This window comes from Algoriphagus antarcticus, assembly GCF_002150685.1.
Lineage (GTDB): Bacteria > Bacteroidota > Bacteroidia > Cytophagales > Cyclobacteriaceae > Algoriphagus > Algoriphagus antarcticus.
Map to the genome: position 1 here is coordinate 1 of NZ_MSSW01000027.1, position 115,343 is coordinate 115,343.

Sequence of the window (115,343 nt, forward strand, 5' to 3'; positions counted from 1 at the left end):
TAATTCATATACTCTGACGCCAATTTCTCTCCATCCAAGCCTTGCTCGTTTAGATAAGCACTCAGCTGAGTAGCATTGTCCGTATCTACTACAGGATCTACGTAGATCATTCCTTCCACTTGACTTGGGTGTTCCTCCGCAAATTCTCGGATCAATAAATTCCCCCAATTGTTTCCGGCTAGGATATAAGGTGACTGGATGTTCATTTCTTCCAGCAGTGCTTCAAGTTCCTTGACTCGTGTTTCTACCGAAGGCATTTCGATAGAAGGCGATGACTCTCCCAGACCAGTTCGATCATAGGCGAGCACTGGGGAAAACTCAGCGATCTGCTCAAAAACAGCATTCCATATTTCTAAACTTTCTCCGCTTCCTGCTTCAAGAATCACAATAGGTTGATGTGCCTTGCGCTCCTCCAAACCTGAAGTTTTTGCCCGCATCTTATTTCCTTCAACAGAGATGAGTTGAATGTTATTTTGGGCTAAAAGGTGAGTAGATAGTAAAAAAGCTGGTAGTAATCCGAGTAAAAGCGACTTCTTCATAGGATTGTAGATTAGTTTGAACTAAAAGTTAACTAAAAAAGTCTGCTTATGAAATGCTGAGGTATGGATGTTTGCAAAATTTAACAAGTTGTCTTGCAGGGTCTTAGACATTGGCATTTACCCCTTCTATGCAAAAATGACCTCAGGATTGGTACTATTTCTTTCTATACCCCATCCAGTCCACTTCCAGCTCGAAGGGGAATTCAGGTTTTTCAAGTGAGTTTGGATTGCCTTCCACCGCCCAATCTTTGGTGTGCCAGAAGTTCATTCTATACTTGGAAGCATGCTGGGGAATCCCAAGTTGCGAACCCTGATAATCCCAAAGAACGACTGTGTCGGCAGTCTCGGGATGTAGCATCCACCAGCGGATCCTGTCACTTTCCCAGTCAAACCCATACGTATAAAACTGTGTAGAAGCATCGTAATTTTTGATCGCGGGAATGCTTTCGGGAATATTCTGCAAGCCGGTTAACGGTGTTGTTGTCCCATCGTAATTTGCTTTGGAGATCGTCTCGATGATTTTCCCCTCTGCCAGATTGATGATTCTGCCTATGCGCTGCAGCTTACCGTGCTCACCTGTCCAAGTCCCCATGTAGATAATTCTTGGATCTGCTATGAGCCACTCAAAGTCGATTTCACTCAATCCTTCCTTGTCGTCTTCTTGATAGGTGAAATAACCCACGACGGCTCCAATATTCTCTTGTTTTTCACTTACATCGGGGACTTTCAGCCGAGTCGAATAAGTTCCAAAATGCGTGAAATGCTTCGAAATAATCTCTGGTCCTTTTCCTGGCCCTGCTTTTTCTTCAGGATTCAATTTGAAAGAAAGAATGCTGGTTTCTGCTTCGGAGGGAGATGCAATCCCCATTTTATGTTTGAAATCAGCATGTATTCCCGTAGAACCATAGCGGAAATTCTTTGATTTTGAGAGAGAAAAGTCCTCTAAGAAAGATTTATGCTTCTTTTGGGATTCATTCGGAAATAGACTCAGCGCTACCATAAAGAGTAGAAGGAACAGATAATTCATGGTTTTGAAGATAAGTTTGAAAACTGTGCTTTCCTAAGCTCACCCTTGCGTACGTAGAAAAATAGAATTAATTCAAACTACAATCAATTGTTTGCTTGATGCTGTTCTAGCTACTTAAGTCTGGCGTCTAGCTACTTTAAAATCAGCACCCACAATCCTTCATCATATTTTTTATTCCTTTTCGTGTCGAGATTTCAACTGCCTTATATAAAGAACCGAAATTTAAATCAAGCGTTTCACCGTCACCGATGGGTATAGGAAATTCACTTATCGTGGTTTCGATGGCATAATCAGAAATAATATCGCCAGTGGCTGTTTCCATTAGGGCGACTCTGAGTAAGCTTTTGATCTCGGTATTAGTCTCCCAATAGCTAGGAGAGGCTATGTCAGCGGGATCGCTCCTTTCCCAGTTTCCTGTCCATGCCAATTCTCCCAAGCTAAGTCCCAAGAGATAAGGAATTCCCAACTCTAAATTAATATTTGCGCGTTGTACAGGATCATTTACATCCTTGATCCCAGCATTTAACAGCTCGTAATCCATTTGATCATAGATTGCCACTTTGGTAAATCCCTCCTCATGAAAGATTTCCACAATCATCTTTTCCAGACGATTTTGCTCGCCAATAGATAGTTTCCTGAAGCTTTCCTGCCAGTTGAGCGGAAGTAATAAAATCCCGTCTTCCTGCATCAGGCAAATATGACAGTTAATTCTTGGGTAAATTTTTGTAGAAGTGCAGGCGGAAAAGGCTAGTAGAGTGAATAGCAATATCAATAAGTTTTTCACAGTGGTATTATTGAGTATTCGCAACCTCACTTTTGGTTCTGTAGCTAGCCCATTTGCTGAGCAATCCAACAATAGAAATGAAGTGAATAATCATGGCTGAACCGAGGATTAAATCAGCGTTTGGCCGATCATTGATTTTGAAATATGCTCCGAAAAATACCATGCTTACACTGAGTAGCAATAAGCGAAACATTAATTTCTGACGCTTGGTGAGGCTATTCAGCTTTGGAAAAAGTTTGTACAGAAGAGTTATCATCGGACTAATTTACTTCATTAATTCAAATGTAGTAGAGATTTATTTGATCAGTTTCAAAGCCTTTCATGTTGGTATGCAGGTCTGAACAGTTGCTACTTAGTTCTTAATACTTTTTACATCAAATCTCATTTCCTAGGATGAAAATCAGTCAACACTTGCCTCAGATAATCCCGATCCAGATGTGTATAAATCTCCGTCGTCGTAATGCTTTCGTGCCCAAGCATTTCCTGGACCGCACGTAGATCAGCTCCGCCTTCGATAAGATGCGTGGCAAAGGAATGTCGAAATGTATGGGGACTGATGTTTTTATCGATTCCAGCTTGCTCGGCGGTTTTTTTGATAATCAGGAAGATCATCACTCGGGAAAGCTTTTTACCTCGTCGATTCAGGAAAACAAATTCTTCATGACCTTTGGCGATATTCTGATGCACCCGAACTTCATCTTTATAGATGTTTAGGTATTTCAGTGCATCCGTTCCGATTGGCACCAAGCGCTCTTTGTTTCCTTTTCCAGTCACTCTCAGGAATCCAACATCCTCGTAAACCTGCCCCTTTTTCAATTCTGTGAGTTCAGAGACCCGTAATCCAGAGCTATAGAGCATTTCCAATATGGCGCGATTCCGATGACCTTCCGACTCGCCTAGTGGGATAGCCTCCAAAAGTTGAACGATCTCTTGATAACTCAGCGTGTCGGGGAGTTTTCGGCCAAGTTTCGGAGCTTCCAAAAGCTGGGCAGGATCTTCGGTTATCCTATCCTCATACATCAGGTATTTATAGAAAGCTTTGATTCCCGAGATGATCCTGGCATGAGTATAATCCGAGATTTCAAGTTGAGCCAGTTCATTTACAAATCTTCGTAAATGCTCCAATTCCAAGTTTAAGGGGCTTTTCTCAGGGAAATTTGTTTCGCAGTACTTCGCTAATTTTCCCACGTCCCGAGTATATGCTTCGATAGAATTCTCGCTTAAGGAGCGCTCCAGCTTGAGGTAATGACGGAATTGCTTGATGTGGCTTTGCCAGACTTTATACATTGTAGGATTTAACAATTGCAAGATTGGAAAATTAGGTTGGAAAGATGGAATGTTCAAATGTTGGAAGGTTTTAACTTTCCATTCAGAAACCGATTACCTTTGAATAGAAATCAATAAACCGAATTATATTTTGAAAATCCTGATTATAAACGGGCCGAATCTAAATCTTCTTGGGAAAAGAGAGCCGGAAGTCTATGGCAGCACTTCTTTCGAAGAATATTTTGAGGAGCTGAAAAGTGCTTTTCCTGAAGTAGAACTTCATTATTACCAAAGTAATGTGGAAGGTGAGCTGATCAACAAGATTCATGAAGTCGGTTTTTCCTATGACGCGATTCTTCTGAATGCCGGTGGCTATACTCACACTTCGGTGGCGATTTCTGATGCCATCGCCGGTGTGACAACTCCAACGTTGGAGGTTCATATCTCAAATATTTATAAGCGGGAGGAATTCCGTCACAAAAGCATTATTTCCAAATCATGCGTCGGAATGATCTCTGGCCTTGGCCTGAAAGGCTATGCTCTTGGAATCCGCTATTTTCTATAACCTATCTACCTATGCTTACCTTCGCACCCGGGCCATCCAAGGTTTACGATGCCCTCCCTACTTATTTGCAAGATGCCTACAATGAAGGCATTCTGAGTGCCAATCACCGAAGCAATGCCTTCATGCATTTGTATCAGGAAACTGAGCAATTGATGCGTGAGAAGTTGCATATGCCGGATGATTACAAGTTGCTTTTTACTTCCAGCTCTACAGAAAACTGGGAGATCATCAGCCAGTCTATCGTGGAGCAGGCGAGTTTTCATATTTACTCTGGCTCCTTCGGTAAAAAGTGGATTGGCTTTGCGAAGCATATCATCCCTGCAACTGACGGACTGAAAATCGAAGCAAATGAGGAAATCAAAGTTGCTGATTTGGAGATCTCTGAGGACTTCGATGTGATCGCACTGACGCAAAATGAAACTGCCAATGCGACTCAGGTTACTATGGCAGTCATTGAGGGAATCAAAGAAAAGTATCCGGAGAAAATGATTGCAGTGGATACAACTTCGTCAATGGGCGGGATTGAATTTGATTTTTCTCTCGCGGATATCTGGTATGCTTCCGTTCAGAAATGCTTTGGCCTTCCAGCAGGTTTGGGGATATTGATCCTTTCTCCAAAAGCTATAGAAAAGTGTGAAAGCAAGGGAGAGAAAGGATTATACAACAGCCTGAGTTTTATCCTTGAAAATGCTGCTGGCTACCAGACACATTACACGCCAAATGTACTTGGGATCTATTTGCTCAACCGTGTTTTGAAAGATATGGAAGAAATCCAGCACATCGATGCTAATCTCCGTGAGCGCATGCAAAAACTGGAAAATGCAGTTGCTCAATCAAAGTCACTTCGAATGCTAGTGGATAATGCTGAGACAAGAAGCACCACTGTTTTGGCTGTGACAGGCCCTGAGGATTTGATTGCATCTGTGAAAAAGGATGCGGAAAAAGAAGGCATGCAGCTCGGATCAGGTTATGGCCCACATAAGCCTACCAGTTTCCGAATCGCAAATTTCCCTGCAATCACCAATGCTGAAATGGACAAATTGATTGCTTTTTTGGGTCGTTTTTAACCGCAAAGGACGCTGAGTTTCTCACAGAGAACGCAAATTTTTATCTTAAATCCGCCACTGTTCGTGTACCACGATCAGTAATTATAAAGTTCCAAGCCTGCCTGACCTTACTATTGGTCAGGTAGGCTTGGAACTTTTTTCTTTTCACGCAGAGTCGCGAAGTTCGCAATGAATATCGCAAAGGCTTTTTATTAACTATTTCATAATTCAAAAACTCTCAAGATTTTGGAAACCTCAACCGTTAATTTCCTACTTTCGCGGCATGTTTGATTTGAAGGAAATTCTCTCAGTTTCTCTGATCCTTTTTTCTGTGATTGATATCCTCGGTTCCATCCCGATTATAGTCAATCTGCGGCAGAAGGTAGGGCATATTCAGTCCGAAAAAGCTACGCTTGCTGCGGGTGTTTTGATGATACTTTTTCTTCTGGCGGGAAAGTCAATTTTGAGTTTATTCGGGATTGGCGTGGAGGATTTTGCGATTGCTGGTGCGCTGATCATCTTTGCGATTGGTGCTGAGATGATTTTGGGGATTGAGCTTTTCAAATCAGATCCTGATGCTAAAGCTGGGGCTTCCATTGTTCCCATTGCTTTTCCACTGATCGCAGGAGCGGGTACATTAACTACGATTTTGACGCTGAAAGCTGAGTTTGCGCAGCTCAATATCGCAATCGGCATTCTTTTGAATTTGGTGTTGGTATATATCGTCTTGAAAAGTACAGGTTGGCTGGAGCGGAAAATCGGTAAAACTGGTCTGGATGTCCTGAGAAGGATTTTTGGGATTATTTTGCTTTCCATCGCAGTTAAAATTTTCAAGACAAATGCCTTTCCGATAGGAGTGGCACCGGGTATTTAAACTGATTCTCTGACCTATTTTCACTTTCTTTGTCCCATGATTTCTATTTACACTGACGGTGCAGCCAAAGGTAATCCCGGTCCGGGAGGCTACGGTGCCGTTCTGAAATTCAACCAGCATCGCAAAGAACTTTCCGAAGGCTTCCGAAGAACGACCAACAACCGCATGGAGCTTTTGGCGGTGATCCGTGCGCTTCAAGAAATTAAATTGACGGGAATTCCTGTTCAGATCTATTCAGACAGCAAGTATGTGGTGGATTCGGTGGAGAAAGGCTGGCTTTGGAGTTGGCAGAAAAAAGGCTTCAAAGACAAAAAAAACCCTGATCTCTGGTTGCGTTATATCCCACTTCACCTGAAATACAAGCCAAAATTCATTTGGGTAAAAGGGCATGCTGGTAATATCGAAAATGAACGATGCGACGTGCTAGCAGTGCAGGCGGCGGAAGGGTTTGATCTAAAGCCGGATCAAGGGTATGAGGCTAGTTTGTGAGTTTTAAGCCCTATGTATGATTTTTTTTAGCTACGAAGAGCACGAAGAAGGCGCGAAGATTGAGACTGTTCCCACTTGATGATTGGATTTGAGAATTGGTCTTGTCCCATCAGTACAATTGGTCGGAAGCTTAATTGAATCCTGCATCGCCTTCAAATTACATACGACCGTTTGGTAGATGAAATTTTATCAATTGCTCCTATGGATCGAACAGATACACACACATTTTCTTGCTACCGACCAAGCGTTCCAATGGAACGTGTTCGGGTCAATATTTGCCCTTTCGCCAGTTTCTTTTTGAAAAAGATACTAGATAACGTTAGAAGCGTAAACTAATATGTGTTAAGAATTCATCTTTTATGTCAACCAAGCGAATCCATCGTCACCAACGGAATATCCTCACGATCCACTCCTAGAAGTGGCTTGTATTCAGATTCAGGATATGTCCAGCCTTCATTCCCCAGTTCGTAAAGCAAAGGCGCGAGGTTCTGCACTGCTGCTTTACAGCCTTGGACGATGGCTCCCATATTTCCTGTTTGCTTGGAGAGGACAGCTTCATTTTCTATTTCAAAGGGACCGGAGAATCCTTTCTCTTTCAGAATATTCACAAAAGCTCGCCAATCCATAGAATCACCTAGCCCAAAGCCTGGCAAAGTGGCTTCATAGTGATGTCTGTCCCAAGGATTGGTGCTGGAAGGAATGCCGAGTTTCTCAGCCCATTCAGCTTTGATTTCCTGCATAGGATACATATTTCCCCAGAAAGGATCGGGATTGTTTCTGGTGGATTTGACGTGAATTCTCTTTAGGCGATTCATATCGGTGTTTTTGATCACTTCCACTGGATCGGTGTGCTGCCAGACATCGTGCGAGGGATCGTAGATTTCCCCGTGGTTGGATTCAGGTACGAGTTCGTACATGATTTTTCGTGCCGCCAAAACTCCAGTCAGATTATTAAACGTGCCAAAGTGACCTGAACTTCTCCATCCTTCCATTGGGCAGTTTTCATAGACAACAGTCACTCCAAGGCTATTTGCATAGCGGATGATAGGGCCAAATATCTTTTGATATTCCAGCAGGTTTTTCTCAAACCCGCCTTCTTGGTATCCTAGCTCGTGATTGTACCCCACGAAAGTCCCTACTTTCACATCATTTTCATCTCCACCAAGCAAGAACGCCATTCGAATAAGTCTCAAAAGATGGTTTTGATTTTTGATCCGCTCCGCTAGCTCACCACCGATTAGATTTTCGAAAGCTCCTATGGAAAGTCTGAGTTTGACACCGTTGAATTTCTCAATCAGTTTTTTAGCGTCTTCTGAACCGAAATTCTCATAATCCAGATGGGTAGCTACAAAATCATCGCGTGTCCCGTCTTTCCGGAAAACGCAAAGATCAAGACCTTGAACGCCAATTTCTAATGCTTTTTCTACCGTTTGATCTAGGTTGAGTTGGTCAAAAGCGGAAGTCATGATCCAGATAGGGTTTGCCATGTTGGGGAGATTTAGGATTTATAGAAAAAGGAATATGGATTATCCGCAATGCGGCCAGAAGCCAAAACTTCTTTGCTTTTACGGACGAAAGATCGAAGACGGTTGACACGCCACAGCGCGCAGGCCGAAGTGGCCTAAATGTCTGAGAGTGAAGCTTATTCTATGATGCTTATTTCATTTTACTGGCAGAAAAGCGGATATTCAAAAAAAGGAAATAACCAGAAACTTCTTAAAAGGAGTAGGCATTTCTTTTGTGAGAGAATTAGGTTGATTTCTTGATAATCAATGAACGAACGTGACGAGGACTTTTTGAGTGCCAAAGCCAGGAAGCACGACATTTTGTGAAAGCACGAGCTGACTAGAAGTTATACTTTCTACAATCAAATTACCCTCAGTTCCAGGCACTTCTATGATGTCAGTATCCACTGTTAAGACTTTGGTAGATTCATTATAATTCCAAGTAAAATCCACTGTTTGTGGCTCCGAATTATCGCATTTGGTAGCTCCTGAGTCCACTACTCCGGTACTGATGCTTGTTTCGTAATTAAAAGTAACTAAGTTATCCTGAAGGCAGGCATCTATAAATGAGATCACACTGACGCCATTGGACGTGGCCATACTTAGCTTCCATGGAATACCAGAGCCGATAATCTCAGCATCTGTTTGATTAGGATCTTTATCTTCATCGCTACATGATCCTAACATTACTAGGCTAGAGAATGCCACTAATAAATTGAATTTGAATAATGATTTCATATATAAAATTGATTTTAAGAGAAAGTCTAAAATAATGAAAATTGAGGTGAGTAGGCCTACTTATTGGTAAAGTGCTTTACTCGTTTGCAGAATACCTTTTTCTGATTTCCACTTTTTGCTTTTGGCGGTTCCAAAGAGCCATAGCTAAATCAGTAGCGACTTGGTCAGGTTCGGACTCATGTAGGATTTTTTTGAGCTTTTCCTCTCCCAAATCAATTCTGTAGCAAATCTGTAGTAAGCGCTCAAACTCCCGATCGAGCATGTATGAAATCACTTTGGTAAGTGTAGCGATGACTTTTTCTTCATCAGACTCCACTACGTTTTCTGGAAAGTCAAAATCCTTTCGCAGTAATATAAAAGTTTCTAGTGATAGGGTTTCACTCATGCTACTGCCAAAAAAGCCCCGAGTTGAATCGGGGCTAAGTTATTATTTATCTGATTTGTCTTCAGACTTAGTCTCTTCTGGTTTTTCTTCTTCGGGTTTCTCAAGCACTTCAGGAGCTTGTTCTCGTAGTAGATTGTACCAAGTGATCAGCTTCTTGATATCTGAGGTGTAAACTCTCGCTTCATCTACCTCCGGAAGGATGTGCTTCATGAACGCTCTCAGCTCAGAATCATCAGGATTTGCATCTAGGCCCAAGTCACCTTGGAATTCGGCTTCAATCTTTTGCATCACAGATTTTAGGGGCTCAGCGCCCTCTTCTGTCAAGGTATAGATAGAAATGTCACTTAAAATAGATACACGCTGGGACATGCCGGCAACGAGTTTAGTTTTCTTGGCATCCATGCTCTCTAGGATCACTCCTGTGCGTGAAGGCTTCAAAACTTTGAACAAACCGGGTTTACCGGCTACGGTGGCAAGATCTTTAAAATTCATTTGGTTTATTTTTTCGAGGATGTAAATATAGGAGTATCAATTAAATGATTCACCTAACTTCATATTCTGTTAGTAGTTCTTCGATAAACTTCGTCAGTTCCGCTTTGCCAGTGCTTGCTTCTGCACTTGTCACAAAGTAATCCGGTTCTTCTTCGAAGATTTCTTTTGTCTTCTTCAAAAATTTCTGGATGTTCTGATCAGTTTTCGACTTGGACTGTTTGTCAGCTTTAGTAAAAACCAAGGCCGTAGGAACACCCTGGCTTCCACACCAAAGCAAAAATTCCAAATCAATCTGCTGAGGTTCTAATCTGCTATCGATCAGCACAAACACACCGCAAAGATTCTCTCGTTTTGTTAGGTAAGTAGTGATCATACTTTCCCATCCCTGCTTCACTTTCAGGTTTACTTTGGCGAAGCCATAGCCTGGAAGATCGACCAGATACCATTTATCATTGATCAGGAAATGGTTGATCAACTGGGTTTTACCTGGTTTTTGAGAGGTCTTTGCCAAGCCTTTCTGGTTGACAAGCATATTGATCAGAGAGCTTTTGCCCACATTTGACCTGCCGATAAAAGCAATCTCAGCACGGTCTGGTTTTGGACAATTTCCAGGATTGGAATTACTGATTACAAAGGTGGCTTTCTGGATCATTTGCTAGTATTTGTCTGCAAAAGTACGACATTATCCGAAAAGCGAAGGATGAACCCGAAGTGTAACAATTTTCCTTTCCTCGTGTTTCTTCCCTATTATTGCTTTTTCATAGACAAGAATTCTGATGGCCGTAGTACCTTATAAAGACAAGCAAGACTCCAAAAAAGATCAGGTAGCTGAGATGTTTAACAATATCTCTGGCAAATATGATTTGCTCAATCACGTGCTCAGCATGGGAATTGATATCACTTGGAGAAGAAAAGCAATTAAATATCTGAAAGAAGATCAGCCAAAATTGATCTTGGATATCGCTACGGGTACGGGAGATTTTGCGATTGAAGCACTTTCACTGAACCCTGACAAGATCATCGGAGTGGATATATCCGAAGGAATGCTGGAGGAAGGCCGTAAGAAAATGAAGAAAAAAGGTCTTGAAGATAAGATCGAGCTTCAGCTTGGTGATTCTGAAGGCTTACTTTTTGAAGATAATAAGTTTGATGCGGTCATCGTTTCTTTTGGAGTTAGGAACTTTGAGAATCTTGAGAAAGGATTGGCGGATATGTATCGGGTGCTGAAGCCAGGTGGTAAAGTGGTGATTTTGGAGTTTAGCAAGCCAAGAAAAGCTCCGATGAAGCAGGCATATGCATTCTACTCCAAGGCTATTCTTCCTCAGATTGGCAGAATTGTATCTAAGGACAATTCTGCTTATACTTATCTTCCTGAGTCAGTGCAGGCCTTTCCTGATGGAATGGATTTCCTGAGAATTATGAACAACGTCGGATTCACAAGCAACCTATGCAAACCACTTACATTTGGAATAAGCTCAATCTACGTAGGAACAAAGTAATCCTATCTGGTTTAGCTTTTTTCTTAGCAGCGATCCCAACGTTCGGGCAGGGAATGTTTGGCTTGACTTCATCGTCCGGATCAGACAATAAAACCCTTTCTTATGGGTTTTTCCTTGCGGCTCACAACAGCACTCTTCAACTCAAATACACTGATGCGTTTTTGAATCCAACTAGTACAAATGACTTCTCAAATGTCAGAAGTATTCAACCAAAATTTTCACCGGGATTTTCTCTGGGATTTATTGGAATACTGAGATTTCATGATCAGGTTTCTTTGATGTTTTCCCCAAAGGTTGGGTTTTACGAATACAAAACCGAAGTAATTTACTTCAATGAGTCTTTAGATCCAGGTCTTATTCAGACCCCTGGTGATGCAGAGATCTCTGGTGAGGGAGGAATAGTAGAATATAGTTCGGAAGCTACCATGGTAGAATTGCCACTGCTTTTCAAATACCGATCTGTACGCTTTAACAATACGAGGATGTACTGGGTCGGTGGAGCTAGCTATCAGTTTCGTACCAAAGGCCAGGATGAAGCCAATGTGGATGATATCGTGATGACAGGCCAAGATGTCTCGATAGAAGCTGGAATGGGTTTCGAGATTTATTTCAAATACTTCAAGTTTGCCCCAGAGATTCGATTTTCACACGGTCTGATGAATGCTTATCAAGCAGAAAACTCTCTTCCTGAACTTCGAGATGCCATTTCATCTATCAAAAGAAATAGTATTACGCTTTATCTGAATTTCCAGTAAAGGTGATTGGGAAAATGCAAGAACTTGTCTGGTATTGATGATTAAAAAATTAGGTTAATTTCATCCTCCCACTTGATCCTTGAAAATTGTCAATTGATAATTTTTCTATCTTTCAGCATGAAAAACAAAATTGCCTTAGTCACCGGAGCGACTTCTGGAATCGGCAAAGCTGCTGCTATTACTCTTGCCAAAATAGGCTATGATATCATCGCTACAGGAAGACGTGGAAATCGCCTGGAGGAATTGAAGTATGAATTGCCTGAAGGAATTGATTTTTTGCCTCTGGTATTCGATGTTCGTGATAGAGAGAAGGTATTGGAAATACTGGAAAATCTTCCTGAGAAATGGAAATCCATCGATATTTTAATTAATAACGCCGGAAATGCCCATGGAATTGACCCAGTACAAACTGCAAATTTGGACGATTGGGATGCGATGATGGATATCAATGTGAAAGGACTATTGTATGTGTCTCGAGCAATTATTCCTGGAATGACGGAGCGAAAATCAGGAATGATCATCAACATCGGTTCTATCGCCGGTAAGGAGGTTTATCCAAATGGAAGCGTCTATTGCGGAAGCAAGCATGCTGTAGATGCTATTACCAAAGGCATGAGAATGGACTTGAATCCATTTGGTATTCGTGTAGTCGCGATTCACCCGGGATTGGTAGAGACTGAGTTTTCTTTGGTAAGATTTAAAGGCGATGAAAATCGGGCAGATACTGTCTATCAGGGTTTGGAACCACTGGTAGCTCAGGATATTGCAGATATCGTGGAGTTTGCCGTAACTAGACCTGCGCATGTAACTATCGCAGATGTAGTCGTGCTCCCGACAGCCCAAGCTTCCGCTACGATTGTCAATAGAAATTCGAAATCTTGAAAAGACCAACTCTAATTTTTCTTACACTAGCCATCGCATGCACTTCTCCGAAAAGTGATCAGGAGATTTTCTCTGCACAGCAGCGAAAAGTGCTGGATCCTGTAAAAGATATTGAGTTGGAAGTAGAAATCCCTGAAATAGAGCGAACCCTGATCGATCAGGGATTGGTAGATGTGGAGGAAAAAATCCCAGGGATAAAGGTAGAATTGAAGTATTCTTCTACCGATAATTTCTTCGGGCAGGATGTGTACGGCGATTTGACTAAAGCTTATCTTCAGCCAGAAGTAGCCGAGCGATTGAAAAAGGCCCAGGAAATGCTTCAAAGTGAATATCCAGCTTATACTTTCCTAGTCTATGATGGCGTCCGTCCTTCAAGTGTACAGCAGATACTTTGGGATAATCTGGACAAACCTGATAGCCTGAAGCCACTATATGTAGCTGACCCAAAAAAAGGTAGCTTGCACAACTTCGGAGTTGCTGTGGATTTGACCATATTTGATACGAAAGCTGACTCTACGTTGGATATGGGAACCAGCTATGATTACTTTGGTTACCCTGCTTATCCCGACCGCGAAAGACAAATGCTCGCAGAAGGGAAACTCACAAGTGCTCAAATTACTAATCGGGATATCCTAAGGAAAGTAATGACAGCGAATGGCTTTTCAGGGATCGGTTCGGAATGGTGGCATTTCAATGCTTTTTCAAGAAAAGAAGCAGGGGAGAAGTTTAAAATTATCAAGTGAAATTAGGCTGGAAGACGGAAGACGGATGACCGATGACCGAAGTCTCCAAAACTTAAGTGTTAGCCCATTTGACCTAGGTTTTATATTAATAAAAATTAAATAGATTTAATCTGTATGTACGCTTTTCTGCCAGTAAGCGAATTCTCTTTGGTCAACGGGTAGGAAGACCGATGACCGAAGACCGAAGTAAACCACAATTCAATGTGTCTTTGTACCTTCGATTCTATAAATTTTCTACTGGCAAGATTCCGTATAATCACAATATTTGGTTAACATAAAGTATATCCTCTATATCTCCAGTAAAGAAATGAAAGCTTTATAGAATTCTATGTACTCTAGCATTTAGGCAGCTCCGGGCATCCGTCATCTGTCATCGGTCTGGAAATAAATAAGGTATTTCCTTTCACAGGGAATATTCATAATTAACAAATACATCAACTCAAAACAATTCAAACCCTATGACCTTTAAACGAACTCTTCTCACTCTCTCGCTGATTTTCAGCATTGCACTGGTAGCACCAGCGCAGCAATTCAAAGCATTGGTTTTTAGCAAAACTGCCGGCTTTCGTCATCAATCCATTTCTGATGCAGTAGTTGCATTGAAGAAAATGGGTAAAACTCATGTTTTCAGTGTGTATACGACTGAAGATGCCGGAGAATTCACAGACGAAAAACTAGCCAAATACGACGTGGTGATTTTGACTACTACGACTGGTACTATTTTCAATGCTGAGCAGAAAGCTGCTTTTCAGCGATTTGTTCAAAGTGGAAAAGGTGTAGTAGGAATCCACTCTGCTACCGATACCGAATACGAATGGCCTTGGTATAATAAGATGATCGGTGCATACTTTCTTTCTCACCCAGCTCAGCAAACGCTAAGACTTGATGTAGTAGATCAAACGCATCCATCTACTTGGCATTTACCGAAAAATTGGTTATGGACTGATGAGCTATATGAGTTCAGAGAAATTAATCCTGATATCAAAGTCTTGATCAAAGCAGATGAGAGTACTTACAAAGTTTCCAAAGGAAACGGTGATAATCACCCGATGGCTTGGTATCATGAATTTGATGGCGGAAGAGTGTTTTATACCGCACTGGGTCACGTGGAATCGGCTTGGGAAGATGCAGACTTTTTGAAACATCTTTATGGCGGAATCTGGTACGCTGCTTCTGGAGAGCCATACAAATAGTTTGACGGGCCTGCCCGGCGACTGATAGGTTTGACATACTTTTTTACCTTCGAAGGCCAGTGATTGAGCGAAGGCCACACTAAGTAAATTAAGTAAAAACCGATTTGCTGGAACTTAATGCCAGCAAATCGGTTCTCTAAACAAAAACCAAGATTACCATGCTACAAGCACAAGCAAGACCGGTGCACCTCTACATGGAGGCTAATCCAAATCCTAATTCCCTGAAATTTGTTGCCAATTTTATGTTGGTGGATGAGGGAGTAAGTTTTGATTTTCCAGATGCAGAAGCTGCCAAAATCAGCCCATTAGCTCAGGAACTATTCAACTTTGCGGCAGTGGAGCGTGTATTTATCGCATCTAATTTTGTGACTGTCACCAAATCTGAGTCTGTAGAATGGGCAGAAATTCAAGGTATCGTCAGAGATCATATCAAGCAGTATTTGGAAGCAGGCAAAGCGCCAGTTCCAGTAGCTTTTGAGAAGGATCCGCTTTTTGATGAGAATGATTCTGAAGTGGTGAAAAAGATCAAAGGAATACTTGATGAGTATATTCGCCCTGCTGTAGAGCAAGATGGAGGAGCGATTGTATTCCATTCATTCAATGAGGGTGTGGTGAAAGTACAGTTGCAAGGCTCTTGCTCGGGCTGTCCTTCGAGCACAGTTACGCTGAAAGCGGGTATTCAGAATCTCCTTACCAGAATGCTTCCTGAAGTGAAGGAAGTGGTAGCAGAGGGAGTTTAAGCCGGTTTTTTTATGGGTAAAAGAGATTGGTCCTGGGCGATTCTTGGAGTTATTGCTTTGGGAATACGATATCTGGCGGCTCAAAACCCTGAAGCGACAGACGATATTTATTCTAGAATTTTCTTTCCGGGAATCCGGAACGTAATAGACATGACGCTGGGAAGATTGCCCTTTCCCAGCGTTTATTTATTTATCGTGTCGGTGATGCTGATATTTGGCGTTTATCTTTTCAGGTTTCGCAAAAGAGTCGGTTGGAAAAACAAGATTCTTTATTCCTTTAGAGCACTGGCAAATGGACTTGGTGCATTGATTTTCTTTTTCTTTTTCCTCTGGGGATTCAATTATCAACGAACTCCAATAGTGCAGCAATTGGGACTAAGCCCACGTGCTATGAATTTGGAAGAGTTGAAAAGTGAAGTGCTGATCACACAGCGATTAGCGCAGCAATACAGAAATTCCATTACACGGGATACAGCCTCCATAGAAGAGATTTTGCCTTATCCTGAATTGGAAAAGCTTGTGCGATTTAATATTGCTGATAATCTCGATATGTTGGGGCTGAACTTCACAGGAAGACCACGAACCAAACTCTTTCCTCCCCCAGGATTTATGCGGAAGATGGGCATACTTGGCATATATTTTCCTTTTACCGGCGAGAGCTACATCGATCCTACTTTGCATGCACTTGAGAAGCCTTTTACGGTAGCTCATGAGATGGCGCACAGTTATGGAGTGACGGACGAAGGTGAAGCAAACTTTATAGCCTGGGTGATCTGTACCAATAGCGATGATCCGCTTTTGCGCTATTCAGGGCAGTTGAGGCTGCTAACATACCAGATTCGTGACTTTTACAAAATGGCACCGGAAGACTACAAAGTATGGGTAAAGACTTTGGATAGGGGAGTGCGGAATGATCTCATTTCCCTGCAGAAAGCAAGTGACGAGATCAAAGCCTATTCGGTGGAATTGAGCAGGAAGACAAATGATGTATTCTTGAAAACCCAAGGAGTCAAAGCTGGAATCAATAGCTACCAGCAACTTCCTAAGCTGGCATTTGCCTGGAGAGAGCGAATGAAGGGAGAATAGGTATTTACTTTACTAGTTGATATATATTCCCGCTATATGTCAGTATCAAAGAAAAGCTAAAATAGATTCATCACAAGCTAGCGCTTGGGCCATTTCTGTTTTCTTACAACCAAATCACACCAGATTGCTACTGTGAGGCTCAAGCAAAATCATAACATCTAATATCTTTTTCATTTTTAGTTTGAGGTAATGTTGCGAAATCACTAGTTTAGAATTTAATTTTCCTAATTCTGAAAGCACTTGATTAGTTGCGACTCTACTTTTACTCCAAAATATTTTATGCGTTCATCTTTACTTATTATCTGTTTGTTCTTTCTCAGTCATATTTGCAATGCTCAAATAACTATGGAAACAATGAATGGCGAGGAAGGAAGTATGGAGTTGTTTGCCACAAATACCTCAAAGGTCCCTTATACTGTATTAATTGATTATGCTGAGCGTGCCAATTTGAATTCATCAGGAAGTTCAGGGTTAGTGGTTGTTCGCCCTGGCAGATCAATAGTGGCTACTTTGAAGAGAATCTCCGAAAGTCAAACTACTAGCTTGAGGTATTCCTATTCTTTCCTAAAAGGAGATTATTTCGCTAAATCTAAAAATGAGCCTGTGTATTTGATTCCTCTGCCAGAAGGGACTATTGCAACAGCAATCCGTATGACTCATATCGAAAACCGTCTCCAGCCAAAGGAGGAGAACACTGATTATGTAGGAGTTTCATTTAGATTTGGTTTGCCTACTGAGATTGTGGCACCTCGCAAAGGGGTGGTCACAGAAATTAGTATGGATAAATACTCTGAGAAAGATAACTTGGATTTTGACAGGGGAGAAAACTACATTGAGCTTTTCCATGACGATGGATCGCTGACCAAGATTATGGTCTTGAAACCTGGAAGTGAAAAAGTGAAACTAGGTCAGCTAGTTTTTCCCGGTGAGGTGATTGCAGAGTCAGCAGGTGAGGATTATAATTCTGGTTTTCATGTGAGATTAGCCAATTTGAAACCTGTGAAAGATGGTGCTTCAACACTCAAGTATGAAATGACGCCGATGAAGTTTATCTCCAAAGAAGGTGTGTCAGAAATAGCCGAAAAGCAAGATCTGGAGGTGATATATCCTCAGGAAGTGGTCACAGCGGAAATGAGTAAAAAGGAGAAAAAAACGTATGAGGGGGAAAACAAAGATTGATTTATTTCTTCAGGCTCTATTTATTCTCTTTCTATTCCCAACCCAAACTCCAATGATCACTGCTACGATTCCTATGTAGTGACCCGCAAGCAAAACTTCACCATCCAACACACCCCAAAATATGGCGACAATCGGAATGATGTAAGTCACAGAAGCAGCAAAGACAGGTGTGGCTGTTTTTACCATCACATTGAAAATAATCAACGCGATGGCTGTGCCCATCACTCCCAGTAATGTGACATATCCCAAAGCTGGTAATGCACCTTCCACATTGACTACTTTATAAGAGAATTTCGTACCGGCCATCAAGAGTACAAGTGCCATAGGTAATACCATCAACAATGAAATGGCTGTAATTTCAATAGGGTTGAGCTTCTGAAAGCGGTATTTGATGATGTTCAGATTGAATCCGTAGCAAACGCAAGCCAAAAGAACATAGAATGCATGTGAGTTGATATCCGCAAAAGCTCCGAATCCAGAACCTTCTTTTACAGTAACCAGAATGAAAACGCCGATAAATGCGATGGCTAAGCCTACGCCATTTCTTCGGGTGATTGTGGAATTGAAAAATGAGGCACCGATTACAACAACGGCCAGTGGTGTTAGTGCATTCAAAACACCAGTTAAGGAGCTACTGAGCTGTGTTTGAGCTTTCGCAAAAAGGAATGCAGGGATAAAACTGCCGACCAAGCCCACGATGATCAGGTTTTTGATTTGAGTTTTATCGAGATTTTTGATCCTGGGAATAGATAGAGGTAAGAGGAAGGTCGCAGCTGCCACAATTCTGTAAGCTCCCACTTCACCTGCTGAGAATACTTCCAGACCACGCTTAATCAGGATAAATGAGCTGCCCCAAATCAGAGACAAAAGAATGAGTAAACCCCAGTTTTTGAGGTTGCTGTCTTGGGTGAGAGTGGACATCGGTTAAGGCAGAGAATTGTCTGCGATGCAAAGAAAACAAAACCAAAGAAAAGTTTGAGAAAAAATTATATGACTGTATGCAATGTTGCACGTATGGTCTTGGAACCAATGGTAGAGGTTCAATTTCGGCCAATCCCCCTCCCGATTAGGGGGCTAGAGGCTTTTTTCATGTGAAAACCGTACTTTAATAGGGCACCTGTAAGATCGCGAATACACATAAAAAATTACAGGAGTTGGAATCTTTATCTATACGATATCAGGATCGTGAAGCAAGTTTTCAATTGAAAGGCGTAGTAGCTACCATAGGGTGTAAATTTTACAGAAATATACCTGTAAAGTTTTTATGGTTATGAGCGTGAATTTTGAATTCAAAAGAAGAGTTTAAAGCGGTTGTGTCGAAAAATACTTTCCGGGTTTTTATTGTGTTCTTTCCGATATATTGACTAAATGTATAGAGGCGTTGAAACAATATTTATGTCTGAGCTTTCAGATTTTCAAAATCCAAACCTTCCCAAAGTCCCCAAACTGAAAAGCGGTAAAGCTGAAGCTAACCTTTCAACCTTACCACTTTTTCAAGTTCATTTCTACTAAAAAACGTGATCCGCATAGACATCCGAGACTTGCTCCAAGATCTCATAGACGTGTTCGTAAGTTTCTGCAGTGACCATTTCGGAACGGTACTGCTTGAAATTTGGCATCCCTCGGAAGTAGTTCGTGTAATGTCTTCTCATCTCAAGAATCCCTAGTTTTGGGCCTTTCCACTCAACTGAGAAATCCAAATGCTTTTTTGCGACAGCAATTCTCTCATCGAGTCCCGGAGCAGCAAGCTTTTCTCCAGTGGCTAGGAAATGCTTGATCTCGTTGAATATCCAAGGGTATCCTATCGAAGCACGACCGATCATCATGCCATCCACGTTGTATTTGTTTTTGTATTCCAGCGCCTTCTCTGGTGAATCGATGTCTCCATTTCCAAATACTGGAATATGAAGGCGTGGATTTTCTTTCACTTTATTCAAATAGCTCCAATCAGCTTCACCTTTATACATCTGAGCTCTTGTCCGGGCATGTATACTGATGGCTTGTATTCCTACATCCTGAAGCCGCTCAGCTACCTCAACGATCCGAATGGTGTTATTGTCCCAGCCTAAGCGGGTTTTGACTGTCACGGGGATATTTACGGCTTTGACGATCTCAGCGGTCATGGAGACCATCTTGTCGATGTCCAAAAGAATCCCAGCACCCGCGCCTTTGCACGCCACCTTGTTGACAGGGCAGCCATAATTGATATCCAGAATATCCGGTCTGGCTTCTTCTACGATTGCTGCCGCCTCACGCATGGAGTCGATCTCATTCCCAAATATTTGAATCCCTATAGGTTTCTCATAATCGAAAATATCAAGCTTTGCTATGCTCTTTGCAGCATCACGAATCAACCCTTCTGAGCTGATAAACTCCGTGTACATCAAATCCGCACCATTCTGCTTACAGACTGCTCTGAACGGTGGATCACTCACATCTTCCATCGGTGCAAGCAACAATGGGAAGTCCCCTAACTCCAAGTTTCCTATCTTAACCACTTCTTATTTTAAATTTGCGCGTAAATTTACCTCAATTATGGAGATATACGAAACGGAATCAGAAATTGCCCAGAGAAAGAGTTGGCTTTTGTCCTTGATAGTCATTGTTTTAGTAGGATTGGGAGTTTTGGTTGTGCTTCAAGTGATTGCTTTGGCAGTTGCCCCTTATCTATTTAATATCTCTTTAGAAGAGATTATGGGGCTGATGGCAGGTGATTATTCACCCAATAATGGTCGAATGGTCTTGTATTTTGTGACAGGAGTAGGATCTGGAATTGGCTTTTGGGTTGCTGCCTATGTGATTATGCATTTCATTGATAAAGCTGATCTGCACTGGCAGGTGCAATTTTCAAGGTTTAATGTCATAGGTGCAGGATTGGTCTTGTTAATAGCCTTTGGAGGTATGTTGTTCAATGGGCTGCTGGTTTATTGGAACTCTAAGTTGGTTCTCCCTGAGTTCATGTCAGGAACGGAGTCTTGGATGAAAGATATGGAGGGACAACTAATGGAGCTCACTATTTTCCTTACGGATTTTCAATCCGTCCCCGAACTTTTGATGGGGATTTTGGTGATCGGTGTACTTGCAGGAATAGGTGAGGAAATGTTTTTTAGAGGGTTGATTCAGCCAAAAATGCATTTGTACACTGGAAACGCACATGTCGGAATTTGGTTGACTGCGTTAATCTTTTCAGCAATTCATTTTCAGTTTTATGGTTTCCTTCCTCGGTTATTTTTGGGAGGGATGTTTGGGTACCTTTATTATTATTCAGGAAGCCTCACATACCCTATATTAGCCCATATTGCTAACAATACAATTACGGTACTGATGGTCTATGCATCTAATGAAGGGATGATAGATTTTGATATGGAATCGACTGACACAGTATCTTATCCTGCCGCCATTATAGGTTTATTGGTTCTTTTGGCAGGAATCTTTTACTTTAAGAAAATAAATAAGTCCAATGGAGAACTGGAACAAGGTATTTGAAACCCCAATGCAGGTGAGAGCTGAGATCGTCAAAGGCGTCTTGGAGGAGCATCAAATACAAGCTGTAATATTGAATAAAAAAGAAACAGTGTATCAGATTTTTGGATACTACGAGGTGCATGTGCAGCGAGAAAATATGATTTTGGCGAATAATCTGATCCAGAATGAGATCACGTTTTAGTATCAATAACTACAGTAATCTGGGGCAGAGAGCCATCACCGCATTGTTTGGGGCATTGATTATTGTGGGGGGATGCATTTATTCTGACTATACCTATTTCTTGGTTTTTGCTGGGATTTTGGGCTTTTCCCAAATGGAATTTTATAAGCTCAGCGGTTTGGATGGGATGCTGCCTCTGAGGAGCTTCGGTACCTTTCTAGGTCTGATGATTTTCTGCCTCACTTTTATGGTCGAGAAGGAACATTTGTCTGTGAAATATTTCTATTTCATCTTTCCGATAGTCTCACTTACGTTTTTTATAAAGCTTTATCGCAAAACTGATAAAAAACCTTTTACAGGCGTAGCATATACCTTTCTAGGCCTTTTTTATGTGGCAGTCCCATTTTCATTGCTTAATCTTGCTGTATTTTCAGTAGATGCTACCTATAATTATCAGATTATCATTGGCTGTCTTTTGATTCTCTGGGCTAGTGATACAGGAGCCTATTTTGCGGGAACAAAATTTGGAAAGACTAAGTTATTCGAACGTGTCTCTCCGAAGAAATCCTGGGAAGGCTTTCTGGGAGGGGCATTTTCTGCAATAGGAGTAGCTTTCATATTGACAAGGTACTTTCACGTGATTGATGATTGGAAATGGTTAGTGATAGCAGGTATTATCATTATTGCAGGTACTTATGGGGATTTGATTGAATCGCTTTTCAAGCGTTCTATCGAGATCAAAGACTCTGGCAAAGGACTTCCCGGTCATGGAGGATTCATGGATCGTTTTGACGGATTGTTACTTTCGGCTCCATTTATTACTGCGTTTTTGAAAATCTTCTAATTCTGACCCCGTTACATTGAAAATCTGCTTAATATTGCAGCGCATTTGAATAACTAAATCAAACCCGAATATGGCTTACATTGAACCGGCTCCGATCAAGGATAAAGAGAATCCTTTGGAGTCAATGATGGAAAGATTCAACATTGCTGCTGAAAAGCTAGGCCTCTCAGATGAGGTGTACAATGTTCTGAAAAATCCAGCCAAACAAGTAATCGTATCCCTTCCTATCACCATGGACAATGGAAAAATCCAGGTATTCGAAGGCATCCGAGTAATTCACTCCAATATTCTTGGCCCCGCAAAAGGCGGAATTCGCTTCGCTCCTGATGTACACATCGATGAGGTGCGTGCGCTGGCCGCTTGGATGACTTGGAAATGTGCAGTGGTGGATATTCCTTACGGTGGAGGTAAAGGTGGCGTGAGGTGCAATCCTAGAGAAATGTCTAAGGGAGAAATCGAACGCCTAGTCAGAGCTTATACCATGGCAATGATTGATGTTTTCGGCCCAGATAAAGATATCCCTGCTCCAGACATGGGAACTGGTCCCAGAGAAATGGCCTGGCTAATGGATGAGTATTCCAAAGCTAAAGGAATGACTGTCAGTTCGGTCGTGACAGGCAAACCGCTTGTGCTTGGTGGATCTCTGGGTAGAACGGAAGCAACTGGTCGTGGAGTAATGGTTTCTGCTTTGGCGGCCATGCAAAAACTTAAAATCAACCCTTTCCAAGCTACTTGTGCGGTTCAGGGATTTGGTAATGTAGGTTCTTGGGCAGCTAGACTTCTTGAAGAAAGAGGCTTGAAAATCGTTGCAATCTCCGATCATACAGGAGCTTTTTACAATGAAAAAGGGATCAATGTCGTGGAAGCCATAGAATACCGTGATGCTAACGGTGGCAATCTAGAAGGCTTCAAAGGAGGCGAAAAAATGCTAGTTGCAGGGGATCTTCTGACTTTGGAAGTAGATGTACTAGTGCCTGCCGCTGTGGAAGATGTGATCACTATTCACAATGTGAATGATATCAAAGCTAAGCTGATCGTAGAAGGCGCCAATGGGCCAACTTCGGCTAGAGCGGATGCCATCATCAACGAAAAAGGCATCATGGCTGTGCCGGATATTCTAGCGAATGCCGGAGGTGTAACAGTTTCTTATTTCGAGTGGGTTCAAAATAGATTGGGGTACAAATGGACCGCTGATCGTGTCAATAGACGCTCAGACAGAATCATGAAAGATGCCTTTGATACGGTCTATCAAACTTCACTGAAGTATGAAGTGCCTATGAGAATTGCAGCATATATCGTCGCAATTGATAAAGTTGCGAAGACTTATACATACAGAGGAGGATTCTAAGCCTTTTCTATCGAAAGAATATTTTATCTTTGAGGCGTGGGGGCAATCTCCACGCCTTTTAGTTTTAAAGCTTATGACTTGATAATGGGGTGAAAAAGAAGTTGGAATAAGGATTAGTAAATGAAAATTTTATACAAAAAAAGCAACAAAAACATTAATCCAATAAGTGGTGCAATTCTCTTAGATAATGGTTTATTATCGTCTTTTTCAAATATCTCTCCAACTAATAAAATTAACAATCCTCCTCCTCCAAAAATTGCAGCGATAAAAACAAAGGCTACCAATAATTCACTCATGAATTCTGTAATAAGTTATAAAGATATGACAGTATAGGATTCATATTAAGAATATTGTTAGGCACTAATCTACTTCTTCTTAACTGTTTGGGTTTGAGTCATAATGGCCTTCCTCATTATTTCGGATGTTTCTTGAATATTTTCAACTTCTACCACATAATTTTTTAAATCGAATTTACCTTCATTAACCCTATTGATTGATATTGACTTCCTTTTGAGAGAAGTCTCAATCACAATGAAATAAGGTAAATATTCTATAACAGTTCTTACTTTTTGAATAAGATTGGTAAGGTTGGAAGAACAACGGATATCCTCAATTTCACCATTTGATTTTATAAGTTTTACGGGTAAGTAATCTAACCCAAGATTAATATCGAATTCTCTTATTAAAATACGACCGTTCTTGCCCACGTAATAAGCTAAACTACCCATCTCAATAAAATCAACTTTCTTCATTTTTGCTTAAGTTACTGAAAATTATAAAATTACCTATGGTAATAGATTTCTAGATTTGGGACTTATAATTTTCAGTTAAAAGTATGGTAGGATTTAGACTATCAAACTCAATTTCGTCGAATTCTTTGAAATCTAGAAGGGTAATATGAAGTTCACTTCCAGAATAAGCTTTGAGTTCACTCAACAAGTAATCTTTTGAAATAGAGCTGGACGAGCCTAATCCCGAACTAAAGCTATGAGCTTTAGCTATAGCACTTTTAATATCTATTACTATTTTAGTTTTTAACATAGGTTTTTTTAATTAATAATCAATAATATAAAATCAGAACCACACAACATTATTTTTAGTTCTAGTAATTAAAAAAAATCATCTCACTGCCCCAGTCTTTCTTGCTATTAAATCAAGATACTAAATTCATTCTAGAATACTGTTTTTATGGCCAAACGAAATATTTTTTTCTCATTCTAATTGCCCGTAAATTGCACGTAAATCATTGATGTTGGCAAAATGATTATCCGACCGACTTCAAAAAATGCTTTAAGTAATTGATTTATAAACGAATACGTACTATATTATGACTATACACAGAGAAGGAAGAGTTTTGTTATTTTGGATGTTAATTATCTTAGTTGCCGGTAATTATCTCATCATCTATTTCATGCCAGATGCTAGAGTACTTTCTAATGTTGCTGTTTTAGGGAGTATTGTGCTTTACCTGATTATTCTTCAGTTTTTCAGAAGTCCAATTATCCAATTGCCATCTGACGAAAGTTTGGTGTACGCTCCCGTGGATGGGAAAGTAGTGGTGATCGAAGAGACTTTTGAAGGAGAGTACCTGAAGGAAAATCGTAGACAAATATCGATTTTTATGTCTCCAATCAATGTGCACATTACCAGATCTCCGATCAAAGGCATAGTGGAGTTTTTCCAGTACCATCCAGGCAAATATCTAGTCGCTTGGCATCCCAAGTCAAGTGCTGAGAATGAGCGTACTACGATGGTGTTAAAGCATGAAAATGGAACTAAGCTGTTGGTAAGACAGATAGCAGGAGCTATGGCAAGAAGAATCAAATGGTATGTGAAGCCAGGTTCTGAATTAGTTCAGGGCGGTGAATTCGGTTTTATCAAATTCGGGTCTCGCGCGGATGTGTTTCTTCCGCTAGATGCTGAGATATTAGTTACGTTGGAGGAAAAGACCAAAGGCGGAAGAACACCGATTGCAAGATTAAATAGTTAGAACCTTTTTACTTCTTGATCTGTAGCGTATTGAGTTGTTGTATCGTTCTAGGGATTGTTATCCAAATTTCTTTTTAGCCATGAAATACCTTTCACTATTTTCACTTCTATTGTTATCATGCAGTTTTACTGCCTGTGACGACGATAATGAAGAACTGCCAAACCAGTTAGTAGGTACTTGGGAGAATCGCAGCTTTGTCGATTCTGTGAACTACTGGGTAGTAAATACACTTGAATTCAAAAATGACAGTGTTTATCAATACAGGACAACAGTAAGAGATTCTGAAAATGGGCCGGATTTAGGCTACCGTTTTTTTTATGATGATAATTACGAATGGAATGGGAATACCTTTACATATTCTCCTGATCTAGCCGCCTGGATAGATCATAGAGAGGAAGATTTTTATGTGCCAAAGCAAGAGTTATTGGCTGGAATTATTGATTTCTTCGGAATTCCTACGGCTGCTATTTCTTTTAGGAACAATCGAACTAAGATGATTTATCAAGAGAATTGCCCTAAAGAATTTCTTCCCTGTGATGTTCCTTTTGAGTCTGTAGAGTACATCAGAGTGGATTGAATTAAACATAAATAAAACTGGCTGTATGAAATTCATGTTACAGCCAGTTTTGTTTTTAGTCTATGCTTTGATCACTTTTTTATAGACTACTATTCCAAGTCCTAGAGTAATAAGGAATAAAATCAAGCTAATCCACTCGAAAGTCCGACGCTGGGCAAGTTTTTCTTCTATCTGATTGTCCCGCTCAGCTACTGCTCTTTTTAAAGCTTGGACATCCCTCTCTTGTTTGAAGGCTATGGCCTTATAGTCTTCTCCCGTCTGAGTGGCAGTGGTTGTTTCAATGTCACCGATCATCCGAAGCTCATCCATGATTAGGTTATCCTTTTGGACGATTCTTTCCAGCCATTCATTCGTTTCGATCATGTCCTTTTTGGTGCGGTTGCCGAAGATTCCTGACTTTTTACTTTCAGAATCTTTCCATTGTTGCGTGAGTGCATCGCGATCCTGAACCATTTTTTCCAATTTCGCTTGGCCAGCTTCAGTGAATTGTGGTGTGATTAGATTTAAAAACAGTAGAACTAGTCCGAAGGTCATTTTTTTTGGGTATTTGAATTACTAAACGTTACCATTTCGGGCCGTTCAAGTGTGAGTTTACTTCTTTTATAAAGGAAGGCAAAGATTAGCATCCTTACAAAAAAGATCATTGTTACAGACAGGGATTTCCAGTCAGTCAATTTCTGTGAGTGGCTCTTGGGATTAATATATACAAGTTAGTTTCTCAGTTTCTGATCGTCCATTTCTTATGCAGAGCCGATTGCTTTGAAATTTTCACATCCCGTAGTCAACTCAGAATTATCCGTAAGTTCAATACTCCCAATCTCCGTAGCATTGAATTCGCCTTTTTCAATAGCAGATACCAGAGTTAGCTCAGGCGTTGTGAAGGAATTGTAGCTACTCGCGTAGATTTGGATTGGAAATAAAAATAGCCAAACAAAAATTGCAGTTTTCATAAGATTGGTGGTTTTTCCTAATTCCTATCCAAACAGCATTCCAGTGAGTAGATTTATTTTTTCCAGCCTCTTGTCATTTCTTTTTTGCCTGGAGGGCCAGGTAAAGTTTCTACTTCGAGCCCTACTTCATTCAGGTCTCTTCTTAGCTGACCCGTTGCACAGTAGGTAGTGAATATTCCTCCTGGGTTCATTGATCCGCAAACTTTGCTGAGCACCTCTTTTTCCCACATTTCAGGCTGTTTGCTTGGCGCAAATGCATCATAGAAGACCACATCGGTAGGATAGAGAACCACTTCCTGAAGCGTTGTTTTTTCTTTTTTCATATTGAAATATTCCGACATGATAATGCCTTTGTCCCATTCCGCTTTGTGCACTCGCTGTAAATATGGCTTGTAATGAAAAATAGCGTCATCCATATCTCCGTAGTTCAACTGGGAATAAATATCCTCGGAGAGCGGAAATGGCTCAATGGTATGATAAAGTACAGGAATCTGATTTTGTTCTGCCCAAACTAAGGTAAGCCAAGCATTGAGCCCTGTTCCGAATCCCACTTCAAAAACGCGAAGAGGTTTTTTGTTCGGGTTATTCATCACCCAAGAGTCTAGGCCATAGAGCATGCATATATGGATGGATTCTTTGAAAGCACCGCCTAAATTGTGGTAGCTTTCTTTTAACTCTTTATTGTAAAGAGAATGAGAACCGTCCTCGGTGGTGATGATTTTGAGGTTTTCGCTCATACAGAATAAATTAGAGCCGAACAATATGCTGATACGCCTTCCTGTCTGCCTACAAATCCAAGTTTCTCAGTGGTTGTTGCTTTGATGGAAATTTCATTTTCAGATACATTCATCACTTCGGAGAGACACTTTTTCATGGTTGGGATGTGAGGATTGATTTTCGGAAGCTGCAGGCAAATCGTGGTATCTAAGTTGCCCACTTCATAGCCAGCCTCGCGAAGGAGAACCATTACTTCTGCCAGCAGGATTTTGCTGTCTATACCCTTGAATTTTGGGTCTTGATCGGAGAAATGATGTCCGATGTCACGAAGATTTGCTGCGCCTAAGAGCGCGTCGCAAATCACATGTATCAAGACATCTGCGTCGGAATGGCCAAAAGCACCCTTTTCGTGTTCTAATTTGATTCCACCCAACCAGAACTCATGGCCTTCTTTAAGTTGGTGGACATCATAGCCGAAACCTATTCTGAATTTGTTCATGCAGGTACAGATTTATAATATAAGACAGAGGAGTTTTCTTCACGGATCAGGCGATTTGCCCAAGACATAATTTCATCTCCTTTTATTTTTGATTTCTTTTCGAATTCCTCGTAATACAGATCGGGGTTTCCAAGCTGTGCATAATTTGCCAGATTCATAGCCCTGTTGAGCACTTGGATGGACTCGTAGGTTTTCATTGCTTCGCCCTGATTCTTTACTTTCTGAAGAGAATGATCAGAGATTTCTGAAGCTAGAAACTTAGAAACTACTTCGTCCATTGCGTTTTCGGCTTCTTCTGCTGACACACCACTTTCCATTTTTCCAGAGAAAATCAAAAGTCCAGGATCCACAGATCCTAAAACATAAGCTCCCACAGCTGCAAAAAGTTTTCCGTTTTTCACCAACGTTTGCTCCAGAAGAGAAGACTTGCCAAAACCTATGATGTCGGCGATTAAATCGGCTTCCAAGTAGCCCTCAGCCAGTTTTGCTGGCATTTTATAAGCTTTGTAAAGTGCATCTGTAGGCACAGCGGCCTCTACCACTTTGATCTTTTTGGTATGTTGGGCTGGCTCGACTGGAATTTGAAGGGTTGATTTTGAAAGATTCGGAATTGGTTCAAACCATTTCTTTGCTAATCTCTCTACTTCGGCTTGCTTCACCGCGCCAGCAACTACTAAGACGGCATTGTCAGGTCTGTAATTTGCTTTATAAAAGTCCCAAACATCCTCTTGCGTATAATTAATAATATCATCCAGATTCTGTCCAATTGTTGGCCACCGATAGGGGTGAGTGTCGTAAGCAAGAGGCCTCAAGTGATGGAATACATCGCCATAAGGCTGATTAAGGTAGCGCTGTTTATACTCTTCCATGACCACTTTCCGCTGAGTTTCGATAGTTTTCTCGCTCAGTGTCAGTTCCGACATGCGGTCTGATTCCAGCCAAAATGCTGTTTCCAGATTTGCAGCAGGAATCGTGATGTAATAATTAGTAATGTCAGGACTGGTAAATGCGTTGCAAGCACCGCCGACACGCTCCAGTTCTCGGTCGAAAACAGGGACATTGGCAGAGCTTCCAAACATCAAATGTTCGAAAAAATGCGCAAGTCCGGTTTTTCCGAGCTTTTCATTTCGGGATCCAACTTTATAGAGAAGGTTGAAAACAGCGATTTTACTGCCGTGATCCTCGTGGACGATCACTTCTAATCCGTTTTCTAGGAAAAATCTTTGGTAGGGTAGCATATTTGTAGCTTGCAAAGCTAAGATAATTGGCAATGTTGGCTAATCAGGAAGGGTATTTTAAATAAGCCTAAGTGCGAAAACTTCAGTTCAACCCGAAACAATTCCTTTGATGTAAGCATTCCTGATTTTTTCGAAAAAAAAACGAACTTTGGAATGATTGATTAAATTAGTTTCCCTTTACAACCCTCAGCTCAAATTTCTTATGAAAAAACATTGCGTAGAACTCCATCAAACCGGACAGTTTTCACAATTTTTTTTGGATTATATCGGAGGGAAAGACGAATTAGCGCCTTTTTATACTCATTATCCCAAGTTGGAGAGCTTCAGACAAGCTATTGAGCAGAAGACTTTTTCCGAAGGAAATCGAAAGGTTCTGGTCGATGCGCTCCAGACCCAATATGCCAATCAGGAAGTAGGCTCCGCGGTCTCTTCGAATATTGAGTCCTTAGCGTCAGATCGTACGTTCACCGTGACTACAGGACATCAACTTAATCTTTTCACTGGACCGCTTTATTTCATTTACAAAATTGTCTCCACAATCAATCTTGCCAAGAAATTAGCCGAGACATATCCTGATTACAAGTTTGTGCCAATTTACTGGATGGCGACAGAAGATCACGATTTTGATGAGATCAATTACTTCAAGCTTGATGGCAAGAAATACCAGTGGGATTCTGATCAAACTGGAGCCGTCGGAGATTTTGAGTTGGATAAGAGTTTTAAAGAGTTTCTTAAGTCTGTTGCTTTCGCCCCAGAAGTGTTTTTGGAGGCTTACTCTTCCTCCAAAACATTAGCAGAGGCAGTTCGGAAGTATGTCAATTCGCTCTTCGGTGAAGAAGGATTGGTCATCGTAGATGGAGACGATGCGAAATTGAAAAGAGAGTTTACAGAAGTGATACTCGCTGACTTGTTTGAGCATACCCCTTTCGAAAAATCAACTGCGGCGACGGATGCATTAGAAGAGTTGGGCTATAGTAGTCAGATTTTCCCCCGTGAAGTCAATTTTTTCTATTTAGACAAAGGTGTTCGAGAGCGAATTGAGAAAATGGAATCGGGTTTCGGAATTGTAAATACTGATTTGCGATTTACCAATGAAGAAATGAGAGCTTTGATCGAGAAAGATCCAGAGCGATTCAGCCCCAATGTGGTGTTGCGCCCACTTTATCAGGAAATCATCCTGCCTAATCTTGCTTATTTGGGAGGCCCTGCTGAAGTGGTTTACTGGCTTCAGTTGAAAGGGGTTTTTGATCATTTTGAGGTTCCGTTTCCAGTATTGTTGCCACGTAATTTTGCTTTGATTATCAACGAGAAAGTGCAGCGCAAAATGGGCCAGTTGAATTGGGAAGTGGAAGATCTTTTTGTAGATGTGGAGCATTGGAAAAAGACTTTTGTGAAGGCTGAAGCGAGCATTGATATTGAGCTTGACAAACAAAAGGAGATTGTTTCCACTCTGTTTGATAAAAAAGGAAAGGAAGCTGCTCATCTAGAGAAAAGTCTTGAAAGTGCTTTTGAAGCTGGTAAAGTTCGCTCCTTGAAGATCATCGATCAGATGGCTAGAAAGCTTCGCAAGGCCGAAGAACGAAGGTTGCATACGCAAATAGAGCGTGCCTGTTGTATTGAGGAGTTAGTAAAGCCAGGTGGTAGTCCACAGGAGCGGGTGGTAAATATGATGCAGTTCTACCTGAGTAATCCTGATCTGATCTTAGAGCTTTTGGATTGTTTTGATCCGCTGGATTTCAGAATGATGGTATTGGAAAATGAGTCTTGATAAGCATGAGCTAAGAACTTTTTATATGGAACTGCGAGCTGCACTTTCAAATGAGCAGCTTGAAAAAAAGTCCCTAAAGATCACCGACCATGTGATTGCTTTTTTGGATGAACGAAAAGAGCTGAATAATTTCCATCTGTTTTTCCCTATCCCGAAACAGATGGAAATCAATACCTATCCTATTAAAGAATATTTGGAGCGTAGAGGCGGGAATATCTACACCTCCAGAGTTGAACTTGATTCGTTCACCTTACAGACCTTACTTTTAAAGGCTAACACAAAATTCCAGCTCGATAAATGGGGGATTCCGATTCCAGAGAATTTTGAATTGGTGAGCAATGAGTTGATTCAAGTGGTTTTTGTTCCACTGCTAGCTTACGATCAAAAAGGAAACAGAATCGGTTTTGGTAAAGGATATTATGATATTTTTTTGAGTAATCTTGACTCTTCAATTCTGAAGATTGGGTTGAGTTATTTTTCACCTGAGCTTTACATTCCCTCTGAATTGCATGATATACCACTCGATTATTGCATTACGCCAGAAAATATCATTACTTTTTGATCTTGTAAAAATAAGTTGTTCCATGCGATTTACCCTTTTAGCGGCTTTTGCTGCGCTTACTCTTGTGTTTTCATCTGCTCTAGAATCTAAGGCACAGATGAGAGATTATAATACCATGGTTGGGATTACAGCCGGAACCAATATTGGAGGGACTGTAAAGCAATTCATTTCTGACCAAGGAGCAGTCGATCTCCTGGTCTATCGAAGGTGGAAAGGCTGGGTAGCGGCAGTTTTGTATGAGCACCATATGGATATTAGGGAAGTGAGAGGGCTGGAGTGGTATTTCGGAGGAGGAGCTCATTATGGAATGTGGAAAGATGGAAAAGGCGAGCCTCCATGGGTTGACAAAATAGACCAGGATTATAATGCCTATGGGATAGATGCGGTTATAGGCCTAGAATACAATATCAATCGCAGTAGTTTTTATGTGGGGCTTTATTGGAAGCCAGCATATAATTTCACTGACTTTACTAAGCTGTGGGAGGATGAAGCAGCGTTTACGCTGAGGTATGCGCTTTAGACAAGGAGTGAAGACCGGCTTTGGGAATTATTTCGAATACTGACTATTTTTTAGGGATTGCTCACTATTGCATTAAGGTCAGAAAAGATGTATAGTCAAATTTTAAATTATTCACGTCATGAATCGTCGCTTTGCTTTCCTTCTTTGAGTTTAAATTATTGATTAGGTACAATTTTCAGTATCAAAAACACAAAGATTGGAGATGCAAAGCAGTTTCGGATAATATGAATTCAGAATATTATTTTTTGCACGATTAAACATTTGCAAATGAGTTTTAAGCCATTCTTTAATAATTGCCTGTTTTTAAGTCTTATTTGACATCAATATTTTACCCTGTTTGTTCAAAATTCTTTAGAAAATCTGCCATTATTTCTTTTACAGCACCATAGGCACAAATACTTGGAAGAAATTCAAAATAATAATATATATTTTTTAATACTACGTTATCAAAATAAAATTTGGAAATAAGCTCTGATTTTATCCATTATCTTATTTTTTATAAAGTCTAAGTATAAAGAACCGAATTTATGCTTGATCAAGCCGTTAAAACTAATTATAGACCGATGGTTTATAATTATGTGTTTTAATTATCTCTTGTTACCAAAGATTATAATTTTAAATTTCAAAATTTGATTAATTTGCATTATAATTATTTTTAATTGCAATAATTTAATTAAGTATACACTAACAGGCGCATTTTGTTATTAAGTTGAAAGGGATTTTATTTAGGTATCAATCAAACTAAATACCTTATGAGAAAAGCTTTACTCTTTGTTTTTGCGCTTTTCACCATGTCACTCACGTATGAGGTGTCAGCGCAACAGCGGGTAATTACCGGAACGGTAATTTCCGAAGAAGACGGGCTCGGTCTGCCAGGAGCAACCGTACTCGTTAAAGGTACTACAGTGGGGATGACCACCGATTTGGATGGTAATTACTCCATTACAGTACCAGCAGGTTCTGATGTTCTAGTTTACTCTTTTGTGGGGTTAAAATCCGCAGAAGAAGTAATCGGTAACAGAACCATTATTAATGTCACCCTTATGACTGACGCCGCGCAACTATCCGAAGTGGTAGTGACGGCGATTGGTATCGAAAGGGAAAAGAAAGCGCTCGGCTATGGAGTAACTTCCGTCGGCAGTGAGCAGCTTGAGAATCGTCCTGAGCAAGACGTAGCACGTGTATTGCAAGGGAAAGTACCGGGTGTGAATATCACCTCGACCAATGGTATGTCAGGATCTGGAACAAACATGGTCATCAGAGGATATTCTTCTGCGACAGGTTCCAATCAGCCACTATTCGTAGTTGATGGGGTTCCTTTCAACACAAGTACTAATAACACTAATGGGTTCTCTCAAGGTGGTGCTACTACTTCTTCTCGATTCTTGGATATTGATCCAAATAATATCGAGTCGATGTCAGTACTGAAAGGTCTATCTGCAACCGTTCTTTATGGTGATCAGGGTAGAAACGGGGTAATCTTGATTACTACCAAATCCGGAGCTACTAAAAGAAAAGCTGCTGAGGTAACTATCAATCAATCCATATTCTCCAACACTGCGGCATCTTTGCCTACGTACGGAACAATATATGGAAATGGTTTCCAGCAATCTCCTGGATTCTTCTTCTCTAACTTTGGCCCAAGTATGGATCAAGGTCTTCAGGTCAATCACCCCTATGCTACTTCACGAGTTGCCTCTGTAAGAGAAGCATTTCCACAGTTTTGGGTAGATGGCGTAGTAGGTGGTACTCCGGTAAAGTATGACTTTAAAGCATATGAGGACCCTTCTACTGCTTTCTTCCGTACTGGAATAGTTTCCAATACCTCTATTCAAGTTGCAGGTGGTTCTGATCGGACTGGATATAGCGCAAGCTTTGGTTATACTGATGATGAAGGTTTTACTCCTGGAAACGAAATGCAGAAGTATAACTTTGGATTGGGTATCAATTCCGCAATTTCTGATAAGTTGTCTGTAAACTCTTCTTTTACATTTGCGATTACCGATCTGCAATCTCCACCGGTGAATGCTTCATTCGGTTCAGGTCCAAATGGTGGTATTCCATCCGTGTTTGCACACGTGTTATATACGCCTAGATCTGTTGATTTGGCAGGACTTCCTTTCGAAAATCCAATCGATAAGAGTTCTGTATACTATAGAGGCGGTAATGATATCGTGAACCCTAATTGGTTAGTAAAGAACTACGTGAATACATCTGATGTGCAGCGATTCTTCAACTCTACCTCATTAAATTATGATGTCAACGATAATGTCTCAGTTACTTATCGTCTAGGTTTGGATACTTACACAGAGACTCAGGAGGCTAGATACAACAAAGGTGGACCTTCAATAAGTTTGGCTACTCAGTCTGGATATTACAGAACGATCAACTTGAAAAATACCATCTGGAATCAGGATTTGATTATTAACTGGAAAAAGGAGTTTTCCGAGAAATTCGGAATGTCTGCTTTGATCGGTGGTAACTCAAGATATGATTACTTCGAGCAGGTAGGTGTTGCTTCCCAAGGTCAATTGGCTTTCGGATTATTCCGTCATTCCAACTTTACCAACTCATCCAGTAACGATGCTTATTCAGGGACAGGCATGAACAGAACTCAAGAAGAGCAGAGAATGGGGGTTTATGCCAACGTGACGTTGGACTACTCTAACTATCTGTATTTGAATTTAGCTGCAAGAAATGACTGGACCTCTACTGTAGAACAGGAAAACAGAAGAATTCTGTATCCGGGAGCATCAGTTTCATTTATTCCGACTACTGCATTCAACTGGAATTCTTCTACGCTAAATGATTTGAAAGTAAGACTTGCTTATGGTACTTCTGCGGGCTTCCCCCCACCATATAGCACTCGAAATATCCTTACTCAAAGAGCAAGAGCTTTCGATGCAGGTGGTACAGTAACCCAAACTCACGAGGTGGCTAATAGACTTGGTAACCCCGATTTGAGACCAGAGCTTCAGCAGGAACTTGAGTTTGGCTTGGAAGGTGTTATGTTTAACAACAAGTTAAGATTTGATTTTTCTATGTATGAGAAAAATACATCTGACTTGATCACAGATACACCGATCGATCCTGCTACTGGTTTTAACTTTACTCAGAAGAATATTGGTAAATTAAGAACCAGAGGTATTGAATTTCAGGCTACTGTGACACCAATATCGACTGCATCCGGATTCCGTTGGGAATCTACGATCAACTGGTCTATGTATAGAAGTGTGGTCATGGAACTAGCGCCAGGACTGGATCAAGTTGTGATTTCTGGTTTTACTACTTTAGGAAACTTTGCTATCCCAGGTGAGCCATTTAACGTAATCAAAGGCATTGGTTTTGAGAGAAATGAGCAGACGGGTCAACCGATCATCCTATCAAATGGTCTTCATAAGCCAACTTCCGATTTGGTCATCTTAGGTGATCCAAATCCAAAATGGAATGGATCATGGATCAACTCATTCTCTTATAAAGGTTTCACTTTGAACGCAATGATTGAGTACAGACACAAGGGAGATGTATTCTCTAATACAGTGACTGCTACGCTTGCAAGAGGTGTGACCAAAGATCCTGTGGTGGACAGAGAATTGACGTTCATTATGCCAGGTGTAAAAGAAGATGGTACTCCAAATGATATCCAAATCACAGCTTCTAATTATTTCTTCGGAGGTTATCAAGGAGCTTCAGATGAGCCTAATATATTCGATGGTTCTATGATTAGACTTCGTGAATTATCCCTTGGATATGAGTTGCCTACAGGTTTTTTGGCAAAGACTCCTTTCAAAAGAGCTTCTATAGCCTTAAGTGGAAGTAACTTATGGTTCTTAGCGCTAAACTTCCCTCCAAACATGAACTTTGATGTAGACGTGTTAGGTACTGGTGTAGGTAATGGTCTTGGTTTCGACTTCGTAACCGGTCCTAGCTCCAGAAGATTTGGTGGAACTGTAACCCTTACATTCTAATCCCAAAACTGAAATAAAATGAAAAGAAAAATATATAGTTTGATGATCGCAGCAAGTATGGTTTTTGCAACTTCTTGTGAACTCGACTTGCAAGTGGATCCAAATGCAGTACAGTTTGATGCTGCTATCCCGGATTTTTTACTGAATAGTATTCAGTTAGAATATCAGGAGGTTTTCAACTCCATTAGTGATGATGGAATGCGCCTAACCCGTATAATCAATCAGGGAAGTGCGCAATATGAGGGAGCTTACACGCCAACTACTACCAATGCTTATTGGACAGGTGCATACTCTACAGTACTGGCTGATATTCAAGCTTTGGAACCTTTGGCAGAGGAACGGAACAATCAGCGGCACTTAGGTATTGCGAAGACTATCAAAGCCATGGTTTACATGCACTTAGTGGATTCTTATGGTGATGTACCTTTGACAGAAGCGCTGCAAGGTCCTAACAACTTCAACCCGAAAGTCGATTCAGGAGAATCCATATATGCGGCGGCTTTGGAGGCACTAAATCAGGCGGATGCTCATTTTGCGGCAACGAGTTCTGCTGGTACTCCAAATGATTACTTCTATGCTAGAAATTATACTAAGTGGATAAAATTGATCAATACCTTGAAGTTGAGATATTTCTTGAATACCCGATTGGTAAAGGCTGCCGAATCTAAGGCAGGTATAGATGCATTGATCGCAGCTAACAATTTCCTTAAAACAGGCGACGACTTTATCTTCAAGTTTGGTACTACCAGAGCTGATCCGGATTCCAGACATCCAAGATTTGCAGGTCAGTATACATCAGGAGGTGGAGACTATCAGTCTACGTTCTACATGTGGCATTTGACAGAGGCGAAGGGTTTTGATGATCCGCGTGCTAGATATTACTTTTACCGTCAGGTAGCAGTTAATCCTACTAATTCGGAAGATATCGAGTGTATTGTCCAGATTGCCCCACCTCAGTACCTAGTGGCTAACTTTGTGTATTGCCTTCCTGGTAAAAGAGGTTATTGGGGTAGAGATCACTTGGATCCAGATGGTATTCCACCAGATGGATTGAGTCGTACGGCTTGGGGAGTTTTTCCTGCAGGTGGTAGATTTGACAATAACAGTGCTGCACCTGTCAATAATCCTTCACTTGGTGCTCAAGGAGCAGGTATCCATCCCATTATGTTGGCTGCTTATGTTGACTTTATGCTAGCTGAGTCTGCATTGTTTCTTTCAACTGCGGGAAGTCCAAAAGACTTGATGTTATCGGGAATCAGAAAGCATATGGAGTATGTAAGAAGCTGGAGCTTGTCCACTTCGCAAGGTTCAGTGATCAGTGGATTCACATCTGATGCAGCTTATGCTACTTCTGTGACCGATTATTTGAATTTCGTAGCCAGTCAATATGATGCAGCTCCAAATGCAAGTCTTGGTCTTCCAAGCAAGATGTATGTGATCGGTAGAGAATATTGGTTATCACTCTATGGTAATGGTACAGAGGCGTACAATCTATATAGAAGAACAGGCGAGCCATCTATTATGCAGCCTGGTTTAGAAACGAATCCAGGTGTATTCCCTCGCTCATTCTTCTATCCTTTGAACTACTTGTCGACAAACACAAATGCAGTTCAGAAAGCAGATCAATCCGTACAAGTGTTCTGGGATAATAATCCCGCAGGTAATGCTTGGGTAGACTAACCTTAAAAATAAGACAAATGAAAAAATTCAAATATAGTTTCGGATTGCTGCTGGGTGCAGTTATACTCCTGGGTTCATGTCGTGATTTTGTAGAACCTCGTATTCCATATACAACTTTCGATACGGCTGCTTATTTAAGAACAATCTCAAGTACAAGTACTTCATTTAGTCTGGACAGTCTTGCTAGTTCTAAATTTGAAATTGTCGTTGAAGCTGTTGACGCTGAAGATGGCGGTACTGTAGAGACCGTTGAGGTGCGTGTAAGACATAGAAGATTGATCCCTAACGTGGGTTTAATTTATACGCCTGCAACTGATGTTATTGTAAAGACACTTAAAAAATCAGATTTTGCTCCTAACGCTACTTCTAGATTTCTAAGATCAACTATTCTGGTGACAGCAACTGAGACGCTTGCGGCTGTTGGATTAGCTCCTGGAGCAATTCGAGCAGATGATGTATTCGAGTTTAGATTGGTATTGAATGATCGTTTTGGTCGCGTTTTCACAGATTCTAATATTTCTGGTGATTTAACTGCCCCATTCTACAATTCACCTTTCTTTTACCCAGTATCTGTTGTTGCGCCTTGATAGAGGAGACTCATTGGATAATTCCAAATAGTAATGGTGAAAGTTATTTGATGACCTCAACCTGATCTGATGATCACCTTTCAAATTTGATTGGCTCAAAATCATCAATGGAAATGGCTCTTTGATGCTATAGTTTGCTAGTATCATTCAGTGGCCTGCTACGTTGAGATAATTATTGAATCACACTAATTTTAAAACTGCCTCTGATTTTTAGAGGCAGTTTTTTTTTGACTTGAAGTTTGAGATTATCAAAGTTTTATTTTTGGGTAAAAGGCTTTAACCGGAAATTGGATTATCCGCAATGGCATATGTAATCCTATTTTCTTTGCATATTGTGATGAAAGACAGAGGACCGGAGTCATGAGACCGGAGGCGGAAGAGGAAGGACTCGCCTAAGCTAGTATGATCACAAAAAGAAGAAAATTTGACTGCTGCTGCAATTGAGCATATACATACTATCAAATCCATAACTTATTGAAAAAGTATCATCTGCTTCTAGTCTGGTTTGTGCGGGGTTGCATTAATCTATTCGAGACTTAACTCATCGAAGGTCTGCGGCTACTGACTATTGAGGGGTGGTGACCAATGGTCAAGGTCCGGATTGGGTTTTCCCGATTGGGTACCTATGGGAGTATTTTTGAGGCGCTAGTTTGCTCGGTTGCCGGAGCAACAGTGGTGGTTCGGGATAATACTGGATCAGTTGCGATATTTGATGAAGACTTAAATATGCATGGTACGTACATTTTCCTAAAAGCATATTCTGGAGTAGTGGGCAGATCTTATACTTTGCTAATTGAGCTTCCAGATGGGAAAATCTATTCTTCCCTGCCTGAAGTAATCAATAAGCCGATAGAAATAAGCAAAATCCCCTACAAGTCCGAGACCATCGCTGTTGAAGGCGAAACAAATTTGGATTCAGGCGTCGGTGATTTTGTAGAGTTGACTGATCCAGCAGATGAGAATAATTATTACTTCTGCCGAAATAACCTGAGTACCTATATTTTGGAGGCCAGGCCTGATTTATATTATAATCGTACGATAATGATGGTCGAGCCAGAGGGCTGTTGCGATCGCTGCTATCGCACAAAGACAACCGGAAATACGTCTTATTTTCTGACCAATGATGATAATTCCGATGGCTTGAAAACAACCATTATGGCAGCTTTTATTCCTGATAATAAACTAAGATTTTTAAACACCTATCGCTTGGATCTGAATCAATTAAGTATTTCGGCAGATGCGGATCGTTTCTTACGTTTGGTCAAACAACAATCTGAAATCAGTGGGTCAGTATTTGATCCTCCGCCAGCAAATATTCGAGGAAATATAGTAAGCCTCGATAACGCCGATGAAGTAGTTTTGGGTTACTTTATAGTTGCGGGTGAAACGCAGCGTCGAACTTATATTTTTGGAGCGGATTTGGAGTTTAGACAGCCTGTAAGTTTGATTGCCGACGATTATAGATTGGTGGATAATGCAAGTGTCCGACTCCCATCAGACTGGAATCCTGTAAAAGATTAATCAGCTTAGTTTTATAGTCCTATTCTAGTACATTCGGAAAAGCAACTAAGCGATTTTTTATTATTGATTTAAGGCCTTAGCTTTGAATTCTTCTTTAAGAATAAAATATGGATAAGTTTTCTTATATCGCTAACGCTCACGTATCCTACATCGATGAGCTGTACTCTTCTTACAAGATTGACCCAGAATCAATCGACCAAAGCTGGAAAGAGTTTTTTGATGGCTTTGACTTTGCACTTACCACCTACGGTGACGAAGATAATACAGCATCTTCGAATGGAAATTCTGCAGCTCCTGCAAAAAATGGTGCTCTAGCCACTCCAGGGACCATTATGGACATGGAGCAGTTGCCGAAAGAAATTAAAGTAAGGGCACTGATTCATGCATACAGGTCACGTGCTCACTTGAGATCCAAGACCAATCCGGTAAGGGAACGTAAAGACAGAAAAGCATTAATCGACCCGCAGGATTTCGGTTTAGGACAAGAGGACATGAATACTGAGTTCCAAGCTGGGAAAGAGATTGGAATTGGAACTGCCAAATTTTCTAAGATTTTAGATTCTCTGAAGACCATTTACGAAGGTTCGATGGGTTTTGAATACTTATATATTCGTGATCCAGAGATGCTGGATTGGTTTAAGACTAAAGTCGAAAAGGAAGCTTTAGCTTTCAACCCAACCCACGAAGAGAAGAAAAGAATACTTTCGAAGCTGAACCAAGCGGTAGTCTTCGAAAACTTTTTACACACCAAATACCTAGGACAAAAGCGCTTTTCACTAGAAGGAGGGGAAAGCACTATTCCGTTTTTGGATGCTGTGATCAATACCTCATCTCAATTGGGAGTGAAAGAAGTTATGATTGGCATGGCTCACAGAGGTCGTTTGAACGTGTTGGCAAACATTATGGGCAAAACCTACGAACAGATTTTCTCTGAATTCGAAGGAACTGCAAAGCCGGATTTGACAATGGGTGATGGCGACGTGAAGTATCACATGGGTTATGCAAGTGATATCATTACACATTCTGAAAACAAAGTTCATTTGAAGCTTGCCCCTAATCCATCTCACTTGGAAGCGGTGGATCCAGTGGTAGAAGGTTTCCTTCGTGCCAAAATCGATTCTGAATACAAAGGAGATTTCAAAAAAGCACTTCCTATTTTGATTCATGGTGATGCTGCAGTAGCTGGACAAGGTATCGTCTATGAAGTGACTCAGATGGAAGATCTGAAAGGATATAACACTGGTGGCACCATCCACTTTGTGATCAATAACCAAGTTGGTTTTACCACTGATTTTGATGATGCCCGTTCTTCTATTTACTGCACGGATATTGCCAAAATTATCGATGCGCCAGTAATTCACGTGAATGGGGATAATGCTGAGTCTGTTGTTTTCGCAGCCAAACTTGCTTCCGAATTCAGACAGAAGTTCAGCCGTGATATTTTTGTGGATATGGTCTGCTACAGACGTCATGGACATAACGAGTCCGATGAACCAAAATTCACTCAGCCAGAACTTTATAATATTATTTCTAAGCACCCTAATCCAAGAGAAATCTACGTGAAGCATTTGGCTGACCGTGGTGATATCGAGGCTCAGTTGGCTTCGCAAATGGATGAGGAATTCAGACAATTGCTTCAGGACCGTTTGAATCTGGTAAAAGAAAAGCCGCTTCCTTATCAGGCTACGCGCTTTGAAGAAGAATGGGGCAGCTTGAGGCGATCCAAGCCGGAAGATTTTGATCAGTCACCAAAAACTGGGATTAGCCAAGAGTTGATCGAAAAAGTAGCTGAAGCACTTACCGTGATTCCCAAAGGATTCAAACCACTAAAGCAGATAGAAGCGCAGCTGAAGCAGCGTAAGGAAATGTTCTTTCAGTCAAAAAGTTTGAACTGGGCAGCTGCGGAATTGCTTGCTTATGGTTCTTTGACTTTGGAGGGGAAAACAGTTCGATTGACAGGACAAGATGTGCAAAGAGGTACATTCTCTCATAGGCATGCGGTGCTTCATGATGCCAATACAAATAAAGCCTACAATTCTATAAAGGAGATGAAGGACAGAAGAGGAGATTTTTATATCTATAATTCCCTTCTTTCTGAATACGCTGTACTAGGTTTTGAATATGGCTACGCCATGGCAAATCCAAATGCATTAACGATTTGGGAGGCTCAATTTGGTGATTTCGCTAATGGTGCGCAGGTCATGATTGATCAGTTCATCACTTCCGGAGAAACAAAATGGCAGAAAATGAACGGATTGGTTATGCTTCTTCCTCATGGCTACGAAGGCCAGGGGCCAGAGCATTCCAATGCTCGCCCAGAAAGATTTCTTCAGCTATCTGCCGAATACAACACAATAGTAGCAAACGTAACTGAACCCTCTAACTTCTTCCATTTGTTGAGAAGACAATTGGCTTGGGAATTCAGAAAACCTTGTATCGTCATGTCACCTAAGTCTCTTTTGAGACATCCAAAAGTTGTTTCTCCACTTTCAGAATTTACCGAAGGTTCTTTCAGAGAAGTGCTTCCGGATACTACGGTAAATGCAAAAGATGTGAAGCGAGTGGTGCTTTGCTCAGGTAAGATCTATTACGATCTTGATGAAGCGAGAGAAAAAGAAAAAGTAAAGGACGTAGCTATCGTTAGAATCGAACAACTTCACCCACTTCCAAAAAAGCAAATGCTGGAAGTTTTGGCTGGTTATCCAGAAGCTGAGCTTGTTTGGGTTCAGGAAGAACCGTCTAACATGGGCTATTGGAACTATATTCTAAGACTGCTTTACAAGGAATTGCCAATGGAGATAATTGCCCGAAAAGCCAGTGCTTCTCCTGCCACAGGTTATAATAAAGTCCACGTGGAAGAGCAAAAAAATATTGTAGCTCAAGCACTTAAATTGAAATAATCACAGCTCTTTTCACAAAGACATCCAAAATAATCGTATCATTTTGTTCCTCTCTTTTTTACTAGAAAGAGAAAAAAAGAAAAACTTATGAGCAAAGAAATCAAAGTCCCTGCTGTAGGAGAATCCATCACGGAAGTTACCATCGGCCAATGGTTTAAAAAAGATGGAGATGAGGTTCAGATGGACGAAGTCCTATGTGAACTGGAATCCGACAAAGCTACTTTTGAGTTGCCGGCAGAAGCTGCGGGCGTACTTAGAATCAAAGCCCAAGAAGGAGATGTGTTGGAAATCGGTGCTGTGATCTGTGAAATTGACGAAGCTGGTACTCCAGGTAAATCTGAGCCAGCTGCTGATGCTCCAAAGGCTGAAGAGAAATCTTCTGAAGCGAAAGCATCAAAAGCAACGGAATCAAAATCAACCGGAGAAGTGAAAGAAATGGTGGTTCCTACGGTAGGAGAGTCCATCACCGAAGTCACCTTGGCCAATTGGCTTAAAAGTGATGGAGATTATGTGAAGTTGGATGAGATTATCGCTGAGGTAGATTCTGATAAAGCCACTTTTGAATTGCCAGCTGAGGCATCAGGAATTCTTCGCCATGTGGCGCAGGAAGGTGATGTGCTTGAGATTGGTGGGATGATTTGTAAAATTGAAGTGACGGAAGGCGAACCAGTTGCGGCTTCTACCTCTGAGGAATCATCTTCTTCATCAGCATCCCCTTCTGAGTCAGGAAATACAAACTATGCTACTGGACATGCTTCTCCAGCGGCGTCCAAGATTTTGGCTGAAAAAGGAGTTTCTCCAGAAGCAGTTAAAGGAACTGGTAAAGATGGTAGAATTACCAAAGAAGATGCTCAATCGGCTCAAAAGCCAGCTCCTGCATCTGCGAAATCTGAAAGTAAGGAAACTGAGTCATCAGCACCTGCTCCAGTTGCTGGTTCTAGAAATGAGCGCAGAGAGAAAATGTCTTCTTTGAGAAAAACAGTAGCAAGAAGATTGGTTTCTGTGAAAAATGAGACAGCAATGCTCACCACATTCAATGAGGTGAACATGAAGCCAATCATGGATTTGAGATCCAAATTCAAAGAGCAATTCAAAGAAAAGCATGGTGTAGGACTTGGATTCATGTCCTTCTTCACCAAAGCTGTTTGCGTAGCGCTCCAAGAGTGGCCTTCTGTAAATGCTAAAATCGATGGAAACGAAATGGTTTTCAATGATTTTTGCGATATCTCTATTGCTGTATCTGCTCCAAAAGGTTTGGTGGTTCCAGTAATTAGAAATGCTGAAACTCTTAGCTTTGATCAGATAGAAAAGGAAGTAGTAAGACTAGCCGGAAAGGCCAGAGACAATAAACTTTCTATCGAGGAAATGACCGGTGGTACGTTCACCTTGACTAATGGTGGAATCTTCGGTTCCATGATGTCCACTCCGATAATCAATGCTCCTCAATCTGCGATCCTAGGTATGCACAATATCGTGCAGCGTCCAATGGCCGTGAATGGTGAGGTAGTAATACTTCCGATGATGTACTTGGCGCTTTCTTACGATCATAGAATCATCGATGGACGCGAGTCAGTAAGCTTCTTGGTTCGGGTGAAAGAATTGCTTGAAGATCCGACAAGATTGTTGTTTGGAGTTTAAGGATTTACGATTTACGGGGGGCTGAGTGACTTTAGCCCTGTTTTTAACTAGTTAGACCAAGTCTTGTTTCTTGTGTCTTGCATCTAAATTCTAAATAAAATGTACGACGTCATAGTTATTGGTTCTGGTCCAGGTGGATATGTAGCAGCGATTCGCTGTGCACAACTTGGTCTCAAAACCGCCATTATTGAAAAATACCCTACGCTTGGAGGTACTTGCCTGAATGTAGGCTGTATTCCTTCCAAAGCACTTTTGGATTCATCTGAGCATTATCATAATGCTGCTCACACTTTCGAGACTCACGGAATCAAACTGAGCAATTTGAAAGTAGATCTGAAGCAAATGATCATTAGAAAGGATGATGTAGTGAAGCAGAATACGGATGGGATCAATTACTTGATGAAAAAGAACAAGATCGATGTTCTTCAAGGAATAGGTTCTTTCGTAGATAAGACCACTGTGAAAGTTACTAAGGACGATGGCTCTACTTCAGATATTCAAAGTAAGAATATCATTATCGCTACTGGTTCGAAGCCAGCTACTTTACCTTTCATCAAGATTGACAAAGACAGAGTGATCACTTCTACTGAGATCTTGAACTTGAAGGAGATCCCAAAGCACTTGGTAATAATCGGTGGCGGAGTAATTGGTCTGGAACTAGGCTCTGTATATGGTAGAATGGGCTCGAAAGTATCCGTGATCGAATACATGGATTCTTTGATTCCTACCATGGATCGCACGATGGGCAAAGAACTGCAGAAGTCCTTGAAGAAAATCGGCTTTGAATTCTACCTGAAGCATAAAGTGATAGGAGTAGAAAGCAAAGGCAAGGAAGTCACTGTCAAAGCTGAAAATACTAAAGGAGAAACCATTGAATTGAAGGGCGATTATGTCCTAGTTTCTATCGGTAGAAGACCTTATACGGAGGGCTTGAATGCTGAAGCTGCTGGCGTAAAGATCACCGAAAAAGGGCAGATCGAAGTGAATGACCATTTACAAACTTCTGTTCCGAATATCTATGCAATAGGTGATGTGGTGAAAGGCGCTATGCTTGCTCACAAAGCTGAAGAGGAAGGCGTTTTTGTGGCAGAAACTATTTTGGGACAAAAGCCACATATCAATTACAACCTGATTCCAGGTGTAGTTTATACTTGGCCGGAAGTTGCGGCTGTCGGATATACCGAAGAGCAACTGAAGGAAAAAGGAGTGAAGTATAAGACTGGTAAATTCCCGTTCATAGCTTCAGGTCGTGCGAGAGCTTCCATGGATACCGATGGATTGGTGAAAGTCTTGGCAGATGCTGAGACAGACGAAATTCTAGGTGTGCACATGATCGGCCCTAGAACGGCGGACATGATCGCTGAAGCGGTAGTTGCGATGGAGTTCAGGGCATCTGCTGAAGATATAGCAAGAATGTCTCATGCGCACCCGACTTATACTGAAGCTTTCAAGGAAGCTTGTTTGGCTGCTACAGACAATAGAGCGTTACACATTTAAGTTTAAAGATATATTTTGAGAAGGAGCCATTTGGATAGATCCGAATGGTTTTTTCTTTTTGGAGAAAAATAGTGTACTTCCACCATGAAGTTTAAAATTGCCATTCTGGGTGCTGGGAATGTTGCTTGGCACTTGGCTCCAGCTTTGGAAGATGCTGGGCATGTCATCACCGAGGTATATGCCAGGACGCTGAAAAGTGCTGGGAATATCACGGATCGAGTTTATGCTGGTGAGCCAAAAGATGATCTGGACTTCTCTGCCAGCGAGGCTGAGATTTTTATTTTGGCAGTCAAAGATTCTGCCATTCCCGAAATAGCAGATGAAGTCATTCTTCCAGAGAATAGTATTCTGGTACACACATCAGGCACTGTCCCATTGGATATTTTGAATTATAGCTCAGCTTCCTACACAGGGATTTTCTATCCTTTACAGTCTTTTACAGTAGGTAGAAAAATTGAATTTGACGAGGTCCCGTTTTTGTTAGAATCTGATGATGAGGAGACTTTGCAAAAGCTAAAAAAGCTTTCTAAAAGTTTATCTCCTCTGACTTACACGGTGCGGTCTAAGGATAGAAAAGCAATGCATATTGCCGCAGTATTTGCAAGTAATTTCTCCAATCACATGATTCGAATAGCTGAAGAAGTGATGAGAAGACAGGGGTTGGACTTCGAAATGCTGAAGCCGCTGATTATTGAGACCATTTCCAAAAGCCTACAATTAGGAGCAAAGGCAGCTCAAACCGGTCCAGCAATTCGGGAGGATTACGAAACCCTGGAAGAACATCATCGATTTTTAAATTACAACGAGGGAATTGCTGAAATCTACCGACTGATCTCACAGGATATTATTGACAGCTGATTAGTGAGTCCAAGTGCCGAATTTTCCTGCTTGATAGTCATCGTAAGCTTCGCGAATCTGCTCCTGAGTATTCATCACGAAAGGGCCTTGAGCGACCATAGGTTCATTGAAAGGCAATGCATGACCTAAGATCAAAATAGCATCTTCATTGGCTTCCACGTTGATTGCTCCAGCATGATTTTCAAATTCTACCAGATTTCTAAAATTTACCTCTTCACCATTTACTGTAAGCCCACCTCTCACGATATAGAAGAATATGTTTTCATCCTTAGGAATTGACTTTTCGAAATTCCCTCCTTTTTCTAAGTAAATCGTACTCAGTGTAATCGGGAAATTGCCTTCAAAAGCGCCTTCGGTTTCGTTCCATTTTCCGAAAAGCTGCTGGACTTTTACTTTCCCTCCATCCAATTCGAAAGTTGGGATTTCCGCCTTCTGAAGTCCTTTATAGTTCGGAGCGATCATTTTTTTGTCTGCTGGCAAATTCAGCCAAAGCTGAAGAATTTCCAGATCTCCACCATCTTTCTTGAAATCGGTACTACTAACCTCTGAGTGGATCAGTCCACTTCCAGCCGTCATGTATTGAACTCCTCCTTGGCAGATCACAGACTCATGGCCTGATGAATCCATGTGGACTATGTCACCGGCGGTAATGAATGTCACGGTCTCCATTCCACGATGGGGATGCGGGCCAAATGGCAAACCTCGATTCTGCGCTGGATATGTTTGAAAACCGTGGTGGTTTAGAAAAATGAATGGGTCCAAGTGGTCTAAAGATCGAGTCGGCATAGGACTATAGGTGACCAAATCGGCAATTGGTCTATATTCCGCTTTATGTATTTTCTTAATTGATCTCATTAAGTTTTCAATTGATGTATATACATGTAATGGTTTTGAGTGGAATATGATTCACCTACTTTGAAATTATTTTGGAATATCTTTTAGTCTAAGTTCGAACAAGTCAGTTCGTCGATCTTTCAGGTTTCTAACACTTCCAAATTGATTTAACTCTCGTAATAATGAAAGATCAACATCTGCGATCAGAGTCATCTCATTGTTTGGTGTGGCTTCAGCTTTGATTCCATTACTAGGGAACGGGAAATCGCATGGAGTGATTACCATAGATTGAGCGTACTGCATGTCCATGTTGTGAACCTTAGGTAGATTGCCCACGCTACCAGCCATAGCGACATAGCATTCGTTTTCTATAGCTCTTGCCATCGCACAATTTCGGACTCGGGAATAGCCGTTTTGTGTATCAGTCAAGAATGGAATGAACAGAATATCCATTCCCTGATCAGCTAAGATCCTGCTCAGTTCAGGGAATTCAGCATCATAGCATATCAAAATCCCGATTTTGCCGCAGTCGGTATCAAATGATTTGAGCGTGTTGCCACCTTGCATTCCCCACACCTTGGCTTCCAATGGCGAAATATGCAGCTTCTCGTACGATTCAATAGAGCCATCTCTCTTACATAGGTAACCAACATTGTACAACTTGTCATTTTTGATCTTCGGCATGGAGCCTGTGATGATGTTGATGTTATAAGAGACAGATAGCTGTCCAAAGCGCTTGACGATCTCATCAGTATATTTTGCCAATCCGCGCACGGCTTGTGCTTCACTCAGGTGATTGAATTCTGCCATCAGCGGTGCATTGAATAGCTCTGGGAAAAGCGCAAAATCTGAACGGTAACCCGAGACAGCATCGATAAAATACTCAGCTTGCTGCATCAGTTCATCCAAGTTGTCATACAAGCGCATTTGCCATTGGATCAATCCCAGACGTACTATTGTCTTGTTTGTTGATGCTTTCTTGTTTGGCTTTTCGTAGAAAATATTATTCCACTCCAGCAATACAGCAAACTCACTCGATGCAGAATCTCCTTCCAAATAGTTCTTCATGATTCGAGCTGGGTGGAAATCATTTGCGAGTTGGAAATTTAAAACTGGATCGTAAATCTCTTTGAGTTTTACTTTTTCCAAGTATTCCTTTGGCCCCATCTTATCCGCATACTTGTGGTAATTAGGAATTCGTCCACCAAATACAATTCCTTTCAGATTCAGCTTTTCACAAAGTTCTTTGCGATAATCGTATAATCTCCGTCCCAATCTCAACCCGCGAAATTCCGGCTTGATAAAGACATCAATACCGTAAAGCATGTCGCCAAAATTGTTGTGATTATCAAATGTGAAGTCTGTCGTGATGTCTTTATACGTATGCTCTCCTTCTAGTTCTGCATCACTTACTACGATGGAAAGCGCACATCCTGCCAGCTGATCATTTATACGAATCACCACCTGTCCTTCGGGGAATTTAGTGATCAAACTTTCGATTTGACTTTCTTTCCAATAAGAGCCAGGCATACTTCTGTATGCTTCGATCATTGCTGACTTTAGATCCTTGTAGTCGGACAGCTGTAGGTAGGATAATGATATATTTTCTGCTTGAGTATTGTCCATTGGTAAAGTTCTTTGATAGCTAGTTTTTCAGGTTCCTAGCTTTTAATATATTTTTTGGGACTACGGTAATTCTTTGTCCAGCGTCAAAATGGTTTGTAGCAGAACATTTGCTCCGTGGGCAATGTCTTCAGGACTGGAATATTCTTCTGGTGAATGGCTAATACCTCCTTTGCTAGGGATGAATATCATTCCGATTGGAGCTAGCCTAGCCATTTCTTGAGCATCATGCCCAGCTCCGCTTGGCAAATACATGCTAGAAAGCCCCAGTTGTTTTGCCGAGCTTTCAATTACTTTTTGAATCATAGGATCTGCCAAAGCTGGTGTACTGGCTACTTCCTGATGAGTAATGCTTAATTCAGTTTGACTGTCTTTTGCCAGTTGTCTTGCCTTTGATTCTATCTCACGATAAATAGACCAGATTTTCTCTGATGAAAGGTCACGAAGCTCCAAATTCAGCGTAACCTCTCCAGGTATCACGTTGCCAGCTCCGGGAAATGCTTCAATTTTCCCCACCGTTCCGACCTGAGCCCCGTCATGAGAATTCACAATCTCATTTACGGCCAAGATAAATCTCGCAGCGGGTAGCATAGGATCTTTTCGCATATTCATAGGAGTGGTTCCGGCGTGATTTGCTTTTCCTTTGAAACGGAATTGCCACCATTCTATAGCCACAATACCTTCTACCACTCCAATTTGTATTCCTTCCCGTTCTAAATTTCCGCCTTGCTCTATATGCAACTCAAGAAAAGCTGCCAGCGCACCCTTTTCTCTCCTTACTTCTTTGATACGGTCTGGGTTCCCACCCACCGCTTTGATGCCTTCTGACTGACTCAATCCACTACTGCTCTTCATAGTGAGGGCTTCTTCTGAGAGCTGACCTGCAAGAGCTCGACTTCCTACCACTCCTCCTTCTTCGTTGGTGAAGAAAATAATTTCTAAAGGATGCCGTGTAATTGTCTTGCTTTCGATCAAAGACTGGATAACTTCGATGGCTCCCATCGATCCAACTGGGCCGTCGTAATCGCCGCCATTTGGAACCTCATCTATGTGGGATCCGAATGCAATTGGTCTTAACTCGGGATTGGAGCCAGCTTTTTTGCCAATAATATTTCCAGCAAAATCAACGGAAACATCTAAACCAAGATCTTTTAATTGCTGAATGAGAAACTTACGAGCTGCTATATCATGACTGCTATAGGCTACACGGTCTGAGCCTCCTGCTTCATTTTTGCCATATTTAGCCAGTTCTTGAATATTATCGGAAAGCCTGCTTTGATTGACACGAAGGTCGCTTAGTTGCTGTCCTCTTGATTGCAAAGTACATGTAAAAAGCAAGTAGAGAAGAAAGTGATATTTCATGGTTTTGGGTTTGAAAAAGGTTGCGCGGCGCATCATTAGTTAGCTATAGTGCGCATTCAAGCAAAAAATCCTTTCCGCTAGGGAAAGGATTTGAAATGATTTTAATATCAAATTATTTAAGCCAGGCAAGTTTTACTTCCTCCGGGGCTTTCATCCTATCTGCCAACCTCATGTATCTATCGGCCAGTTTCACTAGATAATCCTGAGCTTTTGAGGCTACATCATTCAATCCTGTTAAGCTTTCTATTTTCCAAAGATCAACTAAGTGCTCAATTATTCTAGCATAATCCCAGCCTGTGTAGATACCTACTTTCTGCGTGATCGCAGAGAACTCAGTAAATAAAGAAGGGTTTGAACCGCCTTCACCCATCAGTACCGCCGGCATTACAATCTGTTTTCTCATTAATTTTTCAAAAGCAAGGATTGCTCCATTTGGATCGATGTCGAATATGGCCGACATAAAGCTTTTATAAGCTTTTTCGTGTCTAGCTTCGTCTCCAGCTATTTGCTTACAGATTCTTCCTAAAACAGGATCTCCAGCAATATCTGCTAATTTACCTGTATTTACGTGTGAAACTTTAGTAGCTCGTTCCTGAAATGATGTATAAACAATAGCTTGATAAGGATCACCGCCGGTATTTGGGTCAAAGCCATTCATCAGCAATCTGTGAATTGTTTGTTCCACAGCTTTCATATCCACCCTGCCAGTCATGTAAAGGTATTTATTAAGAAGATCACCATGACGATTTTCCTCAGCAGTCCAGGATTTGGACCATCTAACCCACCCTGAAGGTGAGAGCAGACTTCTTTCTGGATTGATTCCTTCCAAAAGGTTGAAATAGGTCTGATAACTTGGAAGAGCTTCCTCTGTAATCATATTTCCCACTAAGGAAGTTAATATCGTATCAGGAATCCCCTCTGATCTCTGCTGAAGTAACTTAATTTCCTCATGAATATTAGGATCCCCAAAATCAGGAAGGAAGTCAGAAGGTTGCCAGCATTTATCTGGATCAACCAGAATATTATCCACAGCTTCGCCTACAAGGCTATCCAATTGAGAGATAACCTCTATGTTTTTTTCTAGTTCGTAATTTATTTCTCCTGATTTCATCATGGATAAATTTAGGTCCGAATTACAAATAACTCGGTACGGTTTTGACTTAGGACAAATTTACTCACAAATGGACAAATTACTGATAGAAAGTACCTATCAATGATTTAAGATTCCATAAGTGGCCACCTTCCAGTGGATTAGCTGAGAAAAACATGAAAATATAGAGTGATTTTTCATATTTTTTCTCTTTGCAGTCATTAAAGCACGATATTTCTGCTTATCACCTGCTCTTTAATATAAGGAAATTTAAGTGCTCTCGGTTCACTAAACAAAAAAAAAGCCTCCGAAAGAAGGCTTTAAATGAAATTGAAATTAAGGGAATTAATAGTCCAGTTTGTAGGCCACTACTTTGTTTTTGAAGAAAGTTGGGACTAATACAATGTTATCTCCTGGGATGAAACCAATGTCAGCTGTATTCGATTCAGCATCTTTTGTATCCAAAAGGAGTGTTTCACCTTGCTCATTCACAAAGTAAATCTCACCAGCCCATCTAGAAGCGATGTAATTGCCATCTCCCAAAATCACCAGCCCATCACCACCAGTGACAGTTTTATTAAGGATCATGGAAGTTCCATCTGTATGCAGCATTTTCAGACCAGACTTATCCAAGCCATAAAGCATTCCGTCTTCTGCAACAGCAATACCATTGATTGATTCATGTCCTTCGGTGACTGTCGAGATTTTGCCAGCATCTAGCATGTGAACTTTTCCTGTGTTCATATCGGTGAAATACACTTTTCCGTCATTCGTAGCAAGATCATTTAAAAAACCTGCACCTTCCACAGGGTACCTTTTACTGATTTTTCCTGACTCTAGATTTACTTCTACGAGCTGATCAATATCAGTTACATAAAAGTTGCCATTGGCAATACCCATTCCTTTAGGAGCATCAAGGCCTGTTACCCATTCCTGAGTTACAATATTACCTTCTTTGTCAAGGATGGAAATTGATCCCTTTCCATCCTTTCCTCTTGGATCTCCTTCGATATTAGATACATAGATCTTACCAGAAGCTTCATCAAAAAGTACAGACTCGTTCGTAGTTAGCGTGGTGTCTGTTTCCCATAGTTTAGTAAGGGTAGGAGTTTTCACATCTTCGACTACTTCTATTTCAGTAGTTTCTTCTGTTTTGGGGGAAGAACAGTTTGCGAATAGGAATGCGCTTGATAGGCCAATAAGGCCAAATTTAAGTTTTGATAAATTCATATTAGTTTTTAATTAGTGTCCAGTTGTATTGATTAAATCCTGCGGGAGCTGTTTTCTTTAGCCTATCTCCAATTTCTTCCAGATAGAGTGTGTTGTATCTAAGTCTGGAAATATAGTTGGGTAGAGTGGGGTCACCATTCCAGCAATGTTCTGCACGGTCGCCGTATGCGACAGTTCCATCATAATAGGGGTTTTGTGTTTCTTCCAAAAATTGCTCAGTCAAATAAACAGCATTGTTTAAGTAATAATTATCCATGTCGCCACAGAAGATGTTGATTTTCCCTTCCAGTTTTGAACCCAGAGTTTCCCAGTCCCGCTCCATGATATAGCGAAGGTCGTAATTCTCCTTCCAATAAAAAGCAACCTCGGGATCGATTTCTCCGGAATATTTATCCCAGATTGGTTTTGGATAGCCGTCCTTACCTGTAGGAGAATACACTGCCTGCCAGATATCAAATTGATCTCCAGACCTACTTTTACTGCCTCCAATAGCCAATTCTCGATGATTCATGTCTTTTACCATAGCCGAAATATGCCCTAGATAATCTCTGTGACCAGGTCGGAGAGTCTTTCGAAACTCCCCCTCTTGATAATAGGCATTTTCATCTTCATAGATATTGACGGAAGTAAAGGCTCTGAAGTCTATCGGATCGGGACAGGCGGCAAAGCAACCATTGTATTCATCTGGATAAAATACCTGCACCGCCAAAGCTTCCCAGCCTCCTGTGGATCCACCATAAAGAAAGCGAGACCAACCTTCACCTATTCCACGGAATTTCTCCTCGATGTTAGGTATTAGCTCATAAGTAATTGCATCACCATAAGGGCCTAGATTGGCAGAATTTACAGCGTAGCTATCATCGTAATAGGGATTTGCATGTTGGATTTCGATAATGATAAAGCGTTGAAAATCAGGTGATGTCCACTTCTGATAAAAGTCATAAGCTTCCTGTTGTTGGATTTTTTCATATCCATAGATCCCGAATCTTGCGCTGTAATCGTCATCGGATAGATCAGGATCTGGCGGAATTGTTCTGAATCCGGAAAAATCAGAAGGAAAGTGACCATGGAATATCATCAATGGATAATACTGATTTGGGTTTTCATCAAAGCCCTCAGGGAGTAAAATATTTGCACCTAGGTACATATCCCTTCCCCAGAATTTTGAGAGCATTTCCGATTTGAATTTGATATGTTTGATATATTTAGTGTCTTCAGGCTGATTGAATTCCGGGATACTATTTTCTACAGTCAAACTTAAATCATTGCCTTTTTTCCAATTTACAAGGATTGGTTTGCTGTAGATGTTTTTTGGAGCTTGAGCCCATTGTCGGCCTTCACCTTGATCCATTGGAAGCTTTACCGTATGTCCATCAGCTCGTGTAAATGTGTCATGTTTTTGGATAAATGCCTGGACATAATACTTGCCTTCTTCCATTGCAGCAAGGCTTTCGACTGGGTATCCAAAGCTGGTGGTATCAAATAGAATAGGTTTACCTGCTTCATAATTTTCAAAATCCATCCCAAAAACTTGGTTGGTGCCCACATTATCATTGATGCCAAAGCGTGGTTCGGACGTACTATCTCGTGAGAAAATCAGCAGTACTCTACCATCTTTCACTTCAGCTTCTAGCGATTTGTCTATTACAATTTCAACGGTAGAATCACTGGAAGTAGTGCATGCCCAGCTACATAGTATCACTAGTGCTAAATAGAAAATTTGTTTCATGTTGGGTGGTTTTGTATTGGAATTTACATATTATCCAATGATTATTAGGTGCTAAGGCTTTTAAATACTTTGCATGTGCTTGGGTATTTTGTGAAAAATGCCTTTGGTGGATTAATGGGAGTTCAATTAGAAAATCCACTTATCTTACGGTTTAATCTAACACATCAACTCATGAGAAAATTTTTGAATCTAGCTTTTTTGGCAACTATGGCCTTCGCCTGTTCACCTAATGAACAAGAAACAACTGTTGATTACACTACACTTTCTGACGAAGAGCGATTAGAAGTTGCAAAGGAAATCGCACATGAGACTATCATAGTAGACGGACACGTGGACTTACCTTACCGTATGAAAGTAGGAGGGTTTACACTTCAGCGTGAAATACTGGATGTCTCCGTACGTACTCCAGACGGTAATTTTGATTTTCCCCGTGCCAAGGAGGGAGGGCTAGATGCTCCATTTATGTCCATTTATATTCCCGCTGGGCTTCAGCAGACACCAGGTTCTTCAAAGGCTTTAGCAGATTCTTTGATACTGATGACAGAGCGATTGGCAGAGACTTTCCCTGACAAGTTTGCTATGGCCTACAGTCCAGCTGAAGTAGAAACCAACTTTTCCGCAGGCAAAATCTCCTTACCGATGGGGATGGAAAATGGATCGGCACTTGAAGACGACATCTCAAATGTTGCCTATTTCCATGAACGCGGTATTCGTTATATCACGCTTACTCACGGCAAAGCAAACCTTATTGGGGATAGTAGTTATGATACGGTGAGGCTGTATAATGGATTGAGTGAGTATGGAGAGCAGGTTGTTGCGGAGATGAACCGAGTGGGAATAATGGTTGACTTATCACACGTTTCGGATGATACATTCAAGGATGCTTTGGCTCTTACGAAAGTACCTGTGATAGCATCTCACTCTTCTGTTAGGGCATTTACTCCGGATTTTGAAAGAAATATGAGTGACGAGCTCATTCAGGCTATGGCTAAGAATGGCGGAGTCATGATGATCAATTTCGGAGGATCTTTTATTGATTCAGCTTATGCTGCAGGTACTGATAAAGCCCGGGAGCATCTGATCAATTATATGGCGGAGAATAAGTTGAGTCAAGGGGATTCTTCATTCAAAGTTTATGCATCCGAATATATGGCTGCAAATAATCCGTTTCCATCTGTCAAGCGAGTTGCAGATCATATTGATCATGTGAAAAACTTGGTTGGGATCGATTATATAGGTTTGGGTTCTGATTTCGATGGAGTAGGAGATTCCTTGCCGACTGGCTTAAAGGATGTTTCCATGTATCCAAATTTGATTGCGGAGCTATTGAAAAGGGGTTACACTAGAGAGGAGATCGAGATGATCTGTTATAACAATGTATTTAGAGTTTGGAAAGCAGTTGAGGATTATGCAGCTAACCAAAAGTAATTGACTCGGGAAACTCTAAAAGCAAGCCCTGTTTCATAATCTGAAGCAGGGCTATTTTTTTCTACCAGTGATATATTCACTAGGGCTCATGACTGGAATAGTTGCGCTTTTGAAGTCCTTTTGATTTCTGGTAATGATGATGTCGTAACCAAATTCAAGAGCGGAGTAAAGCTGTAGGCCATCTTCAAAATCAGTCATTTTCTCGTCATTTATCGATAAGTCCACTATTTTTTCATTAAGAGGTAAAACTTCCGCCAAAAGGCGAAAGTTTCTCAAAACATTTTTTGCTTCACTAGAACCTAATTGCTTTAAAAGTTGGTAGTTAGTATTTGCCATAGACAAAGCCGAAATGCCTAATAAAGTAGTGTGCCCATTGGCATAAGAAAAAATCCTGGAGACATCATCATAAAGGGCTGTCTCTCGGCAAGTAGATCTTACATTATGTTCGTATCAATGAAAATCTTCTTCAATTATACTTTTCTGTTAAGTAATCCCCGTACTCTTTTTTGTATTCATAATCACTGGGAAGTTTGATCACTCCGCTTAAACTCTTCACCAAGGGAGTGATTTCAATATCATCAGATGGCTTTGGACTTTTGGAAGTAAGGCTGCCTAAATAGTTTTCTACAAGTTTGGAAAGGCTGAGTTGTTGACATTGTGCATATTCTTTGGCACGTTCGATCACGTTTTCATCGGGTCGTAAAGTGAGTTTGGTAATCATATTCAGGTAGTTTGCCTTATAAATTTATTAATTTTATAGGTCAATTTATAAAATCTGTTTTGAGATGAATGTTAGATTTTAGCTGGATTTTCTGCCAAACCCTATTTCTTTTCGTTCTCCCAAGCCTGGCTTGAGCAGCTCCTCGATCATTTGATAGATATGATTGATGTGCTGATTTTGATTGGATTCGGCGTCTTGGAGCGCCTGAATTTTCTCCTGAAGTTCTGAGTAATTCAAAGCCCAGGCCCTGATCTTGACAAAAATCCAAATGATAGAAATGTTTACTTGGATAGCACGAGGACTATTGAGCACTGAGGAAAGCATCGCTACGCCTTGTTCGGTAAATACATAAGGTAAAGTTCGTCGGCCTCCCCAACTTGAGGTCGCATTTTGCGACTTCAAGATTTCCCACTCTTCCAAATTGAGTTGGAACATAAAGTCATCAGGAAAGCGATCTATACTTCTTTTGACAGCTTGATTAAGCACTTTTGTCGAGACGCCGTACATCTCTGCCAGGTCAGAATCTAGCATGACTTTCTGCATTCGTATTTTATGAATTAGCTGGAGTACCTCTTCCTCGTTTAGAAACTCGTTCATAAATTTTTAACAGTAGCGTGAACTAAGCTACTTAATTTTATCCTAAAAGAAAATAACCCATTTTTTCGAGTGTTTTGTGACCTTGATTAGAATCTTGAGGTCACAAATTGTGACCTCAAGATTCTAATCAAGTTTAGGCTATTTGCCTTTATATCACATGATCTTCCTGTCAAAAATTCCGAAATTATAGCCTTATTTATGTATTTCAAGCCATTCTGACTGAAAAAAGTAATTGGATACTCATTTGATAAGTTTATAGAAATCATAGGTGAGATTGGCTAATTGACTCTAATCTGATCTTCCAAATTACAACTTGGATACCTTATAACTTTACCATATATGGACTTTAACCAATTCACTATAAAATCTCAGGAGGCGATCCAAAAGGCGATGGAGTTGGCTTCGGCAGCAGGGCAACCTAACATCGAACCGGCTCATTTACTGAAAGGAATACTTAATGAAGACGAAAATGTAACTGATTTCCTGTTCAAAAAACTGGGGACCAATAAGCAGTTGATTGGTCAAAAACTGGATGAGCAACTCGCAAGGCTCCCCAAAGTAAGCGGAGGACAGCAACCTTATCTTTCGTCTTACGCCAATCAGGTACTCACGAAAGCCAAAGATTATTTAAAGACTTTCGGTGATGAATTTGTTGCGATCGAGCATTTGATTCTGGCGATTTTAGCTGGGTCAGATTCCATTGCGCAATTGTTAAAAGATCAGGGATTGAATGAGAAATCACTGATCGGGGCAATCAAAGAACTTAGAAAAGGAAATAAAGTGACTGATCAAAACGCAGAAAGTAAATACCAAGCGCTGGAGAAATACTCCAAAAACTTGAATGAGATGGCTAAAAAGGGGAAAATCGACCCAGTCATCGGAAGAGATGAGGAGATCCGAAGGGTTCTTCAGATTCTTGCTAGACGAACCAAAAATAATCCAATCCTCCTCGGTGAACCTGGGGTGGGTAAGACAGCAATCGTCGAAGGTCTTGCTCAGCGGATTGTCTCTGGCGATGTGCCTGAAAACCTGAAGTCCAAGACCTTAATTTCTCTGGATATGGGTTTACTTGTTGCAGGAGCTAAATATAAAGGGGAATTCGAAGAGAGATTGAAAGCCGTCATCAAAGAAGTGACGGATGCTGAAGGAGAAATTATTCTCTTTATCGATGAGATTCATACTTTGATCGGTGCTGGAGGTGGAGGCGAAGGCGCTATGGATGCTGCTAATTTATTGAAGCCGGCTTTGGCACGAGGGGAACTTCATGCAATCGGAGCTACCACACTAAAAGAGTATCAGAAATACATAGAGAAGGACAAAGCTCTGGAGCGTAGATTCCAATCCGTCATCGTGGATGAACCAGATGCTGCGGATGCGATTTCTATTCTTCGTGGGATTAAGGATAAATACGAATTGCACCACGGGGTGCGAATCAAGGATGATGCGGTAATTGCTGCTGTTGAGCTCTCTCAGCGATACATCTCTGATAGATTCTTACCAGATAAGGCGATTGACTTGATGGATGAAGCAGCAGCCAAACTGAGGATGGAAATTGATTCTTTACCTCAGGAGTTGGACGAACTGAATCGCCGAATTATGCAATTGGAGATTGAGCGAGAAGCTATTCGAAGAGAGAAAAATAAGGATAAAGAGGTCGTACTCAGTAAAGAAATTGCTGAAATCTCTGAAAAGCGAGATAGCGTAAAAGCAAAGTGGGAAAGTGAAAAAGCGGTCATCACAGGAATCCGTCGAGAAAAGGAAAGAATAGATAATTTCAAGCTAGAAGCTGAGCAGGCTGAACGTGCCGGTGATTTTGGTAAAGTAGCCGAAATCAGATATGGTAAAATCGTCGAAGCTGAGAAAAAATTGGAATCTTTCAAAAGCCAATTGGTAGAAATGCAGGCAGGATCACCTTTGCTCAAAGAGGAAGTTGATCAAGAAGATATTGCTACAGTGGTGTCTAAATGGACTGGAATCCCGATGAACAGAATGATCCAATCGGAGCGAGAAAAGTTATTGCATTTGGAGCTAGAGCTTGGACATAGAGTAGCAGGTCAGAAGGAAGCAATTACCGCTTTGTCTGATGCAGTTCGCAGAAGTCGTGCTGGGTTGCAAGATCCTAAGCGACCAATTGGTAGTTTTATCTTCATGGGTACTACAGGTGTAGGTAAGACTGAGCTTGCAAAAGCTTTGGCAGAATATCTTTTCAATGATGAGAATTCCATGGTACGAATTGACATGTCAGAATATCAAGAAAGACATGCCGTGAGCCGACTGGTGGGAGCACCTCCCGGCTATGTAGGCTATGATGAAGGGGGACAGTTGACAGAGGCTGTTCGAAGAAAACCATACTCCGTGATTCTGCTTGATGAGATTGAAAAAGCGCATCCGGATGTGTTTAATATTCTTCTTCAAGTTTTGGACGATGGTAGATTGACGGATAATAAGGGCCGAGTTGCCAACTTCAAAAACACGATCATCATTCTTACTACTAATATTGGTTCGCATTTGATTCAAGAGCGATTCGCACAGATGGAAGATTGGAATAGAGAGGAGATTCTAGAAAAGACTAAAACTGAGGTTTATGAGCTTTTGAAAAAGGCTGTGCGACCAGAGTTCTTGAATAGAATTGATGAAACCATCATGTTTGAACCGCTAAGCAAAGAGGTTATTCGCAAGATTGTAGATATCCAGTGGAAGGAGATTCAGCATAGATTATCTGAATCAGGAATTGAAATAGAAGCAACTAAAGAAGTGCTGGATTACCTAGGTGAAGTTGGCTTTGATGCAAACTTTGGAGCTAGACCGCTGAAGCGAACTATGCAGCGATTGGTCTTAAATGAGCTTTCCAAGCAAATCCTTTCCGGCTACATCAAAAATGACTCTGTAGTAATGGTAGACATTGATGCAGATAAGCAGGTCTACTTCAAAAATGTAGGTGCTGAAATAGAAGTGTAATTTAGGTTAGTGGTTAAGGTTAAACCCTCGGAGCATGTAGCTTTGAGGGTTTTTTCTTTTTTAACCACGGAGGGCACGGAGTCCCGATAGCTCGGGATTTGCAGAGAACACAGGTTCTTGTTTTTCTGCTCTTCCTTATCCTGAGCTCAGGAAAGCATCAGCGGGTGCAAGATTTTAGGAAGAATTTACCCACCAATCCAATCCAAGTAATTACCAGTGTGAATCACCTCGTAGCTTGCCTGAGGATAGGCTTTGGCCCAAGCTGCAGGAACTTTGACTTTTTTTGTGAGCTGGTATTTGAATTCAAAAGCCCGAAGTTGATCGCCTTCTTCTTCCACCCAGTCGATTTCCTGTTGATCGTAGGTTCTCCAGAAATAGTGATTGCAATGAATCTGGCGGTAGTTGAGATACTTCTTTCGCTCGATAGCCAGGTAGTTTTCCCAAAGATCCCCCACATCCGCACGAAGATCCAAGCGATTGAAATTTTGGATAATCGCATTTCTGACACCGTTATCATAGAAATACCATCGGTTGTTTTTGACGATTTCCTTTCGCAGATTTCTGCTGTATCCTCCTATTCGAAATACCACAAATACCTTTGATAATAATTCAAGATATCGCTCTACAGTATTTTTGGACATCGCCAGCTGTTTGCCGAGCTCTTCCAACGAGACTTCTTTTCCCACCTGAAAAGCGATCAATCGCAGAAGTGAATAGAGTTTGTCTGAGTTCTTCAGTCCATCCACCATCAGAATATCCTTCAGCAGGTAATCATTCATGATCTGATAGAGGTAATCTTCCTTGTCTTTCCAATCAGCGATTTTGCTCAGTTCAGGATATCCGCCGAAAATCAACCGCTCTTCGCGCTTTTCCAAGGTGGTTTTGTAATCTTCGATTTTCGCAAATTCCAGTTGTGCCAAAGGGAAAAGTAAAAGCGTATGCTGCCGCCCGACCAGCGGTTCGCCCACTTGCTGATGCATATCAAAAGAAGAAGACCCCGTAGCAATCACCTGAATTCCCTCTATAGAATCCACAATCAGCTTCAAAATCATCCCAATATCAGGAATATGCTGCGCCTCATCAATCACCAAAAGTGTCTTTCCGGCAAGTAGCCGACTATAATTTGCCACAGATCGTTCCTGCAACAGGGCAGCGTCGACTAGATCCTCCCCATTGAGTACCAGCGTTTGCAGCGGATCTGTAGTCTTCAGGAAATCGCGAACAAATGCAGTCTTCCCAGACCTTCTTGGGCCTAGAAGCATCACCACCTTGTTTGGTTGGAGCTTCTTCAGGAATAAAGGCAATAGGCCTCTTGGGATATTTTGCATGGTTAACTCTTTGGAATACAATGCAAAATAGCTAATATTAAATTAAATCTACAAATAAACTGACGGAATTAATGTTAATTGCGTCAGTTGACTAACGGTATTAATATTAATTCTGTCAGTCAACTGACGGAATTTAGCTAAAATCAGTCAATGATATTATTTCCAAACCGCATTGCCTTATTTTTGTTAACTACTAAAACTCCCCCTATGATTGAGCACTTTTTCCAATGTCCACATTGCTTCGAAGAAATTTCCATGTTGGTTGATCCATCGGTAAGGCGTCAAGAATACATTGAAGATTGCGAGGTCTGCTGCAATCCGATAGAGATTCAAGTGGAAATGGAAGAAGGTGAAATCATGTATTTTGAAGCTAATTCAATCGAACAATAATGTTATTTACCCGCGAAAATACGCCAGCCGAAATCTGGCAAACTTTAGTTCACGAACTTCACCGAGGAGCTTTGGATTCCAAGCATCCTTTTCGGTATATGAATTTGGGGACCAATGGTAAAGACTATCCGGAAGTCCGTACCCTGGTGCTTCGCAAAGTGGACGAGCAGTTGAACTGCTTGGTCTATACTGATTTTCGTAGTGTCAAAGTCGAGGAGATTTTAGCTAATCCTTTGGTTTTAATGCATTTCTATAACCCCAAACAGCGAGTTCAGCTACGGATCCAAGCCAAAGCGATTATTCATCATCAAGATGGATTGACTCCCGCCTATTGGTCTCAAGTGCAAGGCGATGCTCAAAAGGCTTATAATTCTACCCTTGCACCGGGAAGCAAAATCGAAACACCTGAGCAGGCCTATGAATGGCCGAAGGAGATGGACTCCCAATTTTTTGCAGTACTGGAGCTGGTGCCACAAGCTATCGAAGCCTTGCAGTTGGATGGATTAAATCACCTGAGAATCAATTTTTCAAAAAAACAGGAGAATTGGGAAGGGGTATGGATGGTGCCTTGATTTTATTTGTACAAAAAAGGGTTTCGGATTTTTTGAAAGCTCCGAATAAGCAATTTGAGTGATTTTTAATTTTGGTATCAAATCGTACCGTTGATGCGCTGGTTAATTTGAATTAACCTAGACTACAATTAAACTCATCTCCAACGCTATTGATATCTTTTTGACTTTAGCTTTTTCCCACTCATTTCCCTAAATTCCCACTCAATCGTCAACCCAATCTTATGAAATTACTTTTCAAAGGCAGCTTAGCCATGCTAGCGCTATGCCTTTTTACCTTTCCTGCCATTTCGCAGAAAAACAAGAAAAACACTGATCTCTCTCCAAAATCTACCTATGATACTTCACTCTACAATGCCATGGAGTTCCGACTTGTCGGACCTTTTCGCGGCGGTAGAGCTACAGCCATAGCAGGTGTCGTCCAAGATCCGAGCACCTATTATATGGGTGCAACAGCTGGAGTTTGGAAAACTACTGATGCCGGCGAAAGCTGGAAAAATATCTCTGATGGTTTCTTCAATACAGCTTCAGTCGGGGCGATCACAGTATCCGAATCTGATCCAAATGTGATCTATGTCGGAATGGGCGAAGCTCCTGTTCGTGGCGTGATGACTTCCCACGGAGATGGAGTTTATAAGTCCACCGATGCTGGCAAAACCTAGTCGAATATTGGCCTGGAAAAGATCCGACAAATCTCAAAAATCGTCGTGCATCCTACCAATCCAGATATTTTGATTGTTGGCGCTCAAGGAAGTCCTTATGGCGCTACCGAAGATCGAGGGATTTACCGCTCGGAAGATGGTGGGGCCAATTGGACCAAAGCACATTATGTCGATGTCAATTCTGGAGTATCTGACCTCAGCATGGATATGAATAATCCTCGGATCATTTACGCCGCCTATTGGGATCATCGACGTTTCCCTTGGCAGGTGCAAAGTGGAGGTCCAGGTTCTGGAATCTACAAATCTGTGGATACGGGGAAAACTTGGCAGAAGCTTTCCGAAGGACTTCCAAAAGAAACGATGGGTAAAATTGGGGTTTCTGTTTCTAGAGCAAATTCTGAAATCGTCTGGGCGATCATCGAAGCCGAAGATGGTGGTCTTTATCGCTCAGATGATGCTGGAAAGAATTGGAAACTAGTTAATTCGGATCGTTTGCTTCGAGCAAGATCTTGGTATTATATGCATATTTTGGCACATCCAACTGAACCAGAAACAGTCTATATCATGAATGCGCCTTTGGTTGAGTCTACCGATGGAGGCAAGACCTTCGCCAATATGAAGACTCGTCATGGCGACAATCATCAGCTTTGGATCAATCCCGAGCAACCGAAATACATGGTCAACGCCAATGATGGTGGAGCAAATGTGACGATTGATCGTGGTGTAAATTGGTCCCGACAGGACAATCAACCCACGGCTCAGTTTTATCGGGTGAATGCCGATAAGCAATTCCCTTACCGCATCTACGGTGGTCAGCAGGATAATTCTTCTGTCTCTGTAGCCTCCCGAGCTAATGGAGGAGGAATCGGTTGGGAGGAATTCTATCCGGTTGGAGGTTGTGAATCTGCCTATTCAGCTTTTGATCCTGAAAATCCGATTTACATCTATTCAGGTTGCTACCAAGGAATCATCACCGAGTGGAATGCCAAAACCAAATTGGAGAAAGATGTGATGGCTTATCCTTACCAAGGTTTGGCCTCCAACCCACGAGACGTCAAATACCGTTTCAATTGGAATGCGCCAATCATCTCATCCATCCATGATCGTAGCGTGATTTACCATGCTGGAAATGTGATTTTGAAGACGACTAATCGTGGCATTAGCTGGGAGGAGATTTCTCCCGATTTGACTAAAAATGATACTACACATTTGATTGCTGGCGGTGGACCAATTACTAATGAAGGTGCAGGCGGTGAAGTTTTCCATACGATTTATTACTTGGCAGAATCGTCCTTTACCCCAGATGTATTGTATGCAGGAGCGGATGATGGGCTGCTTCATGTGACTCAAGACGGAGGAAAAAGCTGGACAAATATTACGATTCCAAATACGCCTGATGGAATGGTTAATCAGATCGAAGTGTCTCTCCATGATCCGGCTACAGTTTATTTGGCTTTCAATAGCTACAAGTACAATGACTTTACCCCGCATATTTTCAAATCGGCTGATTATGGAAAAAGTTGGACACGTCTGGTGAACGGCATAGCACCAGACGCCCATGTGCGGGTAGTGAGAGAAGACCCAAATCAAAAAGATCTGCTTTATGCCGGAACTGAAACCGGATTATATGTCTCTTTCAACGGTGGTCAGCTTTGGGAGAAATTCCAGCAGAATTTGCCGATCGTACCAATCACAGATCTGATGATTCAGGACAATGATATGATTGTCGCAACCCAAGGTCGTGCATTTTGGGTGATGGATGATTTGAATCCAATTTATGAGCTTTCGGCTTCCAAAAATTCAGATTTCTATGTTTACAAGCCTGAAGCTGCGATCCGTGATTTGGCTTTTAGAACTCCAAGTACAGAAATGGGACAGAATCCTTACGAAGGTTTTTCCATCCTTTATTATCTGAAAAATGATGTCGATTCGGTGAACTTGACCGCGGAGATTCTGGACGCAAATGGAAAAACACTTCGGACTTTCACCACCGATAAAGATGCCAAGCAAGATAAGATCAAAAAGAAAACCGGGACCAACCGACTTCATTGGGATTTAGCCTTGACTGACTTTCAACCTGTGGAGGGAGTTTTCTCAGGAATTGGGGTGTCACCAACTCGAGTGATCCCAGGAAAATATAGCGTAAAAATGACTTACGGGGATCAGACGATTACCAAGGATTTGGAAGTAAAAGCCGATCCTCGATGGTCTGCCACCCAAGCTGATTATCAAGCGCAATACGAGGCATTGATGCCAATCCAAGAAGCCTTGGTCAAAACCCGAACTACTGCTGATGAACTTCGCTCACTTCGGGCTCAGGTGAAAGACATTCAAAGCCGAGTGTCCAAGGAATACTATGCAGATTGGAATACGCAAGCGGATGAGTTGATAAAATCTATCGATGCCGTGGAGGCAAAACTGATTCAGCCCAATCAGAAAACGTTCCAGGATGTGATTAATTTCCCCAATCAATTGGATGCGGAATTGGCACATATCTACGGAACAATTGCTAATCAGGAACCGCTGGTTACTGATGGACAAAAAGCCTATGCTTCGGATATGCTGAAGAAATATGATACACTGATGGAAGAAACTGCTGAAGTGATGAAATCATCAGAATCGCTACAAAAGGCCTTGATCGATCAAAAGATTCCTTTCTTGGCGCCGAAGCAGAAGTAAACAACCTTTGAGGTGTCATCTCGACCTTGGGAGAGATCTCCTCGAAGGTTTTGAAGCTGGTATTTACTAAAAATTGGAATAGAGACATTATTTAAGCTAAGACCTTCAAAGGGCTACATGTTCATTCTTAGAATGGATGTAACCTAGATGGTTTAAGGAATAACTTATAGTACATGGCTAGTCTCTAGAAATAGAAAAAGCCTCGATTCAATCAGAATCGAGGCTTTTTGCATATTAATGGATCTGATATTGAAGGATTAGAAACTTTTTAAAATTGCTTAGATCGTAGATCACAAATTGACCGAAAATCAGAACACAAACGAAGACCTTCGAGGAGATTAGTTCGAAGTATATTTTCCGGAATTATCAGTCTTAAGGCCAGCTCGGCAAAGTACGGACTATGACTTTTCCCATTCAAAACTAAACAATGAAGAAAATTTTGAAAGAGTCAAAAAAAAATTAACCTAATAAAATAAGTCTGATTTCAGAATATTATTCGGATTACTATCGATTTAGGGGGGCTCAGGAATTATCTACTATTAAATTAAGTTTTTGGGTTCTGACCTTATTGGTGCTGATTTAAACGGATTCGGATTTTATATTTTTCATTTAGTTATTAGGATGAATTGATTAGTTTGTTTTACTAACTGAAATAAATTGAATGAAACCATTTTTACTAATTGCCCTATATTCTTTGGCATTGTTTTTCATTTCTTACTTTTTGTTGGACGTGGAAGGAATGTTTGTCAATGCAATTGCGAAGCAAACTGAAATCGAAATTCCAGAAAACGTCTTGCTCGATACGCTGGAAGATATTCGCTATTGGAATAAGTTTAGTGTCCTTTTTACTTTTCTTATTCTGGTCATCAAGTGCTGGTTGATCGCTTTGGTGCTTTACGCAGGATTGTTTTTTGCAAATCTTCATCAAGGCATCAAATTGCTGCGACTATTCAAAGTAGCGGTATTTGCTGAGAGCATCTTGGTCATAGCAGGATTGGTGAAAATAGTCATAGTCGCAGCAGGGGACTTTTCCTATGAAGAATTTTCTGTCTTTTATCCTTTGTCGATCTTGAGCTTATTTGACCTCAATGAACTGAACAATCTATTTATCTATCCGCTGCAACTGGTCAATCTGTTTGAGTTTGCCTACTGCTTTCTTCTGGTGTTCTTTTTTCATCAAGAGTTTGAGGTGGATATGGGTCAAAGTGCCAAAGTGGTGATTGCATCTTATTCCTTCGCCTTGGTCTTTTGGCTGGTTTTAATTCTCTTCTTGACACTCAATTTCACCTGAAATTTTTTAATCTATGAAAAAAATAATCCTACTCATTCTTTCCGTAATCCTGATCTCAGCGGTCATCTATCTTGGTTTTTCCTTCCAGAAGAAAGAACAACGAAAAGAGCTAGTCCAATCTCAAATCCAGACAATTCCTGACTTTGCTATCCCTGACTTAGCGGGTGATCTGGTGAATTTGAAAGAAATCGTTGCCAACAAGCCGAGCCTTTTAGTCTATTTCAACTCTACCTGTGGGATCTGTCAACTCGAATTGAACTCTATCGCAAAGCGGATAGCCGAATTTGATTCGTATCGCTTGATTTTTGTGACGGTACAGCCGTCGGAAGAGGTAGCAGACTTTATCCAAGAACTAGGGATTTCCAATCGTGAATCTGTTCACTTTTTGATCGACTCGGAGATGAAAGTAGCCGGACACTTTGGGATCAAGGGCGTTCCAGCTTTATTTATCTATGATCCTGCAGGCAGGCTGCTGGGGAATTACACAGGGCCGGTTAAGGTGGATTTGATTCTGGAGCAGCTTCAAAACGGAGAAAAACTATGAAATTTTCTCCTAAAAAAATAAAGAAACATCACGTATCTCAGTTGGGAGAGTATGCCTGTGGCTTGGCTTGTCTCTGCACGATCTCCAGATATTACGGCGCAGAATTTTCTCAGGAAAAGCTTCGGGACATCAGTGGTACTTCCCAAAGCGGAACCACCTTACTTGGGTTGATTCAAGCTGCCCAAAGGATAGGCTATGAAGCCAAAGGCTTTGAGGCGGAGTTGAAGCATTTGGCCGAACTTGAAGGCCCTGCAATTCTCCATGTGGTTCAGGATCAAAACAGAGAGCATTACTTGGTTTATTTTGGCTTGGCCGATGGAAAGCATTGGGTAAGCGATCCGGGAGTTGGTATTTTGGGTATGGAGGAATCCGAATTGACCGCACAGTGGAAATCGGGCATTCTCCTTCGACTTCAACCTACAGAAGCACTTCAAAATAAGGCAGTGGTATCACAATCCAAAAAGCGCTGGTTTGTTTCTCTGATTGCAGAAGATATTCCAATTCTCATCGTGGCCACGGTGATTGGGAGCTTAATGGCTGGAACGGGTCTATCCACTGCTATATTTTCTCAGCGCTTGATTGACGACTTCTTGCCAAATCAGTCCTATGAAAAGGCAATTATGGGAGTAGTTGCCCTAGGTTTTTTGCTGAGTTTCCGAGCGATCTTGGGCTATATCCAAGGCGTATTTATGGCGAGGCAGGGCAGAGACTTGAATGTTCGGATTGTTGCTTCATTTATCGAGCGGATTTTGAGATTACCGATGAGCTATTTCCGAGGCTACAGTACGGGAGACCTGATCGCCCGGATGAATGATTCTCTCAGAATCCGGAATACTGTCTCCCTGATTACCGGGACGGTCATTATCAATATTCTCGTGGTGGTTGTTTCCCTTGCATTTGTGTTCTATCAGTCTTCGTTGATCGGTTTTATATGTTTGCTGGGTGTATTTTTCTTCTTGATTGCAGGTTGGAAATATCATGCACCAATCTTGGCGAAGCAAAAGGAGGTGATGGCGGCACACGCGCTGAATGAATCACAATATGTGGATAGCCTGACCGGGATGCATGTATTGAGGTCCTATGGAAAGGAGCAAGAATATCAGCAGCGTATCGAGCAAGTCTATGGCATGTATCAGGGCAAGGGCTATGACTTGGCGATCATCGGGAATAATTTTTCCTTTTGGACACAGCTGATCGTAGCCATATTTTTGAGTTTGCTTTTTGGGGCGGGGGTTTATTTAATTTTTCAGGGGGAATTATTGCTTGGCGAGTTGATGGCTTTGGTGTCTGTAGGAAGTACGATTGTCCCTGCGGTAGCGGGCTTGGTGGTGGCAAACATTCAATTTCAGGAAGCCAAAGTAGCCTTTGATCGACTGTTTGAGATTGCAGGCTTGGAGGTAGAGTCAGATCAGGAAATAGAAGAAAACAATGACTTCAAAGCAGACAGCCCACTATTGGAATTGGATCAGGTGAGTTTTCGGTATCCGGGACGAACTCAGATTTTGAAGGGGCTGAGTTTTCAACTGGAGCCTGGAGCGCATTTGGCACTTTTCGCCCCAGTGGGCAAAGGCAAGAGTACCTTGGTGGATTTGATTCAGCGGTTTTATGATCCAGAGTCAGGAGCAATTCGATGGAAAGGGCAAGACGCCCGGCATACTTCGGTCAGGACTTGGCGAAAAGCATTGGGGGTAGTCAATCAAAAGGAAAAAATCTTCAATTCTACTGTCTTCGATAATATAGTCCTAAGTAGCGATCTCAAAGAACAGGAGCGAATCGCAAAAGTCGGAGAGTCCCTTGGCCTTTGGAATCTTTTTCATGGCTTGCCTCAGGGCGCAATGACACTGTGTGGAGAAGATGGGCGCAATCTCTCGGGTGGACAGCGTCAGCTGGTTGGTATCGTGCGTGCACTCGTGAGAGAGCCGCAGCTACTGATTCTGGATGAGGCTACTGCCGCTATGGATTGGGAGCTGGAGGAGCAGCTGATCACTATGATCCGCCACTACCTTCAAAAGCAACAAGCAGGCCTGCTGATGATCACCCATCAGCCTAGCCTTGCCGCCCGTGCAGATCGGATTTTACTGCTTAAAGACTACCAAATCGCTCAATCCGGCACGCATGAGGCCCTGATGCTAAGTGAAAACGACTATTCTCGGGCGATCAATCAAATCCTACAACCAAATCAATAAGATCATGGGAGGACTAAAATACTACGAACGGACGAAATTGCTTATTGAGCTGATTGAAAAGGAGAGGACGGGGAGTCCAAAAGACTTGGCAGGTAAACTTGGACTAAAGGAGCGGATGATATATAATTTGATTGACGACCTGACTTTGGTATTGGGAAAAGATGTTTGCTACTGCAAAGAAAAAAAATCTTACATTTTTTCAAAAAAACCAGACTGACTGCAAGGAAATTGCAGTGGGTTGGATTTAAGTTTAGATATTATGAATCAAATTTCTAACTTTAAACAACAACAATTATGAAAGAGCTAAGTATTGAGAAAATGGAAACAGTTACAGGAGGATGTGGCATGGATGATATGCTATTCTACTCTGGGATGCATTTGTATTATCTTGGCAAACAAGATTATATGGCCGCAGGCGCTTATTTAGCTAGAATGTTTGGATGCATGTAAAAAAATAACTCAGGCGTCTAATGTGATGCCTGAGTTCTTAATTATAAAAAATATGAGGATATTATTGAGTTTTATATTAGTAATCTTTTACACTAGTTCCTTTTCACAAAATTTCGAAGGGAAATACTCTGGAAATTTTCTGGATCCAGAAACCCTCCTTACTATTGAATTAAAAAAAGGGCAATATACTGCCATTATTCTTACCTCCTCGAAGACTAGTTTTGTTTTAGATTGTGAGGTTGTGGAAAGCTCATTATTATTTTCTGTCCCGATGAATGACGAAAAAGAACTTCAGGTCACTGCGGTATCAATGGATCATGATCTTGAATTAAGTTTCACATTAGAAGGGCAAAATTATACTACCTTATTAAGCAGGTTTGGTGGCAAAATCGATTCTAAAGAAAATGTTGAAGAAACGAGAGATAAACCCTCCTTGAATCCAGAATTAATTGGAAAGTGGATTCAGCTTGAAACCTATGATGCATCAGGAAAACCGGTAGACGGCGAATATTCAGGAAAAGGATATTATAGAATTTATACCAAGGATGGAAGATTAATAGTCGACCCTCAGCGGTTTAGAGATGAAAGCAGTAAAAATGGACGATCTTTTTCTTATTCTGACGTTCCAACCTTTATTTGGACAACCTTTAAATCAAATATACTGGTCACAAATCTACCGGGTATCATTGAAATTGAAGAAGAATATTTGATAAAAGGGGATTCCCTATCATTGAAAACCGATAAGAATTTTATAACATTTTTTAGAAAGGGTAATAAATAGTGAAGAAATATATACAAGAATAAAATCATAACTCTTGGAGAGACTAATTTTCAAAACATAGAATTTTATATTTGATCACATAGATATGATTTTAGTATTTGGTTTTTCCAAATAAATTTTTACTAGCTATGAAATATTTATTAATTCTATTCTTCTGTTTTAATTCATTTCTTCTATTCGGCCAAAGCTTCGAGGGGAAGTACTTTGGCAATTTTCTGGATCCAGAAAATATTGTAAGCATTGAGTTAAAAAAAGGACAATATTTTGCTACTATTCTTACTTCCTCAAAAACTACTTTTGTTGTGGATTGCGAACTTGTGGAAGGATCACTTAGATTTTTTGTGCCTCTTAATGATGAGAAGAAACTTCGGGTTACCGCAGTGTCAATTGATCAGGATCTTGAATTAAGTTTTACTCTTGAAGGAGAAAATTACACTGCCTTACTAAAGCGAATAGGTACCCAAACCGTTTCAAAAGACAATAACAAAGAAAAAATAGATAAACCTTTCCTTGATCCTGAAATTATGGGAAAGTGGATTCAACTAGGATCCCATTACCCATCAGGGGAGCCTACCGAGGTAGATTTTTCTACAAAAGGATATTATAAAGTTTTTACCAAGGATGGAAGAATAATTAACGATTCCAGAATGTTTAGAGATGTAAGTGCAAAGAATGGTCATTCTTTTTCTTACTCTGATATTCCTGACTTTAACTGGAGTATGAGACGTCCCAATATTTTGATTACTTCTTCTCCTGAATTTGGATCATTTGAGGAAGAATATTATATACAAAACGATTCTTTGATTTTGAAAACAACAGGAGGATTTAAAACCTACTTTGTACGCGAAATTAAAGACTGATACCTAAATTTTAGCTATTTCAAAAGGCTCGATTCAATCCAAATCGAGCCTTTTATATTTTTAATACTAAATTCATAATTCGAGCTGAATCAAAAACTACGAGGAACAAATTATACTCCGGATAGTCAATAATGTTGACTTGCCTACTTTTTTATTATTCCAACCGATTCCTGCTGTTCAGGTCCCGATCACTATCGTGGATGTAATCCTGAACCTTTATCATAGGATTTTCAATCCGTCAGGTACTGTTATTTTACTTAAAGCTGAAAGAATACTACTGGCGTCCGACAAAATTTCGGCCTCGGAAATCAAGCGGCTTAGAAATGAGTATTTGGAAATTTCCCCGTACCTACCTACGTGATGTACCCCTGATGGTCAAAAAGGGGGTAGTTTTCAGAAAGGCATTGAAATATTCATTTTGAGCTAACTGAAACACGTTTTTTCACAGTTTTAGTTTTACTCGGACGCCAGTAAAAGAATACCAAATCACACAACCAGGCACGCACGAGGCCCTAATGCAAAGTGAGAACGACTATTCTCGGGCAATCAATCAAATCCTACAACCAAACCAATAAAACCATGGGAGGACTAAAATACTACGAACGAACGAAGCTGCTTATTGAGCTGATTGAAAAGGAGAGGACAGGGAGTCCGAGGGATTTGGCGAGAAAACTACAGGTCCATGAGCGAACTATGTATCGAATCATTGAGGAGGTTAGGCTTATACAACCATGTGAGACTATTTATTGCAAAGAACGGAAGAGCTACATTTTTATGAAAAATAAATAACTCACTGACAAGAAATGTCACTGACCTGCCATTATATTTAGGTATTACAAAATAAATTTCTAAATTTAAACAACAAAAACATGAACGAATTAAGTATTGAAAGAATGGAGATGGTGAGTGGGGGGATTTGTCAAAGTGATTCGCTTAGCTTTTTGGCTGGAGCAACATTTATGGGAACAGTTCTGGGCGGCGGTCTCGGTTTTGTTGGAGGTTTAATAGTAGGAGAGATTGGTGCTCTTTATATTACGTATAATGGCGAGGCTTGTTAACAATCTTTAATTAATAGTAAGTTATGAAAGAATTAAATAATCTAGAGATGGAAACAATTTCTGGTGGTGCTTTCGATAGTGCTTTTTGTAAAGGAGTAGCAGCTGTTGATATTGCTTATGGGGCTGGAGTTTTATTAAATTTATGGAATCCGGTAGGTTGGGTAGGAGCTGCAGGAGGCTTAGCTGTTAATGCCTACTGCTTCGCTTACGGATAAGACTTTTGAGAGTGGTATATAATGTTTAAATATACCAACTCTCTATTCTTTCTATTATTTAATTCCGGTATTTATACAAGTAAGTCAAAAATTGTTTAGAATTTATCGGGAAAGCAAATGGACATAGAATTATATAAAATTGGAAAAATTTATGAATTTATTTAAAATTATTGTTATAGTTTTTGCTATTATTATGTTTATAGGAATATTCATTGAAGAATACTCGACCCTTTTTGTCAAATTGTCCCTAATAATTGGTTCTCTAATAATAGTTTATACCTCTTTTATAAAAAAAAGTAAATCCTCTGGAAAATCTTCTCAATAATTCTAAATTGCATTTCATTTTTTTCTCAATCTCCAATAAGTTTATGTTCTATCTAGATTTTTTATTTTAGGAATCTTGCAATTCTGGTTGAAAACTAAAACTCACTAGAGTGTTAATTTTTTTTTATTGTTGATCGAAAAGGAAAAAATAGGCAGTCCAATTTCCTGCTGTTCAGGATTTCTAATCCTGAACACTTATCATAGGGTTTGTAATCCGATAAGATTTCGTCGAGAAAAAAAGCTACATTTTTTCTGAAAATAATTGACTCGGTGAAAGTTTTTTTCGCCGAGTTGGATTTATGTTTGATTAACAAATCAAATTTCTAATCTTAAACAACAAGAATTATGACCGAGTTAAGTATTTCTTAAAAACATTAAATTAATAATTATGAACAGCATTACTTTGAAAATCTTATTGTTCTCGATAGGCTTTGTTATTCTTTTTTTTGACTACACTGCAGCATTGATTTTCCTGATTCTGTCTAACCTTATTGTTTATTTTGAGGAAAAACGTAAGGTCAAGCAAAAAGCTCATGATTGAGGTAGTAGGAACCCTGACGAGGCAATCCGACTACCGTACGAATCCCTTCCAGTCACCTCGAATTTCAGATTACACCGATCGGGGATTATGAATCTGAATTTCAGATAAAGCAAAAGATTCGATTCTGATAGAATCGAGGCTTTTTCTATTTAATACCAAATTCATATTCCTACCTGAATCACAAACAATGAGAAACGAACTATACTCCGGATGGTCAAAAATGTCGGCTAGCTTACTTTAATTTTCATTCCGATCGATTTTTTTTGAAAACATATACCAATATTTGGTATATTCGAGCCAAAGGATAACAACATGAACAAAAACACGTCAATATATCTAGGAAATTATTTTGACCAATTCGTCCAAAATCGAATTAAGGAAGGTCGATTTAATAATGCCAGTGAAGTTATTCGAGCTGGTTTAAGATTATTGGAAGAAGAAGAAAGTAAGGTCTTAGCTTTAAAAAATGCTATTCAGGAAGGAATCGGTAGCGGTATTGCGCAGGATTTTGACCCAAAAAATCACCTTCAATCTCTGAAGGCTACCAAGAAGACCAATGGCTGAATTTAAACTAACAAATAAGGCTATTGCCGATTTAGCTCAAATTTGGAATTACACCTTTGATACTTGGTCAGAGTATCAAGCTGACAAATACTATGAAATGCTAATTTCTGCTTGCAGTGAAATTGCAGCTAATCCGACTCGAGGAAAGATATACGAGGGGATTTCTGAAGGTTTGTTCGGAATGAGAACGAATCGACATATTATTTTCTATCGGATTTTAAACGAAAGCCTTATCGAAATTACAAGAATTTTGCACGAGAGTATGGATTTAAAAATGAGAATAGAGGAATAGAAACTTTTTGTTGCAAAAGTCTTTTTTCTCCTCATCAACTCAGTTTCAGATTTTTTCAATTCTATTTTTACACTATGCTGAGTGTAGTAAGAACTTTGTCTAAGCGTAGTCCGCCAAAATTGTCGGTATAAAGTACACTTTTTTATCAAAACGAATTAGTAATTCAATGTGAGATTAGTAAACGACTTAGGTTTTATATCCAAATCACATCCCGATTATCATTGAGGATGGTAAGGATATGGGGATGAAATTACATCCGACTAACGTATGGATTCCACTCAGCCAGAATAAGATCCAATTCCAATTTCAAGATGTCGTTTTTGATAAGAAATTCTGATTATTCAGACAAAGGATTTTACAATTTAGAAATCAATTCTCGAATGGAAATAGCTGGTATTCTCGAGGATTTGAAATCTTTCAAATTTCTGGTAATGATATAATCGATGGTACGGAATGACTCAACAGTACCCATTTGGACGGCATCTTCGAAGTCTTTGTGTGTGGATTTGAGTGCGATTTTTACGATGGCTTGAGTTACATCCAAAACCGTAACCAAGTCGGAAAGCTCATCAAGAGTCTTTCGCAATTCGATTTCGTCAGTATATTTTTTGAGCAAATAGTGAGTAGTTCCCACCGAATGTGAGGAGGTGAAAAGATTAATTCTGCCTGATTCCCCGAGTTCGAATACTTCCAAGGCCTCTTGAGAGAGAGAGAGAGGATGACGGTTGGTTAGAAAATCAAGCAAAATATTAGTGTCTAGGAAAACATTCATTTGAGATGCTTTTCTTCTAAGGTTCTTCTCAATTCCTGCTCTTCATCAAAATCTTCTGGAAGATTGATTTTTCCTGCAATTGATTTTAATCGGGTAGAAATCTGAGTTTGAGGGGACGACTCGGTTATTTTCTCGAAGTAATCTTCGACTAGGCCAGATAAACTACTTCCAGTCTTTTCGGCATAAATTTTAGCCTTTTGAATAACAGATTCATCAAGGCTTAGGGTTAGTTTCTTATTCATACGTATGCTTTTATACGATATACGTATAGTTTTAGAATTAGATAGCATTCCCTAAACCTAACCTCGGTAGTTAGGGTGTTGCAGACACAGGAAGCATAGTCCAGTTTCTGGACAAGCGGGACAGCAGGAATGAAAAGATCCAGTGATTAGGGCGAAAGATTTTTCGCCCTTACAGCTTGGTTCATAAAATATTCTTCTGTGACCTTTGCGCAACCTTCGCGTTAAAAAAAATATCCATTATTCCAGTTTTCGAAGAAGCAAGACAGCGAAAAACTTTTCTCGCTAGATTCTGTAATTTTAATAAATATCAAAGCCATGAAAATCGAACGAACAAAAAATGAAGTGATTATCACAATTCCCGCCGCTGTTAATATTGATGATTTGCAAGATTTGGCTGACTTGATCGAATACAAGCAGATAGCCAGTAGATCGAAAGCTACCCAACTAAATGTGGATGATTTAGTGAGCGACATTAAACGAGGGCGCTGGGAGAAAACCAAATCTAAACTCGATTTATAAGGATTGTTGTTGATTCAAATATCGTATTCAGTGCGATTTTGAATAGCGATAGCAAGATTGGGAGAATTATACTTCATCCAAAATCTAGATTAAATTTTTCATGCGACCAATCAGCTGTTTGAAGAAATTGAAAATCATAAAGACAAGATAAAGTCGCTTTCGGGTTTCTCAGAGTACGAACTTGAAAAAATCATCCAACTTATCACTCAACGAATCCGGTTTATCAACATCAGGTTGGTTCCACTTGAATTGTATAATAAATCCGAAAGTCTTACGCGTGACATTGATATTGACGATACAGAATTCGTTGCTCTTGCAGAACATGCAAAAGCCAAACTTTGGTCAGGAGATAAAAAGCTTATTAAGGGATTGAAACAGAAAAACTGGAACAAAGTAATCTCGACGGAGGATCTATTAAACTTAATTATTAAAAATATAAAGTCCATTTAAAAGAAGAAATCAATTTATCTAGCCTTCCCAACTCCTTTCTAAGTAAGTAAAAGTCATTTAGCTTCAGGAAATATAAAATAGTCCAGCTTCTGGAGAAGCAGGACAGCAGGAACTTCAAAATGCAACTTCCAGAGAAGCAGGAAAGCGCAACATCGGACACCCAACATCGGACATCCCCCACATTTTCTAAACATTCCACCAATACGTAAACTTCAGCACCAGCGACCTATTCTTCACATTGAATGGTGCGGCCAGGTAATTATCCGTGTACACCAAAAATAGATCAGAAGCTGGCTTGAAACGCCATTGGAATCGAGCATTGAGATTGATGTTTTCGATTTGCTCATTGTACTGGATAAAGGTGGTCAGGAAGAGTGTATTCGTCATCGTCACATCGATTCTCGGTCCTACAAGCCAAAATCTAGTGGAACCCCAAGGTTCCCGCAATTCGATCTGATTGTAGTTTGCCGCCATCGCAATTGCCACGTAAGGCTGAAATCTGTAGCCCAAATCTGCAGTGATATTGTAACGCATCCCATTTTCATAGTAACCGCCCATTCGGGTGCTAAAAGCATAGGTCAAGACGCTTTGAGGTTTTGAGGTATATTCAGTTCCCCAGGCAACCCACTCATGCTCGGAACCTGTTTGAAGCTGCTCTCCACCAAGATTCGTTGGGTCAAAAGGTCGCTGTAATTTCACAAAGTCATAGGCTGTCCAAAGCATTAACTTGCTTTGACTTCGCCAGCGAATATTATATGCTAAGAAAGTAGTATTATCTGTTTTGACTCCGTTTTTGTTCCAAAAGAACGTGCTTCCAAATTGAGGTCCGTGACTTAGGATTTTAGCACTATTGGGGAAAAAGAGATAGCCTCCGCTAGGGTTAATTTTGTAATATCCCCGCCGAGGAACATAGCCCACTTCTGCCGTATAGCTCTCAGACACATATTCATGCTGCCATTCCCACGTCAGGTTGCCACTTGCATATTTCAGGTTGGCTGCATGTACAAAGCCGTTTCCAGAATTATTCGGAGCAAAACTTTGAAGCACCATCGCCTTTCCAGTCCAAAGATTATTGCTGGAGGCAAGGTTGTATTCCAATCCGGCATTTCGATTGAATTCAGAATAAACCGGTTTGCCTTCTTCTGTCGCGTCTGGATTATATCTAAGTGATTGCTTGTTGACAAAAATCGCCCCGATATTGGATCTTGCTCCAACTTGCCGCTGTAATGACATGACCGTGAAGTTTTGGGAGGGTAATCCATTTTCTTCTACTTCCGCGGTTTGCATGGTCATGGCACCGATTCGCCAGTCTTTGTTGATTCGCCCACTCACTCTTGCGCCATACTGGATTGGGACGTTTAGCCCAATTCTTCTGGAGAAGAAGGGTCGAATTGTGGCGTAGCCGAAATTGGCAAAGAGGTCGCCATTTTCCAGAAAAAACTGCCTTCGTTCCGGAAAGAATAATTCGAAGCGATCCAAATTGGTCACCTGTCTGTCCACTTCAACTTGGGAGAAATCAGGGTTGACGGTTAGATCTAAACTTAAAGAAGAAGTCAAGCCGATTTTTGCATCCATTCCGATTTCTCGGCGATAGACATTATCCCCATCATTCTCAAAGTTTTTGGAAACGCCTCCCAGCACATAAGGAATGACGGAGACATTTGCCCCAGCAGGTGGAGGTGGATTATCCCAAGCTAGAATTCCGGTATAGGCGAGTGATGCGGAAGGGAATTGGCGTGGAACGGGTGCCCAGCCTGATTTTTCGGTAGTCTTCAGATCCAGTCGGGAAAAGTTAATTCCCCATTCTGAAATCCCTTTTTTGTAGCGAATCGATTTGAATGGAATTGCCGCTTCGAAGATCCATTTGTCGTCGTAGTTGGTGACTTTCGAAGTCCATTTATTATCCCAACTCAGATCCACGCTGCCCCCATTGGACATGATGCCGTCCCACTGAGCACCAGCTGCATTTGCTCCAAAAGAAAAGCCATTGGTCTGGTCGTCAAAGGGATCCATGAAGAGCAGGAAGTTGTCGTTTTTTCCGAAGGAGAAATCTCGTCTGAGTGACTCCACCATATAAGGACCTTCCATTCCATGATGATTGACCACGATGAGGTAGAGGTTTTCAGCATCGTAACTCATCCGTACATCTGTCCGAACCCGTGCGAAACTGGTATCCATCGGCGTAATCATAAAGAAATCCGTAGCCACATCGGCATCCTCCCACGCCTTTTCATCCAAAATACCGTCAATAATAATCCGTGAACTGGCTTCTCGGATGTGAAGGCGATAATCCGCATTGATCTTCTGGCCGAACGAAAGGGTGCTTGCTAAAAGTAAAAGTGTAAATAAAAGGCTCAGTAGTTTCATCTATTCGAAATTACTGTCTTTTCTAGCGAGAACCTTTGTGTTTTGGTTCAAAGGTCAGAATCTTATTTCGTTCCTGTTAAGAAGGCTATTTTAAAACCAACGGTTAAATTTGGTGCTAAGGCCCAACCGAGACTTCGATACTTATCCTCCAGAATAGGCGATGGGCCATCTCCACCAATAGCCCCTCCTTCCAAAACATTGACCTCATTGTGATTCACCCGAAAGCCCAATCCGATGTATTTATCAAATAACACTCGCTTTCCGATAAATTTTTGCGAACCGATTTTTGCCATGGCGCCGGTAGAGAAATAGCGAATGTTTGAGCGATCATAGCTGAAATTATTTTCTCCATTGAAAAAGAAATCATTTTGACGATCAAAGTCTTTGGCTAACACGAAAACTTCTGCGGCTACATAGCTACTTGCCAGATACCATTTGACTTCGGTTCGAAAGCGGATAAATGAAAAATCCGAATTTTGGTCCCTGCCGGCATTTGCTCCAAAAACACCCGAGTTCAAGCCAATTTCGCCTTGCCAACTCAAGCTGTCATTCAGGAAATATTCGACGCCTCCTTGGAAGACTACTGTCTCCAATTCTGCAAGAGCTAAGGGAGAATATTTGATCAGTAAGCGATTGTCGAGACCTTGATTTTTTTGGGCATTTGCCAAACTAGAAATCCCCAAAAAGAAAAGGGTGAAAAGGGTTCCTATTATTTGTTTCGAGTTCATTTGATTTATTTTTAGTTAATCCTGTCTTCCGGTTAAAATGCCGACCTTAATTCCCAGTGTAAATTGAGGGACCGAATCCCATCCTTCAAACCCGTAACGTTCTCCGCCGAAAAAATTTTCAGAAAATTCTCTATTCTGATCAACAGAGAGCTCAAGAATTTGTATTTCCCGATACCTAGACCGAATCCCAAAACCCACGAAAGAATCCAGTAAAATATTGTCAGAAATATAAACCTGACGACCAAACTTTAAACCTGTACCATAAACCTGAAAATTGATTCGAGCGGTATCATACCAAGTTTTTATTTTGAATGGAATGAAGGAATCATCCGTTCGGATAAAATCCTTCTGCACAAAGAAAAACTCGAGTCCCCAGTAAAACTTTTTAGCGTGAAATTTTAATTCATTTTTGCTTCTCCATACTGAAAAATCCTCGTTTTTACCACGCCCAGACGGAATTCCAAAGACTCCACCGTTTATTCCAATCTCAGATTGAATGCTGACTTTTGGACTGAAAAAATATTCTAGTCCACCTTGAATCACGATAGTCTCGGGTTCGATAAATCATAAAGGGGAGATTTTGACTAGCAAAGCTTTATCTAATTCAGGTCGCTGCTGGGTAAGGCCATGAGTAAATAAACCTGCTGAGAAGAGTAAAAAGAAAATCAATCGAAGCCGGAGAACAAAATGCATAGTTGAATATAACTAGATATGCCTTTAATTGGATTCTCCAATATTAAAAAACTGTTATTTTTTTCTAAAACGGCTAGAAATCATCCTCCCAATAAAGTCAAGCCGCTCCATAGGCGCTAGGAGTGAGCCATGAATCATTTCTAAACTATCCAGTCCACTTTCTTTAGGTTGGTTGGGGTAGATCAGAATAAAACTGTGGTTTTTCAGAAAAGTATTTATCAAATCAGGAACGCGCTCCATTTTAGGGTGATAGGATTCTTCACCTTTTCGGCTTAGCACCATGATGAGATTGTCATCCGGCTTGAGGATGATATTTAAATTTCCCAATTCCCCCCAATCCGGAAGGTTTGCCATCGATAAGTATCCTGACATTGGAGGAGCCGCGTAAACTCACATTTCCTTCGGGATCCACAGCTATAGAGGGAAGGTTCATCAGAATATCACTTGCATTTCCACCCGCATTTGCCAAATCTTTTCCTACATTAAATATCCGCTTGTCCAGCGAAAGCTCCATAATTGTTTTTTCTCCTCGCACCACTATTTCCTCCAAGTCACCAGCTGTAGCTTTTATGGATATTTGACCTAAATCATGTGACGGAGATTCTTTGGAAATTGTAAACGGTTCTGACTTGTACGCTTCGTAGCCCATGAATTCTACTAATGCATAGAATTGACCTATGGGAATATTGATTAGAAAAATTCCTTCATTATTAGAAAGTCCACCCGTGACGAGGCTGTCGGCAATATCATAGATACTCATCGAAGCAAATGGAAGAGGAGATTCAGTGCCGTCTTCAAGGACAACGCCAGTAAGTGTACCTTTTTTGGTTGACTGTAGTGCTAAGCAGTAAGACCAAAATAGAAAGCTCAGTAAAAGTGCAACCGAAAGCATTCTGAATAAGCACAGGAAATAAGTAGACATCAGATGTCGATTTAGGTATAGGTGTGGGTTGATTTAATTCCCCGGCAAATCCTGCTTGAAATAAAGATCGACAAAAAGATATTTCGATTTTTCTGTAAAAACAGATAAAAAAATACTATTGGCGGATTTTGATAGACAAGCAGAGTAAATAGTGTATTCTATCCGTAGTTTTCATATCCTTTTAAAGTAGGGCTCTAGTTCTCCTATCCAATTCAATCAAGATCAAAGCCTCTATGTTGAATTCCGGTTAATACTATGTTGGCATAAAAGAAAAAAATGAGCCCGATATAAAATATCGAGCTCATTCAATTAATCTAATAATATGTTTTAATTACTTCACTTCAAAGCTAGCTCTTCTTGCCATTTGTCTTGCGTCAGCAGAAGACTTGTCAACGCTCGTATCTTCACCATAACCTTTGTAAGATAATCTAGATGCATCTACACCAGTAGCAACCAGAATGTCATAAACTGCTTTGGCTCTTCTTTCTGAAAGCTTCATGTTATAATCTTCAGGACCTAATTCGTCAGCATATCCCTTAATTTCAACACTTACACCTGGATTCTTTTTCAAGAAGTTAGACACATAGCTAGCTGCACTAGTAGAGTATCCAAGTGGTTTTGAGCTGTCGAAAGCATAGTAAACGTTCACGTAACCATCGTTGATTGCTTTTCTGAAGAAATCAATTTGTTCGTCAACTTCTTCAACTGGACAACCATTTGTTGATGCTGGGCCAGGAAGGAATGGGCATTTATCCATATGATCAGGAGTACCATCACCATCAGAATCCATTGTCATACCTGAAGAGTTAACTCTTGCTCCAGCTGGAGTGTTTGGCTCTTTATCCAAGTAATCAGGAACCCCATCACCATCAGAATCTTTCAACATATCTTTGATGCCGTTGATCTGAGTAGCAAGCTCCTCTTTAGTAGCATACTTGTCAGCTGCGATGAACCAATCAGCATGCTCTTCATTTTTACCTAAGTAGAACTGAACGCCTATAGTACCTGTCCACCAGTTGCTATTTGCGCCAAAGAATCCTGGATCATTTGGACCAATTGCAGAAGCACCATCCCAAGTCACTGTTTGGCGACCATTGATGATAGTACTGATGTCACCAAATAGGGCAACGCCTTTGCCTAATTTCAACTGTGGAGATAGACCAACGATGAAGTTATATACATCATCAGTTTCACCACCGTAAAGATTCTCTTGAGGCTTCACATTTCCGATACCGGCACCAAAGTGGCCCAATAAGCCAAGTGATCTTGTGAAAGACTCGAAACTCATGATTCGACCTAGATTGGCAACAGCCTGAAGGTTCAAACGATAGTATTTGGTGTCAAAAGAGCCAGTGACAGCATCATCTGCTCCAGCCTCCTTCATTGAACCAAAACCGTAATCCAGTTTCAAACCGAATTTCTCGTTGAACATGTACCTAGCGCCGATATCAATATGGCCGAGGTTAAGAGATGGAGAAAGAAATCCCGGAGTCAAAGGAGCCATTGGTTTGTTAAAACCTCCGCCTACTTCGAGAGAGAACTTGTCGAATTCCTGTGCATTTGCTCCGAATGCCAGAGCGCCTGCAATAATTGATGATAGTATTAGTTTTTTCATAACAAAAAATTTTTGTTCAAATTTTAAGTGTTGATTGATGTGAATACAAATTTATAAACTTTTAACTTACTACAAATCTAGCTGAATTATTTAAAACCCAATTCTGAGAAGAAAATAATTCGGGACTTTTTTCAAATTAATTAATGAAACATTAACATAATTTATGCCAAAATGAAATTTTTGTTCGAAATCCTCAAACTATATAGTGTTTCCGGAGATGAATCTAAATTGTCAGAATTTATTTTACACTACATAAACCAACGAAAGAATTTTTGGAAAGTTTTACCAGTTATATTTTCTGGTGAAGATTTTCATGACTGTATTTTACTCAAATTTGGAGAGCCTAGAACTGCTGTTTTTGCTCATATCGATACTATAGGTTTCATGTCAAGGTATAATAATCAGCTCATTTGCGTGGGTGGTCCAGAGATAATTGACGGGACTACTCTATTGGGAAAGGATTCTTTTGGCGAGATATATTGCAAATTAAAAGGCGATGAAAATGATATTTCTCATGATTTTCCTAGGGGATTAGACCCAGGAACAAGACTTTCTTTCGCTCAAAACATTCGATTGGATGAAAAATTCATACAGGCTGCCTACTTAGATAATAGATTAGGTGTATATGCTGCGATTAAACTTTGTGAAACTATAACTGATGGTTGGGTAGTTTTTTCTACTTATGAGGAAAATGGGGGTGGAAGTATGCCTTTTCTTTTAAAATTCATACAGGATACTTCACCTATCAAACAGGCGTTGATTGCCGACATTACTTGGATTACCGAAGGAGTTCAATTCCATAAAGGGGTTGTGATCTCTATTCGAGATAAATTTATTCCTAGAAAAAAGTTTATTGATAGAGTTATCAGCCTGGCAATAGATAGTGGAATTCCCTTTCAGCTGGAAGTGGAAGGATATGGAGGAAGTGATGGTAGGGAAGTTCAGTTTTCACCATATGCAATAGATTGGTGTTTTATAGGCGCAGCTGAGGAGAATGTACATACGCCAGATGAAAAAGTATCATTAGCTGATTTGGAAGCTATGCTGAATATATATCCATATTTGATGGAAAGACTTTAAAAGATTGAAATGAGCATTCGAATAAATAACAAGGAATTTGAGATCTACCTTAGTGCTGAGGTAATTAATCAACGAAATTCTCAGCTTGGGCAATTGATCACTCAGGATTTTGCTGGAGTAGAGTTAGTGGTACTTGGGATTTTGAACGGCTCCTTTGTATTCATGGCAGATCTCTGTAGGTACATTGACCTACCGATTTCTGCCACATTTATTAAGATCAGCAGTTATTCTAGCACAGGTTCCACCGGGGAAGTGCGCTCGATTTTGGGTTTGGAAGAAATAATTGAAGGTAAAAATGTACTGATTGTAGAGGATATAGTCGACACGGGAATTAGCATGGATTATTTATTTAAGGCACTTTCTGAGTTCAATCCAGCCAAATTATCCATCGTTACTTTGCTACACAAACCTGATGCTTTTAAGTTTAATTACTCGTTGGATTATGTCGGTTTTGAAATTCCCAATAAATTTGTGGTTGGTTACGGCCTTGATTACGATGGTTTGGGTAGGAATCTGCCCGATATTTATCAACTCAGTACTCCTTAAATAATAGACGTAAGAATGTATAATATTGTATTATTTGGCCCCCCGGGTGCAGGCAAAGGCACTCAAAGTGAAAAACTTATCGAGAAATACGGACTCACGCATTTATCTACCGGAGATCTTTTCAGAAAACATCTTGGAGAAGGAACCAAGCTCGGCCAACTCGCCAAAAAGTATATGAACGAAGGCCGCTTAGTTCCGGATGAGGTTGTGATCGGTATGGTGGAGGACAAAATCAATGAAACCAAAAATGCTACTGGATTTATTTTTGACGGATTTCCACGTACTACAGCTCAAGCAGAGGCATTGGACGAAATGCTTTCTCAGCATAATCTTAAAATCAATGGAATGATTGCTTTGGACGTTCCTGAGGATGTATTAAGAGTTAGAATACAGGAACGAGGTAAAACCTCTAATCGAGTGGATGATCAAGACGATGTGAAAATAAGTACACGTATTAAAGTGTACTTGGAGGAAACACTTCCTGTGGCAGATTACTACGCTGCACAAAACAAACTTCAGAAAATCAATGGTGTAGGTGAGATCGCTCAAATCTTCAAAGACATCACTTCAGTGATCGATAGCTACTGATTGCCTTTATTTTCCTAATTTTGCATTTCATATTTGGCTAGGCTTTTAAGCTTAGCCTTTTTCTTTATCAAAAAATGGCTGATTCAAACTTCATAGATTACGTAAAGTTCTGCTCCCGATCAGGAGCAGGTGGACCTGGATCAACGCATTTTCGAAGAGAAAAGCATGTTCCTAAAGGAGGTCCTGATGGTGGCGATGGCGGAAGAGGTGGACATATTATAGTAAAAGGTACTACTCAAGTGTGGACTTTGCTACATCTGAAATATAAAAAGCATGTGATAGCTGAAGCTGGCAAAAGTGGAGAAGGTGGAAGAAGAACTGGCGCAGACGGTAAGGATATCATTCTAGAAGTACCACTCGGAACAATTGCCAAGGACGCTGAGACTGGAGAGAAACGCTTTGAAATCACCGAAGTTGGCCAGGAAGTGATTCTGACAAAGGGTGGAAGAGGAGGTTTAGGAAATGACCATTTCAAAACATCGACTAATCAGGCGCCTCATTACTCACAGCCAGGCGAAGAAGGGGTCGAAGAGTGGATTATATTAGAATTGAAGCTTCTTGCTGATGTTGGCTTAGTAGGTTTTCCAAATGCAGGGAAGTCCACCTTGCTTTCGTCTATCTCCGCAGCTAGACCAGAGATTGGAGATTATCCGTTTACCACCCTCGTTCCAAACTTGGGTGTAGTCGCATACCATGGAGATCAATCTTTTGTCATGGCAGATATTCCAGGGATCATTGAAGGTGCTGCGGAAGGTAAAGGCCTAGGGATTCGTTTCCTTCGACATATTGAGCGTAACTCCATATTGCTTTTTATGGTGCCTGCTGACGCGGCAGATATTGCTGAGCAGTACAGGATTTTGTTGGGTGAATTAGAGAAGTATAACCCAGAACTGCTCGATAAGCGGAGACTTCTTGCTATATCCAAAGCGGATATGCTGGATGATGAACTGGTGAAGGAAATGGAAAAAGAAGTGCCAGAAGGCATTCCTCACGTTTTCATTTCTTCCGTCTCTCAGTACAATCTTGACAGACTCAAGGATCTAATCTGGCAGGCTATTCAAGAAGGTTAAGGTGTCAGTTTGTCAGACAATGTGCTATGGCAACAATATTGTTAAAGCCATTGTACCAACTATTGTCTATTTCAATTATGAATAATAAAGAACAAGTGGATCAAGAAATGAATCTCAATGATGAGAATATAAATGATGCAACTGCTGAAAACATTTCTTCGGAAATGGATTTCGAAGGGGTAGAGCCTCAAAACAGTTCAGAAGATAATAAGCTGGAGTATGAAGTAGCGGATCTGAAAGATAAATATCTTCGTCTATACTCGGACTTTGAGAATTATAGAAAAAGAACTGCTAAGGAGCGATTGGATTTAATTACCACTGCTTCTGAGGAAGTAATTAAGGATATGATTCCGGTGGTCGATGATTTCGAGCGTGCTCTTAAAGCAAGTGAGAATGAGATAGAAGGATCAAAAGTGAGGGAGGGTAATCTTCTTATTTTTCAAAAACTAGTAAATACACTTGGATCTAAAGGATTAAAGCCGATGGAAGATCTTATTGGTAAGCCTTTTGATCCAGAGACCCAAGAGGCAATCACGCAGATACCTGCACCAAGTGAAGATCTGAAAGGTAAAATTGTTGATGTAATCGAAAAAGGTTACGTATTAGGAGATAAAGTAGTGCGCTACGCGAAAGTGGTGACAGGAGCATAATATTATGGCAAAAAGAGATTATTACGAAGTACTTGGAGTTACGAAGTCCGCATCTGCTGATGAAATAAAAAAAGCATATAGGAAACTAGCGATTCAATTTCACCCAGATAAGAATCCTGACAATCCTGAAGCTGAAGATAAATTCAAAGAGGCAGCTGAGGCTTACGAGGTCCTGAGTAATCCAGAGAAAAAGCAACGATACGACCAATTTGGTCATCAAGGTGTTGGCGGTGCCGGAGGATATGGCGGCGCAGGAATGAATATGGATGATATCTTCTCCCAATTCGGCGATATTTTCGGCGGAGGCGGTGGAGGAGGGTTCGGTTCTTTCTTCAATGGCGGTGGCGGAGGCCGACGTACCAAAAAAGGTACAAATCTTCGTGTGAAGATGAAAATGACTCTAGCCGAGATCGCCAATGGTGTAGAAAAGAAGATTAAAGTAAAACGCCATCTAATCGCTGATGGGGTGACCTTTAAGTCCTGTTCTGCTTGCCAAGGATCAGGTCAAGTGAAGAAGGTAGTCAATACCATGCTCGGACAGATGGTTTCGGCCAGTACATGTGGCGTTTGTGGTGGTAGTGGTCAGATAGTTGACAAAAAACCAGCTGAAGCAGATGCCAGAGGGCTTTTGATAAAGGAGGAAGTAATTTCCATCAATATTCCGGGTGGTGTAGCTGAAGGAATGCAGCTAAGTATGTCTGGAAAAGGAAATGAAATCCCAGGTGGAATTGCCGGTGATCTACTTATTGTTATTGAGGAAATTGAAGACAAAGTTCTTCAGCGCGATGGCAACAATGTTATTTACGATCTATATGTTTCCTTTATTGACGCCGCTCTTGGAGCTTCTATTGAAGTGCCTACTATTGAAGGGAAAGTTAAGATCAAGATAGATCAGGGAACCCAAAGTGGTAAAATGCTTCGCTTGAAAGGTAAAGGAATCAAGGATATAAATGGATACATCAAAGGTGATCAGTTAATTATGGTAAATGTGTGGACTCCTACTCATTTGTCTCGAGAAGAAAAAGAAGCTTTAGAAGGTCTTAGGGATTCTGATAATTTCAAACCCGATCCAGGAAATAGCGAAAAATCATTCTTTGACAAAATGAAAGAGTTCTTTTAAATATAAAAATAGCCGGAAGCAATTCTGGCTTTTTTTATATTTTTAAAAAACCTTTTCAATGTCGCCTCGTAACCTTACCGTATGCTTAGAAAATTGTGTCTGCTTTTTCTGATGATGATTGGATGGGTGGCTGTGGGTAAGGCGCAACTTGTTAAGGAGTTTAAAGCCATAGAAAAAAGCGGTTTTGATATGGTTGCTCTTGAGTTCACTACTTATAAGAGTAGCACCCAGCTCAAGAGAACCAAATCCTCTGACCCTGTTTACATTCACGGTCATCTCGATAAAACGAATATTCTCCCTGTCTTTTCACAGAAAATCTCAAATAATATACTTCAGACCTCTCTGATCCATAAGAATGTGGAGTCTGAAAACTTGGGCAAAAGTATTACTTCCAAACTTTTTTCCGGATCCTCAGATGACTTTGATCATAGCTGGAATGTAGCTCTGAGCACTAATTATCTGTATCATTTAGACTTCAATTTGGGAATGGGCAAGTCAGATTTTGACTTGGCAAATCTCACCATCAGTCAGCTTAAAGTGAAAAGTGCCAGTGCTGATGTCACTATACGTTATAGTAGCGATTCTCCAAATCAGGTTCAAATGGATACGCTCTTAGTCACTTTGAATATGGGGACAGTGGTGATAACTAATGCGAATTTCACTAATGCCAAAAAGATGATTTTTGAGGTGAATTACGGTAAAATAGATTTGAATTTTTCGGAAGGAATGCACAATGAAAGCCATGTGATCGCTGCTGTAGGTGCAGGATCAGTTCACATACATTTACCTTCGGATTCTTTTCCCATCAAAATAAAAATGAGAACAACGGCGATGTGTAAAACTTCCTTGCCGAAATATTTAAAAACTTTAGAAAAAGGAACTTACGTCACCAAGGGCTATGATGCTGCCGATCCGAGATTGATGGAATTGATCGTTGATGTTGGCGTCGGTTCGTTAATCGTAGAATAATTAATCCCTACTTTTTGAAATATGCTGAAAATAGAAAAGCTTAATAAATCCTATGGAGCCAATAAAGCGCTGACGGATGTAGATTTGAATGTATCTGAAGGTGTCGTGTTTGGTCTTCTTGGGCCAAATGGTGCTGGAAAAACTACTCTAATCCGAATTATCAACCAGATTATAGATGGAGATAGTGGTGAAGTCTATATAGGGGGTGAACTTCTGGCTCCAAAACATATCGGGTTAATCGGTTACTTACCTGAAGAGCGAGGGCTGTACAAGAAAATGAAAGTCTGGGATCAGATGCTTTACTTTGCCAGACTCAAAGGGCTAAGTCCGCAGGAAGCTAAGATAAAGATCAAATACTGGCTTGAAAAGCTAGAAATGGAGACTTGGAGGGACAAGAAAATCGAGGATCTCTCCAAAGGGATGGCTCAAAAAGTCCAGTTTATTTCTACCATAATCCACAATCCACCACTTTTGATTCTTGATGAGCCCTTTTCAGGCTTTGACCCTGTAAATGCGGAGATTATCAAAAATGAGATTTTGGAACTTAAAGCCAAGGGCACGACAGTCATTCTCAGTACCCATAGAATGGAATCCGTAGAACTGCTTTGCGACCAGGTAGCTATGATCAATCGCTCTAAGAAAATCTTGGATGGCACGATTAAAAAGGTAAAATCCATCTATAGACCAGAGGTTTATTCTGTCACTTTGGATCACCTTACACGAGATTTACCTACTGAGTGGATATCTAAGGAAGACGAAGGGAGCTATAGTTTTACACTTCCACTCAGCGGCAAGAATCCCAATGAACTTCTAAATGAATTGATGCAATACGGACAAGTGAACCGGTTTCAGGAACTAATTCCGAGCATGGAGGAAATTTTTATTCACCAGGTAAAGTCAACAGAAAATGGATAAGATCTGGTTAGTGATTCAGCGGGAGTATGTTTCTCGCGTCAAAAAGAAATCGTTTTTACTCGTCACCTTATTGACTCCATTGATTTTCCCTGCCATTATGGGGGTTTTCGTGTGGATTGCTCTGCAAGAAGACGATAATCAAGCACTTCGGATTATCGAAGTGGTAGATGATAATAAGTTGTTTTTCCTAGAGAGTTCGGAGCAGTACGCTTTTTCATTTTCCGATGCAAGTCATGAGGAAGCCAAACAGCTAGTACAAGATGGAAATCGCTATGGTTTTCTGCACATTCCAAAATTTGACATCAAAGACCCCACTGGAATTTCATTTTATGGAGAGGAGAACCCAAGTATGAGTTTGATCAGCTACTTGGAAAATAATCTTCGAAAGAAAATCGAGGAACAACGGCTTTTTGAAAGTGGTATAGACCCCAAAATCATCAATGATGTCCGCACAAAAGTAGCGATCAAGTCTATCACACTAGATGAGGAGGGCACAGAAACTGTCAGCGATGCCACTGTGAATTATGCGATTGGCTTCGTAGCGGGGATTTTGATTTACATGTTCATTTTCATCTATGGCAATCAGATCATGCAGGGTGTTATAGAGGAAAAGTCTAGTAGAATCGTTGAGATATTGGTTTCCTCGCTCAAGCCGTTTCAGCTGATGCTGGGTAAAATCATAGGTATCGCAGGCGTAGGGCTCACACAGCTTTTGATCTGGATAGTGCTCATCGGCACGTTGACTACGATTGTAACAGGAATTCTGGGGATGCAAATGCCGCAGCAGCAAGCGATGGAATTAGCCAACCCAGAATTGGCTCAAGGCATAGCACAGAACACGGAGATGGTTGATATACTTCTGGTGATCTCAGGAATTAATTACGTGCAGATTGCATTCAGCTTTGTGTTTTATTTCTTGGGGGGCTACTTGCTTTATGGGGCCTTATTTGCAGCGATAGGCTCCGCGGTAGATGCGCCTTCTGACGCACAGCAGTTTATGTTGCCAGTGACTATTCCATTGATTGTTGCTTACATGGGCTTGTTTGTATTTGTGCTGAATGACCCAAATAGTACTACTTCATTTTGGCTTTCTGTCGTCCCGCTGACTTCGCCTATCGCGATGATGGGAAGGGTTAGTTACGGTGTGCCTCTTTGGGAACTGGCATTGTCCATGGGACTTTTGATTGTAGGATTTCTATTCACTACTTGGGTGGCGGGAAAAATATATAGAATTGGAATCCTGATGCATGGCACCAAACCCAGCTACAAAACACTTTGGAAGTGGATCAAAACCAATAATTGATTTCAGAATGGGCTTTCTTGCTTTTCCATAAGCAGGAGATAAATAACAAAAAATCCGGGCTATGAACCCGGATTTTTCTTTTCTGTATTGGGTGTTCTGAAAACATCTTAAGCCACTCTCTTGAATGATGAAGCTTTTCTAACAAAATCTCACTTTCTTTGATTTCCAATCCTATGTCATTCGTATCTATATTTTTGATGGTAAATTTTCTCGGCTTGAATTAAAGTATAAATTTACTTAGTAGGTATATATTTTCCCTGCTGATAAAATCTATCTCTTAGTCATACTATCTATTTGATTGAGGAGTTAGTAACGGTAGTAATTCAAGTTTGATTAATGAAAAAAAGATTTCAAGACCTCACCTCCTTAGATTTTTACACCAACAAGAAGCAAGTCAAATGGATTGTGGTTGCCGCGTCTTTAATCATAGGTGCAGGCTCGATCTGGTACACTAATAGCCTTGTGGAGGAGTTGCGGGAGCGAGAGAGGCGACAAATAGAACTTCTCTCCAGCGCATTGGAGTACGCTGCTACTACTGCGGAGAATCTCACGTTTATTAATCAGGAGATTATTCAGCAAAATTACTCCATCCCCATTATTATGGTGGATGATTCCGATAACCCCATCGAATTCAGAAATATCCCTTTTAAGAATAATGCAAGTGCAGCCGATTCTGTCGAAACGCTAGTAAGGGAGCTTGCTGAGATGCGTGCTGAATACGAGCCAATATTACTTCCAGAAGCGGATATTCAGATATATTATAGAAACTCAGAATTGCTGATAAATCTGAAATACTATCCTTACGTCCAATTGGGAGTTATTTTGGTATTTGGAATGCTGGCTTATGCACTTTTCAACCAAAATAAAATCGCAGAGCAAAATCGCGTGTGGGCTGGACTGACCAAAGAGACTGCTCATCAGCTCGGAACCCCAATTGCTTCTTTGATGGCGTGGATAGATTACTTGAGAAATTCGCCTGTGTGGGAAGAAAATAAGGAGATCATCATGGAGATGGATAAGGACGTGGTGAAGCTGCGGATGGTGACGGAGCGATTTAGCAGCATTGGAAGTAAGCCCGTGATCCAGTCTGGGAATGTCTACGAGGTGATCGAAGAGACAATAAATTACCTGAGGCCTAGGATTTCCACGAAAGTTGACATGAATATTCATGCAGATTCCAAAGATCTGGATGCCATGATGAACAAGCCGCTTTTTGAATGGGTGGTCGAGAACATTTGCAAGAATGCAGTGGATGCAATGAAGGGCAAAGGGAGAATCGACATAGAAATTTTACAGGATAGTGACAAGTATGTTATTATCGATATCACCGACACAGGCAAAGGCATGGAAAAGCGAATGTACAAGCGCGTTTTTAATCCTGGATTTTCCACACGTCATAGAGGTTGGGGATTGGGCTTAACCCTTGCGAAGCGAATTGTAGAGGGCTATCACGGAGGGAGAATCTATGTTAAAAACTCCGAAGTTGGCAAGGGGACCACTTTCAGGATTTTACTTCATGGAAGTCATGAGGGGGCATCGCAGTTTATTACGGAAGGAATACTAGAGTATTGACCTTTGTGATTTACGAAGTTTGAGTTACGATTTACGAGGGCAATTGGAACCTCAATCCTTACCTACCATTTTATACCCCATTTAGTTTTTCAAAAAGCTCAGAATTGTAGTTTGCTGTTAACACTGAGGAAAATCTCGTAATCGAAAATTGTTGCTTAGCTCTTTCCATTTTTTTAATAATAAATGTCGACCGACGAATAGCGAATGATGAAGTTTGCCAAAGAGGAACCTCAGGCGGGAATTTTCAATTTTTCAATTTTAAATTCTAAAATTCCCTTCGCTCTTTTTTCCTTACCTTTGCCCGCTGAAATACATGCCCCATGAGTTTGAAAGAAGAAATCCAGAAGCGTAGAACCTTTGCCATTATTGCTCACCCTGATGCAGGCAAGACAACTTTGACTGAGAAGTTGCTGCTTTTTGGTGGTGCTATCCAGACGGCAGGCGCGGTGAAATCGAATAAAATCGATACCGCTACCAAGTCGGATTGGATGGCAATAGAAAAGCAAAGAGGTATCTCCGTAGCGACTTCTGTCATGGGTTTTGAATACAAAGACATCAAGATCAACTTACTTGATACCCCCGGTCACCAGGATTTTGCTGAAGATACCTATCGCACACTTACTGCAGTCGATTCTGTAATTATGGTGATTGACTGTGTGAAAGGAGTGGAGATTCAGACGGAGAAACTCATGGAAGTTTGTCGGATGAGAAATACTCCGGTGATCTGTTTTATCAACAAACTCGATAGAGAAGGGCGCGATCCCTACTCGTTGATCGAAGAAGTTGAACAGAAGTTGAACATTCAGTGCCGCCCACTTTCCTGGCCTATTGGCATGGGGAAAAGCTTCAAAGGAGTTTACAATTTGTTTGATCATAAACTCAATCTTTTTACCCCATCGCAGCGAAAGCTTAGTGATGTTCGTCAGTCATTTGAAGATGTGAATGATCCAGAATTGGAAAAATTAATAGGAAAGAGCTATGCAGACCAACTGCGTGAAGATGTGGAATTGATCGAGGGAGTTTATCCTGAGTTTGATCCTACTGAATATTTGGAGGGAAAAGTTGCGCCGGTTTTCTTTGGCTCAGCAGTGAATAACTTCGGCATCAATGAGATGCTGGATACCTTTATCAAAATAGCTCCAGCTCCGAAGAGCCGCAGAACGGAGGATCGTGAAGTCAAGCCTGACGAGAAGAAGTTCTCAGGTTTTGTATTTAAGATCCACGCGAATATGGATCCGAATCACCGAAATAGAATAGCTTTCTTGAGAATTTGTTCAGGAACTTTTGAGCGAAATAAGCCTTACAATCACGTAAGAGGGCCGAAGCCCTTGCGCTTTTCCAATGTAACGCAATTTATGGCTCAGGATAAGGAAATGATCGACGAGGCATATCCGGGAGATATTGTGGGATTGTATGATACAGGGAATCTAAAGATAGGGGATACACTGACTGATGGAGAAGACATGCAGTTTGTCGGGATCCCAAGTTTCTCCCCGGAGATTTTCAGAGAAGTGGTGAATAAGGATGCTATGAAGACTAAGCAGCTCGAAAAAGGCTTGAAGCAACTCATGGAGGAAGGAGTCGCGCAGCTATTCACCTTCGATATGGGTTCTAGAAAAGTAGTCGGAACAGTCGGGCAACTTCAGTTTGAAGTAATCCAGTTCCGATTGAAAAACGAATACAATGCTACTGTAGAATTTCATCCGATGAACCTATACAAAGCCTGCTGGATCACGAGCAAGGACAAAAAGCAGTTGGATGAATTTGTTCGCTCCAAAAACCGTCACATCGCCCATGATAAAGACGGTAAACTGGTCTTTATGGCCGAGTCAAAAGCCTGGCTTCAGATGGTAATGGATAATTACCCTGAGATAGAATTCCACTTTACTTCGGAGTATTGATATGAAAAACCCTCCAGATTTTTAAAATCTGGAGGGTTTTTTAAGAAGTTTAAAGTTAATCTAATTCGTAGCGGGTCAAGTTGGGCTTCCCATCATCATGATAGGATATTAGAAAGTCATCATCACTTGAAACAGTAATAAATTCTACTTCATGATCCAAATTCAATCTCTTTATTTTATTCCCCTCCCAATCATATACTAGCATTATTTCACTTAGATAAGGATCGACGGAGAAATCTTTTCCAGAGAAAAGGAGATAGATGTAATTATTTGTTACTGAGCTTGATATAAAACCAAATTTGTTTTCCTGATTAAGGTTTGAAGATATGCTTTTTTCATCATCATTAGGTTTTGTTTCTGGAGCCCAACCTTCAAATACATAAGAAGATTTTATCTCCGTATCTCCATTAATATTTAATATTTCAAAGTATGGAGCATATTTAGTGGTGCATAGTATTTTATCTCCAGATGGTTTTAAAATAAGATCTCCTTGTTGACTCATTGGAATATTACCTAACTGTGCATTTCCATCCGTGAACGGGTAGGGGATATCCAAGACTTCAACTTCATTAGAATTTGCTTTTGCCAATGCAAATTTTAAATCAAATATTCCAGTACCAAAAAAGGTAGAATCACCTATTTTTAGTAGTTTTTGATAATTGAAATTGAATGACTTAGATGTTTGATTAAAACAGGAATCTATGGCTATATCACTATCGACCTTAATATCTACTTCTTGATACTTCCAGTTTTTTCTACCATATAATCCAATTGTATTTGATTCAGACCCTATTTTTTGAATTGTAGTAGGGAAGATTATCTCACAAGGCCCTTCTCCGATTTTCCCAAATCTACGTAAGCTATTGCTGTTATCTAGATTGAATATTTTAAAATGAAATTCATCTGGATCTGAAACTATTAACTGATTATTTGCTAATTCTATATCAAAGGCTTGGTTTAACTTAGCTGAGAAACCTAAATATTCACCTTTTAGGTCTATTTCTTTTGGGAAGTCATTGAAGAAGGATTCCGAATCCCTTGAAGTAGTACAAGAAGATAGAATTAGTATAAATGCGAAAATCTTTTTCATAGGATTGTAAAAAATGGCGAGAAAACTTTTCCCACCAAAGGTTAAAATGATTTAACATGGGCTTGCTTTGCCGTAGAAAATATGGATAGTGGTAACGGGGTCACCTTCCTCATTCTCTTCTTCGGAAATTACTCTTGAGCACTCATCACTGCCTGAGCTACATCTTGTGCAATCTTCGACTGCCATTGAAGGACTGACAAATGCAAATGTGCTCATCGCCAATACGCCCGAAAATAAAATTAATTTTTTCATTTTAATTAAAATTTAACTTAGAAAACCCCTTTGAGTAAGCGGATTCGTCTTCCCTATCAGTTGGCCAATAGATCACTAGCAGTATAGGTAGGGGAGGGTAAAAAATCAACTGATTTATAAAAATATTTTAAAGAATTAGAAATCAGTAAAAAATAAGGTTTCAAACTTAAATTTATGTCCATGAAAAACATTCGTTTCAGATGGTAATTGATAATCATCCTGAGATAGAATTCCACTTTACTTCGGAGTATTAAGAATTTCACTTTTCTTAATAGAGATAAAGTGCAAGTATTGCTACGTTTACGAGTATTCGGACGATGAACGCAATGTTATTGTTGAGTGGTTTTTCGATTTTTTCCTTGTGTTTCAGGCTTTTTATAAGGTAAAAAGTAGATATAATAATCGTTAATGAAACGATGATAAGTATTGGGAGAATTAGGAATTTAAAACCATTAACTCTGCTTATAAGGAAACTTGCTACAAAGCAGATCATCGTCACTATACTTCCAATAGAATGAGCTTTTTTAATTTGAGATACAAGATTGTCGGTCATATTTTTCATAAACATGGAGGACTAGTGAGCTTTTAAAAACACGTCTTCACACTCAAACTGCTGCCCGTTAAATAGGCCATTATTAAAATGGTGATTGACAATAATTCTGTGATAGAATTCCACTTTACGTCGGAGTATAGACCAACTAAACCTGCCAGATTTTGAAAATCTGGCAGGTTTTTTCTTACTACGAAATAAAAACCTCCTCAAACTCAAACCGCTGCCCATTAAACAATCCCTTGTCACTCAACTTCAAGTCTGGGATCACCAACAAAGCCATAAAGCTCAGTGTCATAAAAGGAGAATTTAAGGTTGCTCCCATATCCTTCGCCATTTTGTCTATTCGGGTGTAAGCGGCTGCAACTTCGTAGCCGTCGGATGCAGACATGATTCCTCCGACAGGTAGAGGAAGTATATCTTCTTGGTCTCCAGAAACTGCAGAAACTCCGCCTTTAGCTTTGATGATCAGATTGACAGCTTTGCAGATGGATTCATCATCGATTCCTACTGCGATGATATTATGAGAGTCATGCCCTACGGAAGATGCAATTGCTCCAGTTTTTAACCCAAAGTTTTTGATAAATGCGACAGCTGGCGGAGCATCTTGATAGCGATTCACCACTGTGATTTTCAAGATGTCTTTGGCAGGATTTGATTCTGCATATCCATCTTTGATTAGAATCTCACCGGAGATTTCTGGGGTAATCAATTGCCCATCCAAGGCTTCTATCACTCTGACTTTAGCCCCTTTTGCTTTGATCTGAAAGTCTTCGGGTTTTTTGAGAGAAGTATGGAAATTATTGATGATGTCGTTCTGGATAGGCTGAATCAGTGTTTTTCCATTTTCTGCCACTTTCTCTCCATTTATATAGGTGCTGATGACCTGGAAATCTTTTAAGTCTTTCACCAGAATAAAATCTGCAGGATCGCCTTCTCTGAGTTGTCCCACATTTAGAGAGTAATGAGCGATTGGATTTAGGCAAGCTGCCTGAAGTACGTTAAATACATCCTTGCCTTTTGCAATAGCTCGGGCGGCTAGTTCATTGATATGTGAAACCGCCAGATTATCCGGATGCTTATCATCCGAGCAAAACATAATCATCTCAGGATATCTATCGATGAGATCTATCAGCGCCTCGAAGTTTTTCGCAGCGGAACCTTCACGGATAGCGATTTTCATCCCGAGCTTTAATTTCCCCAAAGCCTCCTCAGCCGTAAAGCACTCATGATCGGTACTTGGCCCTGCATTTACGTACTTTTCTGCAAGTTCTCCTTTTAGTCCAGGAGCATGTCCGTCTATTGGTTTTCCATATTTCTTTGAGATTCGGATTTTCTCCATCACCAGTTCATCCCGATTCACTGTGCCAGGCCAGTTCATCATTTCTGCCAAGTAATGAATCTCAGGACGAGACATCAGATTTTCTATATCCGCTGAATCGATTTCTCCGCCGGCTGTCTCGAAAGGTGTAGCAGGAACGCAAGAAGGAGCTCCGAAATAGAATTTGAAAGGAACCTGTTTTCCATTCTCGATCATATATTCGACTCCTTGCATACCACAAACATTGGCGATTTCATGCGGATCGGAGACTGTGGCCACCGTACCATGAACTACGGCAAGTCTGGCAAATTCCGAAGGGACAAGCATAGAAGATTCTATATGCACGTGTGCATCGATAAATCCCGGCATTAAATAAGGCAAGGATGGATCAGCTTCGATTTTCTCCAGTTTGGATATTTTGCCTTCCATGAAACTGAGAGAAACAGAATAGATTTCACGGTTTGGGATGTCTACGAATTGACCTTGGATCTGCATAGAAATGTGCTGGAAAATTAAATGGAGAGAATCTTTATAAGCGATTCGATTCCACGGTTTGGAGATAGGTTTAGATTAAAACTACTATATTTGCGCAGTAATAAAAAAACGAATCAAGCGGGTTTTTTGAATGAATAAAATCGTCATCGCCATTGATGGATATTCGGGATGTGGGAAGAGCTCCACGGCCAAAGCAGTTGCAAAGGATCTGGGATACACTTACATTGATTCCGGAGCCATGTATAGAGCGGCGACTTTATATTTTTTGGACAATTTCCTTTCTCCTACCAACCCACACGATGTGGAAAAAGCATTGGGGTCATTTGAGGTCTCTTTTCACACTAATCCCGACTCAGGCCATCAGGAAACTTATCTGAACGGGTTAAATGTTGATAAAAAGATCCGAACTATGCGCATCACTGAGAAAGTAAGTGAAATAGCCACTGTAGGAGCTGTAAGAAAGATATTAGTGACCCAGCAGCAAAAGCTTGGGAAAAAAAAGGGAGTAGTCATGGACGGTAGAGACATTGGCTCAGTAGTATTTCCTGAGGCGGAATTAAAAGTATTTATGATTGCCAATCTGGACATACGTGCAGAAAGACGGCAGCAGGAATTGCTGTCAAAGAGTGAACTTGTCAAATTGGAAGCCATCAAGAAAAACTTGGCAGAAAGAGACAGAATAGATTCTTCTAGATCAGAGAGTCCATTGAAAAAGATGGCTGATGCGATCGAAATAGATACAAGTGATATTTCCTTTGATGAGCAGGTAGCAAAGATTGTGCACGCGGCAAGACAAATCATTGATAAACAAGAAAGCTATGCAGGTAACCATTGATAAAAACTCTGGGTATTGCTTCGGCGTCGAATTTGCCATCAAAATGGCAGAGGATGAGATGGAGCAAAGCGACCAGCTGTATTGCCTAGGCGATATCGTCCATAATGACATGGAGGTTTCTCGTCTAAGCGCAAAAGGTTTGGTGGTGATAAATCGCGAGGAACTTTCAGGATTGCATGACTGCAAGGTATTGATTCGTGCGCATGGTGAGCCGCCTGAGACCTACAAAACTGCCCTACAAAATAACATTGAGTTGATTGATGCTTCTTGCCCAGTTGTGCTGAAGCTGCAACATCGAGTGAAAAGCGCTTTCGACAAGATGGAGCGTGAGGAAGGTCAAATTGTGATTTATGGCAAAAAAGGCCACGCAGAAGTAATTGGCTTGACTGGTCAGACACTGGAAAAAGCCATAGTAGTGATGGAAGACGCTGATTTGGAAAAAATAGATTTTACCAGACCAGTGACCCTCTTCAGTCAGACTACCAAAAGCACCAAAGGCTTTTATGAGATTTCCCAGAAAATAGAAAAGCGAATCCAGGCCACTCAAAAAGAATTGAGTCGGGAGACTTTCAACGCAAATGATTCTATCTGTCGTCAAGTTTCTAATCGTGAACCACAATTACACAGGTATGCTCAGGAAAATGACGTGATCTTGTTTGTGTCAGGCAAAAAAAGCTCCAATGGAAAAGCATTGTATCAAGTTTGTCTTGGGCAAAATGAAAGAAGCTACTTCATAGAAAACGAGACAGAAATAAATCCTGACTGGTTTCAAAAAGATGAAAAAGTTGGGATTTGTGGAGCAACTTCTACCCCAATGTGGTTGATGGAGCAAGTCAAATCCTATGTGGAATCACTCGAAGAAGGAGTTCTTTCAGTATAAATTAGAGATATTTAAAAAGTCAGGATGCCATTCTTCCAAAAGTTCAAACATTAAAGTTCATATACCCTCAAATTAAAAAGGTTATTCATTAGATTTGGGGCGTTTTTCAAAAGCTCATAGTTCAAAAACAGATATGTCTAAAATAGTGAAGCTTAAGAAAGGTTTTGACATCAACATGGTGGGAAAGGCTAAGCAAGAGCTTGCTGATTTCGCCCGGGCGCAAACCTTCGCAATTAAGCCGACAGACTTTATAGGGCTCCAACGCCCAAAAGTTCTAGTCAATGAAGGAGATACCGTAAAGGCAGGTACTCCAATCCTGATCGACAAAGCATTGGATCAAGTAATTTATGCGGCTCCTGTTTCCGGCAAAGTTGTCGAAGTGAAGCGTGGAGATCGTCGCAAATTACTTGAAGTCAGTATTTTGGCGGATGCTACCATCACTTACGAGCAGTTTGGTCAAGTTGATATTGCTTCTCTGGATAGAGATGCTTTAGCAGCTAAATTGGCGGCAAGTGGTATATGGCCAAATATCATCCAAAGACCTTTCGGTGTAGTAGCAAATCCTGCTGATACTCCGAAGAGTATTTTCATATCTGCTTTTGATACGCATCCTTTGGCTCCTGATTGTGCTTTTGCGTTGAAGGGACAAGAGAGATATCTTCAGGCAGGCATAGAGGCATTGGCTAAACTGACAAGTGGCAAGGTTCATTTGAATATTGATGGTTCTAAGGCTGTTCCAGCGGTTTTTTCAAATTTGAAAGGCGCACAAATGAATAAGTTCTCTGGCCCACACCCTGCTGGTAATGTAGGCGTTCAGATTCATCACCTTGACCCTATGAACAAAGGTGAAATTGCTTGGACTGTCTCTCCTTCTGGAGTAGCTCAGATCGGCAAATTTATTTTGGAAGGTATTTACGATGCTTCGAAAGTTATCGCTGTTACCGGGTCTGAACTGACTAAGGCTGCTTATGTAAAGACTTACAGCGGAGCTTGTGTTTCTACTTTCGTGAAAGGAAATCTTAATTCAGGTCATGTAAGAGTGGTATCTGGAAATGTCCTGACGGGAGAAAAGATTTCATTGGAAGGTTTTCTTGGTTTTTATCACAACCAGATTACAGTAATTCCAGAAGGTGATTACTACGAATTCATGGGTTGGGCAAAGCCTACCACTAGATTGAGCTACCATAGAGCACTTGGGTTGCTTTCTTTCCTTACTCCAAACAAAGAATTCGTTTTGGATTCCAACGGCAGAGGAGAAGAAAGAGCATTCGTGCAGACTGGTGTTTTTGAATCAGTTACTCCAATGGATATACTTCCAGTTTATCTTTTGAAAGCCATTATGGCGGAGGATTATGACGAAATAGAAGAATTGGGGATCTATGAGATCGTGGAAGAAGATTTAGCTCTTTGTGAGTTTGTGGATGTGTCAAAGCATCCCGTGCAGGAGTTGGTGAGAAAAGGAATTGAATTAATCCAATACAGTTAATCCATATGAAGTTTCTAAGAGATTTATTGGACAAGCAGAAGCCACTTTTCGAAAAAGGTGGAAAGCTTGAAAGTCTATATTACGCATTTGAGGCAGGGGAGACATTCATGTTTAGCCCTAAGCATACTACAGGTATCAAAGGTGCACAAGTAAAAGATGCCATTGACCTAAAGAGAATGATGATCACGGTGGTAATCGCCATGATTCCATGTTTGCTGTTTGGTATTTATAACACAGGCCATCAGCATTTTTTGGCTACTGGCGGGACTACAGGACTTTGGGAAGATTTTGGTGACAAAACCTGGGTCGGAGTAAAGTTGGTTTTACCTATCATTATTGTTGCTTATGCAGCTGGTGGTATTGTAGAAGCGATTTTCGCAGTGATACGAAAGCACCCAATCAACGAAGGTTTCTTGGTAACCGGTATGCTAATTCCATTGGTTGTGCCAGCTACTACGCCCCTGTGGCAAGTTGCTTTGGCTACTGTATTCGCAGTAGTGATAGCAAAAGAAGTATTTGGTGGTACCGGGATGAACATTCTTAATGTCGCTATGACGGCAAGAGCATTCTTGTATTTCGCTTATCCTGCACAGATTTCCGGTGATCAGGTTTGGACTTACTTAGGAGATAGGACGCCAGTGGATGGTTTCTCTGGAGCTACAGCTCTTGCTGTAGTGTATAATGCAGGTGTAGATGGAACCCAGTCTGCTGTAGAAGCATTGAATTTGCATAATGTGGAAGCACTCAATCAGAGTCTATTCAATTTTACAAATATGTTTATGGGGTGGATTCCAGGTTCAATTGGTGAGACATCAACTTTAATGGCTTTGGTAGGAGCCCTGATTCTAATAGGAACAGGAGTAGGTAGCTGGAAGATTATAGTTTCCGGTTTTGCAGGAGCTTATATCATGGGATTTGTAATGAATCTTTTGGCGGTAAATGAATACATGGCTTTGCCTCCTCAATATCACTGGGTAATGGGTGGCTTGGCATTTGGTATCGTCTTTATGGCAACTGATCCGGTATCTGCCTCACAAACAGAAACAGGCAAATGGATATACGGTCTTTTGATCGGAATCCTAACTGTGATCATTCGAGTGACTAATCCAGCATATCCTGAGGGAATCATGCTTGCAGTTCTATTCATGAACGTGTTCGCTCCACTCATCGATTATTATATAGTTAAGGCAAATAAAACAAGGAGGTTACAACGTGCAACAGTCTAATACATATATTATTACGTTCTCCGTCATACTGACGGTGGTTTTGGGATTACTTCTGTCAGGTACTTCGCAGGTGTTAGGTCCTAAGCAGAAGGAAGCTATGGCTTTAGATAACAAAAAGCAGATACTTGGTGCATTGATCCCTGGAGAAGAGATTGCTGTAATGACTCCGGAAGAAGTCAACTCATATTATGAAAGCAGAGTATCTACTATTGTAGTAGATATCAATGGTAAGGAAGTGAAAGAGCGAGATGGAGTCGCAGTGACAGCTGAGACTGTGGACATAGCCAAAAATTATAAGAAGCCAAAAGAGGAAAGACTGTTTCCGGTTTATATTTATCATGCTGAAGGCAATCCAGAAGATGTAGCAAATTACGTTTTGCCACTTTATGGTGCAGGACTTTGGAATGCTATCTGGGGATATATAGCTTTGGATACCGATATGAATACTGTAGGAGGTATCACTTTAGCACATGCTGGTGAGACACCTGGACTTGGTGCACGGATTACTGAACAAGAAGTACAGTCTCGCTACGTTGGAAAGGAAATCTATGACGAATCTGGAAATCTAGTAGCAGTAGAGATGCAAAAGGGTGAAGGTTATGATTACTCCGGAAGTCCACACAAAGTAGACGGAATGTCAGGTGCTACGATTACTGCAAAAGGTGTTAATAATATGCTCGAGAACTATCTTGGTTATTATCAAGCTTACATAGAAACTAAAAAGTCATCTACCACTGTAGCTGTACTTTAAACAAATTATCAACTCAAGAATTTTAAAGACATGAGTGCTGAAACTGTAGAAAAAGCGATTGCGAAAAAGCCCGCCGAGGCTTTATTGTCTAAGCGAAGGAAGAAATTAATATCAGATCCTTTAGTGGATGATAATCCAGTGACAATTCAGGTATTGGGGATTTGTTCTGCTTTGGCAGTTACTACCCAGATGAAACCTACGCTTGTTATGGCAATAGCTGTAATATTTGTGATTGTTATGTCCAACTTCGTGATTTCTTTGATGAGAAATACTGTTCCTGGACGTGTTAGAATTATAGTACAGCTAGCCGTAGTAGCCACTTTGGTAACTTTGGTAAACGAGTTATTGAAGGCTTTCGCCTTTGATATGTATAAGGAACTATCCGTTTTCGTAGGACTTATCATTACCAACTGTATCGTCATGGGACGGTTGGAAGCATTTGCTATGGGCAATAAACCATACGACTCAGTATTGGATGGATTTGGATCTGCTTTGGGGTATTCTTGGATTATATTAGCCGTTGCATTCTTTAGAGAATTGTTTGGCTCAGGATCTTTGTTTGGTCTGCCTATTTACGATTATATCTCTGGTTTATTTGGACCGGACTTCACATTGGCCACGAATGGATTAATGGTGTCTCCTGTTGGGGCATTTATGATTTTGGGAATCATCATCTGGGTACAGCGTACCAAGACAGGTTATGTTGAACACTAATTAATTAGCGAAAAAATGGATTTATTTAATTTAGGTATTCGGTCGATCTTTATCGACAATATGATTTTCGCTTACTTCCTTGGAATGTGTTCATTTTTGGCTGTTTCCAAAAAAGTAAGTACTGCCATGGGACTTGGTGCTGCTGTTATTTTTGTATTGACAGTTACGGTTCCTACGAACTGGATGCTAAACGAATACGTGCTGAAAGAAGGAGCACTGGTTTGGATTAGCCCTAGTTTAGCTGAGATTGACCTTTCATTCTTGCAATTTATCATGTTCATCGCCATCATAGCTGCTATGGTTCAGCTGGTAGAAATGATCGTCGAGAAATTTGCCCCAGCACTTTACGGAGCATTGGGAATATTCCTTCCTTTGATTGCAGTAAACTGTGCCATTCTAGGTGGATCACTTTTCATGGCTCAGAGAGATTATACTTTGGCCGAATCTACGGTTTATGGTTTTGGTTCAGGTATTGGATGGTTGTTGGCAATTGTGGCCTTGGCTGCAATTCGCGAGAAGTTAAAATATTCTCATGTGCCGAATGGCCTGAAAGGTTTGGGTATTACCATGCTGTTGACTGGATTAATGGGATTGGCATTTATGTCCTTCATGGGTATTGATTTGTAATCACATTCAGTTTGAGAATATATTTGAAAGCTCTGGGAAAGTATCTCAGAGCTTTTGTTTTTAGTGGTAATTGATTTTAATCAATTTGCTTGTAACTTTTACCTTTAAACTTACTGAACCAATAAACCCCCGTCTTATGAAAACTCTTTTGACCCTCTTATGCTTTCTGGCATTCTCTTTTTCAGTTTCCGCCCAAAGTGGTGACTGGATAGAGCTTTTCAACGGTAAAAACCTTGATGGCTGGAAGATCTCTGAAAATTCCGAATCTTTCCAAGTGGAAGATGGTGTAATCAAAGTAGCAGGGCCGCGTGGTCATGCTTTTTATATGGGAGAAGTAGCTAGTCATGATTTCAATAATTTCGAAGTGATCGCTGAGGTGAAGACCATGCCGGGAGCAAACTCAGGTATTTTTATTCATACAGAATATCAAGAAGGTGGCTGGCCAAATGTAGGCTATGAAATCCAGGTGAACCAAAGCCACACTGACTGGAGAAAAACTGGTAGTGTATATTCCTTCCAAGATGTGAAAGATGTCTATGTGAAAGATGGCGAATGGTACACGGAGCATATCATCGTAGAAGGTGATATCGTAACCGTGAAAATCAACGGAGAAACTGTCAATGTCTATGACCAGTCTAAAGATGAGAATCGTAAAGGAGATCTAGGTGTCAAAAAAGTTGATCATGGTACTATTGCACTTCAGGCTCACGATCCCAAATCTGTGATCTATTACAAAAGTGTGAAAGTAAAAATCCTTCCTGATTAATTCTGGAGAAAAATAAACAGAAAGTATTTTCAAGCATAAATCCTGATTATTATTGAGTAATAATCAGGATTTTTATTTTACAACCATGTCATTTACATATAGGCGCATAATTTCTTATTTTCTCAGAGGTCTGCTATTCGTCATTCCTTTAGCAGTGACACTCTATATCATCTATCAAACGATCCTTTTCCTGGATAATCTGATTCCAGTTCCCTTGCCGGGAATTGGGATTTTGATGGTCTTAGCGTTAATCACCTTCGTGGGATATCTGGCGAGCTTATTTTTTGCTCAGCCTATTTTTGACTGGTTTGAGCGGGGACTCGTCAAGATTCCATTAGTAAATATAATTTACACTAGCATTAAGGATTTGATGGGGGCTTTTGTAGGGGATAAGAAGAAATTCTCCTCCCCAGTCAAAGTGCAACTTAGCGATACACTTATCCGATTGGGGTTTATTACGCAGGATGACATGTCAGTAGTCGGTGAGGCGGACATGGTAGCCGTTTATTTTCCACACAGCTATAATGTCTCTGGAAATGTGTTCTTGGTACCTAGGGATAAAGTAACGCCTCTAGTTGGGGTCAAAAGCTCTGACGTGATGAAATTCATGGTGTCAGGCGGTGTGTCGCCGCTTGTGTAATCATGGCTTATGATACCTCACAAAAGCTATCCATTCTCCATCGGGTGACCAGCTATGCACGTTGATCGTCCCTTGCCCTCCGTAGAAAACTTCCGTTAGATCTTTGATCTCTTTTGTCTCGACGTCTAGCAAGCGAAGCTTGACATCTTTGCCAAACGGGTGAGAACCTTTCTGATCTTTTAGGTATGAAATAATTACTGCTGATTTATTGTCTGGAGACGGATGTGGAAACCAATTGTCCAATGAATCATTCGTTAGTTGCTCGGCACCAGTGCCATCGGGTTTCATTCGATAGGCTTGCATTCTTCCTGTACGGTTGGAGTTGAAGTAAATCCAATTGCCATCATAAGAATATTCAGGGCCATCATCAAGACCTTCTGCATCTGTAATTCTTTTCTCTGTACCTCCGGCTGTTGGGATGGAGTAAATATCCCAAAGGTCATTTCGTTCAGCGCAATAAACCAGTGTTTTGCCATCTGGACTAATGCCATGCCAATAGCTTGGATGGTCTGGTGTGATTAATTTTGGCTCACCTCCAGCAAGAGGGACGGTATAGATTCGGGATCCAAAGTCTTGATCGCTTTTGCTGATTACCAGAAGTTTCCCATCGAAACTTATCCCGTGATCATTATTCGCCCGAGAGATTTTATCTGGCTGAATTTGTCCTAGTTTATTCCCATCTAAATCTATTTTCTCAAGAAATCCACCGGAATTAATGAGCAAGAATTTACCGTCTCTGGACCAATTTGGAGCTTCGAAATGTCTGATTTCTTTTAAGATTGTTTTTTGTTCTCCAGATTTTACGTTGAGGATTACTAGCTCACTGGAAGTTCCCTCTGGGACTTGTTGTGCATAGAGCGTAATAGAAGATAAGAGGAAGATTAATGAGAAAAGGATTTTTGGGTTCAGCATGGTGGGTTTGGGGTGATAGTTGGGTTAAGATAATAATAAGTAATACTATGGCATCACTTCTACCACAAATTCATTCCTATCTGTGAACTGACCAATTTCCCAAATGACTTGGTCTTGCTGCTTCATCGAATCCTCAAACCAAGCTTTATTTTCAGGATCTACGGCAAGCATTAATCCCCCGCTTGTCTGAGGATCACAAAGTTTGACCAAGTCCATTCCCACCACGCCCTTGGTTTTGGCGCTATAGGCATTCCAATTTCGGTAGGTGTTGTCAGGAAAAATAAACTGATTGATGTACTCTTGCACACCTTCGATCATCGGAAGTTTTTTGAGATCAATTTCTGCGGAAAGTCCTGCGCCTTCGCACATTTCTATCAAATGCCCTAACAGTCCAAATCCAGTCACATCTGTCATGGCGTGGACTTCTTCGTGATTTCCCAGAATTTCTCCAATGGAATTCAATCTGCAAGCTGTATCCAATAAACTCATATAGTCCTTCTCGGAGATTTTTTGACGCTTCAGGGCTGTTGCCAATACGCCTACTCCAAGCTGCTTGGTGAGGTAAATAAGGTCCCCCGACTTAGCGCCGCTGTTGGTTTTGATTTTATGAGGGTGCACTATGCCATTTACCGACAGTCCAAAAATTGGATCTTTTGCAGCGATGGAATGTCCTCCAGCCAATTCTATTCCTGCAGCTTTACATATTGCTTTTGCTCCTTCCATTACTTTAGCGGCAAGTTCAGGCGCGAGCTTTTCTACTGGCCAGCTTAGAATCGCATTGGCGAAAATTGGTTTTCCACCCATAGCATACACATCTGAAAGTGCATTTGCGGCAGCGATTCTCCCAAAGTCAAAGGGATCATCTACGATAGGTGTGAAAAAATCCACCGTATTTATCACTGCCAAATCTTCAGATACCTGATAAACAGCCGCGTCATCTTTCCCTGAATTGCCAACCAATAAATTTGGATCCGATTGACTAAATGAGCCACTTGAACTTAGAATCTGGTCTAAAATAGCCGGAGCGATTTTGCAACCGCAGCCAGAACCTTCACCCCATTCAGTCAGTCTTGTTGGTGTATTTTCCATGGAATTGTGTTTTTGCTTCAAGTAGTTTTTTGATGGATGTATCGGGATCGATCCCACGTAGATCTAATTGGATAGTCTTGCCTTCGGCATGCTTTTCCAAGTCAAATATGTAGGCTTTGTCGTAGTAGATAAGCATGTTTGAGATCCATTCGGCATGATTTCCTTCTACGATTGCCTCTATCGCTTGAGATGTACGCAACCCCCCTAATCGCTTCTTCAGACGCAAGACAGCAAGGATTAATTCATCAGCAGGCAATACGGCATATTCTTCAGCAATAAGCTCGACTCGCTCTTCATCAGTTTTCAGAATGTCTATGAGAGGTGCTGCCAACATTTGAAGGTAGAATTTGTCAGGTAGAATTAATCTGCCGATTTTTCGACTTTCGTTTTCTATCCAGATAGGCTTTTTCGGATTTTGCTTGCGCAAAGCTTCTGCAAATAGATTTTCAAATTGCTCCACGGTAGGCTGAGCGGGCTGTCCGATGGAACCAAAGGAAGATCCTTTGTGATTTGCCAAGCCTTCCAAATCAATAATTTGCTCGTCTGATTCCTGAAGGCTCTGTAGCAATCTGGTTTTCCCTGTCCCGGTTTTTCCTCCTAAAACAATGAGAACCCATTCTCTTCTGACCAAATCAAAACTGTAGGTTCGGTAGGTTTTATAGCCGCCTTTGAGTCTAAAAACCTCAAAGCCCACCATGGTTAATAGCCAAGAAAGGATTTGGCTACGCATTCCTCCACGCCAGCAATAGATGAGTATTTTTTTCTCTGGAAATTTCTTTAAAACTTCTTTTAAAATCAAATGAAAGCGTGGTCCGACTAGTTCAAAACCTTTGATAGTAGCTTCTTCCGATCCCCTTTCTTTATATAGTGTCCCTACGACTATTCTTTCTGAATTATTTAGAATTGGGATATTGATAGAGTTGGGAATGTGACTTTGTTCAAATTCCCCTTCACTTCTCGCATCGAGCATCGGGAATTGATCTCGCAAACTCCAAAAATCATCTAAAGAAATTAACTGCTCGGCCATAAAGTATGAAGATAAAAAAAAGCCGCAAGGAATTCTTTGCGGCTCTGATTGTAATTTAGTCAACTATTAAAGTTGGGCATCTATTTTTTGTGCCAGAACAGATTTTGGAACTGCTCCTATTTGCTTGTCTACTATCTCACCACCTTTGAAAATCAAAAGAGTAGGGATAGATCTGATTCCAAACTTCGCGGAAATAGTTGGATTTGCATCCACATCTACTTTGCCAATGATAGCTTTGCCATCATATTCTCCCGCAAGTTCCTCTACTAATGGACCGATCATCTTACATGGCCCACACCATTCAGCCCAGAAGTCAACCAGAATTGGTTTATCAGAATTAATGATTTCTTCAAAGTTAGCGTCGGTTAATTCTATCGCTTTTCCCATTGTATGTTTAGTTTAACGTTTCTTATTTTTTCAAATATAGAACTGAAAGGGAATTGAAGATTAATAAGTTCCGATTGGATTAATTTTTTTGTCTAGGATCAATTGATAATGACGATGATGACTACATAATGCTTTTGCAGTTAAACCTAATTTTTTAATACGCAAAACTCAAATATCAATCTTTGAAGTTTGCGTTGAGGTAGCATTGGTCATCGGTCACCCAACATCGGTCTTTCAAGCCCATGGAAATAACAAATCTAGGTTAATCGAGGACACTTCATGTATACATTTATACCACCTTATACATCACCTCAGGAATTTGCTTCAATTCCATGATCATTTCTGAGCTTGGATTAATAGAGAATCTTTTAGATAACAGCTCTAGAGCAATATTCTCCTTGCGATCAATCACATCAAAATAGAGCTTAGCATCTCCTTTGTATTTCTCAGTGATTGCCTGCAATTTCTCCATCAAATCAAGGGTAAGATCATCCAGATTTATATTGACCCGAAGTCCCTTCACCATTTTCCCACGGATTTCATCGAGTAGCGTAATGTTGCTTATCTTAAACTCCAACTCATTTTCTGCCCAGCGCTTACTAGCCGCCGTTCCACTGATGAACAAAAACCAGCCCGGCATAAAGTATTCTTTGAACTTCACATAATCATCTCCAAATAGGAAAAAGGTGAATGCGCCTTGATAATCCTCCAGTGTAAGTGTGCCGAAGGGTTTTCCGTTTTTGGTAGTTCGGTGTGCAAAAGTGGAAACTGATCCAGCCAATTTGATATCGCTACGATTTCTCAAACTTTCCAAGTCAGTCAAATCAGGCAAAGCAGCATTTGTAAAGGATTCGATTTCTAATCTAAACTGATCCAACGGATGCCCAGAAATGTAAAGCCCAACGACTTCTTTCTCAATATTTAATTGCTGCAGTTGCGTGAAAGGCTCCATCGGAGCTATGGTTGGAAGCGGAACTTCCATATTGCCAGCGCCTCCTCCGAAAAGACTAACTTGATTACTTTCTTCCTCCTGCTGTACTTTTTGAGCGTACTTTGTTGCTTTTTCGATCAGATTTAAATCATTGTCCGCAGCTTCTAAATATTGCCTTCTGTGATGCTGTGGGAAGCAATCAAATCCACCTGCCATTGCCAAGGCTTCCATGGTTTTCTTATTGAGTGCTTTGGAGCTTACTCGTTTCGCAAATTCAAAGATGTTTTTATACGCGCCGTTTTTCTCCCGTTCACTAATAATCGCATCCACCGCAGCAGAACCTGCACCTTTGATCGCAGCCATTCCAAATCGAATTTCGCCGGCAGCATTTACGGTAAATCCGTTTTTGGATTCATTCACGTCTGGACCCAAGACGGGGATTCCAGCCCGCTTACATTCTTCCATGAAAAACGTCACCTGAGTGATGTCATTCATGTTATTACTCAATACTGACGCGAGGTATTCAGCAGGATAATGCGCTTTCAGATAGGCCGTCTGGTAGGCAATCCACGCATAGCAAGTTGAGTGGGATTTGTTAAAGGCGTAGGATGCAAAGGCTTCCCAGTCGGTCCAGATCTTCGAAAGTTTCTTGGCATCATGACCTTTGGCAGAAGCCTGTGCTATGAATTTTGGCTTCATCTTATCCAGTACATCCTTCTGCTTTTTACCCATCGCTTTACGCAAAACGTCCGCCTCACCTTTAGTGAATCCGGCGAGTTTTTGGGACAAAAGCATTACTTGCTCTTGGTAAACTGTGATTCCGTAGGTTTCCTCCAAGTATTCCTTCATGTCGTCCAGATCGTATTCGATCGCTTCCGTTCCATGTTTTCTTCTCACAAAAGCAGGGATATATGCTATTGGGCCTGGACGATACAAGGCGTTCATGGCAATCAAATCCGCAAAAACTGTAGGCTTCAGATCGCGCATGTATTTCTGCATTCCCGCAGATTCATATTGGAAAATGCCGACTGTCTCACCACGCTGGAAAAGCTCATAAGTCTTTACATCATCTATCGGGAAATGATCGGCATCCAGCTCGATGCCATGTCTTTCCTCTACAATTCTGATCGCGGTTTTTATAAGCGTCAGGGTTTTTAGACCCAAAAAGTCCATCTTCAACAGACCTGCAGCTTCTACCACAGAGTTGTCAAACTGGGTGCAAACCATATCTGAATCCTTCGCAAGCGCAACTGGGACATAGTTCGTAATATCATCTGGTGTGATGATTACGCCACACGCGTGTATTCCTAGGTTTCGCACAGATCCTTCTAGCATAGTCGCTTGATTGATCGTTTTGGCAGCATCATCCTGACCTTTGGAGATCTTGATTAATTCATCTGCTTTGGCAATCATCTCGCTTTGGCCGTTGAGTTTGTCAGAGATGGCAGCACGGTTTCCTTGCAGTGCAAAGAGTGCTTTCAGTTTGATGTCAGGGACTAAATTAGCCAGTCGTCCAGCCTCGGCAAGTGGGAGATTCAGTACTCTTGCGGTATCTCGAATAGCAGATTTGGCAGCCATGGTGCCATAGGTGATGATCTGTGCGACTTGGTTGGAGCCGTATTTTCTGATCACATAATCGATCACTGACTGGCGACCTTCATCGTCAAAGTCAATGTCAATATCAGGAAGTGAAACTCGATCAGGATTTAGGAAACGTTCGAATAGAAGATTGTATGCGATGGGGTCTATATTGGTAATGCCAGTACAGTAAGCGACAGCCGAGCCTGCTGCCGATCCACGACCTGGTCCGACAGAAACTCCCATTCTTCTCGCCTCTGCAATAAAGTCTTGTACAATTAAGAAGTATCCTGGATAGCCTGTGTTTTTGACCGTGGCTAGCTCAAAGTCTAAGCGCTCTTCGATTTCTGAAGTGATTTCTGGATAACGTTTTTTTGCTCCCTCATAGGTTAAATGTCTGAGATATGCATTTTCCCCGCGCTTTTCACCATCGACTTCATCTTCAGCGTGCTTAAATTCTTCGGGAATTCCGAAGGCTGGAAGGAGGACTTCTCGCGCGAGTTTATAGGTCTCTACTTTCTCTGTAATCTCATTGGTACATTCGATGGCTTCCGGCATGTCTGCGAAGAGCTTTTTCATCTCATCGGGAGTTTTGATGTAGAATTCATCATTCGGGAAGCCGTAGCGAAATTCTCTTCCACGCTTACCAATGTACTTTTTCGGCTTATCGTAAAGCTCTCCGTCTTTCACGCATAGCAATACATCGTGCGCTTTTGCATCGGTTTTCTCACTGTAGTAAGAGTTGTTTGCTGCGAAATATTTCACATCGTACTTCCGCGCAAATTCTAACAGTACCTCATTTACTTTCTCTTCCTCAGGGATGCCGTGGCGATTGAGCTCTACATAAAAATCTTCGCCAAACTGGGCCTTCCACCACACAAAAGCTTCTTCCGCTTGGGTTTCTCCGACGTTCAAAATCAAGAAAGGAATCTCTCCCCAAAGCCCACCAGTGGTAGCGATTAGATCAGCTTTGTATTGAACCAAAAGCTCTTTGTCAATTCGGGGTAAATAGTAAAAACCTTCGATATTGGCGTAGGAAGCTAGTTTTGCTAGGTTGTGATAACCAGCTTTATTTTTTGCTAGGAGAACAGTTTGGTAACCGTCATCCTTATTTGATTTGTTTTTTCTGTCGCGGCAAAGATTGAATTCACAGCCCAAAATTGGCTTGATATCTTTTGCGAGTGCTTCTTTCACGAAGTGGAAAGCGCCCATCATATTCCCGTGATCAGTCATCGCAATAGCTGGCATTCCCAACTCTTTTGCGCGAGCAATCATGGCAGGAATCTCACAGGTGGCCTGAAGAACGGAGTACTGACTATGGACGTGCAGGTGTGTAAACGGAACATCTTTAAGATCTGAGATATCCGCTTTACCGGCCTGCTTTAGTACATCTTTCGCAGCGACTTTCTGAGCATCTTTTGCTTGCGCGAAGTTGGCTTCCTCCAGCTTAGGTGCTTCGTATATTACTTCTTTAATTGCGATTCCAGTCACAGGAGCTTGTACTCCTTGTGTGATCAAGCCAAAGAAACAGCGAGCTGTAGCATCCACATCATAAGCCGCATCGTGGGCATCACCGAAGCCTTTCCCAAAAAGTTTATGATGTAACTCTGTAAGCGTTGGCCATTTGAATTTGCCTCCTCGACCCCCGGGAAGTGCACAGAAATCTGTGGAAATATCTTTGGTGTCCAGCTGCTTTGCTGTCAACGGCATAGTAGCCTCAGCTCGGTAGTATTCCGAACCTGTTACATTGACATCAAACTCGACATTGTGTCCTACCAAATAGGTGGCTTTCTGTACGTCTCCTTCAAATATTCCGAGGATCTGCTTCAGGTCGTGTCCTTCGGCTAAAGCTCGTTTGGTGGAAATCCCGTGAACTTTCTCCGCATTGTAGGGAATCGTAAATCCTTCGGGACGGATGATGTAATTATGATTAGAAATCAGATTTCCCTTAGCATCATGCAGTTGCCAGGCTAGCTGAACAAGTCTTGGCCAGTTGTCCACATCGGACATGGGGGCATTGTAATCGCGGGGAAGACCGGTGGTCTCCGTATCAAAAATTAAATACATACAGCTTGGGGAATTGAGACTTCAAATTAGGGCTAATCTCTGAAAGGAGACAAGCGGAGCGGAGGTAATTGTCGGAGATTTTTACCTAGTAATGAATAGCACCTTAAGCTTGAGACTTTTAAACTTTTTAATTCTCTGGGTGAGATGCCGTAAAAAAAGTGGTTAAGTTAAATCAGGAAAGGATTGAAAAATCTCTCCAGAAGATTACCTTTCCATACGATCTTTTTTGGTTCAAACTACCCGCATTCACCAATCCTTTTGAGGATATTGGAGTTGTAGAAAAAGCCAGGATTTAG

The 115,343-nt window shown here is 40.9% G+C and carries 116 protein-coding genes (1 of these 116 running past the window's edge); 69 read left to right on the forward strand and 47 right to left on the reverse strand.

Features of this window, described 5'->3' with window-relative positions; translation table 11 throughout:
* The 5 genes from BVH04_RS10160 to xerD all read right to left on the reverse strand — a co-directional run.
* Positions 1 to 539: alpha/beta fold hydrolase (locus tag BVH04_RS10160; RefSeq protein ID WP_116116520.1), on the reverse strand; the 539-nt coding region annotated here is incomplete at its 3' end.
* A 154-nt stretch (positions 540 to 693) separates the two neighbouring features.
* On the reverse strand, positions 694 to 1,566 hold the full coding sequence (locus BVH04_RS10165) for a glycoside hydrolase family 16 protein (protein ID WP_086541362.1): 873 nt from the start codon (positions 1,564 to 1,566) through the stop codon (positions 694 to 696).
* A gap of 142 nt (positions 1,567 to 1,708) precedes the next feature.
* On the reverse strand, positions 1,709 to 2,350 hold the full coding sequence (locus tag BVH04_RS10170; protein ID WP_140160567.1) for a hypothetical protein: 642 nt from the start codon (positions 2,348 to 2,350) through the stop codon (positions 1,709 to 1,711).
* Positions 2,351 to 2,357: 7 nt separating this feature from the next.
* Positions 2,358 to 2,606 (reverse strand): hypothetical protein, encoded by a 249-nt coding sequence (locus BVH04_RS10175; RefSeq protein ID WP_086541364.1) that lies wholly within the window; start codon positions 2,604 to 2,606, stop codon positions 2,358 to 2,360.
* Between the two features lie 125 nt (positions 2,607 to 2,731).
* The gene (xerD, locus tag BVH04_RS10180) at positions 2,732 to 3,637 is read right to left on the reverse strand and encodes a site-specific tyrosine recombinase XerD (protein WP_086541365.1); all 906 of its coding nucleotides are present in this window, start codon (positions 3,635 to 3,637) and stop codon (positions 2,732 to 2,734) included.
* A 130-nt stretch (positions 3,638 to 3,767) separates the two neighbouring features.
* Here xerD and aroQ point away from each other — a divergent pair, with 130 nt between their 5' ends.
* From aroQ to rnhA, 4 genes are all read left to right on the forward strand, one after another.
* On the forward strand, positions 3,768 to 4,181 hold the full coding sequence (gene aroQ, locus BVH04_RS10185; RefSeq protein WP_086541366.1) for a type II 3-dehydroquinate dehydratase: 414 nt from the start codon (positions 3,768 to 3,770) through the stop codon (positions 4,179 to 4,181).
* A gap of 11 nt (positions 4,182 to 4,192) precedes the next feature.
* Entirely contained in the window at positions 4,193 to 5,248 is a 1,056-nt protein-coding gene (locus BVH04_RS10190) for an aminotransferase class V-fold PLP-dependent enzyme (RefSeq protein ID WP_086541367.1), read from the forward strand.
* Between the two features lie 262 nt (positions 5,249 to 5,510).
* Positions 5,511 to 6,101 carry a MarC family protein gene (locus BVH04_RS10195; protein WP_086541368.1) on the forward strand — a complete coding sequence of 197 codons (591 nt, stop codon included), beginning with the start codon at positions 5,511 to 5,513 and terminating at the stop codon, positions 6,099 to 6,101.
* A 36-nt stretch (positions 6,102 to 6,137) separates the two neighbouring features.
* Positions 6,138 to 6,590, forward strand: coding sequence for a ribonuclease HI (gene rnhA / locus BVH04_RS10200; protein ID WP_086541369.1), 453 nt, complete (start codon positions 6,138 to 6,140; stop codon positions 6,588 to 6,590).
* A 362-nt stretch (positions 6,591 to 6,952) separates the two neighbouring features.
* Here the strand turns inward: rnhA and BVH04_RS10205 are convergent, their stop codons facing one another.
* The 5 genes from BVH04_RS10205 to yihA all read right to left on the reverse strand — a co-directional run bounded on the left by BVH04_RS10205 (position 6,953) and on the right by yihA (position 10,362).
* The gene (locus BVH04_RS10205) at positions 6,953 to 8,077 is read right to left on the reverse strand and encodes a sugar phosphate isomerase/epimerase family protein (protein WP_086541370.1); all 1,125 of its coding nucleotides are present in this window, start codon (positions 8,075 to 8,077) and stop codon (positions 6,953 to 6,955) included.
* Between the two features lie 282 nt (positions 8,078 to 8,359).
* Entirely contained in the window at positions 8,360 to 8,833 is a 474-nt protein-coding gene (locus BVH04_RS10210; protein ID WP_086541371.1) for a hypothetical protein, read from the reverse strand.
* 76 nt (positions 8,834 to 8,909) lie between these two features.
* On the reverse strand, positions 8,910 to 9,218 hold the full coding sequence (locus BVH04_RS10215) for a hypothetical protein (RefSeq protein ID WP_086541372.1): 309 nt from the start codon (positions 9,216 to 9,218) through the stop codon (positions 8,910 to 8,912).
* 42 nt (positions 9,219 to 9,260) lie between these two features.
* Complete coding sequence (locus tag BVH04_RS10220) at positions 9,261 to 9,710, reverse strand: DUF5606 family protein (RefSeq protein ID WP_086541373.1); 450 nt, start codon at positions 9,708 to 9,710, stop codon at positions 9,261 to 9,263.
* A gap of 49 nt (positions 9,711 to 9,759) precedes the next feature.
* Positions 9,760 to 10,362 (reverse strand): ribosome biogenesis GTP-binding protein YihA/YsxC, encoded by a 603-nt coding sequence (gene yihA / locus BVH04_RS10225; RefSeq protein ID WP_086541374.1) that lies wholly within the window; start codon positions 10,360 to 10,362, stop codon positions 9,760 to 9,762.
* A gap of 124 nt (positions 10,363 to 10,486) precedes the next feature.
* Here yihA and ubiE point away from each other — a divergent pair, with 124 nt between their 5' ends.
* From ubiE to BVH04_RS10265, 8 genes are all read left to right on the forward strand, one after another.
* Positions 10,487 to 11,209, forward strand: coding sequence for a bifunctional demethylmenaquinone methyltransferase/2-methoxy-6-polyprenyl-1,4-benzoquinol methylase UbiE (gene ubiE, locus BVH04_RS10230; protein ID WP_086541375.1), 723 nt, complete (start codon positions 10,487 to 10,489; stop codon positions 11,207 to 11,209).
* Positions 11,158 to 11,964 (forward strand): type IX secretion/gliding motility protein PorT/SprT, encoded by an 807-nt coding sequence (gene porT, locus BVH04_RS10235; protein WP_086541376.1) that lies wholly within the window; start codon positions 11,158 to 11,160, stop codon positions 11,962 to 11,964. The genes ubiE and porT overlap by 52 nt, the downstream gene beginning before the upstream one ends.
* Before the next feature lie 117 nt (positions 11,965 to 12,081).
* Positions 12,082 to 12,846 carry an SDR family NAD(P)-dependent oxidoreductase gene (locus tag BVH04_RS10240; protein ID WP_086541377.1) on the forward strand — a complete coding sequence of 255 codons (765 nt, stop codon included), beginning with the start codon at positions 12,082 to 12,084 and terminating at the stop codon, positions 12,844 to 12,846.
* An 89-nt stretch (positions 12,847 to 12,935) separates the two neighbouring features.
* Positions 12,936 to 13,589 (forward strand): M15 family metallopeptidase, encoded by a 654-nt coding sequence (locus BVH04_RS10245; RefSeq protein ID WP_394335228.1) that lies wholly within the window; start codon positions 12,936 to 12,938, stop codon positions 13,587 to 13,589.
* Positions 13,590 to 14,047: 458 nt separating this feature from the next.
* Complete coding sequence (locus BVH04_RS10250; protein WP_086541379.1) at positions 14,048 to 14,782, forward strand: ThuA domain-containing protein; 735 nt, start codon at positions 14,048 to 14,050, stop codon at positions 14,780 to 14,782.
* Between the two features lie 158 nt (positions 14,783 to 14,940).
* Positions 14,941 to 15,522 carry a NifU family protein gene (locus BVH04_RS10255; protein ID WP_086541380.1) on the forward strand — a complete coding sequence of 194 codons (582 nt, stop codon included), beginning with the start codon at positions 14,941 to 14,943 and terminating at the stop codon, positions 15,520 to 15,522.
* A gap of 12 nt (positions 15,523 to 15,534) precedes the next feature.
* Complete coding sequence (locus BVH04_RS10260; protein WP_086541381.1) at positions 15,535 to 16,608, forward strand: DUF3810 domain-containing protein; 1,074 nt, start codon at positions 15,535 to 15,537, stop codon at positions 16,606 to 16,608.
* A 345-nt stretch (positions 16,609 to 16,953) separates the two neighbouring features.
* Positions 16,954 to 17,787, forward strand: coding sequence for a M23 family metallopeptidase (locus BVH04_RS10265; protein WP_086541382.1), 834 nt, complete (start codon positions 16,954 to 16,956; stop codon positions 17,785 to 17,787).
* 9 nt (positions 17,788 to 17,796) lie between these two features.
* Here the strand turns inward: BVH04_RS10265 and BVH04_RS10270 are convergent, their stop codons facing one another.
* Positions 17,797 to 18,708 (reverse strand): DMT family transporter, encoded by a 912-nt coding sequence (locus BVH04_RS10270; RefSeq protein WP_086541383.1) that lies wholly within the window; start codon positions 18,706 to 18,708, stop codon positions 17,797 to 17,799.
* A 587-nt stretch (positions 18,709 to 19,295) separates the two neighbouring features.
* On the reverse strand, positions 19,296 to 20,285 hold the full coding sequence (gene dusB, locus BVH04_RS10275) for a tRNA dihydrouridine synthase DusB (protein ID WP_086541384.1): 990 nt from the start codon (positions 20,283 to 20,285) through the stop codon (positions 19,296 to 19,298).
* Between the two features lie 37 nt (positions 20,286 to 20,322).
* Between dusB and BVH04_RS10280 the strand changes: the two genes are divergently transcribed.
* The 4 genes from BVH04_RS10280 to BVH04_RS10295 all read left to right on the forward strand — a co-directional run bounded on the left by BVH04_RS10280 (position 20,323) and on the right by BVH04_RS10295 (position 23,625).
* Positions 20,323 to 21,273: a CPBP family intramembrane glutamic endopeptidase gene (locus BVH04_RS10280; RefSeq protein WP_086541385.1), complete on the forward strand. Its 951-nt coding sequence runs from the start codon at positions 20,323 to 20,325 to the stop codon at positions 21,271 to 21,273.
* On the forward strand, positions 21,248 to 21,454 hold the full coding sequence (locus tag BVH04_RS10285; RefSeq protein WP_086541386.1) for a putative signal transducing protein: 207 nt from the start codon (positions 21,248 to 21,250) through the stop codon (positions 21,452 to 21,454). The genes BVH04_RS10280 and BVH04_RS10285 overlap by 26 nt, the downstream gene beginning before the upstream one ends.
* A complete protein-coding gene (locus tag BVH04_RS10290) occupies positions 21,438 to 22,277 on the forward strand; it encodes a phosphatidate cytidylyltransferase (protein ID WP_086541387.1) in 840 nt (279 codons plus the stop codon). The genes BVH04_RS10285 and BVH04_RS10290 overlap by 17 nt, the downstream gene beginning before the upstream one ends.
* Positions 22,278 to 22,347: 70 nt before the next feature.
* A complete protein-coding gene (locus BVH04_RS10295; RefSeq protein WP_086541388.1) occupies positions 22,348 to 23,625 on the forward strand; it encodes a Glu/Leu/Phe/Val family dehydrogenase in 1,278 nt (425 codons plus the stop codon).
* A 113-nt stretch (positions 23,626 to 23,738) separates the two neighbouring features.
* Here BVH04_RS10295 and BVH04_RS10300 read toward each other — a convergent pair whose 3' ends face one another.
* From BVH04_RS10300 to BVH04_RS10310, 3 genes are all read right to left on the reverse strand, one after another.
* Positions 23,739 to 23,921, reverse strand: coding sequence for a hypothetical protein (locus tag BVH04_RS10300; RefSeq protein ID WP_086541389.1), 183 nt, complete (start codon positions 23,919 to 23,921; stop codon positions 23,739 to 23,741).
* A gap of 69 nt (positions 23,922 to 23,990) precedes the next feature.
* On the reverse strand, positions 23,991 to 24,377 hold the full coding sequence (locus tag BVH04_RS10305) for a hypothetical protein (RefSeq protein WP_086541390.1): 387 nt from the start codon (positions 24,375 to 24,377) through the stop codon (positions 23,991 to 23,993).
* Positions 24,378 to 24,426: 49 nt separating this feature from the next.
* Positions 24,427 to 24,666, reverse strand: coding sequence for a hypothetical protein (locus tag BVH04_RS10310; RefSeq protein WP_086541391.1), 240 nt, complete (start codon positions 24,664 to 24,666; stop codon positions 24,427 to 24,429).
* A gap of 286 nt (positions 24,667 to 24,952) precedes the next feature.
* Here BVH04_RS10310 and BVH04_RS10315 point away from each other — a divergent pair, with 286 nt between their 5' ends.
* Together BVH04_RS10315 and BVH04_RS10320 are read left to right on the forward strand one after the other, a co-directional pair.
* Positions 24,953 to 25,615 carry a phosphatidylserine decarboxylase family protein gene (locus tag BVH04_RS10315; RefSeq protein WP_086541392.1) on the forward strand — a complete coding sequence of 221 codons (663 nt, stop codon included), beginning with the start codon at positions 24,953 to 24,955 and terminating at the stop codon, positions 25,613 to 25,615.
* A gap of 79 nt (positions 25,616 to 25,694) precedes the next feature.
* On the forward strand, positions 25,695 to 26,192 hold the full coding sequence (locus BVH04_RS10320; protein ID WP_086541393.1) for a hypothetical protein: 498 nt from the start codon (positions 25,695 to 25,697) through the stop codon (positions 26,190 to 26,192).
* Between the two features lie 60 nt (positions 26,193 to 26,252).
* On the opposite strand, the gene BVH04_RS10325 is transcribed toward BVH04_RS10320, so the two are convergent.
* The 5 genes from BVH04_RS10325 to BVH04_RS10345 form a co-directional block, all read right to left on the reverse strand.
* Positions 26,253 to 26,726, reverse strand: a complete 474-nt coding sequence (locus tag BVH04_RS10325) for a Clp protease ClpB (protein ID WP_086541394.1) — start codon at positions 26,724 to 26,726, stop codon at positions 26,253 to 26,255.
* Between the two features lie 206 nt (positions 26,727 to 26,932).
* The gene (locus tag BVH04_RS10330; protein WP_086541395.1) at positions 26,933 to 27,142 is read right to left on the reverse strand and encodes a hypothetical protein; all 210 of its coding nucleotides are present in this window, start codon (positions 27,140 to 27,142) and stop codon (positions 26,933 to 26,935) included.
* A 53-nt stretch (positions 27,143 to 27,195) separates the two neighbouring features.
* A complete protein-coding gene (gene mnmD, locus BVH04_RS10335; RefSeq protein WP_086541396.1) occupies positions 27,196 to 27,879 on the reverse strand; it encodes a tRNA (5-methylaminomethyl-2-thiouridine)(34)-methyltransferase MnmD in 684 nt (227 codons plus the stop codon).
* Entirely contained in the window at positions 27,876 to 28,358 is a 483-nt protein-coding gene (gene ispF / locus BVH04_RS10340) for a 2-C-methyl-D-erythritol 2,4-cyclodiphosphate synthase (protein ID WP_086541397.1), read from the reverse strand. Before ispF ends, mnmD begins: the two co-directional genes overlap by 4 nt.
* On the reverse strand, positions 28,355 to 29,596 hold the full coding sequence (locus tag BVH04_RS10345; RefSeq protein WP_086541398.1) for a M16 family metallopeptidase: 1,242 nt from the start codon (positions 29,594 to 29,596) through the stop codon (positions 28,355 to 28,357). The genes ispF and BVH04_RS10345 overlap by 4 nt, the downstream gene beginning before the upstream one ends.
* A gap of 202 nt (positions 29,597 to 29,798) precedes the next feature.
* Here BVH04_RS10345 and bshC point away from each other — a divergent pair, with 202 nt between their 5' ends.
* The 11 genes from bshC (at position 29,799) to BVH04_RS10400 (ending at position 47,095) form a co-directional block, all read left to right on the forward strand.
* Entirely contained in the window at positions 29,799 to 31,364 is a 1,566-nt protein-coding gene (gene bshC, locus BVH04_RS10350) for a bacillithiol biosynthesis cysteine-adding enzyme BshC (RefSeq protein ID WP_086541399.1), read from the forward strand.
* Positions 31,354 to 31,926, forward strand: a complete 573-nt coding sequence (locus BVH04_RS10355; RefSeq protein WP_086541400.1) for a 5-formyltetrahydrofolate cyclo-ligase — start codon at positions 31,354 to 31,356, stop codon at positions 31,924 to 31,926. The genes bshC and BVH04_RS10355 overlap by 11 nt, the downstream gene beginning before the upstream one ends.
* Positions 31,927 to 31,948: 22 nt before the next feature.
* Positions 31,949 to 32,446 (forward strand): hypothetical protein, encoded by a 498-nt coding sequence (locus tag BVH04_RS10360; protein WP_086541401.1) that lies wholly within the window; start codon positions 31,949 to 31,951, stop codon positions 32,444 to 32,446.
* Positions 32,447 to 33,198: 752 nt separating this feature from the next.
* Positions 33,199 to 36,414, forward strand: a complete 3,216-nt coding sequence (locus BVH04_RS10365; RefSeq protein WP_086541402.1) for a SusC/RagA family TonB-linked outer membrane protein — start codon at positions 33,199 to 33,201, stop codon at positions 36,412 to 36,414.
* A gap of 18 nt (positions 36,415 to 36,432) precedes the next feature.
* Positions 36,433 to 38,094, forward strand: coding sequence for a SusD/RagB family nutrient-binding outer membrane lipoprotein (locus BVH04_RS10370; RefSeq protein ID WP_086541403.1), 1,662 nt, complete (start codon positions 36,433 to 36,435; stop codon positions 38,092 to 38,094).
* Positions 38,095 to 38,111: 17 nt separating this feature from the next.
* Positions 38,112 to 38,681, forward strand: a complete 570-nt coding sequence (locus BVH04_RS10375; protein ID WP_086541404.1) for a hypothetical protein — start codon at positions 38,112 to 38,114, stop codon at positions 38,679 to 38,681.
* A gap of 585 nt (positions 38,682 to 39,266) precedes the next feature.
* The gene (locus BVH04_RS10380) at positions 39,267 to 40,202 is read left to right on the forward strand and encodes a DUF4249 domain-containing protein (protein WP_240510897.1); all 936 of its coding nucleotides are present in this window, start codon (positions 39,267 to 39,269) and stop codon (positions 40,200 to 40,202) included.
* 107 nt (positions 40,203 to 40,309) lie between these two features.
* Positions 40,310 to 43,102 (forward strand): 2-oxoglutarate dehydrogenase E1 component, encoded by a 2,793-nt coding sequence (locus BVH04_RS10385; RefSeq protein WP_086541405.1) that lies wholly within the window; start codon positions 40,310 to 40,312, stop codon positions 43,100 to 43,102.
* An 87-nt stretch (positions 43,103 to 43,189) separates the two neighbouring features.
* Positions 43,190 to 44,740 (forward strand): 2-oxoglutarate dehydrogenase complex dihydrolipoyllysine-residue succinyltransferase, encoded by a 1,551-nt coding sequence (gene odhB / locus BVH04_RS10390; RefSeq protein ID WP_086541406.1) that lies wholly within the window; start codon positions 43,190 to 43,192, stop codon positions 44,738 to 44,740.
* Positions 44,741 to 44,839: 99 nt separating this feature from the next.
* Positions 44,840 to 46,237, forward strand: a complete 1,398-nt coding sequence (gene lpdA / locus BVH04_RS10395) for a dihydrolipoyl dehydrogenase (protein ID WP_086541407.1) — start codon at positions 44,840 to 44,842, stop codon at positions 46,235 to 46,237.
* A gap of 84 nt (positions 46,238 to 46,321) precedes the next feature.
* Entirely contained in the window at positions 46,322 to 47,095 is a 774-nt protein-coding gene (locus BVH04_RS10400; RefSeq protein WP_086541408.1) for a Rossmann-like and DUF2520 domain-containing protein, read from the forward strand.
* On the opposite strand, the gene BVH04_RS10405 is transcribed toward BVH04_RS10400, so the two are convergent.
* The 6 genes from BVH04_RS10405 to BVH04_RS10430 form a co-directional block, all read right to left on the reverse strand.
* On the reverse strand, positions 47,096 to 47,950 hold the full coding sequence (locus tag BVH04_RS10405; protein WP_086541409.1) for a pirin family protein: 855 nt from the start codon (positions 47,948 to 47,950) through the stop codon (positions 47,096 to 47,098).
* 66 nt (positions 47,951 to 48,016) lie between these two features.
* On the reverse strand, positions 48,017 to 49,555 hold the full coding sequence (locus tag BVH04_RS10410) for a bifunctional GNAT family N-acetyltransferase/carbon-nitrogen hydrolase family protein (protein ID WP_086541410.1): 1,539 nt from the start codon (positions 49,553 to 49,555) through the stop codon (positions 48,017 to 48,019).
* 60 nt (positions 49,556 to 49,615) lie between these two features.
* Positions 49,616 to 50,914: a Zn-dependent hydrolase gene (locus tag BVH04_RS10415; RefSeq protein WP_086541501.1), complete on the reverse strand. Its 1,299-nt coding sequence runs from the start codon at positions 50,912 to 50,914 to the stop codon at positions 49,616 to 49,618.
* A 112-nt stretch (positions 50,915 to 51,026) separates the two neighbouring features.
* Entirely contained in the window at positions 51,027 to 52,028 is a 1,002-nt protein-coding gene (locus tag BVH04_RS10420; protein ID WP_086541411.1) for an acyl-ACP desaturase, read from the reverse strand.
* A 321-nt stretch (positions 52,029 to 52,349) separates the two neighbouring features.
* Positions 52,350 to 53,234 (reverse strand): SMP-30/gluconolactonase/LRE family protein, encoded by an 885-nt coding sequence (locus BVH04_RS10425; RefSeq protein WP_086541412.1) that lies wholly within the window; start codon positions 53,232 to 53,234, stop codon positions 52,350 to 52,352.
* A 1-nt stretch (position 53,235) separates the two neighbouring features.
* A complete protein-coding gene (locus BVH04_RS10430; protein ID WP_086541413.1) occupies positions 53,236 to 54,963 on the reverse strand; it encodes a hypothetical protein in 1,728 nt (575 codons plus the stop codon).
* A gap of 171 nt (positions 54,964 to 55,134) precedes the next feature.
* Here BVH04_RS10430 and BVH04_RS10435 point away from each other — a divergent pair, with 171 nt between their 5' ends.
* Positions 55,135 to 56,391, forward strand: a complete 1,257-nt coding sequence (locus BVH04_RS10435) for a dipeptidase (protein WP_169714409.1) — start codon at positions 55,135 to 55,137, stop codon at positions 56,389 to 56,391.
* Positions 56,392 to 56,442: 51 nt separating this feature from the next.
* On the opposite strand, the gene BVH04_RS26095 is transcribed toward BVH04_RS10435, so the two are convergent.
* The 3 genes from BVH04_RS26095 to BVH04_RS10450 all read right to left on the reverse strand — a co-directional run bounded on the left by BVH04_RS26095 (position 56,443) and on the right by BVH04_RS10450 (position 57,709).
* A complete protein-coding gene (locus BVH04_RS26095) occupies positions 56,443 to 56,781 on the reverse strand; it encodes a type II toxin-antitoxin system VapC family toxin (RefSeq protein WP_394335229.1) in 339 nt (112 codons plus the stop codon).
* Positions 56,782 to 56,857: 76 nt separating this feature from the next.
* Positions 56,858 to 57,112, reverse strand: a complete 255-nt coding sequence (locus BVH04_RS10445; RefSeq protein WP_086541414.1) for a DUF6364 family protein — start codon at positions 57,110 to 57,112, stop codon at positions 56,858 to 56,860.
* A gap of 78 nt (positions 57,113 to 57,190) precedes the next feature.
* On the reverse strand, positions 57,191 to 57,709 hold the full coding sequence (locus BVH04_RS10450) for an ORF6N domain-containing protein (RefSeq protein WP_086541415.1): 519 nt from the start codon (positions 57,707 to 57,709) through the stop codon (positions 57,191 to 57,193).
* A 339-nt stretch (positions 57,710 to 58,048) separates the two neighbouring features.
* On the opposite strand from BVH04_RS10450, the gene clpB reads away from it, so the two are divergent.
* Entirely contained in the window at positions 58,049 to 60,667 is a 2,619-nt protein-coding gene (gene clpB / locus BVH04_RS10455) for an ATP-dependent chaperone ClpB (RefSeq protein WP_086541416.1), read from the forward strand.
* 185 nt (positions 60,668 to 60,852) lie between these two features.
* Here the strand turns inward: clpB and BVH04_RS10460 are convergent, their stop codons facing one another.
* The gene (locus BVH04_RS10460) at positions 60,853 to 61,995 is read right to left on the reverse strand and encodes an ATP-binding protein (RefSeq protein ID WP_086541417.1); all 1,143 of its coding nucleotides are present in this window, start codon (positions 61,993 to 61,995) and stop codon (positions 60,853 to 60,855) included.
* Between the two features lie 207 nt (positions 61,996 to 62,202).
* On the opposite strand from BVH04_RS10460, the gene BVH04_RS10465 reads away from it, so the two are divergent.
* The 16 genes from BVH04_RS10465 to BVH04_RS10535 all read left to right on the forward strand — a co-directional run bounded on the left by BVH04_RS10465 (position 62,203) and on the right by BVH04_RS10535 (position 75,401).
* Positions 62,203 to 62,385, forward strand: coding sequence for a CPXCG motif-containing cysteine-rich protein (locus BVH04_RS10465; RefSeq protein WP_086541418.1), 183 nt, complete (start codon positions 62,203 to 62,205; stop codon positions 62,383 to 62,385).
* The gene (locus BVH04_RS10470) at positions 62,385 to 62,957 is read left to right on the forward strand and encodes a pyridoxamine 5'-phosphate oxidase family protein (RefSeq protein WP_086541419.1); all 573 of its coding nucleotides are present in this window, start codon (positions 62,385 to 62,387) and stop codon (positions 62,955 to 62,957) included. Before BVH04_RS10465 ends, BVH04_RS10470 begins: the two co-directional genes overlap by 1 nt.
* 221 nt (positions 62,958 to 63,178) lie before the next feature.
* The gene (locus BVH04_RS10475) at positions 63,179 to 63,616 is read left to right on the forward strand and encodes a WD40/YVTN/BNR-like repeat-containing protein (protein ID WP_086541420.1); all 438 of its coding nucleotides are present in this window, start codon (positions 63,179 to 63,181) and stop codon (positions 63,614 to 63,616) included.
* Between the two features lie 45 nt (positions 63,617 to 63,661).
* On the forward strand, positions 63,662 to 66,295 hold the full coding sequence (locus tag BVH04_RS10480) for a hypothetical protein (RefSeq protein WP_086541421.1): 2,634 nt from the start codon (positions 63,662 to 63,664) through the stop codon (positions 66,293 to 66,295).
* Between the two features lie 661 nt (positions 66,296 to 66,956).
* On the forward strand, positions 66,957 to 67,586 hold the full coding sequence (locus BVH04_RS10485; protein ID WP_086541422.1) for a hypothetical protein: 630 nt from the start codon (positions 66,957 to 66,959) through the stop codon (positions 67,584 to 67,586).
* A gap of 13 nt (positions 67,587 to 67,599) precedes the next feature.
* The gene (locus BVH04_RS10490) at positions 67,600 to 68,130 is read left to right on the forward strand and encodes a peroxiredoxin family protein (protein ID WP_086541423.1); all 531 of its coding nucleotides are present in this window, start codon (positions 67,600 to 67,602) and stop codon (positions 68,128 to 68,130) included.
* Complete coding sequence (locus BVH04_RS10495) at positions 68,127 to 70,316, forward strand: peptidase domain-containing ABC transporter (RefSeq protein WP_086541424.1); 2,190 nt, start codon at positions 68,127 to 68,129, stop codon at positions 70,314 to 70,316. Before BVH04_RS10490 ends, BVH04_RS10495 begins: the two co-directional genes overlap by 4 nt.
* 4 nt (positions 70,317 to 70,320) lie before the next feature.
* Positions 70,321 to 70,533 carry a hypothetical protein gene (locus BVH04_RS10500; protein WP_086541425.1) on the forward strand — a complete coding sequence of 71 codons (213 nt, stop codon included), beginning with the start codon at positions 70,321 to 70,323 and terminating at the stop codon, positions 70,531 to 70,533.
* 101 nt (positions 70,534 to 70,634) lie between these two features.
* On the forward strand, positions 70,635 to 70,766 hold the full coding sequence (locus BVH04_RS26375; RefSeq protein ID WP_262481367.1) for a hypothetical protein: 132 nt from the start codon (positions 70,635 to 70,637) through the stop codon (positions 70,764 to 70,766).
* 25 nt (positions 70,767 to 70,791) lie between these two features.
* The gene (locus BVH04_RS10505) at positions 70,792 to 71,547 is read left to right on the forward strand and encodes a hypothetical protein (protein WP_086541426.1); all 756 of its coding nucleotides are present in this window, start codon (positions 70,792 to 70,794) and stop codon (positions 71,545 to 71,547) included.
* A 128-nt stretch (positions 71,548 to 71,675) separates the two neighbouring features.
* The gene (locus tag BVH04_RS10510; RefSeq protein ID WP_086541427.1) at positions 71,676 to 72,407 is read left to right on the forward strand and encodes a hypothetical protein; all 732 of its coding nucleotides are present in this window, start codon (positions 71,676 to 71,678) and stop codon (positions 72,405 to 72,407) included.
* Between the two features lie 869 nt (positions 72,408 to 73,276).
* The gene (locus BVH04_RS10520; RefSeq protein ID WP_086541429.1) at positions 73,277 to 73,465 is read left to right on the forward strand and encodes a hypothetical protein; all 189 of its coding nucleotides are present in this window, start codon (positions 73,277 to 73,279) and stop codon (positions 73,463 to 73,465) included.
* 23 nt (positions 73,466 to 73,488) lie between these two features.
* On the forward strand, positions 73,489 to 73,680 hold the full coding sequence (locus BVH04_RS10525) for a hypothetical protein (RefSeq protein WP_086541430.1): 192 nt from the start codon (positions 73,489 to 73,491) through the stop codon (positions 73,678 to 73,680).
* 712 nt (positions 73,681 to 74,392) lie between these two features.
* Entirely contained in the window at positions 74,393 to 74,545 is a 153-nt protein-coding gene (locus BVH04_RS25785) for a hypothetical protein (RefSeq protein ID WP_170147816.1), read from the forward strand.
* 312 nt (positions 74,546 to 74,857) lie between these two features.
* Complete coding sequence (locus tag BVH04_RS10530) at positions 74,858 to 75,109, forward strand: type II toxin-antitoxin system ParD family antitoxin (RefSeq protein WP_086541431.1); 252 nt, start codon at positions 74,858 to 74,860, stop codon at positions 75,107 to 75,109.
* Positions 75,102 to 75,401, forward strand: a complete 300-nt coding sequence (locus BVH04_RS10535; RefSeq protein WP_086541432.1) for a type II toxin-antitoxin system RelE/ParE family toxin — start codon at positions 75,102 to 75,104, stop codon at positions 75,399 to 75,401. Before BVH04_RS10530 ends, BVH04_RS10535 begins: the two co-directional genes overlap by 8 nt.
* 355 nt (positions 75,402 to 75,756) lie before the next feature.
* Here the strand turns inward: BVH04_RS10535 and BVH04_RS10540 are convergent, their stop codons facing one another.
* Both BVH04_RS10540 and BVH04_RS10545 read right to left on the reverse strand, forming a co-directional pair.
* A complete protein-coding gene (locus BVH04_RS10540; protein ID WP_086541433.1) occupies positions 75,757 to 76,173 on the reverse strand; it encodes a type II toxin-antitoxin system VapC family toxin in 417 nt (138 codons plus the stop codon).
* Positions 76,170 to 76,415, reverse strand: coding sequence for a DUF6364 family protein (locus BVH04_RS10545; RefSeq protein WP_086541434.1), 246 nt, complete (start codon positions 76,413 to 76,415; stop codon positions 76,170 to 76,172). The genes BVH04_RS10540 and BVH04_RS10545 overlap by 4 nt, the downstream gene beginning before the upstream one ends.
* A gap of 315 nt (positions 76,416 to 76,730) precedes the next feature.
* On the opposite strand from BVH04_RS10545, the gene BVH04_RS10550 reads away from it, so the two are divergent.
* Positions 76,731 to 76,934 (forward strand): hypothetical protein, encoded by a 204-nt coding sequence (locus BVH04_RS10550; protein ID WP_086541435.1) that lies wholly within the window; start codon positions 76,731 to 76,733, stop codon positions 76,932 to 76,934.
* Positions 76,935 to 77,048: 114 nt separating this feature from the next.
* On the forward strand, positions 77,049 to 77,384 hold the full coding sequence (locus tag BVH04_RS26630) for a PIN domain-containing protein (RefSeq protein WP_394335230.1): 336 nt from the start codon (positions 77,049 to 77,051) through the stop codon (positions 77,382 to 77,384).
* 186 nt (positions 77,385 to 77,570) lie between these two features.
* On the opposite strand, the gene BVH04_RS10560 is transcribed toward BVH04_RS26630, so the two are convergent.
* The 6 genes from BVH04_RS10560 to BVH04_RS10585 all read right to left on the reverse strand — a co-directional run bounded on the left by BVH04_RS10560 (position 77,571) and on the right by BVH04_RS10585 (position 83,709).
* Positions 77,571 to 79,751 (reverse strand): DUF5916 domain-containing protein, encoded by a 2,181-nt coding sequence (locus BVH04_RS10560; protein ID WP_086541437.1) that lies wholly within the window; start codon positions 79,749 to 79,751, stop codon positions 77,571 to 77,573.
* Between the two features lie 62 nt (positions 79,752 to 79,813).
* The gene (locus BVH04_RS10565) at positions 79,814 to 80,479 is read right to left on the reverse strand and encodes a hypothetical protein (RefSeq protein WP_086541438.1); all 666 of its coding nucleotides are present in this window, start codon (positions 80,477 to 80,479) and stop codon (positions 79,814 to 79,816) included.
* Positions 80,480 to 80,494: 15 nt separating this feature from the next.
* A complete protein-coding gene (locus BVH04_RS10570) occupies positions 80,495 to 81,022 on the reverse strand; it encodes a DUF3575 domain-containing protein (RefSeq protein ID WP_086541439.1) in 528 nt (175 codons plus the stop codon).
* A gap of 204 nt (positions 81,023 to 81,226) precedes the next feature.
* Entirely contained in the window at positions 81,227 to 81,499 is a 273-nt protein-coding gene (locus tag BVH04_RS10575) for a hypothetical protein (protein WP_169714410.1), read from the reverse strand.
* Entirely contained in the window at positions 81,465 to 82,094 is a 630-nt protein-coding gene (locus tag BVH04_RS10580) for a carboxypeptidase-like regulatory domain-containing protein (RefSeq protein ID WP_140160569.1), read from the reverse strand. The genes BVH04_RS10575 and BVH04_RS10580 overlap by 35 nt, the downstream gene beginning before the upstream one ends.
* Positions 82,095 to 82,425: 331 nt before the next feature.
* A complete protein-coding gene (locus BVH04_RS10585; protein ID WP_086541442.1) occupies positions 82,426 to 83,709 on the reverse strand; it encodes an OmpA family protein in 1,284 nt (427 codons plus the stop codon).
* Positions 83,710 to 83,880: 171 nt separating this feature from the next.
* Here BVH04_RS10585 and BVH04_RS10590 point away from each other — a divergent pair, with 171 nt between their 5' ends.
* The 11 genes from BVH04_RS10590 to BVH04_RS10645 all read left to right on the forward strand — a co-directional run bounded on the left by BVH04_RS10590 (position 83,881) and on the right by BVH04_RS10645 (position 95,423).
* Entirely contained in the window at positions 83,881 to 84,789 is a 909-nt protein-coding gene (locus tag BVH04_RS10590) for an aminopeptidase (protein ID WP_086541443.1), read from the forward strand.
* Between the two features lie 9 nt (positions 84,790 to 84,798).
* A complete protein-coding gene (gene hpt / locus BVH04_RS10595) occupies positions 84,799 to 85,335 on the forward strand; it encodes a hypoxanthine phosphoribosyltransferase (RefSeq protein ID WP_086541444.1) in 537 nt (178 codons plus the stop codon).
* A gap of 15 nt (positions 85,336 to 85,350) precedes the next feature.
* Positions 85,351 to 85,923, forward strand: a complete 573-nt coding sequence (locus BVH04_RS10600; RefSeq protein WP_086541445.1) for an adenylate kinase — start codon at positions 85,351 to 85,353, stop codon at positions 85,921 to 85,923.
* A 74-nt stretch (positions 85,924 to 85,997) separates the two neighbouring features.
* Positions 85,998 to 86,993 (forward strand): GTPase ObgE, encoded by a 996-nt coding sequence (gene obgE / locus BVH04_RS10605; RefSeq protein ID WP_086541446.1) that lies wholly within the window; start codon positions 85,998 to 86,000, stop codon positions 86,991 to 86,993.
* A 77-nt stretch (positions 86,994 to 87,070) separates the two neighbouring features.
* Complete coding sequence (locus tag BVH04_RS10610; protein WP_086541447.1) at positions 87,071 to 87,643, forward strand: nucleotide exchange factor GrpE; 573 nt, start codon at positions 87,071 to 87,073, stop codon at positions 87,641 to 87,643.
* A 4-nt stretch (positions 87,644 to 87,647) separates the two neighbouring features.
* A complete protein-coding gene (gene dnaJ, locus BVH04_RS10615; RefSeq protein ID WP_086541448.1) occupies positions 87,648 to 88,763 on the forward strand; it encodes a molecular chaperone DnaJ in 1,116 nt (371 codons plus the stop codon).
* Positions 88,764 to 88,844: 81 nt separating this feature from the next.
* Entirely contained in the window at positions 88,845 to 89,732 is an 888-nt protein-coding gene (locus BVH04_RS10620; RefSeq protein ID WP_240510899.1) for a DUF4097 family beta strand repeat-containing protein, read from the forward strand.
* Between the two features lie 21 nt (positions 89,733 to 89,753).
* Positions 89,754 to 90,647 carry an ABC transporter ATP-binding protein gene (locus BVH04_RS10625; protein WP_086541449.1) on the forward strand — a complete coding sequence of 298 codons (894 nt, stop codon included), beginning with the start codon at positions 89,754 to 89,756 and terminating at the stop codon, positions 90,645 to 90,647.
* On the forward strand, positions 90,640 to 91,950 hold the full coding sequence (locus BVH04_RS10630; protein ID WP_086541450.1) for an ABC transporter permease: 1,311 nt from the start codon (positions 90,640 to 90,642) through the stop codon (positions 91,948 to 91,950). The genes BVH04_RS10625 and BVH04_RS10630 overlap by 8 nt, the downstream gene beginning before the upstream one ends.
* Before the next feature lie 336 nt (positions 91,951 to 92,286).
* On the forward strand, positions 92,287 to 93,522 hold the full coding sequence (locus BVH04_RS10640; RefSeq protein ID WP_086541452.1) for a sensor histidine kinase: 1,236 nt from the start codon (positions 92,287 to 92,289) through the stop codon (positions 93,520 to 93,522).
* A 320-nt stretch (positions 93,523 to 93,842) separates the two neighbouring features.
* Positions 93,843 to 95,423, forward strand: a complete 1,581-nt coding sequence (locus tag BVH04_RS10645) for a peptide chain release factor 3 (RefSeq protein ID WP_086541453.1) — start codon at positions 93,843 to 93,845, stop codon at positions 95,421 to 95,423.
* A gap of 55 nt (positions 95,424 to 95,478) precedes the next feature.
* On the opposite strand, the gene BVH04_RS10650 is transcribed toward BVH04_RS10645, so the two are convergent.
* The 3 genes from BVH04_RS10650 to ade form a co-directional block, all read right to left on the reverse strand.
* A complete protein-coding gene (locus tag BVH04_RS10650; RefSeq protein WP_086541454.1) occupies positions 95,479 to 96,513 on the reverse strand; it encodes a BF3164 family lipoprotein in 1,035 nt (344 codons plus the stop codon).
* A 51-nt stretch (positions 96,514 to 96,564) separates the two neighbouring features.
* Complete coding sequence (locus tag BVH04_RS10655) at positions 96,565 to 96,765, reverse strand: hypothetical protein (protein ID WP_086541455.1); 201 nt, start codon at positions 96,763 to 96,765, stop codon at positions 96,565 to 96,567.
* Positions 96,766 to 97,505: 740 nt separating this feature from the next.
* Positions 97,506 to 99,131: an adenine deaminase gene (gene ade / locus BVH04_RS10665; protein ID WP_086541457.1), complete on the reverse strand. Its 1,626-nt coding sequence runs from the start codon at positions 99,129 to 99,131 to the stop codon at positions 97,506 to 97,508.
* 130 nt (positions 99,132 to 99,261) lie between these two features.
* Between ade and cmk the strand changes: the two genes are divergently transcribed.
* From cmk to BVH04_RS10710, 9 genes are all read left to right on the forward strand, one after another.
* On the forward strand, positions 99,262 to 99,966 hold the full coding sequence (gene cmk, locus BVH04_RS10670; RefSeq protein WP_086541458.1) for a (d)CMP kinase: 705 nt from the start codon (positions 99,262 to 99,264) through the stop codon (positions 99,964 to 99,966).
* Positions 99,950 to 100,846 (forward strand): 4-hydroxy-3-methylbut-2-enyl diphosphate reductase, encoded by an 897-nt coding sequence (locus tag BVH04_RS10675; RefSeq protein ID WP_086541459.1) that lies wholly within the window; start codon positions 99,950 to 99,952, stop codon positions 100,844 to 100,846. The genes cmk and BVH04_RS10675 overlap by 17 nt, the downstream gene beginning before the upstream one ends.
* Before the next feature lie 133 nt (positions 100,847 to 100,979).
* Complete coding sequence (locus BVH04_RS10680; RefSeq protein ID WP_086541460.1) at positions 100,980 to 102,332, forward strand: Na(+)-translocating NADH-quinone reductase subunit A; 1,353 nt, start codon at positions 100,980 to 100,982, stop codon at positions 102,330 to 102,332.
* Between the two features lie 5 nt (positions 102,333 to 102,337).
* The gene (locus tag BVH04_RS10685; RefSeq protein WP_086541461.1) at positions 102,338 to 103,558 is read left to right on the forward strand and encodes an NADH:ubiquinone reductase (Na(+)-transporting) subunit B; all 1,221 of its coding nucleotides are present in this window, start codon (positions 102,338 to 102,340) and stop codon (positions 103,556 to 103,558) included.
* Entirely contained in the window at positions 103,545 to 104,309 is a 765-nt protein-coding gene (nqrC, locus tag BVH04_RS10690) for an NADH:ubiquinone reductase (Na(+)-transporting) subunit C (RefSeq protein ID WP_086541462.1), read from the forward strand. Before BVH04_RS10685 ends, nqrC begins: the two co-directional genes overlap by 14 nt.
* Positions 104,310 to 104,339: 30 nt before the next feature.
* Positions 104,340 to 105,023: an NADH:ubiquinone reductase (Na(+)-transporting) subunit D gene (locus BVH04_RS10695; protein WP_086541463.1), complete on the forward strand. Its 684-nt coding sequence runs from the start codon at positions 104,340 to 104,342 to the stop codon at positions 105,021 to 105,023.
* Between the two features lie 15 nt (positions 105,024 to 105,038).
* Entirely contained in the window at positions 105,039 to 105,650 is a 612-nt protein-coding gene (gene nqrE, locus BVH04_RS10700; protein WP_086541464.1) for an NADH:ubiquinone reductase (Na(+)-transporting) subunit E, read from the forward strand.
* A 136-nt stretch (positions 105,651 to 105,786) separates the two neighbouring features.
* Entirely contained in the window at positions 105,787 to 106,416 is a 630-nt protein-coding gene (locus BVH04_RS10705) for a 3-keto-disaccharide hydrolase (RefSeq protein WP_086541465.1), read from the forward strand.
* A gap of 85 nt (positions 106,417 to 106,501) precedes the next feature.
* Entirely contained in the window at positions 106,502 to 107,056 is a 555-nt protein-coding gene (locus BVH04_RS10710) for a DUF502 domain-containing protein (protein WP_086541466.1), read from the forward strand.
* Here BVH04_RS10710 and BVH04_RS10715 read toward each other — a convergent pair whose 3' ends face one another.
* The 6 genes from BVH04_RS10715 to BVH04_RS25790 form a co-directional block, all read right to left on the reverse strand.
* The gene (locus BVH04_RS10715) at positions 107,057 to 107,968 is read right to left on the reverse strand and encodes a TolB family protein (RefSeq protein WP_086541467.1); all 912 of its coding nucleotides are present in this window, start codon (positions 107,966 to 107,968) and stop codon (positions 107,057 to 107,059) included.
* A gap of 45 nt (positions 107,969 to 108,013) precedes the next feature.
* The gene (gene selD / locus BVH04_RS10720) at positions 108,014 to 109,057 is read right to left on the reverse strand and encodes a selenide, water dikinase SelD (RefSeq protein ID WP_086541468.1); all 1,044 of its coding nucleotides are present in this window, start codon (positions 109,055 to 109,057) and stop codon (positions 108,014 to 108,016) included.
* Positions 109,029 to 110,084, reverse strand: a complete 1,056-nt coding sequence (gene mnmH, locus BVH04_RS10725) for a tRNA 2-selenouridine(34) synthase MnmH (protein ID WP_086541469.1) — start codon at positions 110,082 to 110,084, stop codon at positions 109,029 to 109,031. Before mnmH ends, selD begins: the two co-directional genes overlap by 29 nt.
* A gap of 66 nt (positions 110,085 to 110,150) precedes the next feature.
* Positions 110,151 to 110,471: a thioredoxin gene (trxA, locus tag BVH04_RS10730; RefSeq protein WP_086541470.1), complete on the reverse strand. Its 321-nt coding sequence runs from the start codon at positions 110,469 to 110,471 to the stop codon at positions 110,151 to 110,153.
* Positions 110,472 to 110,760: 289 nt separating this feature from the next.
* Positions 110,761 to 115,047 carry a DNA polymerase III subunit alpha gene (dnaE, locus tag BVH04_RS10735; protein WP_086541471.1) on the reverse strand — a complete coding sequence of 1,429 codons (4,287 nt, stop codon included), beginning with the start codon at positions 115,045 to 115,047 and terminating at the stop codon, positions 110,761 to 110,763.
* Between the two features lie 246 nt (positions 115,048 to 115,293).
* Positions 115,294 to 115,343, reverse strand: partial view of a DUF4143 domain-containing protein gene (locus BVH04_RS25790; protein ID WP_205635835.1) — the end only. 199 nt of this gene lie beyond the right edge of the window; 50 of the gene's 249 nt are visible here — the last part of the coding sequence; its start codon lies off the right edge, out of view; it ends in the stop codon at positions 115,294 to 115,296.

What these genes read in the sequence shown, in the direction of transcription:
- BVH04_RS10175 (WP_086541364.1), bottom strand. Translation starts at nt 2,606, where the DNA reads ATGATAACTCTTCTGTACAAACTTTTTCCAAAGCTGAATAGCCTCACC.
- BVH04_RS10320 (WP_086541393.1), top strand. Translation starts at nt 25,695, where the DNA reads ATGAAATACCTTTCACTATTTTCACTTCTATTGTTATCATGCAGTTTT.
- BVH04_RS10295 (WP_086541388.1), top strand. Translation starts at nt 22,348, where the DNA reads ATGGCTTACATTGAACCGGCTCCGATCAAGGATAAAGAGAATCCTTTG.
- BVH04_RS10300 (WP_086541389.1), bottom strand. Translation starts at nt 23,921, where the DNA reads ATGAGTGAATTATTGGTAGCCTTTGTTTTTATCGCTGCAATTTTTGGA.
- BVH04_RS10450 (WP_086541415.1), bottom strand. Translation starts at nt 57,709, where the DNA reads ATGAACGAGTTTCTAAACGAGGAAGAGGTACTCCAGCTAATTCATAAA.
- BVH04_RS10215 (WP_086541372.1), bottom strand. Translation starts at nt 9,218, where the DNA reads ATGAGTGAAACCCTATCACTAGAAACTTTTATATTACTGCGAAAGGAT.
- bshC (WP_086541399.1), top strand. Translation starts at nt 29,799, where the DNA reads ATGAAAAAACATTGCGTAGAACTCCATCAAACCGGACAGTTTTCACAA.
- BVH04_RS10715 (WP_086541467.1), bottom strand. Translation starts at nt 107,968, where the DNA reads ATGCTGAACCCAAAAATCCTTTTCTCATTAATCTTCCTCTTATCTTCT.
- BVH04_RS10525 (WP_086541430.1), top strand. Translation starts at nt 73,489, where the DNA reads ATGAAAGAATTAAATAATCTAGAGATGGAAACAATTTCTGGTGGTGCT.
- BVH04_RS10400 (WP_086541408.1), top strand. Translation starts at nt 46,322, where the DNA reads ATGAAGTTTAAAATTGCCATTCTGGGTGCTGGGAATGTTGCTTGGCAC.
- BVH04_RS10485 (WP_086541422.1), top strand. Translation starts at nt 66,957, where the DNA reads ATGAAACCATTTTTACTAATTGCCCTATATTCTTTGGCATTGTTTTTC.
- BVH04_RS10210 (WP_086541371.1), bottom strand. Translation starts at nt 8,833, where the DNA reads ATGAAATCATTATTCAAATTCAATTTATTAGTGGCATTCTCTAGCCTA.
- BVH04_RS10610 (WP_086541447.1), top strand. Translation starts at nt 87,071, where the DNA reads ATGAATAATAAAGAACAAGTGGATCAAGAAATGAATCTCAATGATGAG.
- rnhA (WP_086541369.1), top strand. Translation starts at nt 6,138, where the DNA reads ATGATTTCTATTTACACTGACGGTGCAGCCAAAGGTAATCCCGGTCCG.
- BVH04_RS10520 (WP_086541429.1), top strand. Translation starts at nt 73,277, where the DNA reads ATGAACGAATTAAGTATTGAAAGAATGGAGATGGTGAGTGGGGGGATT.
- BVH04_RS10675 (WP_086541459.1), top strand. Translation starts at nt 99,950, where the DNA reads ATGCAGGTAACCATTGATAAAAACTCTGGGTATTGCTTCGGCGTCGAA.
- ispF (WP_086541397.1), bottom strand. Translation starts at nt 28,358, where the DNA reads ATGAACAAATTCAGAATAGGTTTCGGCTATGATGTCCACCAACTTAAA.
- BVH04_RS10625 (WP_086541449.1), top strand. Translation starts at nt 89,754, where the DNA reads ATGCTGAAAATAGAAAAGCTTAATAAATCCTATGGAGCCAATAAAGCG.
- hpt (WP_086541444.1), top strand. Translation starts at nt 84,799, where the DNA reads ATGAGCATTCGAATAAATAACAAGGAATTTGAGATCTACCTTAGTGCT.
- BVH04_RS10290 (WP_086541387.1), top strand. Translation starts at nt 21,438, where the DNA reads ATGAGATCACGTTTTAGTATCAATAACTACAGTAATCTGGGGCAGAGA.
- dnaJ (WP_086541448.1), top strand. Translation starts at nt 87,648, where the DNA reads ATGGCAAAAAGAGATTATTACGAAGTACTTGGAGTTACGAAGTCCGCA.
- BVH04_RS10425 (WP_086541412.1), bottom strand. Translation starts at nt 53,234, where the DNA reads ATGAATTTATCAAAACTTAAATTTGGCCTTATTGGCCTATCAAGCGCA.
- BVH04_RS10530 (WP_086541431.1), top strand. Translation starts at nt 74,858, where the DNA reads ATGAACAAAAACACGTCAATATATCTAGGAAATTATTTTGACCAATTC.
- BVH04_RS10205 (WP_086541370.1), bottom strand. Translation starts at nt 8,077, where the DNA reads ATGGCAAACCCTATCTGGATCATGACTTCCGCTTTTGACCAACTCAAC.
- BVH04_RS10695 (WP_086541463.1), top strand. Translation starts at nt 104,340, where the DNA reads ATGAGTGCTGAAACTGTAGAAAAAGCGATTGCGAAAAAGCCCGCCGAG.
- clpB (WP_086541416.1), top strand. Translation starts at nt 58,049, where the DNA reads ATGGACTTTAACCAATTCACTATAAAATCTCAGGAGGCGATCCAAAAG.
- BVH04_RS10565 (WP_086541438.1), bottom strand. Translation starts at nt 80,479, where the DNA reads ATGAACTCGAAACAAATAATAGGAACCCTTTTCACCCTTTTCTTTTTG.
- BVH04_RS10310 (WP_086541391.1), bottom strand. Translation starts at nt 24,666, where the DNA reads ATGTTAAAAACTAAAATAGTAATAGATATTAAAAGTGCTATAGCTAAA.
- BVH04_RS10255 (WP_086541380.1), top strand. Translation starts at nt 14,941, where the DNA reads ATGCTACAAGCACAAGCAAGACCGGTGCACCTCTACATGGAGGCTAAT.
- ubiE (WP_086541375.1), top strand. Translation starts at nt 10,487, where the DNA reads ATGGCCGTAGTACCTTATAAAGACAAGCAAGACTCCAAAAAAGATCAG.
- BVH04_RS10280 (WP_086541385.1), top strand. Translation starts at nt 20,323, where the DNA reads ATGGAGATATACGAAACGGAATCAGAAATTGCCCAGAGAAAGAGTTGG.
- BVH04_RS10380 (WP_240510897.1), top strand. Translation starts at nt 39,267, where the DNA reads ATGGTCAAGGTCCGGATTGGGTTTTCCCGATTGGGTACCTATGGGAGT.
- BVH04_RS10415 (WP_086541501.1), bottom strand. Translation starts at nt 50,914, where the DNA reads ATGAAATATCACTTTCTTCTCTACTTGCTTTTTACATGTACTTTGCAA.
- porT (WP_086541376.1), top strand. Translation starts at nt 11,158, where the DNA reads ATGCAAACCACTTACATTTGGAATAAGCTCAATCTACGTAGGAACAAA.
- BVH04_RS10260 (WP_086541381.1), top strand. Translation starts at nt 15,535, where the DNA reads ATGGGTAAAAGAGATTGGTCCTGGGCGATTCTTGGAGTTATTGCTTTG.
- BVH04_RS10680 (WP_086541460.1), top strand. Translation starts at nt 100,980, where the DNA reads ATGTCTAAAATAGTGAAGCTTAAGAAAGGTTTTGACATCAACATGGTG.
- selD (WP_086541468.1), bottom strand. Translation starts at nt 109,057, where the DNA reads ATGGAAAATACACCAACAAGACTGACTGAATGGGGTGAAGGTTCTGGC.
- BVH04_RS10545 (WP_086541434.1), bottom strand. Translation starts at nt 76,415, where the DNA reads ATGAATAAGAAACTAACCCTAAGCCTTGATGAATCTGTTATTCAAAAG.
- BVH04_RS10535 (WP_086541432.1), top strand. Translation starts at nt 75,102, where the DNA reads ATGGCTGAATTTAAACTAACAAATAAGGCTATTGCCGATTTAGCTCAA.
- BVH04_RS10495 (WP_086541424.1), top strand. Translation starts at nt 68,127, where the DNA reads ATGAAATTTTCTCCTAAAAAAATAAAGAAACATCACGTATCTCAGTTG.
- BVH04_RS10590 (WP_086541443.1), top strand. Translation starts at nt 83,881, where the DNA reads ATGAAATTTTTGTTCGAAATCCTCAAACTATATAGTGTTTCCGGAGAT.
- BVH04_RS10685 (WP_086541461.1), top strand. Translation starts at nt 102,338, where the DNA reads ATGAAGTTTCTAAGAGATTTATTGGACAAGCAGAAGCCACTTTTCGAA.
- BVH04_RS10550 (WP_086541435.1), top strand. Translation starts at nt 76,731, where the DNA reads ATGAAAATCGAACGAACAAAAAATGAAGTGATTATCACAATTCCCGCC.
- BVH04_RS10410 (WP_086541410.1), bottom strand. Translation starts at nt 49,555, where the DNA reads ATGGACAATACTCAAGCAGAAAATATATCATTATCCTACCTACAGCTG.
- trxA (WP_086541470.1), bottom strand. Translation starts at nt 110,471, where the DNA reads ATGGGAAAAGCGATAGAATTAACCGACGCTAACTTTGAAGAAATCATT.
- BVH04_RS10585 (WP_086541442.1), bottom strand. Translation starts at nt 83,709, where the DNA reads ATGAAAAAACTAATACTATCATCAATTATTGCAGGCGCTCTGGCATTC.
- dnaE (WP_086541471.1), bottom strand. Translation starts at nt 115,047, where the DNA reads ATGTATTTAATTTTTGATACGGAGACCACCGGTCTTCCCCGCGATTAC.
- BVH04_RS10315 (WP_086541392.1), top strand. Translation starts at nt 24,953, where the DNA reads ATGACTATACACAGAGAAGGAAGAGTTTTGTTATTTTGGATGTTAATT.
- BVH04_RS10505 (WP_086541426.1), top strand. Translation starts at nt 70,792, where the DNA reads ATGCCTGAGTTCTTAATTATAAAAAATATGAGGATATTATTGAGTTTT.
- BVH04_RS10250 (WP_086541379.1), top strand. Translation starts at nt 14,048, where the DNA reads ATGACCTTTAAACGAACTCTTCTCACTCTCTCGCTGATTTTCAGCATT.
- BVH04_RS10265 (WP_086541382.1), top strand. Translation starts at nt 16,954, where the DNA reads ATGGAAACAATGAATGGCGAGGAAGGAAGTATGGAGTTGTTTGCCACA.
- BVH04_RS10620 (WP_240510899.1), top strand. Translation starts at nt 88,845, where the DNA reads ATGCTTAGAAAATTGTGTCTGCTTTTTCTGATGATGATTGGATGGGTG.
- xerD (WP_086541365.1), bottom strand. Translation starts at nt 3,637, where the DNA reads ATGTATAAAGTCTGGCAAAGCCACATCAAGCAATTCCGTCATTACCTC.
- BVH04_RS10465 (WP_086541418.1), top strand. Translation starts at nt 62,203, where the DNA reads ATGATTGAGCACTTTTTCCAATGTCCACATTGCTTCGAAGAAATTTCC.
- mnmH (WP_086541469.1), bottom strand. Translation starts at nt 110,084, where the DNA reads ATGGCCGAGCAGTTAATTTCTTTAGATGATTTTTGGAGTTTGCGAGAT.
- BVH04_RS10460 (WP_086541417.1), bottom strand. Translation starts at nt 61,995, where the DNA reads ATGCAAAATATCCCAAGAGGCCTATTGCCTTTATTCCTGAAGAAGCTC.
- BVH04_RS10220 (WP_086541373.1), bottom strand. Translation starts at nt 9,710, where the DNA reads ATGAATTTTAAAGATCTTGCCACCGTAGCCGGTAAACCCGGTTTGTTC.
- BVH04_RS10365 (WP_086541402.1), top strand. Translation starts at nt 33,199, where the DNA reads ATGAGAAAAGCTTTACTCTTTGTTTTTGCGCTTTTCACCATGTCACTC.
- BVH04_RS10435 (WP_169714409.1), top strand. Translation starts at nt 55,135, where the DNA reads ATGAGAAAATTTTTGAATCTAGCTTTTTTGGCAACTATGGCCTTCGCC.
- BVH04_RS10165 (WP_086541362.1), bottom strand. Translation starts at nt 1,566, where the DNA reads ATGAATTATCTGTTCCTTCTACTCTTTATGGTAGCGCTGAGTCTATTT.
- BVH04_RS10580 (WP_140160569.1), bottom strand. Translation starts at nt 82,094, where the DNA reads ATGTCTACTTATTTCCTGTGCTTATTCAGAATGCTTTCGGTTGCACTT.
- BVH04_RS10490 (WP_086541423.1), top strand. Translation starts at nt 67,600, where the DNA reads ATGAAAAAAATAATCCTACTCATTCTTTCCGTAATCCTGATCTCAGCG.
- BVH04_RS25785 (WP_170147816.1), top strand. Translation starts at nt 74,393, where the DNA reads ATGAACAGCATTACTTTGAAAATCTTATTGTTCTCGATAGGCTTTGTT.
- BVH04_RS10405 (WP_086541409.1), bottom strand. Translation starts at nt 47,950, where the DNA reads ATGAGATCAATTAAGAAAATACATAAAGCGGAATATAGACCAATTGCC.
- BVH04_RS10285 (WP_086541386.1), top strand. Translation starts at nt 21,248, where the DNA reads ATGGAGAACTGGAACAAGGTATTTGAAACCCCAATGCAGGTGAGAGCT.
- BVH04_RS10345 (WP_086541398.1), bottom strand. Translation starts at nt 29,596, where the DNA reads ATGCTACCCTACCAAAGATTTTTCCTAGAAAACGGATTAGAAGTGATC.
- obgE (WP_086541446.1), top strand. Translation starts at nt 85,998, where the DNA reads ATGGCTGATTCAAACTTCATAGATTACGTAAAGTTCTGCTCCCGATCA.
- mnmD (WP_086541396.1), bottom strand. Translation starts at nt 27,879, where the DNA reads ATGAGCGAAAACCTCAAAATCATCACCACCGAGGACGGTTCTCATTCT.
- BVH04_RS10385 (WP_086541405.1), top strand. Translation starts at nt 40,310, where the DNA reads ATGGATAAGTTTTCTTATATCGCTAACGCTCACGTATCCTACATCGAT.
- BVH04_RS26375 (WP_262481367.1), top strand. Translation starts at nt 70,635, where the DNA reads ATGGAAACAGTTACAGGAGGATGTGGCATGGATGATATGCTATTCTAC.
- cmk (WP_086541458.1), top strand. Translation starts at nt 99,262, where the DNA reads ATGAATAAAATCGTCATCGCCATTGATGGATATTCGGGATGTGGGAAG.
- BVH04_RS10645 (WP_086541453.1), top strand. Translation starts at nt 93,843, where the DNA reads ATGAGTTTGAAAGAAGAAATCCAGAAGCGTAGAACCTTTGCCATTATT.
- BVH04_RS10500 (WP_086541425.1), top strand. Translation starts at nt 70,321, where the DNA reads ATGGGAGGACTAAAATACTACGAACGGACGAAATTGCTTATTGAGCTG.
- BVH04_RS10445 (WP_086541414.1), bottom strand. Translation starts at nt 57,112, where the DNA reads ATGATTACCAAACTCACTTTACGACCCGATGAAAACGTGATCGAACGT.
- BVH04_RS10510 (WP_086541427.1), top strand. Translation starts at nt 71,676, where the DNA reads ATGAAATATTTATTAATTCTATTCTTCTGTTTTAATTCATTTCTTCTA.
- BVH04_RS10360 (WP_086541401.1), top strand. Translation starts at nt 31,949, where the DNA reads ATGCGATTTACCCTTTTAGCGGCTTTTGCTGCGCTTACTCTTGTGTTT.
- BVH04_RS10190 (WP_086541367.1), top strand. Translation starts at nt 4,193, where the DNA reads ATGCTTACCTTCGCACCCGGGCCATCCAAGGTTTACGATGCCCTCCCT.
- BVH04_RS10330 (WP_086541395.1), bottom strand. Translation starts at nt 27,142, where the DNA reads ATGAAAACTGCAATTTTTGTTTGGCTATTTTTATTTCCAATCCAAATC.
- BVH04_RS10600 (WP_086541445.1), top strand. Translation starts at nt 85,351, where the DNA reads ATGTATAATATTGTATTATTTGGCCCCCCGGGTGCAGGCAAAGGCACT.
- BVH04_RS10640 (WP_086541452.1), top strand. Translation starts at nt 92,287, where the DNA reads ATGAAAAAAAGATTTCAAGACCTCACCTCCTTAGATTTTTACACCAAC.
- BVH04_RS10475 (WP_086541420.1), top strand. Translation starts at nt 63,179, where the DNA reads ATGAAATTACTTTTCAAAGGCAGCTTAGCCATGCTAGCGCTATGCCTT.
- BVH04_RS10325 (WP_086541394.1), bottom strand. Translation starts at nt 26,726, where the DNA reads ATGACCTTCGGACTAGTTCTACTGTTTTTAAATCTAATCACACCACAA.
- BVH04_RS10470 (WP_086541419.1), top strand. Translation starts at nt 62,385, where the DNA reads ATGTTATTTACCCGCGAAAATACGCCAGCCGAAATCTGGCAAACTTTA.
- BVH04_RS10270 (WP_086541383.1), bottom strand. Translation starts at nt 18,708, where the DNA reads ATGTCCACTCTCACCCAAGACAGCAACCTCAAAAACTGGGGTTTACTC.
- ade (WP_086541457.1), bottom strand. Translation starts at nt 99,131, where the DNA reads ATGCAGATCCAAGGTCAATTCGTAGACATCCCAAACCGTGAAATCTAT.
- BVH04_RS10560 (WP_086541437.1), bottom strand. Translation starts at nt 79,751, where the DNA reads ATGAAACTACTGAGCCTTTTATTTACACTTTTACTTTTAGCAAGCACC.
- BVH04_RS10430 (WP_086541413.1), bottom strand. Translation starts at nt 54,963, where the DNA reads ATGAAACAAATTTTCTATTTAGCACTAGTGATACTATGTAGCTGGGCA.
- BVH04_RS10420 (WP_086541411.1), bottom strand. Translation starts at nt 52,028, where the DNA reads ATGATGAAATCAGGAGAAATAAATTACGAACTAGAAAAAAACATAGAG.
- lpdA (WP_086541407.1), top strand. Translation starts at nt 44,840, where the DNA reads ATGTACGACGTCATAGTTATTGGTTCTGGTCCAGGTGGATATGTAGCA.
- BVH04_RS10195 (WP_086541368.1), top strand. Translation starts at nt 5,511, where the DNA reads ATGTTTGATTTGAAGGAAATTCTCTCAGTTTCTCTGATCCTTTTTTCT.
- odhB (WP_086541406.1), top strand. Translation starts at nt 43,190, where the DNA reads ATGAGCAAAGAAATCAAAGTCCCTGCTGTAGGAGAATCCATCACGGAA.
- BVH04_RS10705 (WP_086541465.1), top strand. Translation starts at nt 105,787, where the DNA reads ATGAAAACTCTTTTGACCCTCTTATGCTTTCTGGCATTCTCTTTTTCA.
- BVH04_RS10655 (WP_086541455.1), bottom strand. Translation starts at nt 96,765, where the DNA reads ATGAAAAAATTAATTTTATTTTCGGGCGTATTGGCGATGAGCACATTT.
- BVH04_RS10540 (WP_086541433.1), bottom strand. Translation starts at nt 76,173, where the DNA reads ATGAATGTTTTCCTAGACACTAATATTTTGCTTGATTTTCTAACCAAC.
- BVH04_RS10370 (WP_086541403.1), top strand. Translation starts at nt 36,433, where the DNA reads ATGAAAAGAAAAATATATAGTTTGATGATCGCAGCAAGTATGGTTTTT.
- BVH04_RS10375 (WP_086541404.1), top strand. Translation starts at nt 38,112, where the DNA reads ATGAAAAAATTCAAATATAGTTTCGGATTGCTGCTGGGTGCAGTTATA.
- BVH04_RS10650 (WP_086541454.1), bottom strand. Translation starts at nt 96,513, where the DNA reads ATGAAAAAGATTTTCGCATTTATACTAATTCTATCTTCTTGTACTACT.
- yihA (WP_086541374.1), bottom strand. Translation starts at nt 10,362, where the DNA reads ATGATCCAGAAAGCCACCTTTGTAATCAGTAATTCCAATCCTGGAAAT.
- BVH04_RS10355 (WP_086541400.1), top strand. Translation starts at nt 31,354, where the DNA reads ATGAGTCTTGATAAGCATGAGCTAAGAACTTTTTATATGGAACTGCGA.
- BVH04_RS10305 (WP_086541390.1), bottom strand. Translation starts at nt 24,377, where the DNA reads ATGAAGAAAGTTGATTTTATTGAGATGGGTAGTTTAGCTTATTACGTG.
- nqrE (WP_086541464.1), top strand. Translation starts at nt 105,039, where the DNA reads ATGGATTTATTTAATTTAGGTATTCGGTCGATCTTTATCGACAATATG.
- BVH04_RS10630 (WP_086541450.1), top strand. Translation starts at nt 90,640, where the DNA reads ATGGATAAGATCTGGTTAGTGATTCAGCGGGAGTATGTTTCTCGCGTC.
- BVH04_RS10240 (WP_086541377.1), top strand. Translation starts at nt 12,082, where the DNA reads ATGAAAAACAAAATTGCCTTAGTCACCGGAGCGACTTCTGGAATCGGC.
- BVH04_RS10710 (WP_086541466.1), top strand. Translation starts at nt 106,502, where the DNA reads ATGTCATTTACATATAGGCGCATAATTTCTTATTTTCTCAGAGGTCTG.